Annotated in this window: 106 protein-coding genes, 6 tRNA genes, 3 rRNA genes, 1 other RNA gene and 1 pseudogene (1 of these 117 cut by a window edge); 88 read left to right on the top strand and 29 right to left on the bottom strand. The window is 64.9% G+C overall.

Going from position 1 to position 112,849, the window contains the following annotated elements:
* A protein-coding gene (locus G391_RS0100585) for a molybdopterin molybdotransferase MoeA (protein WP_035303439.1) crosses the window boundary here: on the bottom strand, window positions 1–1,185 show its 5' portion. 15 nt of this gene lie to the left of the window's left edge; only the first 1,185 of its 1,200 coding nucleotides appear in the window; it begins with the start codon at window positions 1,183–1,185; its stop codon lies beyond the left edge, outside the window.
* On the bottom strand, window positions 1,182–1,658 hold the full coding sequence (gene moaC, locus G391_RS0100580; RefSeq protein WP_029085788.1) for a cyclic pyranopterin monophosphate synthase MoaC: 477 nt from the start codon (window positions 1,656–1,658) through the stop codon (window positions 1,182–1,184). Before moaC ends, G391_RS0100585 begins: the two co-directional genes overlap by 4 nt.
* Window positions 1,659–1,915: 257 nt before the next feature.
* On the opposite strand from moaC, the gene G391_RS0100575 reads away from it, so the two are divergent.
* From G391_RS0100575 to ccoS, 10 genes are read left to right on the top strand one after another with little or no spacing between them, the layout of a single operon-like run.
* Window positions 1,916–2,314, top strand: a complete 399-nt coding sequence (locus G391_RS0100575; protein WP_051257019.1) for a hypothetical protein — start codon at window positions 1,916–1,918, stop codon at window positions 2,312–2,314.
* Window positions 2,315–2,326: 12 nt separating this feature from the next.
* Window positions 2,327–2,794 (top strand): RrF2 family transcriptional regulator, encoded by a 468-nt coding sequence (locus tag G391_RS0100570; RefSeq protein ID WP_029085786.1) that lies wholly within the window; start codon window positions 2,327–2,329, stop codon window positions 2,792–2,794.
* The gene (gene ccoN / locus G391_RS0100565; RefSeq protein WP_029085785.1) at window positions 2,791–4,452 is read left to right on the top strand and encodes a cytochrome-c oxidase, cbb3-type subunit I; all 1,662 of its coding nucleotides are present in this window, start codon (window positions 2,791–2,793) and stop codon (window positions 4,450–4,452) included. Before G391_RS0100570 ends, ccoN begins: the two co-directional genes overlap by 4 nt.
* Window positions 4,453–4,454: 2 nt before the next feature.
* A complete protein-coding gene (gene ccoO, locus G391_RS0100560) occupies window positions 4,455–5,180 on the top strand; it encodes a cytochrome-c oxidase, cbb3-type subunit II (RefSeq protein ID WP_029085784.1) in 726 nt (241 codons plus the stop codon).
* 3 nt (window positions 5,181–5,183) lie between these two features.
* The gene (locus tag G391_RS0100555) at window positions 5,184–5,357 is read left to right on the top strand and encodes a cbb3-type cytochrome c oxidase subunit 3 (protein ID WP_029085783.1); all 174 of its coding nucleotides are present in this window, start codon (window positions 5,184–5,186) and stop codon (window positions 5,355–5,357) included.
* Window positions 5,357–6,232, top strand: a complete 876-nt coding sequence (gene ccoP, locus G391_RS0100550; protein WP_029085782.1) for a cytochrome-c oxidase, cbb3-type subunit III — start codon at window positions 5,357–5,359, stop codon at window positions 6,230–6,232. Before G391_RS0100555 ends, ccoP begins: the two co-directional genes overlap by 1 nt.
* Window positions 6,232–6,417 (top strand): hypothetical protein, encoded by a 186-nt coding sequence (locus G391_RS0100545; protein ID WP_035303437.1) that lies wholly within the window; start codon window positions 6,232–6,234, stop codon window positions 6,415–6,417. The genes ccoP and G391_RS0100545 overlap by 1 nt, the downstream gene beginning before the upstream one ends.
* A 10-nt stretch (window positions 6,418–6,427) precedes the next feature.
* The gene (locus G391_RS0100540) at window positions 6,428–7,216 is read left to right on the top strand and encodes a DUF2189 domain-containing protein (RefSeq protein WP_084169079.1); all 789 of its coding nucleotides are present in this window, start codon (window positions 6,428–6,430) and stop codon (window positions 7,214–7,216) included.
* A complete protein-coding gene (locus tag G391_RS13345; RefSeq protein ID WP_051257018.1) occupies window positions 7,213–9,429 on the top strand; it encodes a cation-translocating P-type ATPase in 2,217 nt (738 codons plus the stop codon). The genes G391_RS0100540 and G391_RS13345 overlap by 4 nt, the downstream gene beginning before the upstream one ends.
* Entirely contained in the window at window positions 9,426–9,584 is a 159-nt protein-coding gene (ccoS, locus tag G391_RS15355; RefSeq protein ID WP_084169078.1) for a cbb3-type cytochrome oxidase assembly protein CcoS, read from the top strand. Before G391_RS13345 ends, ccoS begins: the two co-directional genes overlap by 4 nt.
* Here ccoS and trpE read toward each other — a convergent pair.
* The 3 genes from trpE to nudC all read right to left on the bottom strand — a co-directional run bounded on the left by trpE (window position 9,581) and on the right by nudC (window position 13,984).
* Window positions 9,581–11,065, bottom strand: a complete 1,485-nt coding sequence (trpE, locus tag G391_RS0100525; RefSeq protein ID WP_035303434.1) for an anthranilate synthase component I — start codon at window positions 11,063–11,065, stop codon at window positions 9,581–9,583. The genes ccoS and trpE overlap by 4 nt on opposite strands.
* A complete protein-coding gene (locus G391_RS0100520; protein WP_029085778.1) occupies window positions 11,062–12,975 on the bottom strand; it encodes a peptidylprolyl isomerase in 1,914 nt (637 codons plus the stop codon). The genes trpE and G391_RS0100520 overlap by 4 nt, the downstream gene beginning before the upstream one ends.
* 88 nt (window positions 12,976–13,063) lie before the next feature.
* The gene (gene nudC / locus G391_RS0100515; RefSeq protein WP_029085777.1) at window positions 13,064–13,984 is read right to left on the bottom strand and encodes an NAD(+) diphosphatase; all 921 of its coding nucleotides are present in this window, start codon (window positions 13,982–13,984) and stop codon (window positions 13,064–13,066) included.
* A gap of 119 nt (window positions 13,985–14,103) precedes the next feature.
* Here nudC and G391_RS13340 point away from each other — a divergent pair, with 119 nt between their 5' ends.
* The 7 genes from G391_RS13340 (at window position 14,104) to G391_RS13335 (ending at window position 21,718) form a co-directional block, all read left to right on the top strand.
* Window positions 14,104–16,593 (top strand): hybrid sensor histidine kinase/response regulator, encoded by a 2,490-nt coding sequence (locus G391_RS13340; RefSeq protein WP_245572007.1) that lies wholly within the window; start codon window positions 14,104–14,106, stop codon window positions 16,591–16,593.
* Window positions 16,594–16,630: 37 nt separating this feature from the next.
* Window positions 16,631–16,729: signal recognition particle sRNA small type (gene ffs, locus G391_RS15350), an RNA gene on the top strand.
* Window positions 16,730–17,795: 1,066 nt separating this feature from the next.
* Window positions 17,796–18,653 carry a hypothetical protein gene (locus G391_RS0100505; protein WP_029085776.1) on the top strand — a complete coding sequence of 286 codons (858 nt, stop codon included), beginning with the start codon at window positions 17,796–17,798 and terminating at the stop codon, window positions 18,651–18,653.
* 73 nt (window positions 18,654–18,726) lie between these two features.
* Window positions 18,727–19,353, top strand: a complete 627-nt coding sequence (locus G391_RS0100500) for a hypothetical protein (RefSeq protein ID WP_029085775.1) — start codon at window positions 18,727–18,729, stop codon at window positions 19,351–19,353.
* Window positions 19,354–19,355: 2 nt separating this feature from the next.
* Window positions 19,356–19,661, top strand: a complete 306-nt coding sequence (locus G391_RS0100495; protein WP_029085774.1) for a winged helix-turn-helix domain-containing protein — start codon at window positions 19,356–19,358, stop codon at window positions 19,659–19,661.
* A gap of 18 nt (window positions 19,662–19,679) precedes the next feature.
* Window positions 19,680–20,465, top strand: a complete 786-nt coding sequence (locus G391_RS0100490; RefSeq protein WP_029085773.1) for a tyrosine-protein phosphatase — start codon at window positions 19,680–19,682, stop codon at window positions 20,463–20,465.
* 23 nt (window positions 20,466–20,488) lie between these two features.
* Window positions 20,489–21,718 carry an anthranilate synthase component I family protein gene (locus G391_RS13335; RefSeq protein WP_051257016.1) on the top strand — a complete coding sequence of 410 codons (1,230 nt, stop codon included), beginning with the start codon at window positions 20,489–20,491 and terminating at the stop codon, window positions 21,716–21,718.
* On the opposite strand, the gene G391_RS0100480 is transcribed toward G391_RS13335, so the two are convergent.
* Window positions 21,682–22,572 carry an Hsp33 family molecular chaperone gene (locus G391_RS0100480; protein WP_029085772.1) on the bottom strand — a complete coding sequence of 297 codons (891 nt, stop codon included), beginning with the start codon at window positions 22,570–22,572 and terminating at the stop codon, window positions 21,682–21,684. The two genes, G391_RS13335 and G391_RS0100480, sit on opposite strands and share 37 nt — an antisense overlap.
* Before the next feature lie 99 nt (window positions 22,573–22,671).
* Between G391_RS0100480 and G391_RS0100475 the strand changes: the two genes are divergently transcribed.
* A complete protein-coding gene (locus G391_RS0100475) occupies window positions 22,672–23,952 on the top strand; it encodes an SDR family oxidoreductase (protein WP_029085771.1) in 1,281 nt (426 codons plus the stop codon).
* 45 nt (window positions 23,953–23,997) lie between these two features.
* Window positions 23,998–25,890: a phosphoglycerate dehydrogenase gene (gene serA / locus G391_RS0100470; protein ID WP_029085770.1), complete on the top strand. Its 1,893-nt coding sequence runs from the start codon at window positions 23,998–24,000 to the stop codon at window positions 25,888–25,890.
* Window positions 25,891–25,900: 10 nt separating this feature from the next.
* Here the strand turns inward: serA and G391_RS0100465 are convergent, their stop codons facing one another.
* Window positions 25,901–26,272 (bottom strand): hypothetical protein, encoded by a 372-nt coding sequence (locus G391_RS0100465; RefSeq protein ID WP_029085769.1) that lies wholly within the window; start codon window positions 26,270–26,272, stop codon window positions 25,901–25,903.
* A gap of 151 nt (window positions 26,273–26,423) precedes the next feature.
* On the opposite strand from G391_RS0100465, the gene rpmH reads away from it, so the two are divergent.
* The 5 genes from rpmH to G391_RS0100440 all read left to right on the top strand — a co-directional run bounded on the left by rpmH (window position 26,424) and on the right by G391_RS0100440 (window position 30,541).
* Window positions 26,424–26,558, top strand: coding sequence for a 50S ribosomal protein L34 (gene rpmH, locus G391_RS0100460; RefSeq protein ID WP_029085768.1), 135 nt, complete (start codon window positions 26,424–26,426; stop codon window positions 26,556–26,558).
* A gap of 23 nt (window positions 26,559–26,581) precedes the next feature.
* The gene (gene rnpA, locus G391_RS13330) at window positions 26,582–26,980 is read left to right on the top strand and encodes a ribonuclease P protein component (RefSeq protein ID WP_051257015.1); all 399 of its coding nucleotides are present in this window, start codon (window positions 26,582–26,584) and stop codon (window positions 26,978–26,980) included.
* Between the two features lie 57 nt (window positions 26,981–27,037).
* Window positions 27,038–28,852, top strand: coding sequence for a membrane protein insertase YidC (gene yidC / locus G391_RS0100450; protein ID WP_029085767.1), 1,815 nt, complete (start codon window positions 27,038–27,040; stop codon window positions 28,850–28,852).
* Window positions 28,849–29,490 carry a ribosome biogenesis GTP-binding protein YihA/YsxC gene (yihA, locus tag G391_RS0100445; protein WP_029085766.1) on the top strand — a complete coding sequence of 214 codons (642 nt, stop codon included), beginning with the start codon at window positions 28,849–28,851 and terminating at the stop codon, window positions 29,488–29,490. Before yidC ends, yihA begins: the two co-directional genes overlap by 4 nt.
* Window positions 29,491–29,554: 64 nt before the next feature.
* The gene (locus G391_RS0100440; protein WP_029085765.1) at window positions 29,555–30,541 is read left to right on the top strand and encodes an LLM class flavin-dependent oxidoreductase; all 987 of its coding nucleotides are present in this window, start codon (window positions 29,555–29,557) and stop codon (window positions 30,539–30,541) included.
* Here the strand turns inward: G391_RS0100440 and G391_RS15525 are convergent.
* A complete protein-coding gene (locus G391_RS15525) occupies window positions 30,538–30,714 on the bottom strand; it encodes a hypothetical protein (protein ID WP_156893808.1) in 177 nt (58 codons plus the stop codon). The genes G391_RS0100440 and G391_RS15525 overlap by 4 nt on opposite strands.
* 74 nt (window positions 30,715–30,788) lie before the next feature.
* Here G391_RS15525 and argB point away from each other — a divergent pair, with 74 nt between their 5' ends.
* The 4 genes from argB (at window position 30,789) to G391_RS14985 (ending at window position 34,135) form a co-directional block, all read left to right on the top strand.
* The gene (argB, locus tag G391_RS0100430; RefSeq protein ID WP_029085764.1) at window positions 30,789–31,715 is read left to right on the top strand and encodes an acetylglutamate kinase; all 927 of its coding nucleotides are present in this window, start codon (window positions 30,789–30,791) and stop codon (window positions 31,713–31,715) included.
* Entirely contained in the window at window positions 31,712–32,368 is a 657-nt protein-coding gene (locus tag G391_RS0100425) for a pyrimidine 5'-nucleotidase (RefSeq protein ID WP_029085763.1), read from the top strand. The genes argB and G391_RS0100425 overlap by 4 nt, the downstream gene beginning before the upstream one ends.
* Window positions 32,365–33,216 carry a 2,3,4,5-tetrahydropyridine-2,6-dicarboxylate N-succinyltransferase gene (gene dapD, locus G391_RS0100420; protein WP_029085762.1) on the top strand — a complete coding sequence of 284 codons (852 nt, stop codon included), beginning with the start codon at window positions 32,365–32,367 and terminating at the stop codon, window positions 33,214–33,216. The genes G391_RS0100425 and dapD overlap by 4 nt, the downstream gene beginning before the upstream one ends.
* 115 nt (window positions 33,217–33,331) lie before the next feature.
* The gene (locus G391_RS14985) at window positions 33,332–34,135 is read left to right on the top strand and encodes a hypothetical protein (RefSeq protein ID WP_029085761.1); all 804 of its coding nucleotides are present in this window, start codon (window positions 33,332–33,334) and stop codon (window positions 34,133–34,135) included.
* 6 nt (window positions 34,136–34,141) lie between these two features.
* On the opposite strand, the gene G391_RS0100410 is transcribed toward G391_RS14985, so the two are convergent.
* On the bottom strand, window positions 34,142–35,425 hold the full coding sequence (locus tag G391_RS0100410; protein WP_245572006.1) for an MFS transporter: 1,284 nt from the start codon (window positions 35,423–35,425) through the stop codon (window positions 34,142–34,144).
* A gap of 49 nt (window positions 35,426–35,474) precedes the next feature.
* Between G391_RS0100410 and dapE the strand changes: the two genes are divergently transcribed.
* From dapE to G391_RS0100380, 6 genes are all read left to right on the top strand, one after another.
* A complete protein-coding gene (dapE, locus tag G391_RS0100405) occupies window positions 35,475–36,629 on the top strand; it encodes a succinyl-diaminopimelate desuccinylase (RefSeq protein WP_029085759.1) in 1,155 nt (384 codons plus the stop codon).
* 20 nt (window positions 36,630–36,649) lie between these two features.
* Window positions 36,650–37,039 carry a YidB family protein gene (locus G391_RS0100400; protein WP_029085758.1) on the top strand — a complete coding sequence of 130 codons (390 nt, stop codon included), beginning with the start codon at window positions 36,650–36,652 and terminating at the stop codon, window positions 37,037–37,039.
* 86 nt (window positions 37,040–37,125) lie between these two features.
* The gene (locus G391_RS0100395; protein ID WP_029085757.1) at window positions 37,126–38,076 is read left to right on the top strand and encodes an acetyl-CoA carboxylase carboxyltransferase subunit alpha; all 951 of its coding nucleotides are present in this window, start codon (window positions 37,126–37,128) and stop codon (window positions 38,074–38,076) included.
* 51 nt (window positions 38,077–38,127) lie between these two features.
* On the top strand, window positions 38,128–39,990 hold the full coding sequence (cobT, locus tag G391_RS0100390) for a cobaltochelatase subunit CobT (protein ID WP_029085756.1): 1,863 nt from the start codon (window positions 38,128–38,130) through the stop codon (window positions 39,988–39,990).
* Window positions 39,991–40,115: 125 nt separating this feature from the next.
* The gene (locus G391_RS13320) at window positions 40,116–41,183 is read left to right on the top strand and encodes an esterase-like activity of phytase family protein (RefSeq protein WP_211226453.1); all 1,068 of its coding nucleotides are present in this window, start codon (window positions 40,116–40,118) and stop codon (window positions 41,181–41,183) included.
* Window positions 41,184–41,542: 359 nt separating this feature from the next.
* Window positions 41,543–42,205: a hypothetical protein gene (locus G391_RS0100380; RefSeq protein WP_029085755.1), complete on the top strand. Its 663-nt coding sequence runs from the start codon at window positions 41,543–41,545 to the stop codon at window positions 42,203–42,205.
* Here G391_RS0100380 and G391_RS0100375 read toward each other — a convergent pair.
* The 3 genes from G391_RS0100375 to G391_RS0100365 are packed head-to-tail and all read right to left on the bottom strand — an operon-like array spanning window position 42,202 to window position 43,957.
* A complete protein-coding gene (locus G391_RS0100375; RefSeq protein WP_425393379.1) occupies window positions 42,202–42,699 on the bottom strand; it encodes a demethoxyubiquinone hydroxylase family protein in 498 nt (165 codons plus the stop codon). The two genes, G391_RS0100380 and G391_RS0100375, sit on opposite strands and share 4 nt — an antisense overlap.
* 52 nt (window positions 42,700–42,751) lie before the next feature.
* A complete protein-coding gene (locus tag G391_RS0100370) occupies window positions 42,752–43,282 on the bottom strand; it encodes a disulfide bond formation protein B (protein ID WP_029085753.1) in 531 nt (176 codons plus the stop codon).
* A gap of 36 nt (window positions 43,283–43,318) precedes the next feature.
* Window positions 43,319–43,957, bottom strand: a complete 639-nt coding sequence (locus G391_RS0100365) for an exopolysaccharide biosynthesis protein (RefSeq protein WP_029085752.1) — start codon at window positions 43,955–43,957, stop codon at window positions 43,319–43,321.
* Window positions 43,958–44,684: 727 nt separating this feature from the next.
* Between G391_RS0100365 and G391_RS0100360 the strand changes: the two genes are divergently transcribed.
* Window positions 44,685–46,334 (top strand): amidohydrolase, encoded by a 1,650-nt coding sequence (locus G391_RS0100360; RefSeq protein ID WP_029085751.1) that lies wholly within the window; start codon window positions 44,685–44,687, stop codon window positions 46,332–46,334.
* Between the two features lie 38 nt (window positions 46,335–46,372).
* Here G391_RS0100360 and hfaB read toward each other — a convergent pair whose 3' ends face one another.
* Window positions 46,373–47,404 (bottom strand): holdfast anchoring protein HfaB, encoded by a 1,032-nt coding sequence (hfaB, locus tag G391_RS0100355; protein ID WP_029085750.1) that lies wholly within the window; start codon window positions 47,402–47,404, stop codon window positions 46,373–46,375.
* Between the two features lie 112 nt (window positions 47,405–47,516).
* Here hfaB and G391_RS13315 point away from each other — a divergent pair, with 112 nt between their 5' ends.
* From G391_RS13315 to tdh, 13 genes are all read left to right on the top strand, one after another.
* Window positions 47,517–48,215: a rhomboid family intramembrane serine protease gene (locus G391_RS13315; RefSeq protein ID WP_084169076.1), complete on the top strand. Its 699-nt coding sequence runs from the start codon at window positions 47,517–47,519 to the stop codon at window positions 48,213–48,215.
* 50 nt (window positions 48,216–48,265) lie between these two features.
* The gene (locus G391_RS0100345) at window positions 48,266–48,694 is read left to right on the top strand and encodes a CBS domain-containing protein (RefSeq protein ID WP_029085749.1); all 429 of its coding nucleotides are present in this window, start codon (window positions 48,266–48,268) and stop codon (window positions 48,692–48,694) included.
* 576 nt (window positions 48,695–49,270) lie between these two features.
* Window positions 49,271–50,752 (top strand): 16S ribosomal RNA (locus G391_RS0100340).
* Window positions 50,753–50,918: 166 nt separating this feature from the next.
* Window positions 50,919–50,995: transfer RNA gene (locus G391_RS0100335), tRNA-Ile, on the top strand.
* Window positions 50,996–51,017: 22 nt separating this feature from the next.
* Window positions 51,018–51,093: transfer RNA gene (locus G391_RS0100330), tRNA-Ala, on the top strand.
* Between the two features lie 220 nt (window positions 51,094–51,313).
* Window positions 51,314–54,100, top strand: a 23S ribosomal RNA gene (locus tag G391_RS0100325).
* Window positions 54,101–54,177: 77 nt separating this feature from the next.
* A 5S ribosomal RNA gene (rrf, locus tag G391_RS0100320) occupies window positions 54,178–54,292 on the top strand.
* The 16S, 23S and 5S rRNA genes sit together here with 3 tRNA genes alongside, the layout of an rRNA operon.
* A gap of 132 nt (window positions 54,293–54,424) precedes the next feature.
* Window positions 54,425–54,501, top strand: a tRNA-Met gene (locus G391_RS0100315).
* Between the two features lie 86 nt (window positions 54,502–54,587).
* Window positions 54,588–55,481, top strand: a complete 894-nt coding sequence (locus G391_RS0100310) for a DUF4232 domain-containing protein (protein WP_029085748.1) — start codon at window positions 54,588–54,590, stop codon at window positions 55,479–55,481.
* 101 nt (window positions 55,482–55,582) lie between these two features.
* Entirely contained in the window at window positions 55,583–56,779 is a 1,197-nt protein-coding gene (locus G391_RS0100305; RefSeq protein WP_029085747.1) for a glycine C-acetyltransferase, read from the top strand.
* Window positions 56,776–57,138, top strand: coding sequence for a hypothetical protein (locus tag G391_RS0100300; protein WP_029085746.1), 363 nt, complete (start codon window positions 56,776–56,778; stop codon window positions 57,136–57,138). Before G391_RS0100305 ends, G391_RS0100300 begins: the two co-directional genes overlap by 4 nt.
* Window positions 57,139–57,213: 75 nt before the next feature.
* On the top strand, window positions 57,214–59,238 hold the full coding sequence (locus G391_RS0100295) for a TonB-dependent receptor (RefSeq protein ID WP_035303427.1): 2,025 nt from the start codon (window positions 57,214–57,216) through the stop codon (window positions 59,236–59,238).
* A 117-nt stretch (window positions 59,239–59,355) separates the two neighbouring features.
* The gene (tdh, locus tag G391_RS0100290) at window positions 59,356–60,402 is read left to right on the top strand and encodes an L-threonine 3-dehydrogenase (protein WP_029085744.1); all 1,047 of its coding nucleotides are present in this window, start codon (window positions 59,356–59,358) and stop codon (window positions 60,400–60,402) included.
* Here tdh and G391_RS0100285 read toward each other — a convergent pair.
* Window positions 60,399–60,956, bottom strand: a complete 558-nt coding sequence (locus G391_RS0100285; protein ID WP_156893806.1) for a thermonuclease family protein — start codon at window positions 60,954–60,956, stop codon at window positions 60,399–60,401. The two genes, tdh and G391_RS0100285, sit on opposite strands and share 4 nt — an antisense overlap.
* A gap of 85 nt (window positions 60,957–61,041) precedes the next feature.
* Here G391_RS0100285 and rlmJ point away from each other — a divergent pair, with 85 nt between their 5' ends.
* Window positions 61,042–61,863 (top strand): 23S rRNA (adenine(2030)-N(6))-methyltransferase RlmJ, encoded by an 822-nt coding sequence (rlmJ, locus tag G391_RS0100280; protein ID WP_029085742.1) that lies wholly within the window; start codon window positions 61,042–61,044, stop codon window positions 61,861–61,863.
* On the opposite strand, the gene G391_RS0100275 is transcribed toward rlmJ, so the two are convergent.
* Window positions 61,864–62,811, bottom strand: a complete 948-nt coding sequence (locus tag G391_RS0100275) for an endonuclease/exonuclease/phosphatase family protein (RefSeq protein WP_035303425.1) — start codon at window positions 62,809–62,811, stop codon at window positions 61,864–61,866.
* Window positions 62,808–63,128 carry a heavy metal-binding domain-containing protein gene (locus tag G391_RS0100270; protein WP_029085740.1) on the bottom strand — a complete coding sequence of 107 codons (321 nt, stop codon included), beginning with the start codon at window positions 63,126–63,128 and terminating at the stop codon, window positions 62,808–62,810. Before G391_RS0100270 ends, G391_RS0100275 begins: the two co-directional genes overlap by 4 nt.
* Window positions 63,129–63,196: 68 nt before the next feature.
* Here G391_RS0100270 and G391_RS13310 point away from each other — a divergent pair, with 68 nt between their 5' ends.
* Complete coding sequence (locus tag G391_RS13310) at window positions 63,197–63,688, top strand: DUF4112 domain-containing protein (RefSeq protein ID WP_051257013.1); 492 nt, start codon at window positions 63,197–63,199, stop codon at window positions 63,686–63,688.
* A 120-nt stretch (window positions 63,689–63,808) separates the two neighbouring features.
* Here the strand turns inward: G391_RS13310 and G391_RS0100260 are convergent, their stop codons facing one another.
* The 3 genes from G391_RS0100260 to G391_RS0100250 are packed head-to-tail and all read right to left on the bottom strand — an operon-like array spanning window position 63,809 to window position 64,895.
* Complete coding sequence (locus G391_RS0100260; RefSeq protein ID WP_029085739.1) at window positions 63,809–64,234, bottom strand: hypothetical protein; 426 nt, start codon at window positions 64,232–64,234, stop codon at window positions 63,809–63,811.
* Window positions 64,231–64,659 carry a M15 family metallopeptidase gene (locus tag G391_RS0100255; RefSeq protein ID WP_029085738.1) on the bottom strand — a complete coding sequence of 143 codons (429 nt, stop codon included), beginning with the start codon at window positions 64,657–64,659 and terminating at the stop codon, window positions 64,231–64,233. The genes G391_RS0100260 and G391_RS0100255 overlap by 4 nt, the downstream gene beginning before the upstream one ends.
* Window positions 64,656–64,895 (bottom strand): hypothetical protein, encoded by a 240-nt coding sequence (locus G391_RS0100250; protein ID WP_029085737.1) that lies wholly within the window; start codon window positions 64,893–64,895, stop codon window positions 64,656–64,658. The genes G391_RS0100255 and G391_RS0100250 overlap by 4 nt, the downstream gene beginning before the upstream one ends.
* Before the next feature lie 131 nt (window positions 64,896–65,026).
* Between G391_RS0100250 and G391_RS13305 the strand changes: the two genes are divergently transcribed.
* Complete coding sequence (locus G391_RS13305; RefSeq protein WP_051257012.1) at window positions 65,027–66,385, top strand: methylmalonyl-CoA mutase family protein; 1,359 nt, start codon at window positions 65,027–65,029, stop codon at window positions 66,383–66,385.
* Between the two features lie 46 nt (window positions 66,386–66,431).
* Window positions 66,432–68,588, top strand: a complete 2,157-nt coding sequence (scpA, locus tag G391_RS0100240) for a methylmalonyl-CoA mutase (RefSeq protein WP_029085736.1) — start codon at window positions 66,432–66,434, stop codon at window positions 68,586–68,588.
* Between the two features lie 91 nt (window positions 68,589–68,679).
* Here scpA and G391_RS0100235 read toward each other — a convergent pair whose 3' ends face one another.
* The 4 genes from G391_RS0100235 to G391_RS0100220 form a co-directional block, all read right to left on the bottom strand.
* Complete coding sequence (locus G391_RS0100235) at window positions 68,680–69,012, bottom strand: GNAT family N-acetyltransferase (RefSeq protein WP_029085735.1); 333 nt, start codon at window positions 69,010–69,012, stop codon at window positions 68,680–68,682.
* Window positions 69,013–69,022: 10 nt separating this feature from the next.
* Window positions 69,023–69,745 (bottom strand): anti-sigma factor, encoded by a 723-nt coding sequence (locus G391_RS0100230; RefSeq protein ID WP_029085734.1) that lies wholly within the window; start codon window positions 69,743–69,745, stop codon window positions 69,023–69,025.
* Window positions 69,742–70,299 carry a sigma-70 family RNA polymerase sigma factor gene (locus G391_RS0100225; protein ID WP_029085733.1) on the bottom strand — a complete coding sequence of 186 codons (558 nt, stop codon included), beginning with the start codon at window positions 70,297–70,299 and terminating at the stop codon, window positions 69,742–69,744. The genes G391_RS0100230 and G391_RS0100225 overlap by 4 nt, the downstream gene beginning before the upstream one ends.
* Before the next feature lie 72 nt (window positions 70,300–70,371).
* Window positions 70,372–70,446, bottom strand: a tRNA-Thr gene (locus G391_RS0100220).
* A gap of 70 nt (window positions 70,447–70,516) precedes the next feature.
* Here G391_RS0100220 and G391_RS15685 point away from each other — a divergent pair.
* The 17 genes from G391_RS15685 to G391_RS0100130 all read left to right on the top strand — a co-directional run bounded on the left by G391_RS15685 (window position 70,517) and on the right by G391_RS0100130 (window position 82,450).
* Window positions 70,517–70,663, top strand: coding sequence for a hypothetical protein (locus tag G391_RS15685; RefSeq protein WP_169719080.1), 147 nt, complete (start codon window positions 70,517–70,519; stop codon window positions 70,661–70,663).
* A 96-nt stretch (window positions 70,664–70,759) separates the two neighbouring features.
* Window positions 70,760–71,368, top strand: a complete 609-nt coding sequence (locus G391_RS0100210; protein ID WP_156893803.1) for a hypothetical protein — start codon at window positions 70,760–70,762, stop codon at window positions 71,366–71,368.
* A gap of 99 nt (window positions 71,369–71,467) precedes the next feature.
* On the top strand, window positions 71,468–72,757 hold the full coding sequence (murA, locus tag G391_RS0100205; protein ID WP_029085731.1) for a UDP-N-acetylglucosamine 1-carboxyvinyltransferase: 1,290 nt from the start codon (window positions 71,468–71,470) through the stop codon (window positions 72,755–72,757).
* A complete protein-coding gene (locus G391_RS0100200; protein ID WP_035303422.1) occupies window positions 72,747–73,208 on the top strand; it encodes a DUF2948 family protein in 462 nt (153 codons plus the stop codon). Before murA ends, G391_RS0100200 begins: the two co-directional genes overlap by 11 nt.
* Complete coding sequence (locus tag G391_RS0100195) at window positions 73,205–73,678, top strand: UPF0262 family protein (RefSeq protein ID WP_029085729.1); 474 nt, start codon at window positions 73,205–73,207, stop codon at window positions 73,676–73,678. Before G391_RS0100200 ends, G391_RS0100195 begins: the two co-directional genes overlap by 4 nt.
* Before the next feature lie 113 nt (window positions 73,679–73,791).
* Entirely contained in the window at window positions 73,792–74,013 is a 222-nt protein-coding gene (gene infA, locus G391_RS0100190; protein WP_029085728.1) for a translation initiation factor IF-1, read from the top strand.
* Between the two features lie 13 nt (window positions 74,014–74,026).
* Window positions 74,027–74,605: a Maf family protein gene (locus G391_RS0100185; RefSeq protein WP_029085727.1), complete on the top strand. Its 579-nt coding sequence runs from the start codon at window positions 74,027–74,029 to the stop codon at window positions 74,603–74,605.
* Window positions 74,602–75,627 (top strand): ribonuclease E/G, encoded by a 1,026-nt coding sequence (locus G391_RS0100180; RefSeq protein WP_029085726.1) that lies wholly within the window; start codon window positions 74,602–74,604, stop codon window positions 75,625–75,627. The genes G391_RS0100185 and G391_RS0100180 overlap by 4 nt, the downstream gene beginning before the upstream one ends.
* Window positions 75,627–75,812 carry a DNA gyrase inhibitor YacG gene (locus G391_RS0100175; RefSeq protein WP_029085725.1) on the top strand — a complete coding sequence of 62 codons (186 nt, stop codon included), beginning with the start codon at window positions 75,627–75,629 and terminating at the stop codon, window positions 75,810–75,812. Before G391_RS0100180 ends, G391_RS0100175 begins: the two co-directional genes overlap by 1 nt.
* A gap of 66 nt (window positions 75,813–75,878) precedes the next feature.
* A tRNA-Phe gene (locus tag G391_RS0100170) sits at window positions 75,879–75,954 on the top strand.
* Window positions 75,955–76,273: 319 nt separating this feature from the next.
* Window positions 76,274–77,191 (top strand): MotA/TolQ/ExbB proton channel family protein, encoded by a 918-nt coding sequence (locus G391_RS0100160; protein WP_029085724.1) that lies wholly within the window; start codon window positions 76,274–76,276, stop codon window positions 77,189–77,191.
* 5 nt (window positions 77,192–77,196) lie between these two features.
* Window positions 77,197–77,640, top strand: coding sequence for a biopolymer transporter ExbD (locus G391_RS0100155; RefSeq protein ID WP_029085723.1), 444 nt, complete (start codon window positions 77,197–77,199; stop codon window positions 77,638–77,640).
* Between the two features lie 11 nt (window positions 77,641–77,651).
* Window positions 77,652–78,371: an energy transducer TonB gene (locus G391_RS0100150; RefSeq protein ID WP_029085722.1), complete on the top strand. Its 720-nt coding sequence runs from the start codon at window positions 77,652–77,654 to the stop codon at window positions 78,369–78,371.
* Window positions 78,372–78,524: 153 nt separating this feature from the next.
* Window positions 78,525–79,277, top strand: a complete 753-nt coding sequence (locus tag G391_RS0100145; RefSeq protein WP_342663465.1) for a M48 family metallopeptidase — start codon at window positions 78,525–78,527, stop codon at window positions 79,275–79,277.
* Window positions 79,278–79,355: 78 nt separating this feature from the next.
* A tRNA-His gene (locus G391_RS0100140) sits at window positions 79,356–79,432 on the top strand.
* 144 nt (window positions 79,433–79,576) lie between these two features.
* Window positions 79,577–81,442 carry a phosphoenolpyruvate carboxykinase (GTP) gene (locus G391_RS0100135; protein WP_029085720.1) on the top strand — a complete coding sequence of 622 codons (1,866 nt, stop codon included), beginning with the start codon at window positions 79,577–79,579 and terminating at the stop codon, window positions 81,440–81,442.
* 18 nt (window positions 81,443–81,460) lie between these two features.
* On the top strand, window positions 81,461–82,450 hold the full coding sequence (locus G391_RS0100130) for an NAD(P)/FAD-dependent oxidoreductase (protein WP_029085719.1): 990 nt from the start codon (window positions 81,461–81,463) through the stop codon (window positions 82,448–82,450).
* Window positions 82,451–82,453: 3 nt separating this feature from the next.
* Here G391_RS0100130 and G391_RS0100125 read toward each other — a convergent pair whose 3' ends face one another.
* A complete protein-coding gene (locus tag G391_RS0100125; RefSeq protein ID WP_029085718.1) occupies window positions 82,454–83,188 on the bottom strand; it encodes an energy transducer TonB family protein in 735 nt (244 codons plus the stop codon).
* A gap of 330 nt (window positions 83,189–83,518) precedes the next feature.
* Between G391_RS0100125 and G391_RS13300 the strand changes: the two genes are divergently transcribed.
* Window positions 83,519–84,322, top strand: coding sequence for a lysozyme family protein (locus G391_RS13300; protein ID WP_051257131.1), 804 nt, complete (start codon window positions 83,519–83,521; stop codon window positions 84,320–84,322).
* A 4-nt stretch (window positions 84,323–84,326) separates the two neighbouring features.
* On the opposite strand, the gene G391_RS0100115 is transcribed toward G391_RS13300, so the two are convergent.
* Window positions 84,327–85,181: a 3-hydroxybutyrate dehydrogenase gene (locus G391_RS0100115; protein WP_051257011.1), complete on the bottom strand. Its 855-nt coding sequence runs from the start codon at window positions 85,179–85,181 to the stop codon at window positions 84,327–84,329.
* 143 nt (window positions 85,182–85,324) lie between these two features.
* On the opposite strand from G391_RS0100115, the gene G391_RS0100110 reads away from it, so the two are divergent.
* Window positions 85,325–86,599, top strand: a complete 1,275-nt coding sequence (locus tag G391_RS0100110) for a hypothetical protein (protein WP_029085716.1) — start codon at window positions 85,325–85,327, stop codon at window positions 86,597–86,599.
* Here G391_RS0100110 and G391_RS13295 read toward each other — a convergent pair.
* Window positions 86,596–88,260 carry a sensor histidine kinase gene (locus tag G391_RS13295; RefSeq protein ID WP_169719079.1) on the bottom strand — a complete coding sequence of 555 codons (1,665 nt, stop codon included), beginning with the start codon at window positions 88,258–88,260 and terminating at the stop codon, window positions 86,596–86,598. The genes G391_RS0100110 and G391_RS13295 overlap by 4 nt on opposite strands.
* A 208-nt stretch (window positions 88,261–88,468) precedes the next feature.
* Here G391_RS13295 and G391_RS0100100 point away from each other — a divergent pair, with 208 nt between their 5' ends.
* The 9 genes from G391_RS0100100 to G391_RS0100060 all read left to right on the top strand — a co-directional run bounded on the left by G391_RS0100100 (window position 88,469) and on the right by G391_RS0100060 (window position 95,551).
* On the top strand, window positions 88,469–89,233 hold the full coding sequence (locus G391_RS0100100) for a sensor histidine kinase (protein ID WP_051257009.1): 765 nt from the start codon (window positions 88,469–88,471) through the stop codon (window positions 89,231–89,233).
* A 36-nt stretch (window positions 89,234–89,269) separates the two neighbouring features.
* Window positions 89,270–90,250, top strand: coding sequence for a cysteine synthase A (gene cysK / locus G391_RS0100095; protein ID WP_029085714.1), 981 nt, complete (start codon window positions 89,270–89,272; stop codon window positions 90,248–90,250).
* An 83-nt stretch (window positions 90,251–90,333) separates the two neighbouring features.
* Window positions 90,334–90,891 carry a DUF4287 domain-containing protein gene (locus tag G391_RS0100090; protein WP_029085713.1) on the top strand — a complete coding sequence of 186 codons (558 nt, stop codon included), beginning with the start codon at window positions 90,334–90,336 and terminating at the stop codon, window positions 90,889–90,891.
* Window positions 90,888–91,508, top strand: a complete 621-nt coding sequence (locus G391_RS0100085; RefSeq protein ID WP_029085712.1) for a TetR/AcrR family transcriptional regulator — start codon at window positions 90,888–90,890, stop codon at window positions 91,506–91,508. Before G391_RS0100090 ends, G391_RS0100085 begins: the two co-directional genes overlap by 4 nt.
* A gap of 12 nt (window positions 91,509–91,520) precedes the next feature.
* A complete protein-coding gene (locus G391_RS0100080) occupies window positions 91,521–92,486 on the top strand; it encodes a copper chaperone PCu(A)C (RefSeq protein WP_029085711.1) in 966 nt (321 codons plus the stop codon).
* A gap of 61 nt (window positions 92,487–92,547) precedes the next feature.
* Complete coding sequence (locus G391_RS0100075; RefSeq protein WP_051257130.1) at window positions 92,548–93,771, top strand: DUF2336 domain-containing protein; 1,224 nt, start codon at window positions 92,548–92,550, stop codon at window positions 93,769–93,771.
* A gap of 120 nt (window positions 93,772–93,891) precedes the next feature.
* Entirely contained in the window at window positions 93,892–94,308 is a 417-nt protein-coding gene (locus tag G391_RS0100070; protein ID WP_029085709.1) for a Ros/MucR family transcriptional regulator, read from the top strand.
* 194 nt (window positions 94,309–94,502) lie between these two features.
* Window positions 94,503–94,865 (top strand): helix-turn-helix domain-containing protein, encoded by a 363-nt coding sequence (locus tag G391_RS0100065; RefSeq protein ID WP_035303612.1) that lies wholly within the window; start codon window positions 94,503–94,505, stop codon window positions 94,863–94,865.
* A 2-nt stretch (window positions 94,866–94,867) separates the two neighbouring features.
* Window positions 94,868–95,551 (top strand): DUF6456 domain-containing protein, encoded by a 684-nt coding sequence (locus G391_RS0100060; RefSeq protein WP_035303415.1) that lies wholly within the window; start codon window positions 94,868–94,870, stop codon window positions 95,549–95,551.
* On the opposite strand, the gene G391_RS0100055 is transcribed toward G391_RS0100060, so the two are convergent.
* Window positions 95,536–95,961, bottom strand: a complete 426-nt coding sequence (locus G391_RS0100055) for a SufE family protein (protein ID WP_029085706.1) — start codon at window positions 95,959–95,961, stop codon at window positions 95,536–95,538. The two genes, G391_RS0100060 and G391_RS0100055, sit on opposite strands and share 16 nt — an antisense overlap.
* Window positions 95,962–96,004: 43 nt before the next feature.
* Window positions 96,005–96,580, bottom strand: a complete 576-nt coding sequence (locus G391_RS0100050; protein ID WP_245572005.1) for a TetR/AcrR family transcriptional regulator — start codon at window positions 96,578–96,580, stop codon at window positions 96,005–96,007.
* A 141-nt stretch (window positions 96,581–96,721) separates the two neighbouring features.
* Here G391_RS0100050 and G391_RS0100045 point away from each other — a divergent pair, with 141 nt between their 5' ends.
* From G391_RS0100045 to G391_RS0100020, 6 genes and pseudogenes are all read left to right on the top strand, one after another.
* The gene (locus tag G391_RS0100045; protein ID WP_029085704.1) at window positions 96,722–97,912 is read left to right on the top strand and encodes an efflux RND transporter periplasmic adaptor subunit; all 1,191 of its coding nucleotides are present in this window, start codon (window positions 96,722–96,724) and stop codon (window positions 97,910–97,912) included.
* A 3-nt stretch (window positions 97,913–97,915) separates the two neighbouring features.
* Window positions 97,916–101,113, top strand: a complete 3,198-nt coding sequence (locus G391_RS13290) for an efflux RND transporter permease subunit (protein WP_051257008.1) — start codon at window positions 97,916–97,918, stop codon at window positions 101,111–101,113.
* A 100-nt stretch (window positions 101,114–101,213) separates the two neighbouring features.
* On the top strand, window positions 101,214–102,881 hold the full coding sequence (gene ettA / locus G391_RS0100035; protein ID WP_029085703.1) for an energy-dependent translational throttle protein EttA: 1,668 nt from the start codon (window positions 101,214–101,216) through the stop codon (window positions 102,879–102,881).
* A gap of 115 nt (window positions 102,882–102,996) precedes the next feature.
* A complete protein-coding gene (locus G391_RS13285) occupies window positions 102,997–104,919 on the top strand; it encodes a M10 family metallopeptidase (protein ID WP_084169072.1) in 1,923 nt (640 codons plus the stop codon).
* A gap of 44 nt (window positions 104,920–104,963) precedes the next feature.
* Window positions 104,964–105,137: pseudogene (locus G391_RS15520) on the top strand (energy-dependent translational throttle protein EttA); the annotation flags it as partial.
* An 84-nt stretch (window positions 105,138–105,221) separates the two neighbouring features.
* Window positions 105,222–107,906, top strand: coding sequence for a calcium-binding protein (locus G391_RS0100020; protein WP_029085701.1), 2,685 nt, complete (start codon window positions 105,222–105,224; stop codon window positions 107,904–107,906).
* A 30-nt stretch (window positions 107,907–107,936) separates the two neighbouring features.
* On the opposite strand, the gene G391_RS13280 is transcribed toward G391_RS0100020, so the two are convergent.
* Entirely contained in the window at window positions 107,937–108,146 is a 210-nt protein-coding gene (locus G391_RS13280) for a hypothetical protein (protein ID WP_156893802.1), read from the bottom strand.
* Between the two features lie 146 nt (window positions 108,147–108,292).
* On the opposite strand from G391_RS13280, the gene G391_RS13275 reads away from it, so the two are divergent.
* Window positions 108,293–110,296 carry a M10 family metallopeptidase gene (locus G391_RS13275; RefSeq protein WP_169719078.1) on the top strand — a complete coding sequence of 668 codons (2,004 nt, stop codon included), beginning with the start codon at window positions 108,293–108,295 and terminating at the stop codon, window positions 110,294–110,296.
* Between the two features lie 178 nt (window positions 110,297–110,474).
* Window positions 110,475–112,849, top strand: a 2,375-nt coding sequence (locus G391_RS15885; RefSeq protein ID WP_029085700.1) for a calcium-binding protein, incomplete at its 3' end; no start/stop codon positions are given.

Below are 112,849 nucleotides of genomic sequence, written 5' to 3'. Positions count from 1 at the left end.
CAGAACCTGCACGCGCTCTCCTGCGCCCATGACCGGGGCGTGCGGTGGACGCCGGATCAGGGCATTGGCGGCGGCCATGACGGTCACCAGAGAAGAGTCCTGGTCCGAAAAGGGGCGAACTCGCCGTTGCCCGTCCTCGGTGACGATCACCTCTGCGCGTACATAGTGATCCCGGGGGCCGTTGGCGGCCATCGGGCCTGCCAGGGCGATCAACTCCATCGGGACCTCGGCCACACCCGACTGAAGTGCTGCGATCACAGGGCCCAGAAACAGTTCGGCGCAGACCCGTCCCGACGCCGGATTCCCCGGCAGCCCCAGGACCGGGCGACCATCGGGAAAGCGGGCGAACCAGACCGGCTTGCCGGGCTTCAACGCGACCTTGTTGACCAGGATATCGGCGTCCAGTCGCAGAGCGGCAGGCTTGACCAGATCATGGTCGCCAACGGAGGCCCCGCCGATCGTGATCAGCAGGTCATAGTCGTCGGTCGCCATCTCGGCCACGATGGCGTCCAGGCGATCCCCCATGGCGGGTCGAAGCCCGGCGATACCGCCATGCCGGCGGACGAACGCCGCGATCGAAGGGGTGCCTGAGTTGAAGATCTGGTCATGGCCGACTGGTTGCCCAGGTTCGACCAGTTCACTTCCCGTTGCGAGGATCTTGATCCGAGGGCGGCGGCCACAGATCAGGCGGTCGTGGCCGCTCGCGGCTGCCAGGGCGATGTGCCAGGGATTGACGCGTTGTCCCGGGGCGAGGAGGATCTGGCCTGTGACGAAATCACCGCCACGAGGGCGAATATGCCGGGCGGTTCCCAGGGCACCGGTGATGGTGACGTGGTCGTCCTTCGGGTCAGTGTCCTCCTGAAGCACGACACGTTCGGCACCCAGCGGGAGAGGTGCTCCGGTGAAGATTCTCACTGCCTGACCTGGCTGGACCGGGTCACGCAGGCCGTGACCGGCGGCACTTTCACCGGTGATGAGCAGCTCTCGCCCTGTGACAGCATCCGCCTCTCGTATGGCCCAGCCGTCCATGGCCGAGGCTGAGAACGGGGGTTGATCTCGCTCGGCGGTAATCTTCTCTGTCAGCCAACGCCCATCCGCCTCCGAGAGAGGCACGGCCTCGGAGCCCAGGGGCAGGATGGCCGACACCATGATGGATCGCGCCTGTTCTACAGTGAGGAGGCTCATACTCGTTGCCAATCTCCAGAGCGCCCGCCTGACTTGCTGAGCAGACGGACGTCCTCAATCGTCATGGCGCGGTCCACGGCCTTAAGCATGTCGTAGAGGGTGAGTAGGGCCGTGGTCACGGCTGTCAGCGCCTCCATTTCCACGCCGGTCGGGCCGGTGGTTCGGACTGTGGCGGTGGCCTCAAGGCCGGTTCCATCCGTGCTGGGTGTAATCGCGACCATGACGCTGCTGAGCAGCAAAGGATGGCACATCGGGATCAGGTTGGACGTGGCCTTGGCTCCCATGACGCCGGCGATTTCTGCAACCGCGCGCACGTCGCCCTTGGTACCGCCGCCAGACAGGGCCAACTCCAGCGTTGCAGGCACCATGACCAGACGACCCGCCGCGCGCGCTTCTCGGACCGTGTCGGACTTGTCGGACACATCAACCATGCGGGCGCGGCCCTCTGCGTCCAGGTGCGTGAGACGTCCCATCAGTGTTCCTTCATCTGTCGCATCCAACGGATCATGGCACCGTCAGTCATGCGTGAAGCCTCGTAGCGGCGGCAGTCAACCTTATGATCGGGTATCCACCGGCTGTCTGCACGCGACAGGGCCGAGACGCCGCGTGCGGCCCCCAGGAAATTTCCCCGCATCCACTTCCCAGTCGACCAATCGAGTTTTAAAAGAAGTATATGATATACCACTTAAATGGTCGGACAAGGCCGCTTGTCGTTTCGGCGTCCGGTTTGATGGCAGCACTTTGGCTTGGGGTGCTGATTGGGGTTTCGTTTCTGGCGACGCCGGTGAAGTTTCAGGCGCAGAGCCTGGATTTGCCGACGGCACTGGATGTTGGGCGCGTGACCTTTGCGCTGGCGACCAAGGTTGAGTGGGGCTTGTGGGGGCTGCTTGTCGGGGCTTCGGCGTGGGGACGTGTCCGCATCGGCTGGCTCTTGGTCGGCCTGCTCGGCGCGATCCTGGCTGCCCAGAGCTTCTGGCTGCTTCCGATCCTGGATGAGCGGGTCGCCCAGATCATCGCCGGCGAGGTTGTCGCCTCGACGCCGCACCATCTGATCTACGTCGTGCTCGAGGGGCTCAAGGCGGTGCTCCTGATTCTGGTCGTCGCCGTCGGTCTGCGACGCCTCACCTGAAGGATTGTTCTCATGCGTATGACTTTCCACACCGACTATGCGCTGAGAATGCTCATCTATCTGGCGCTGAGTTCGGATGGCCGTGCCACCGTCGGCCAGATCGCCAAGGCCTATGACCTGTCGCGGCACCATCTGCTCAAGGTCGCACAGACACTCCGGGCGCAGGGATTGATCGAGACGATCCGGGGCCGAACCGGCGGCATACGGCTGGCCAGCTCGCCCGCACAGATCAACGTCGGCACCGTCGTGCGCGCGGTCGAGGAAGAGATGGTCGTCGTCGAATGCATGGGATCAGGCCGATGCCAAATTTCTCCCGCCTGTCGGCTAAAAGGTGTCTTTGCAGAAGCCCTTAGTTCCTTTATGGACATTCTCGATCGCTACAGTCTGGCTGATGTCGTCGGGAACAGGGGCGACCTGATTCCGCTGCTCGGCCTGGACGGGGGCAATAAGGTGCAAACTCGAAAGGTGGCGGTGGAATGATCGCTCAGTTGTCGGTGGCCGAGCGCCAGCTGGCGCTTGTGGTGTTGGGGCTATTGGCCCTGGCGGGTCTGGCCATGACGGTCGCGGGGGCTGTGAATGGCGACCTCATCGCCGTCCACGGCCTGATCGTGCTCGTCTTTGCGGCCGTGCTCATGTTTGTGGTGGGCCAGGGCTACTATGCGCCCGAGCCATCCCCGGCGCGTCTGGCCCAGTACTACGACGACCCGACCAAGGTTGGGATTGTTCTGGCCATGATCTGGGCGGTCATCGGCATGTTCGTGGGTGTCTGGGTCGCCGCCCTCCTGGCCTGGCCTGAGCTGACCTTTGTGGATCAGGCCTGGGCCAGCTTTGGACGAATCCGGCCTGTCCACACCTCCGGCGTCATCTTCGGATTTGGCGGCAATGCCCTGATCGCCACCTCGTACCATGTGGTTCAGCGCACCTCACGGGCGCGGTTGCCAGGTCAGTTCAGCCCCTGGTTCGTGCTTCTGGGCTTCAACCTGTTCTGTATCCTGGCGGCGTCCGGCTATCTGATGGGGATCACCCAGAACAAGGAATATGCCGAACCGGAATGGTACGCCGACATCTGGCTGACGATCGTTTGGGTCGCCTATTTTGTCCTGTTCCTGCGCACGCTCCAGCGCCGCAAGGAGCCGCATATCTATGTGGCCAACTGGTACTATATCGCCTTCATCGTCGTGGTGGCGGTGCTGCACATCGTCAACAATCTGGCGCTGCCGGCGTCGATGGGTGAGTACAAGAGCTACTCCCTGTTTTCCGGGGTCCAGGACGCCATGGTTCAGTGGTGGTACGGCCATAACGCCGTGGCCTTCTTCCTGACGGCCGGCTTCCTGGGGATGATGTACTACTATCTGCCCAAGCGGGCAGAGCGGCCGATCTTCTCCTACCGGCTGTCGATCATCAGCTTCTGGGGCATCACCTTCCTCTATATGTGGGCAGGCTCTCACCATCTGCACTACACGGCCTTGCCGCAGTGGGTTCAGACGCTGGGCATGACCTTCTCGGTCGTGCTTCTGGTGCCGTCCTGGGCCTCAGCCGGGAACGCCCTGGCCACCCTGAACGGGGCCTGGACCAAGGTGCGTGACGATGCGACCCTGCGCTTCATGATGGTGGCGGCGGTCTTCTATGGCCTGTCGACCTTCGAAGGATCGTTCATGGCGATCCGCGCGGTGAACTCGCTGTCGCACTACACCGACTGGACCGTGGGGCACGTTCACGCAGGTGCCCTGGGCTGGGTGGCCATGATCACCTTCGGATCGTTCTACGCCCTCGTGCCGTGGATGTGGAAACAGTCGCGGATGTACTCGCCCAAGCTGGTCGAGGTGCACTTCTGGTTGGCCCTGATCGGGACCGTCATCTACGTCTTCGCCATGTGGAACTCAGGCATCCTTCAGGGCCTGATGTGGCGCACCTACGGCGAGAGCGGGGGCTTGGCCTATTCGTTCATGCAGAGCGTCGAGGCCATGCACCCCTACTATATCGCCCGCATGATCGGGGGCCTGTGCTTCCTGCTGGGTGCCATCGTCGGCTTCTACAACATCATCATGACCATTCGCATGAGCCGCCAGGGGACCCAGCCGGATGCCCGTGATGTGCCCACCGCGCGCGCCGACCAGGTTCTGGTGGCGGGAGAATAGACATGGCCGAATTCCATCGAAAACTAGAACGCAACGCCATCGGCTTCGTCCTGGCCGTGATCGTTGTCTCGGGCATCGGCGGCTTCGTCGAGATCGCCCCTCTGTTCACCATCGACGAGACGGTCGAGCACGACCCGGATATGCGGGTCTATACGCCGCTCGAGCTGGCAGGCCGGGACATCTACATCCGTGAGGGCTGCTCAGCCTGTCACTCCCAGATGATCCGAACGCTGCGCGACGAGGTCGAACGCTACGGCCCCTATTCGCTGGCGGTCGAGTCTCAATACGATCACCCCATGCTTTGGGGTTCGAAGCGGACGGGGCCCGATCTGGCGCGTATCGGCGGTCGTTATTCGGACGACTGGCACGTCCGTCACCTAGTCAATCCGCGAGACGTGGTCCCGGCCTCGGTCATGCCGCGCTACGGCTGGCTGGACGAGAACCGCCTGCGGACCAGCGATCTGGGTCGCCGGTTAGCGGCCCAGCGCGGCGTCGGTGTTCCGTACACAGACGCCATGATTGCCAATGCCGAGGCCGATGCCATCGCCCAGGCCAATCCCGACAACGCCGGCACCAGCGGCGTCTACGAACGCTATGGCCGCGAGACGCACGTTCGACCCTTTGACGGCGATGCCGAAGTCCTGACCGAGATGGACGCGGTGGTGGCCTATCTCCAGATCCTGGGCGGCCTGACGGACGCTGCCCATGACCAGCAACCGGAGGGCTGAGGCATGGACTGGACCCATGACACCCTTGTCGCTGTCTCCAAGAGCTGGGGGCTGTTCTATCTGATCGGTCTGTCGATTGCCGTTCTGATCTACGCCCTGTGGCCTTCGAACCGCGCCCGTTTTGACGACGCCAAGACCAGCATCCTCACCGAGGACGACACCCCGGAGCAACCGTGATGGACGAGCCCGAACACGACGTCCCGTCCGGCCAGAAGACGACCGGCCACGAGTGGAACGGTATCAAGGAGTTGGACACGCCGATCCCCAAGGTGGTTCTGGCCTTCCTGGCCATCGGCACGATCTTTTCGGTCATTTACTGGGTCCTGGCTCCGGCCTGGCCGCTCGGTGTCAGCTACACCCGCGGGCTTCTGGGTCTGAATGATCGCCAGGAGGTGACTCAGCAGGTTGCGGCCGCCCAGGCGGATCGCGCGATCTGGACCCGGCGATTGACCACGGAGCCACTGGCCACCCTGCGGGCCGACCCCGCTGCCATGGCCTATGTCGATGAGGTCGCGCCGACCCTGTTCGCTGACAATTGTGCGGCCTGCCACGGTGCCGACCTTCGCGGCGGCCCGGGCTTCCCTAACCTGACCGCGCCCGCGCGGCTGTGGGGCGGTGATCTGGATACGGTGGCTGAAACCATCCGCGTCGGCATCAATGCCGATGATCCCGAGACACGCCGCTCCCAGATGTCGGCGTTCGGCACCTTCGGGACATTGGATCGTGACCAGATTCAGGCTGTTTCGGCCTATATTCGCTCGCGCTCGGGCCAGTCGCTTACCGCTGCCGAACGCGAGCGCATCCCCAGTGGTGCCGAGGTCTTCGCGACCACTTGTGCGTCGTGCCATGGTGTCGACGGGCGCGGTGACGTCACCGTCGGTGCGCCTGATCTGACCGACAGTGTCTGGATCTACGGCGGCGATGCCGCGACGGTCTATGAGACGATCCACAGCGGTCGCCAGGGCCACATGCCCGCCTGGGAGGGTCGCCTTAGCCCAGCGGATATCCGGATGCTGGCCCTCTATGTCGACGCCCATACGGAAGGTCGCTGATGGCAAGGTCCAGACCCAATTGGCGGCTGATCTCCCTGGTGATCGCGGGTGTCGTCGTTGCGGTCATCGTCGTCGCCAATGCGCACCTGGTCTGGGTTGCGCTCGAATCCCAGCCGGACTGCGTGCCGCACGCTCGCGGGGCCGGTGAGGGACAGGACTATCGCGCCGCACGTTCGGCCTGCTGAGGAAGAGAGAATGGCCAATCCCAATGTCAGCACCATGGAGCCCGGCCCGACCTTGGCGGATCGGCGCCGGCGGCGTTTGCCGATGTCGGCGGCGTTCGGCTGGCTTGCCGCCGGCTGGCGCGACCTGTGGCGCGTTCCGTTCCCCAGCCTGGTCTACGGGTTCCTGGTTTTCGTGATCTCAGCCGGTGTTATCGGCGGTCTGTTCTGGCTGCGGATGGACTACATCCTGTTTCCCGCCCTGGCCGGCTTCATGGTGGTCGGGCCGCTCCTAGCCGTCGGCCTCTACCAGAAGAGCCGTGATCTCGAGGCGGGCCGCCCGGTCAGTCTGCGCCGGATGTTGTTCGTCAAGGCGGCGTCGGGAGGTCAGATCTGGTTTGCCGGTGCGCTACTGTGTCTGCTCATGCTGCTGTGGATGCGGGCGGCGACGATCATCTATGCGCTGTTCTTCGGCCTGCGACCGTTCCCTGGGCTGGAAGACGTAACCGCCATGCTGACGGGGACGCCCATCGGATTGGCGATGCTGGTGGTCGGCGGCGTGATCGGGGGCCTGTTCGCGGCCTTTTCGTTTGCCATCAGCTGTTTCGGCATTCCGCGCCTGCTCGACGAAGACGTTGATGCCTTCACCGCCATGGGATCGAGCATCAGCATGGTCAGCCACAACCTGCCGGTCATGCTGACATGGGGCTTTATCGTTCTGTTCCTCTTCCTGGTTGCGGCGGCGACGGGGCTGGTCGGGCTGATCATCATCTTCCCGCTGCTGGGCCATGCGACCTGGCACAGTTACAAGGCCATCAGATGAGCCATCCTGACGAGATCCGGCTAGCAAGCCGTGATCTCGGCGGCGGGCGGTTCCAGACCGACCTGTCCGTTCCCGGTGCCCGGTGCGCGGCCTGTATCGGCAAGATCGAGAAGGGGTTGGGCCAACTGCCCGGCGTCGAGGCTGCGCGGATGAATCTGACCGCGCGGCGTGTCAGCGTGACCTGGCGCGGTGACGAGGTCCCCGACATGGTTGCGGCCCTGGAGGGGGTCGGCTTCCAGTCGCACCTGACCGGTGCTCAGCAAGACGACAAGGATCCTGAGCTGTCGCGGCTGGTTCGCGCCCTGTGCGTCGCCGGCTTCGGGGCCATGAACATCATGATGTTGTCGGTGTCGGTCTGGTCTGGTGCCGATCCGCAGACCCGGCAGGCCTTCCATTGGATCTCGGCGGCCATCGCCTTGCCGTGCCTGATCTATTCGGGCCGCATCTTCTTCCAGTCCGCCTGGTCCGCCCTACGTCATGGTCAGACCAATATGGATGTGCCGATCTCGATTGGCGTGATCCTGGCCTTCGGGCTGAGCCTGTTCGATACGATCGGTGGGGGCGAGCACGCCTATTTCGATGCGTCGATCTCATTGCTGTTTTTCCTGCTGATCGGGCGAACGCTGGATCACATGATGCGCGACCGGGCACGGACCGCCGTGGCCGGACTGGCCCGCCTTGCCCCCCGCGGGGCGACGGTGCTGCAGGAGGATGGCCGTCGCGAGCACCTGCCTGTCGATCAGATCGAGCCAGGGATGAAGGTGCTGTTGGCGGCGGGTGATCGCGTGCCGGTCGACGGGGTGGTCCTTGAGGGTCTGTCCGAGCTCGACTGTGCCTTGGCGACCGGCGAAAGCGAGCCTCGGCGGGTCGAAGCGGGCTCGCCGGTCCAGGCCGGCGTGCTCAACCTCACAGGCCCCCTGATCCTGGCCGCCACGGCGCGGGCCCGCGATTCCTTCCTGAGCGAGATGGTTGCATTGATGCAGGCGGCTGAAGGCGGTCGGGCGACCTATCGACGGATCGCAGATCGGGCCTCCGCCCTCTATGCCCCTGTTGTTCACACCGCCGCCTTTGCGACCTTCCTCGGCTGGATGCTGGCGAGCGGGGACTGGCATCGGGCGATTACCGTAGCCATCGCCGTGCTGATCATCACCTGTCCGTGTGCGCTGGGCCTGGCGGTGCCGATGGTTCAGGTGATGGCCGCCAGTCGACTGTTCCGCGCGGGCGTCATGGTCAAGGACGGGGGCGGGCTGGAGCGGCTGGCGGCCATTGATACGGTGGTGTTCGACAAGACAGGGACTCTGACCCTCGGCCGACCCAGGGTGGTCAATGCCACCGAGATCAGTGCCGAGCATCTGGCCCTGGCATCCAGCCTGGCGCGTGGTTCCAATCACCCGGTTGCGCGGGCCATTGCCGATGAAGGCCAGGGTCCAGGGCACGCCGGGCTTCAGGTCGTGGAACACCCAGGGCTCGGGCTCGAAGCCCGTCACGGCGGTCACCTCTATCGGCTCGGCCGGGCCACCTGGGCGCTAGACGGGCGCGGTGCCTCCGCTTCGGTCGGGACGGTTCTGGCGCGGGACGGGCACCTGCTGGCCGAGTTTACCCTGGAGGACACCTTGCGGCCTCAAGCCCGCGAAGCCGTTGCCGAGCTGAAGGCTCTGGGTGTGCGCCTGCTTATCCTGTCGGGGGACACGCCGGATGCTGTTGCCGGCGTGGCCGAACGTCTCGGTATCGCCGACCACGGCGCCGGGCTCTACCCGGCCGACAAGGTGGCCCGGCTGTCGGCGCTGGCGGCGGAGGGGCGCAAGGTTCTGATGGTCGGCGACGGATTGAATGATGCCCCGGCGCTCGTCGCGGCCCATGTCTCTATGGCACCCGGCGAGGCCGCCGACATTGGACGCAACGCTGCGGATTTCGTCTTCCTGCACAAGGGGCTGGAGGCCGTGCCGACCAGCCTGCGAACCGCCCGTCGCGCGGGTCAGTTGGTGAAGCAGAACTTCGCCCTCGCCATTGGCTATAATCTGATCGCCCTGCCGGTCGCTGTGGCCGGTCTGGTGACACCTCTGATCGCCGCCCTGGCCATGTCGCTGTCCTCGATCATCGTGGTGGCCAATGCCATGCGGCTGCGAGGCGCGCCGACCGTCCGTCAGACCGCCGGCAAGTCGATCCAGCGCCGCGCAGACATGCCGGCGTCGCCTGTCGAGGCAACGGCATGACCAGCCTGATTTTCCTGATCCCGCTGGCCCTGTTGTTCGGCGTTGGGGCCGTGGTTGTCTTCATGTGGTCGCTGAAAAGCGGGCAGTACGACGACATGGACGGGGCGGCCCACCGCATTTTCCTGGATGACGAGGATCGGCCCGGAGACGACTAGCCGAAACGCCAGGCTTCTTCGGCGGCGCGTTTCAGGGCGGCGGATTTGTGCAGTGTCTCGGCATACTCCATGGCCGGATCGCTGTCGGCGACCAGCCCGGCTCCGGCCTGGACGTACATCATGCCGTCCTTGAACAGGGCGGTCCTAAGGACGATGCAGAAATCGACCTCACCGCCGGCCCCGATATAGCCGGCCGCCCCGGCATAGCCGACCCCCCGCTTGGTCGTTTCCAGCTCGTCAATGATCTGCATGGCCCGGACCTTGGGAGCACCCGACAGGGTGCCGGCGGGCAGCGCCGCCGTCAGGGCCTCGACCGGATCGAGGTCCGCGCGCGCCTTGCCCACGACATTGGAGACGATGTGCATGACGTGGCTGTAGCGTTCGACAAAGAAGCTGCGCGTCACCTCGACCGTCCCCGGCTGGGCCACGCGGCCCACGTCGTTGCGGCCGAGGTCGACCAGCATCAGATGCTCGGCCCGCTCCTTGGGATCGGCCAGAAGTTCGGCCTCGAGCCGGGCGTCTTCGGCTGGCGTCGCGCCGCGGGGTCGAGTGCCGGCCAGGGGCCGCAGGGTCACCTCGCCGTCGCGCAGGCGCACCAGGATCTCAGGGCTCGACCCCGAAAGCTGAAAATCACCGAAGTCCAGGTGAAACAGGAAGGGCGACGGGTTGGTCCGCCGCAGCGACCGATAGAAGGCGAACGGCTCAAACCCGACCGGGCCCGAGAAGCGATGCCCGGCCACGACCTGAAAGACATCACCAGCCCCGATGTAGTCGCGGGCACGTTCAACGATGTGGGTATAGGCGGCTTCGTCGATGTCTGACGACAGAACCGGCGGGGCAACGGGCGAGGCGGGTGCCACCATCGGCGCCAGCGGCTGGTGTAGGTCGGCGGCAAAGGCATTGAGGCGTTGTTCGGCTTCAGCCAGGGCGACCTCTGCGGAAGCCTCGCCGGGCCAAACCGGGGTGCACAGAATGATCTCCTGGGCCACGCCGTCAAAGACCGCCACCACGGACGGACGGGCCAGGACGGCATCCGGCAAGCCGAGCGGATCGGCCTTGGCCGGCCCCACCGGCTCGACCAGGCGAACCATGTCATAGCCGAAGACGCCGAACAGCCCCGCGGCCATCGGCGGCAAGTCCTCCGGCACCTCGATGCGAGAGGCCGTCACAAGCGCGCGCAGCGAATCGAGCGCCGGCAAGGCTTCCGGGACGAACTGGTCGGTTGCCACGGCCTCCCGGCCGCGCGCGATCTCGGCCTGATCCCCCCGGCATCGCCAGACCAGATCCGGCTGGACTGTCAGGATCGAATAGCGTCCGCGCCAGGCCCCGCCCTCCACCGACTCGAACAGGAAGGCGTAAGGGTGACCCCGTCCCAGCCTGAGATAGGCCGAGACGGGTGTTTCCAGGTCGTCGATCAGACGTCGGGAGACAATCTGAGCCTCGCCGCGTCCATATCGCTCGGCGAAGCCGCTTGGGATCATTCGCCGGCCGGCGTCTCTTCCGCCGGTACACCCAGAGCCGCGCGCGCGCGATCCGGGAAGACCTCGGTGCGGACGGCCGTGCGAGCGGCGGCCTGCATGGCCGGGACGTACTCGGCCTGGAAGGCCTGCCCGGTCATCTGCGGACGGATGCCCTCAGCCTGACGTCCGGCCAGAACAGCCGCGGGGGCCGTGGCGCGATCAACGACACCAACGACGAAACGGCCTTCGCGGTCAGCCGGGCCCGAGAAGACCTGTCCCGGTGCCTGTCCGAACAAGCCACCGACCAGGTCAGCCGGCAGGCTGGCAGTTTCGCCCTCGCCATCGCCGCGGCCCACGCCGGTGCGCGTGGTCAAGGTCAGACCTTCTGCGCGGGCGACGGCAGCGATGTCCTCGCCGCCGCGAACGCGCTCAGCCAGCGCATTGCCGCGCTCCTGAAGACGGCGACCAATCTCCCGACCGCGCCAGAACTGGACCAGTTGAGGACGCAGCTCGTTGATCGTCGGCATCCGCGATTCACGGACCTCGTCGACGTGGATAGCGAAATACTCATCCTGACCGGCATCGACGACATCGCTGTCGGACCCTTCGGCGGTGTCGAAGGCAGTCTGGTACAGGACCTCAGGGGCTCCCATCGGTTGACCGTTCGGCAGCATACCCTCTTCGGTGAACGGCGGCAGGGTGGCGACGACGCCCCCGACCTGCGTGGCGGCTTCGCGCAGACCCGTGCCGCCTTCGCGCAGGGCGACGAACTGCTCGACCATTTCGGTGACGCGCACGCGGGCTTGCTCCAGACGAAGGGCGTTCTCGATCTCCTGGCGGTGTTCGGCCAGGGTCGCTTCGCGGCCGGCTGCGATGGCGGTGACCTTGATCACGACCAGACCCAGTTCGCCCTGGACCGGATCGGAAACGGCACCCTGGGCCAGACCAAAGGCCGCCTGGGCGACACGGGCATCAGGAACCGCCGAGCGAGGCTGACCGGCATAGTTCACCGGCTCAATGTTCAGCGAGCGAGCGACCGCAGCTGGGTCTTCTCCGGCGCGCAGACGCCGGGCAATGGTCTGGGCCGCCTCGGCGTTCGGAGCCGTCAGCGTGACAAAGCTGCGCGTTTCCGGTGTTCCGAGCGATTCACGCTGGAAGTTGAAACGATCCTGAATGGCCTGATCGCTGATCTGGATATTGGCCGCCGCCAGCGCCGGCGTGAAACGCACCATGGTCACAGTGCGGAACTCGGGCTCGCGAACCTGCTCGGCCAGCTCGTTCAGAAGGGTCGTCAGCTGTGCATCCGTCGGGTTGGGCACATCGCGAATGTCGGAGGGCGACAGCAGGATCCAGCGACCATTGCGCGTCTCACCGGCATAGGCGGCGGCAATCGCGCCATAGACGCGCGGCATGCGCAGACCGGCTGCAGCTCCAGCGACATAGTGTTCGGCGGCGATCTGGTGGCGCAGGGTGTCCTCAAAGATCGCCGGCGTCATGCCCGTCTCGCTGAGCGCGCGACCCATGGCCTCTTCGCTGAACTGGCCGGTTACCGGATCGAAGAAGGCTTGCTGCTGACGCAGCTGGGCGGCGACCAGGTCACGCGCCGGACGAATCCCGACCTTCCAGGCCCAGGCGAACAGGCTCTCTTCGCCGGCCAGGCTTTCAAGGATCTGGATATGCTGCCCCGCCTCGACCAACTCGGCCATCGTGAACCGCTGGCCCGTCATCTGGGCGTTGCGCTCGTTCAGATTGTCGATGATCTGACGATACTGCTGTTGGCTGACTTCGCGGTCGCCAGCCTTGATGACGTAGGACGAGAAGTCGAACCGCATCGGGTCGAACATCCCGACCACGGCCAGGCCGATGATCAGCAATCCGACGATGATGCCGGCGAACCAGGTTTTAGACAGGCGGCGGAAGGAGGTGATCATCGGCGAGGTTCGACCTTGCTTTGGGAACAGGAAGCCGCAGGGGCCATGTCAGCCGTATAAGGAGCCCCCCTCAAGCCCGCAAGCGAACTCAGGCGACCCAGGCGCGGATCAATTGATGGGCGATGGCAAAGGGGGGCGGGGCGAGAATATCGGGATGACGGCCCTCAAGCACGGCGCGTGCCTGTTGCCGGGTCAACCAGGCGACCGATTCCAGTTCGGTCTGGTTGGGTTGGGCCTGGTCGGAATCGACCTCGCAGAACAGGCCGATCATCAGCTGGTGCGGAAACGGCCAGGGCTGGCTGGAATGGTAGGTCGCCGAAACGACAACCAGACCGGCTTCCTCCAGAACCTCACGTGCACAGCCCTCTTCGATCGACTCGCCGGGCTCGATGAACCCCGCCAGCGCCGACATGCGTTTCGCCGGCCAGGCGGCTTGCCGACCGAGCAGGCAGACCGGCTCAGACCCGCCTGAATAGACCGGAAGCATGATCGCCACCGGGTCGACTCTCGGAAAGTGCTGGGTTTCACAGGTTTCGCACTGTCGTTTCCAACCGCCGTTGGTGGCGCGGGTGTGTCCGCCGCAGGCGGCGCAGAAGCCATGCCGCGTGTGCCAATCGAACAGGCTTTGGGCGGTGCCGGCCATGGCCGCCTCCGATCCGGCCAGGGTGGCCGCTGCCGTCCGCAGATCGATGAACCGGCCCAAGCCCTGAAGGGGGCCGACGGCTGGATCAGCTTCTCCGCCGAACTGGGCGGCAAAAACCGGAGCCTGGTTCCACAGGCCGAGGAATACCTGGTCGTCCGCGGTTGCCTCTCGCGCCAGATTTGGACTGAGCCAGGCGATCTGCTCTCCGTCTTCACCGGGCTCAACCAGCACCGAGCCCTTCCAGATCGCCAGGCAGGACCCGTCATTGCGATCCAGTTGCGCGGCCAGCCACGCGTCGTCCTCTCGCCGGTCACCGGCCCGATCGAGGGGGTTGCCGGCAAAAACATTCATCGGATCAAGGGGCATGGAAGGGTCCGGGGTGCCCGAGAGACACACGCTAAGTCTTGTTCAATCTTTCTGCCTCATACCTCCCGCCTAGAGGGTTGGGTAGGCGTATGATTTCAAGAGTGCTGGTCCTTGCGGCCATGGCTGTGACAGTCGTGGCCGGTTTGTCGTCTGTAGCCATCGCGGCACCGGTTCGCACACCTTTGCAGTTGGCCGAGAGTGTCGAGCGGCGCGCTTCACAGACCGATTTCGATGCATTGGAGGCCTTTGGGCGCGAGGCTCAGGCCCGCTCGGATCGCGAGGGTCTGAACCGCCTGTACCACGTGGCCTGGATCTTTTTGAACCAGGGCGAGTTTGCTCAGGCTCGGATCTGGAATCGCAGACTGGCCAGCGCCGCCGAGGCGCTAGGCGACGCGCGATACGTCGAGATTGCCCAGCTCAATGAGCTGATCATCCAGTACGACACGGGAGATGCCGCGGCGGCGGCTCATATCGAGCGTATTCGGCGTCGGGCGGATGACTGGTTCGTCCTGTCTCATGCCACCCGCCTGGTGGCCATGAACATGATGGACGAGGATCGCATCGGAGAGGCCCTGAACCTGCTGACCGAGGTGCAGGCCCAGGTTCCTGACAGCGAACCGTATGCCGACACGGCCTTGGCGGGTCTTTGGGAGGTCGCCGGCATGGGCCTGATGAAGCTCAATGACTTCACGGGCGCGGCCGCGGCGTTCGGGCGGTTTGAGCTCGACTATTCGCGTGACGACTATCCCCGTCCTGATTTTGACAGCCTGTACAACCTGACCCGATTGGCGGTTCAGGTCGGCGACTATGAGCTGGCGCGCGATCTCTATGTGTCCCACCACCGACTGACGTATCGGTCCGGCCTGGAGAGTCTTGAAGTCTACGACGCCAACCTGTGCGCGATGGTCGCCGAAGGCCTGCGCGACTGGAACCGCGTTTTGCGGTGTCTGGAGCCCTACGGTGTTGACCTTGGGCCTGCGGCCTTCCTGGCACCGCACCTGCTGCCCAGACGGGCGATTGCCTATGCCCGCCTGGGTCGTCTGCGTGAGGCGCGCCGTGACCTGGCCGAGATCCATCGTGCCGAGGCCGCGGGGGAATATCGTGAGGAAGGCTTCACGGTCATTCCGCTGGTTGAGGCGGAGCTATTGTTCGCCGAAGGTCGTTCGGACGAAGCCTACCGTCGTTTGTCAGACTACCACTATGCGTCATCAACCCAGGCGGCCCAACGGTTCTCGACGGGGATCAGTCAGGTCACCGGCGACATGCAGGCGCAGCTTTCGGAGCGCCGCCGTCAGCTCGAAACCGCCAATGCCAACGCGAAATTGCATCAGGACAAGATCGGTCAGCAAAGGTGGCTGGTCGGCTTTGGTGTCATATTCCTGATTTCGGTTCTGGCGGCCCTGGTCTGGCAGTTGCGGACGGGCCGAACGCTGAAGGACGCGCGCCGCCGCGCCGAGGCGGCGAACCATGCCAAGTCCGAGTTCCTGGCCAACATGAGCCACGAGATCCGCACACCGCTCAACGGCGTTGTGGCCATGGCCGATACCCTCAGTCGTTCAGACCTGCCGGAGCGAGAGCGCGAGATGGTTGAGGTCGTTCGGGCCTCTGGCATTACCCTGGAGCGTCTGCTGTCGGACATCCTGGACAGCGCCAAGATCGAGGCCGGCCAGGTCGCCATTGAGCGGGCCCCATTCCATCTGGCAAACGCTGTGCGCGAAGTCGCCGGTCTGTACCGCGCCTCAGCGAACCAGAAGGAAGTGGCTCTGGTGGTCGACATCGCGCCGGTGCTGGAGCACCGGGTGGTCGGCGACGGTGTGCGCGTCCGTCAGGTGCTGTCCAATCTGATTTCCAATGCTCTGAAGTTTACCGGCGACGGCTCTGTCACCATCACGGCTCATGCCGTGGGTGATCGGGTCCGGTTTGAGATTCGTGATACGGGTGTCGGTTTCGATGAGGAACAGAAGGCCCGCATCTTTGCCCGTTTCCAGCAGGCCGATGGGTCAATCACCCGGCGGTTTGGCGGGACGGGTCTGGGTCTGGCGATCTCACGCGATCTGGTCGCCCTGATGGATGGAACCTTCGATTGTGCCGGCGTGCCGAATGAAGGCGCGACCTTCTGGTTCGAACTGGCCTTGCCGGTCTGCCACGAGCCGGAAGCCGACAACGACCTTCATACCCAGGCGACGGCCATCACCGATCGACCGATCCGCATTTTGCTGGCGGATGACCATCCGGCCAACCGCAAGGTCATCGAGATCATGCTCGCCGGTGTCGAGGCAGAACTGACGGGCGTTGAGAACGGCCAGCTCGCCTACGAGGCCTTCCAGGCGGGCGGCTATGACCTGGTTCTTATGGACATGCAGATGCCGGTTATGGATGGCCTGGCGGCGGTGCGCGCCATCCGGGCCCATGAGGTCGAAAACGCTCGGCCGCGCACGCCAGTGCTGATGCTGACCGCCAACGCTCTGGCCGAACATGTCGCGGCCGGCCGCGCGGCCGGGGCCGATGGTCACTTGGCCAAGCCGATTACCCTGGCGACGCTGTTGACGGCGGTGTCATCGGTCATGGATGGCAACGGCCCGATCACCGTCGAGGAGGCGGCAGCCTGAGACGCTTGCCTTTCACGCGCTTAGCCACGATATAGCGCGCGGAGCTGGCGTGGGCGAAGGCCTCGCCAATCTGGTCAGGGCCGGAAGGCAGCAGCCACAACGAGTTCCCCTTCGGGTCGCGCCAGTCTCCACCTCTTTCCTCACATTGTAAGTTTGAGATGCTTGGCGGCGGTCGGGTGCGCGACGGCGAGTGACGGTGGTTGGTGAGTAGCCCCCGATTTTGTCAGCCCGTCCGCAGCGAAGCGGAGAGCCGCGATGAGCGCGCGATTGCGCGGGATGTTCCGGCGAGCGGCCATTTTTCCCGGATCGCCTTCGGTGCCCGGGATGACAATCCTTGGGGTGGCCTCGCCGGTGGTGGACCCCGGCCTTAGCCGGCGGAGCCGGCCAGCACCTTTTGCACCGCCGGGAATCAGGGATGCACACTCTCTATCCGCCCCTCAATCCGAGCGCGAGATCGTCCAGAGGGATGGCCACAAGACGCTTGGGGTTTGCCTGTCCGTAAAAGCGTGGACGTCCCTGATTTCCAGTCGTCCACCACAATCCGCAAGGCGGTGGCCCCGCCCGAGACGCCGTGGTCACGCACCCGGCGGCGTCGCCCCTTTCGTCATCCTCCGACAAGCCGCCTCGGCGGCGCAGATCGGGGGATCCAGGATGTTCGCGGAGTCCACACGCAGGCGTGGCCCCCTGTCTGGATCCCCCGGTCGCGCTGCGCGCGCCGGAGGATGACGAAAAAGAGCCGTACACAGTGGAGCAATCCTGTGTCCCCTCGGCCGTGTAATCTCGCCCTTCTCGATACCAATCAGCGGCCCCCGAACGACACCAAACTCCCGCTCACAGCACCCCGGCTATGATGGTCCCTTGGTCGCCCTGAACCTTCCGCGCGGCCTTGGGGTCTTTGACAGTGCTGAGTTGGCAGGCCGCGCTGCAGCGGTCCGCAGAGCCGTCCGGTGCGGGGCCGGAACGCCCGTATCCGCGACCGTGGATTTCGGACGTTTTCGTCCACCGTGGAAACTCGCCCGGTTTTCCCCGCCAAGGCGCCACCACCGGGCGGGGGCGGCGGGCGGGTGATTCCGGCTTTCCCGGGCGAGCCTTTGGGATCGGCGCGGACAGATGCGGGGATAAACCTCCCGCACGCGGCCCGGCGTGTTGCCCCCTCCTGCGAACGGCGTTAGCCGGGGGTGAGGGTCGGGGAGGGCAGGCAGATGGCGGCGCGCGGGGGTAGGTCGACGGGAACTGAGGCGAAGTCCGTCACGGACGCGCCGGCCGAACCGGTGCCGCACCGCACCCTCCTGCATCGGCTGATCAACAATCTGCGAACTCAAAACTGGACGGCCATCGGGCTGGAGTTTCTGGTGGTGGTGTTCGGGGTGTTCCTGGGCCTTCAGGCGACCAACTGGAATGCCGGCCTCAGCGACCGACGCGATGAGGCGGAGGCGCTGCGCGAGATCGCCGCCGATATCCGCCAGGACCGCCAGGAAATCGTCGGGGCCCGCAACGTCGCCCTTCGCCGCCTGGCCGCCATGCGCGAAGTGCTGATCCTGGCGCGCGGTCAGGCCCCGACCGAAGTGAATCTCCGGTCCGGCACAGGAGAGGCCGCCGGCGGCTATGTGCGCACGCCGGTTCCCCAGACGCCGGCGCTGACCGCTAGTGAACGGGGCGCCATGTGGTCGATCATCAGTGCGGCCTATTATCCGTCGCCGACGTCGCCGAGTTTTGACAGTTTGATCTCGAGCGGGCGGATTCACATCCTTCGGGACGACGCCCTGGTTCGGGATATTCAGACCTACCGCCTGGCCAGCGGATATCTCATCGCCACGCAGAACGAGACCTTGCGACCGATCAGCGTCACAGTGCGTGAGCGCGGCGAGGCGCACGGCCTGTCGTCTTTCGGTCTGGTCGACGAACAGGTGCTGGCACGCGAGGTCGCGGACAGTCCCGAACTGGCAGCCATAATCGAATCCCAGATGGGCTGGGCCATGGTCCAGCTTGAGCGGATGGAGGATGTGGACGAACGCGGCGCGGCCCTGTTGGCGCGGATCGAGGCGAACCAAGCCCCCTAGCCCTGATACGGAAAAAGCACTTTACACTATAAAGTATGAACGCTATGTCGAGGTCTAACGACGAGGAACCCCGATGACCGACGACCAGATCCAGACGCTCAAGGACGACATCGCCTATATGAAGACCCTGGCTGACGAGGGTGCGACCGGGCCGCTGATCGGCGGCTCGACCCTGGTGGCGGCGGGGCTGATCTTCGGGATCGCCTCGCTCGGCGAATGGGCCAATGCGACGGGCTTGATCGTGCTGGACGGCATTCAGCACCTCTATCTGTGGGGCGGGGCCGGCCTGGTCTTCGCCGTCACCCTGACGGTGTTGATCCACCGCCAGAAGGGGCGTCCGGGCGTGATGTCGCCGGCCAATCGTGCATTTGGCACGGCCTGGATGGGCGTGGGCCTGGCGATCTTCTCCATGGCGGTCGCCCTGTCGCTGCTGGGTTACAAGACCCAGTCGAACCTGCCCGGACTGGTGTTTCCGTCGTTGATCTTCGCCCTGTACGGAGCCGGATGGGCGGTGTCGGCGGCCATGTCCGGCCAGAAGTGGCTGTGGTGGCCGGCCTATGGCAGCTGGCTCCTGGCACCGGTTCTGGCCTGGTTTGTCAACGACCCGAGCCTGTATCTGGTCTACGCTATCGGCCTGGTCTTCCTCGCCCTCGTCCCCGGCCTGATGCTGATGCGGCGCGAACCCTCGACGACGGTGTGAGCATGGCGGACGATTTCAACATCGACGCCATCGACGAGGTGATCCATGGCCGGGTCCGGCTCGGCATCATGGCCTTTCTCTCGGGCGCCGATTCGGCGGATTTTTCGACCCTGAAGAGCCGCCTGCAACTGACGGACGGAAACCTCTCCGTTCACCTGCGCAAGCTGGAGGACGCCGGCTACGTCGAGGTGACCAAGCAGTTCGTCGACCGCAAGCCGCTGACCCAGGCCAAGATCACCAAGGCCGGAAGGGCTGCGTTCGGCAGGTATCTTCAGGCGATGAGCGCCCTGGTGGACGGCCAGGGCTGAGGCCCCTATTCAGGACGGGTGAGCACGCGCATCCATCCTTTTGAGGGCGTAGAGAACGTCCGAGACTATGGCGGCTATGACACCGCCGCCTCGCGCCGGCTGCGATGCGGCCGGCTCTTCCGGTCGGGACATTGGGCCAATGCGACGGATGAGGACCTGCAGAAGTTTCTCGACCTGGGCGTTGCCACGGTGGTGGACCTGCGCCGCGCGACCGAGCGGGATCGCCAGCCGTCTCGCCGCCCCGTGAGCTGCCGGGCTGAGGTGTTGAGCGCGCCGTCCCGGCCTGACGACCTGACCGAGGCCCCCCATATTCAGTTCCTCAAGGCCCGCGATCTGACGCCGGAAGCCAGTCGTGAGTTCATGTCTTCGGCCTATCGGCGCATTCCGTATGAGGCCCCGCACCTGGACCTGTTCAGCCGGTATTTCCGCGCCTTGGCGGAGGGGGACGGTCCCGTCCTGATCCATTGTGCGGCGGGTAAGGACCGCACCGGAATTCTTGCTGCCCTGACCCATCGGATGCTGGGCGTGCACGCCGACGACATGGTTGAAGACTATGTGCTGACCAATACGGCGGTGAACCTGCAAGACCGTGCGCCGGAGATTGCTGAGCGGATGATGCGCTGGAGCGGGCGAACGGCCTCGCCGGAAGCTGTGATTGCCTTCGTGGGCGTGGAGCCGGCCTATCTGGATGAGGCCTTCGCCGAGATCGACCGCCAGTCTGGATCGCTCGAAGCCTATTTCGAAACGGCGTTGGGCCTGGATAAACTGACCCGTGAACGGATCGCCGAAAGGCTACTGGCCTGAACTGGATCGACCCGGTCCATCTCATGCGCGCCTACGGTGAGGAGCCGTGGGCAGCCTTGTTGTTGTCCGACGGGTCATTCGGGGCGGAACGGTCGTTTCTGTTTCGCCGCCCGGCGCGTGTTCTGGTTCTCGAGGCGGCAGACCCGCGTGATCCGGTCGAGGTTGTTCGGGCCTTCCTGGCGGAACGACAGGGGATGGTGGTGGGTCTGGGAAGCTACGAGCTGGGGGGGCGGTTCGAAGGCCTGGCCCTGGCCCGCGATTTGGCCTGGCCGGACCTGATTCTCGCCGACTATCCCGCCTGGCTGGTTTTCGACCACGCGGGTCCCACCGTTGAGGGGGTTGGCGACGCCGGTGCCTGGCTCGAAGCTGCCTCAGTTCAGGCGGGTCCGGCGCGGACCGGATCACTGGCGGCCGACAGGCCGCCTGCGGCCTATGAGGCAGCGGTGGCAGACGTGGTGCGCCGGATCGGTGAAGGCGAGCTGTTCCAGGCCAATATCGCTCAGGGCTGGTCGGGCGTTCTGGGAGAGGGCGACACCCCGTTTCAGGTCTTTGAGCGGCTGGTCGCGGACAGTCCTTCGCCTCTGGCGGCCTACTGGCGGCTGGAGGGCCGGGCGCTTGTGTCCCATTCTCCCGAGCGATTTCTGTCGCTTGACGCCCGGCGGGTTCGCACCCGCCCGATCAAGGGTACCCGCCCGCGCGGCGACGGCCCCGAGGCCGATGCCGCCCTCGCCACCGAACTGGCCGCCAGCGCCAAGGATCGGGCCGAGAATCTGATGATCGTGGACCTGATGCGCAATGATCTGGCGCGCGTTTGCACGCCGGGGTCGGTTCAGGTGACGGCGCTGAATGTCGTCGAGCGGTTTGCCCACGTCTGGCATCTCGTCTCAACGGTCGAAGGTGAGCTGGCGGACCGGTGCGGGATCGCCGATCTGATCGGCGCGACCTTCCCGCCCGGCTCGATTACAGGGGCCCCCAAGCATCAGGCCATGCAGGTGATTGCCGAGCTCGAGGCCGGCCCGCGCGGTCCGTGGTGTGGCTCGCTGATGCGGATGGCCGGGGATCGGGAGATGGATTCCTCAGTCCTGATCCGAACGGCAGCCTTCGTCCAAACAGACGGCACCTGGCACTGGAGGTCCCAGGCCGGGGCAGGGATCACTGCGGACAGTGACCCCCACGCCGAACGGCTGGAAACCGAAGCAAAGTTTCGCGCCTTACGTCAGGCGCTGGCTCCGGCTTCTTCCGGCGACACCTGATAGGTCCGCGAACAGAATTCGCAGGTTACATGGATCTGGCCGTCCGGCTCGATCATGTCGGCCACGGCCTCAGGATCGAATGAGCGGATCATCCCCTCGACCCGTTCCTGGGAACAGCGGCACTGGGCGACCAGGGGCTTGCCGGGCAACAGGCGCACGCCGTCCTCGTGGAACAGGCGGAACATCAGGGCCTCAGCCGACAGTCGGGGGTCGGTCAGTTCGTCTTCCGCCAGAGTGTTGACGATGGCACGGGCGTGGTCCCAGGCGTCTTCGGTCGAGCCCCGCAGATCGTCTGGCGCGATGAGCTGGATCATCAGGCCGCCGGCGCGCCATTTGCCGTCAATGCGCTGGACCCCGAGCACCACCCGGGTCGGGAGCTGTTCGGATTGATTGAAATAGGTTTCGGCGCACAGCGCCAGGGTTTCGCCCTTGATCGGTGCGGCCCCCTGGGTGCGGCCCATGTCCTCACCTCGATCGACGGTCATCACAAAGGCCCCCTGGCCGAGCAGGGTTTCGGCCCCTGGGCGCACAAAGCCCTGGGACACTTCGGCCACGCGATCCGGGTCGAACTTGCAGTAGCCACGCAATGAGCCGTCGGTATCGTAGTCCACGACCAGATAGGAGACGGGGCCATCGCCCTGGGCCTGTACGATCAGGCGACCGTCAAATTTCAGCGAGCCCCCGACGAGGGCCGCCAGCGCAATGGCTTCACCCAACAGGTTCGCCACGGGTTCAGGATAGGCGTGGCGGCTGAGAATCTCGTCAGCCACATCGCCCAGCCGCACGAGACGCCCCACGACCGGTCGGTCGGGCAGCAGAAACTGTGCGGTCATGTCATCATGCGGGAAAGTCATTCGGACCAGATAGGCGTTCGCCTGCCGTCTGATAAGGTCTAGAGGAACTTGAGCCTGATCCCGCCCGTTTGAATGGTTCGTCCCGGAGACGCCTGACCCATGAGCCGCACGCGCCTGAAACCGTTGAACCAGCAAACCATCGCCATTACCGGGGCGACCTCGGGCATTGGGCTGGCGACGGCGCGCCGGGCCGCAGAGCGTGGGGCGCGGGTCTTTCTGATCGCCCGCGGCGAAAGCGATCTTCGGGCGCTGTGCGAAGAACTGCAGGACAAGGGCGGACGCGCTGCCTATGCGGTGGCGGATGTGGCCGACCCCGAGGCCCTGGCGGCGGCGGCGGACAAGTGCCGTCGGTTGTTCGGCGGCTTTGATACCTGGGTGAACAATGCCGGGGTGTCGATCTATGGCCCCATTCGTGAAACCCGCACGGAGGATCACAGGCGGCTGTTCGAGACGAATTACTGGGGCGTGGTGAACGGGTCGCTGCTGGCCGCAGAAGCCCTGCGCGAACAGTCCCGGGGCGGAGCCATCATTACAGTCGGGTCGGTACTGGGAGATGCCCCCCTGCCCGTGCAGGGGGTCTATTCGGCATCCAAACATGCCGTCCGAGGCTTCACCAACGCATTGCGGATGGAGCTGCTGCGCGAGAAGGTCCCCGTGGTGGTCACTCTGGTCAAGCCGGCGGCGATTGATACGCCCTACAAGGACCACGCCCTCAATCTGACCGGCCAGGCTATGCACAATCCCGGTCCGGTCTATGCCGCCCATGTTGTGGCCGACGTCATTCTGCACTGTGCCGCCCATCCCATCCGCGAGATCACCGTGGGGGGGGGCGGGCGATTGATGGCGGCCTTCCACCATCTGATTCCGGGGGTCGCAGAACCCCTGTTTGCCCTCGCGTCACCGGCCATGCACCGGGACCGGGGCGTCGACTATCAAGCCCACGACGATGGCCTGTGGGATCCAACCGAGGACGGTCTGATGGAAGAAGTTCGCTATCCCTTTGTGCGCCAGTCCAGCCTGCTGGCTCAGGCGCGGATGCACCCGCGGGCGACGGCCGGCGCGGCGCTTGGGCTCTTCCTGTTGCTGGCCGGTGCGATCGCCGTTCAGCGCCTGATCGGCCAGGAGGCCCGGGAAGCGACGGGCTTGCGGCGCTGGCGCGCGCGTTTCGACGGTTGGCGGGATGGCGTGGGCGAGCGTTGGCGCGATCTGGATGTCGGCGGGCGGATTCGTGATCTCGATCTGCCTGGACGGACCCGACCGGTTCGGGATCGGGCGATGCGCTATGCCAAGGACCATGCGGTCGAGGGCGTCGGCACGGTCGCCGCCGTGGCTGCGATCCTCGGGGCCGTTGCCGTGGCCATGAATGATCGGCGGGAGTAGCCGCCACCCCTTGCCGCACCTGCGAAGACGGGTCAGCTTGGACGGATGCGAACTCTCCCCACGCTACTTATCGATTTTGATTCCACCCTGGTCAGCTTCGAGACGCTCGAGGCCCTGGCCGAGATCGCGCTGGCCGGTCATCCCGACGCCGAGGGGCGACGGGTCGATATCGCGCGCCTGACCGACGAGGCCATGGAAGGTCGGCTGGATTTCCATAAGGCCCTGATCCGCCGCCTCGAACTGATCGAGGCGGACCGAAGCCATGTTCAGGCGGTGGCGGATCGCGCGGTGACGGGACTGGCCCCGTCGGTGGCGCGTAACCTCGAGGCCCTGCGCCGTCACGCCGATCAGGTCTGGATCGTGTCCGCCGGATTCAAGGACGTGATTGCGCCGGTCGCCGAGGCGATGGGGCTGGATCCCTCGCATATCCTGGCCAATGACCTGATCTACGACGCCGAGGGCCGGGTGAGCGGGGCTGATTCCGACAACCCTCTGGCCTGGGAGGACGGCAAGCTGTCGGCCGTTCAGGCACTGGGCCTGGCCGGACCGGTCGTGATGATCGGCGACGGCTGGGGCGACTGGCGGGTGCGTGAGGCCGGCCTGGCCGACCGCTTCTGGGCCTTCACCGAGGTCGTGGCGCGGCCTCGTGTCGTCGACCGCGCCGATGGCGTGGCCGCGAGCCTGGACGAGATCCTGCACGCCGAAGGGTTCGCGGGACGCTTCTCTTATCCGCGCGGTCGCATGAAGGTGCTGCTGCTGGAGAACGTCCACCCGAAGGCTGCCGAAAGACTGCGCGCCGAGGGCTATCAGGTCGAGACGGCGAAGGGCGCGCTCAGCGAGGCCGAGCTGATCGAGCGTGTCGCCGGTGTCCATGTTCTGGGAATCCGCTCCAAAACCGAGGTGACGCCAAACGTCCTGGAGGCTGCGGATCGGCTCCTGGCCATCGGGGCCTTCTGTATCGGGACCAATCAGGTCGACCTGGCCGCTGCCGCGGACAGGGGCGTCGCGGTCTTCAACGCGCCGTATTCAAATACCCGCTCGGTCGTCGAACTGGTGCTAGGGCTGACCATCGCCCTGACCCGCCGCGTGGCCGACAAGTCGGCGGCGCTACACGCGGGGCGCTGGGACAAGTCGGCGGATGGATCCCACGAACTGCGCGGGCGCACTCTGGGGATCGTCGGCTACGGTGCCATCGGGGCGCAACTGTCGGTCCTGGCCGAGGCGCTGGGCATGAAGGTTGTCTTCTTCGATCTCGATGAAAAGCTGGCCCTCGGAAACGCTCAGCGGCTCCGCAGCCTCGATGCCCTGCTGGCCCAGGCCGATGTGGTGACCCTGCACGTTGATGGGCGGGCCGAGAACGCCGCATTGATTGGTCGCGAACAACTGGGCCGCATGAAGCCCGGTGCGATCCTGCTCAATCTCTCGCGTGGCCATGTGGTCGATGTCGAGGCCCTGGCGGAGGCGTTGGCGTCCGGCCATCTGGGAGGAGCCGCCGTCGATGTCTTTCCCGAAGAGCCGATCACCAATTCCAGCGGTTTTCTCAGTTCCTTGCAGGGGCTGCCGAACGTCATTCTGACGCCGCATATCGGCGGATCGACCGAAGAGGCCCAGGAAGCCATCGCCGAGTTCGCCGCCGAACGCCTGCTTGGCTTCGTCAATCGCGGTGACACGACCTTTGCCGTCAACCTGCCGAATGTGCGTCTGGCGGAAGTGTCTGGGGCGCATCGCCTGCTGCACATCCATCGGAATCAACCGGGCGTGCTGGCGGCAATCAACCGGGCGCTGGCTGAGGGCGGCCTCAACATTCTGGGTCAGCACCTCAAGACCGACGAACGCACCGGCTATGTCATCGTCGATGTCGAGGGTGACTACGATCGCGGGGCACTGGACGGCCTCAAGGCCGTCGATGGAGCCTTGAAATTCCGGGTGTTGTACTAGGCATCGGCGCTTATCCCATCGCTGAAAATGCAGTCAGAGAATCTGGATTGGCCCAGACCCCGGCTGCAATGGCTATCGCGAGCGACCAAACGCTCCCAACGAGGGCAATGAGGCTGCTCTCACCGGCATTCGGTTCCGAGCTCCTCTGCCATTTTGCGGCAAACTTCAGTGCGACCCATCCTCCGGCGAATGCCGGGAGGAGCGTGGGCGCGAAGATGACAAGCGTCGTCGCGGTTGATCGTTCTGTGGCTCCAAGCCAGAAATCCAAAGGCTTGAACAATTTCCTGTCGCTGGAAATGGATGCCCTGAGGACATGCATGCCTATAGCCAGCACGAGCCAGCCGCCGAATATCGATGCGAGATAGGCCATCAGATAGATCACGCTTGAATTCTCCATGGTTTCACCAACGCTCGGACGAGCGTGAATTGGCGCCGCCGGCGTTGACTCCCAGCCCCCTTTGCGCCTATACGCCCGCCTCCCGCGACGAACTTTCGGTTCGGCGCTGACTTTCGTATTGCCTTGGAGCCTTCCCGTGAAGCGCACTTATCAGCCCTCGAAGCTCGTCCGGGCTCGCCGCCACGGCTTCCGCGCCCGGATGGCCACCAAGAACGGCCAGAAGATCGTGGCTCGTCGTCGCGCCAAGGGCCGCAAGCGCCTGACGGCCTAAGGCCGTTCGGCCTTGTCAGGCCGATGCCAGACATCGAACGAGTTTCAGACGACGCGCCCCGCAAGGAGCGCGTCGTTTTGCGTCGGCTGAAGGTCCGGCCGCAGTTCCTGGCCGCCGCCAAGGGCTTGGCTCGCCCGTGTGGCGCGGTTCTGATCCAGACGCGCGACCGGTCGGACGGAGACGCCACAATCGGCGTCGGTTTCACGGCCACGAAAAAGCTGGGCGGGGCGGTCGTCCGTAACCGCGCCAAGCGCCGCCTGCGCGAAGCCGCACGCGCGCTGTTGCCCCTTCATGGCGTGGCGGGAGCCGACTATGTTCTGGTCGCACGCCAGTCTTGTGCCGAGCGCCCATGGGACCGTTTGCTTGACGATGTGAAAACCGCGCTGATAAGGCTCGCCGCCGACCGTGGGCTTGAGCCGTAGCGCGCCCTATATAGCCAAAGCCCCAAACGACCATTTCCGCGAAAGCCGCTTATCTCCATGCAGCAAGAGAACAACCGCAACCTGGTGATCTTCATCGTCGCCTCGTTGCTGATTTTCGGCGTCTACTACTGGTTCGTCATGCGCCCGATGGAGCTGCGTCGGGCCGAGGCAGCCCGCGCTGCCGCCGAATCGCAGACCCAGCAGACGGGTATTGGAGCCGAGCCCGGTACGCTTTCCACCGACGCGCCCTCGGCCTTTGTGGACGAGCGGACGGCCCTGGCCCGCTCCGCCCGCGTTCCGGTCAATACGCCGGCCCTGACCGGTTCGATCAGCATGACCGGCGGCCGGATCGACCAGCTTTATCTGACCGACTACCGCGTCAGTCTGGACGGCGAGGAGCGCATCGAGCTGTTGCGCCCCGAAGGCGTCGAATATGCCTATTTCGCCTATGTCGGCTGGCGCGGCCAGAACATCGAAGGCCTACCGGGGCCGGACACCCAGTGGGTGCTTCGCTCCGGCGAGGAACTGTCGCCCGGCAGCCCCATCGTCATGAATTATGACAACGGCCACGGATTGACGTTTACCCGGACCATCGCGGTCGACGACCAGTATCTGTTCACCATCACCGACCGGGTCGACAACAATTCCGGTCGCAGCGTGACACTGGCCCCCTATGGGTCGATCCAGCGTCGCGGCATTCCCGCCGATCTGGGCCGCCAGCACATCGTGCACGAAGGGGCGATCGGCGTTTTCGGCGAAGAGCTGCACCAGTCCAAGTACAACAGCTGGGCCGACGAAGATCAGCCGGAGGAATTCTCGTCGCAGGGCGGCTGGATCGGCATCACCGACAAATACTGGCTGACCGCGTTCATCCCTGAACAGGACGAGACCTTCCAGGCCCGGTTCGCCACGGCCGAAACCGGCGGCCTGCGCACCTATGAGACGGTGTTCCAGTCGCGTACCTGGGTCATCCCGGCCGGCCGATCAGCCACCGAGACCGTGAGCCTGTTCGCCGGCGCCAAGCGCAACGAAATCCTCGGCGCCTATGGCGAGCAGCTGGGCGCGCCGCGCATGACGGACGCCATCGACTGGGGGATTTTCTGGTTCCTGACCAAGCCGCTGTTCGCCGTGCTGGAGTTCTTCTTCGGTCTGTTCGGCAACTTTGGCGTCGCCATTCTGGCGCTGACCGTGGTGGTCAAGCTGGTGCTCTTCCCGCTGGCCAACAAGGCCTATGAATCCATGTCCCGGATGCGGATGCTCCAGCCTAAGATGGAGGAGATCCGCGCCAAGCATAAGGACGACCCTGCCAAGCAGCAGCAGGAAATCATGGCCATGTACCAGCGCGAGAAGGTCAATCCGCTGGCCGGCTGTTGGCCGATGTTGATCCAAATTCCCATCTTCTATGCCCTGTACAAGGTGCTGTTCGTCACCATCGAGATGCGCCATGCGCCTTTCTTTGGTTGGATCCGCGACCTGTCCGCGCGTGACCCGTCCAACGTCTGGAATCTGTTCGGACTGATCCCGTGGGATCCGGCCAGTGCGCCGCTGATCGGGGGGCTGATCGGTGTCAGCACCCACGTCGGTGGTCTGACCCTGGCGCTGGGCGTCCTGGCGATCCTGTATGGCGGCACAATGTGGCTTCAGACCCAGATGAACCCGCCGCCGACCGATCCGACCCAGCGGCAGATCTTTGCGATGATGCCGATCCTGTTCACCTTCATCATGGCCCCGTTTGCGGCGGGTCTGCTGATCTACTGGACGTGGTCGAACATCCTGACGATCCTCCAGCAGTATGTGATCATGCACCGGTTCGGAGCCGAGAACCCGATCGACAGCTTCATTGCCCGGCTGCGCAAGCCCAAGGACGCATGACCGACGCCTTCACCGAGGATCAGATCGAGGCGGGGCGGGTTCTGTTCGCCCAGCCGGCGACCTTTGTGATGGGCTGCGCCAAGATCGAGCAGCTGCCGGCACCAGACCTGCCGGAAGTGGCCTTTGCCGGGCGGTCCAACGTCGGCAAGTCCAGCCTGATCAATGCGCTGGTCGGCATGAACAAGCTGGCGCGGGCTTCGAACGAACCGGGCCGCACGCGAGAGGTCAACTTCTTCGATCTGGCCGGGCGGCTGCGCCTGGTCGATCTGCCGGGCTACGGCTGGGCCAAGGCCGGAAAGCAGGTGACCAAGAAGTTCCAGAACCTCGGCCGCGACTATCTGCGCGGTCGGGTCAGTCTGAAGCGGGTCTATCTGCTGATCGACAGCCGCCATGGCCTGAAGTCGGTCGATACCGAGGCGTTGGATGCCCTGGATGAGGCCGCAGTGTCCTATCAGGTCGTTTTGACCAAGGCCGACAAGCTCAAGAAGGGCGAGGGGGCGGCCATGGCGGCCCAGACCCTCAAGGCGATCGCCAAACGGCCGGCGGCCTACCCGGCGGTGCTGGTCACCTCATCGGACAAGGGCGAGGGGATGCCGGAACTCCGGGCCGAGATCATGCGGGCCTGCGAGATCGTCTGACCCGGTTCGGGGCACCGCGAGGCCTTGGGCGCGGCTTGAGCCTCCCCATATGGCGGCGATGACCATGCCACCGATTTCGATCCTCGACCTCGCGCCCGTTCCCGAAGGGTCCGACGTCGGAACCTCGCTTCGCAACACCCTGGACCTGGCGTGCCGGGCCGATCAACTCGGGTATGCGCGCTACTGGCTGGCGGAGCACCACAATATGCCGGGCATCGCCTCGGCGGCGACCTCGGTGGTCATCGGACAGGTGGCGGCGGTGACCGAACGAATACGGGTCGGCGCCGGCGGAATCATGTTGCCCAATCACGCGCCGCTACAGATCGCTGAACAGTTCGGTACGCTGAATGCGCTCTATCCGGGACGCATCGACCTGGGACTGGGCCGGGCGCCCGGCACAGACATGGCGACGGCGCGTGCCCTGCGCCGGACGCTCAACTCGGACGTCGACAGCTTCCCCCAGGATGTGCTGGAGCTTCAGGCCTGGTTCCAGCCGGCTGAGGAGGGGCAACGCCTGCGCGCGGTGCCTGGGGAGGGTCAGAATGTCCCTCTGTGGATTCTCGGCTCGTCGCTCTATGGCGCGCAACTCGCCGCCGAGCTTGGGCTGCCCTATGCCTTCGCCAGCCATTTCGCGCCCGGTGATCTGGTCAACGCCATCCGCGTCTATCGGGAGACGTTCCGGCCCTCAGAACAGCTCGACAAACCCTATGTCATGCTTGGCTACAACGTCATCGCGGCACCTACGGATAATGAGGCGCGCAACCTCGCCACCTCGATCCAACAGGCCTTTGTCAATCTGAGAACCGGCCGGTTCGGCAAGTTTCCGGCCCCGCAGCCGGGCTATTTCGAATCTCTCGATCCCGCAGCCCAGGCGATGCTCGATCAGGCCCTGGCCTGTTCCGCCGTCGGATCACCTGAGACGGTGAGGACGCGCCTCGACGCCTTCATCGCCGAACACCAGCCCGACGAGCTCGTCGTTGCCAGCCAGATCTGGGATCACGCGGCACGGGTGCGGTCATATGAGATCCTGGCGGAGGTGGCGGGCCTCTAACCCCCGCCCGTTCGACCGGTCGCCTTGCCGGTCCCTTCGCAGACCGGACAGACCTCCCCCGTAGCCAGGGCCCCCGCGCCCTCGCATTCGGGGCAGAGCGTGGCGTCGACGTGCTGGGCGGCGGCTGGATCGCCGGCCCCCAGATTGCGGTCGTTGATTTCGTGGTCCGTCATCCGGGTTCAACGCGCGGGTCGGTTGCCGGTTTCTTCCGTGACATCGGGACCGGAGAGCCTTATCAGCCCCGCCCATGGACGAGATTGAACGCCAGTCGGAAGAACGGGCCTGGGATACAGCCAAGATGCTGGCCGAGGCCCTGCCGTATATCCAGGTCTATGACCGGGAAACCGTGGTCATCAAATACGGTGGACACGCGATGGGCGAGGAGTCCGTCGCGCGCCAGTTCGCCGCCGATGTGGTGCTGCTGAAACTGATGGGCGTGAACCCGGTCGTCGTGCACGGCGGCGGGCCGCAGATTTCGGCCATGCTCGACAAGGCCGGGGTGAAGTCATCCTTCGTTGACGGGCTTCGCGTCACCGACGCCGACACCATGCAGGTGGCCGAAATGGTCCTGTCTGGGGCCGTGAACAAGGAAATCGCCCACTGGATCACCATGGCCGGCAAGGAGGCAGACGTGCGCGGCGTCGGCCTGTCGGGCAAGGACGCCGGGCTGTTGACGGTCGAGAAGACCCGCCGCACCAAGCGCGACCCTGACAGCATGATCGAGCACGAGGTCGATCTGGGTTTCGTGGGTGAGCCGACCAGGGTGGACGCCAAGCTGATCAAGCGGCTGATTGAGTCTGATGCCGACTGGGTGCCGGTGATCGCGCCGATCGGGGTGTCCGAAACCGGTCAGACCTTCAACGTCAACGCCGACACCGTCGCCGGTGCCGTGGCCGGGGCGCTGGATGCCAAGCGGATGCTGCTTTTGACCGATGTGCCGGGCGTCAAGGACAAGGCCGGCAGTATCATCCGCCAGATGACGGTCAGCCAGGCGCAAGGCCTGATCGAAGACGGCACCGCCTCGGGCGGCATGATCCCCAAGCTGGAAACGGCGATGGCCGCGGTCGAGGCCGGAGTCGAGGCCGTGGTCATCCTCGACGGGCGGCGTCCCCACGCCATGCTGGTCGAGCTGTTCACCGAGCACGGGGCGGGGACGTTGGTGCAACGGGGATGAGCTTCGGCCACGTCGACACCTGGCTCTTCGACCTGGACGACACCCTGTACCCCGAAGAGTCCGGGATCATGGATCTGATCCGGGAGCGGATCACCGGCTTTGTCATGCGCATCACCGGGCTGGATGCGGAGGAGGCCCGGATCGTTCAGCGCGGCTGGTTCGAGGCGCACGGGGCATCGTTGCCGGGGCTGCTGCGCGAGCACGACGTTTCGGTCGAGGAGTTTCTGATCGACATCCACGATGTGCCGCTGGATTCGATCGCGCCGGACGCCCGGCTGAGGGCCGCGCTGGCGCGTCTGCCGGGGCGACGATTCGTCTTCACCAATGGCTCGTCGGGCCATGCGGAGCGCGTGCTGGAGAAGCTGGAGATTGCCGACCTGTTCGGTGACGTCTTCCACATCGAATCCGGCGACCTGATCCCCAAGCCGGACCCGCGCACCTTTGAGGCCATGATCGCCCGGTTCGGCATTGACCCGACCCGCGCCGCCTTCTTCGAGGACACGGCGCGCAATCTGAAGCCAGCGGCGGACATGGGCATGACCACGGTGCTGATCGGGCCGCACGCTCTGGCGTCCCAGGCTGCGTTCGTGCATCACAGCGCCGAGCATCTGACGCCCTTTCTGGAATCCCTGACGTTCGAGGACGCCGCATGACCGACCTGGCCGCCATCAAGACGAGCATCGAAGCCGCCTGGGAGGACCGGGCCAATATCTCGACCGCGACCCAGGGCGATGTCCGAAAGGCGGTGGAGACGGCGCTGGCCCATCTGGATGACGGTCGCTTGCGTGTCGCCAGCCGTGAGGATGACGGCACCTGGACGACGCACCAATGGCTGAAGAAGGCGGTGCTGCTGTCGTTCCGGCTGAACGCCAATCAGGTGATGCACGGCGTCGACGACGCCCACAATCACTCCGCCCTCGGGCCCTGGTGGGACAAGGTGCCCAACAAGTTCTCGAGCTGGAGCGCGCGTCGGTATGAGGACGCGGGTTTCCGCGCCGTGCCGGGGGCGGTGGTCCGCGCCGGATCGTTCATCGGCAAGAACGTCGTGCTGATGCCGTCGTTCGTGAACATCGGGGCCTTCGTCGATGAGGGAACGATGGTCGACACCTGGGCCACGGTCGGTTCCTGCGCCCAGATCGGCAAGAATGTGCACCTGTCGGGCGGAGCCGGCATCGGCGGGGTGCTGGAGCCGCTCCAGGCCAATCCGACCATCATTGAGGATGGCTGTTTCATCGGTGCCCGCGCCGAGGTGGCCGAGGGCGTGATCGTGCGCGAAGGCGCGGTCCTGGCCATGGGCGTCTATCTGTCGGCCTCGACCAAGATCGTCGACCGAGCGACTGGCGAGGTCTATCGCGGCGAGGTCCCGGCCTGGTCGGTCGTGGTCCCCGGCGCCCTGCCGGACCCGAACGGCGGGCCGAGCCTGTACTGCGCCGTCATCGTCAAACGCGTCGACGCCCAGACACGGGCGAAGACGGGGGTGAATGAGCTGCTGAGGGACTAGGCGAGGCCCCAACGGTCACTGACATAACCAGTCAGCTTCCAGTCATCATCAATCCGCCAGATAGGCGTGAGGGGGTGGCCCGGCCACCCGGACAGTCCTCACGGGGGAATTTCTCATGGCGGCGCGGTCGGTCCGGATTCTGACGACGATTTCGCTGGCGGCGCTGTCGCTGGCCGCCTGCAACACACGGTTGGCCCCGTCGCAGGATGCGCCCAGCGGCCCGCCGCTGCGGGTCGATCTGATCCATCCCGGCGATCAGCCCGAGGGCCCGCCGGTGCCGCCCGCGGATGCCCCCGCCGAGTTGGCTGAGGCGGTGGAGCCTGCCGATGCCCCCGCCGCAGAGGACACGGCCACGCCGGCGGATGCCCCTGTTGCGCAAGCCCCCGTCGAGGAAGCTCCAGCTCCGGCTGCACCGCCGGTGGCGCTGACCCCCGTGGCCGATGCCGAACCCCCTGTCGAAGCGCCGAGGGTCACACCGATTGCCATCTCACATTGTCAGGCCGATGAGCGCCCGCTGTACAACTGCCCGTTCACGGATGGGCGGGTGCTGTCGGTATGTGCGGGCGATCAGATCGCCTATCGTTTCGGTCGACCGTCGCATCCTGAGCTGGAGCTTCTGCGCGACCCTGAGTCAGAGGCCGTGAGCTACAGCCGGGTGCGCCGCGGGGATCAGGCCGGCCAGACCCGCCTCCGGTTCCAGAACGGGGCCTATGACTATGTCGTCTATTCCGCCGGTGCCGACGTCCACAGCGAGGATCGCCGTGCCGGAGATTCGGGCGTGGTCGTGCGCCGTAGCGGGCGTGAGATTGCCCGCTTCGAATGCCCCAGCGCCTCGGCCCAGACGATGATCCCCGTGGCGATGCTGCGTGACACGGTGCGCCAGGAAATGGGTCAGCGCCGCCTTCGAGGCTGGTGGTAGGCCGGATCACTCCAGCCGGTCGGCCTTCCGCAATGCGGGGAACATCCAACTCCACAGGCCGGTGGCGCCGATGGCGGCGACGCCGCCGAAAACCGCGGCGCTGATCGGGCCGAGCAGGCGCACCATGACGCCCGAATAGGCCTCTCCCAGCTCGTTGGACGCGCCGATGAACAGCATCGACACCGAACTGACCCGGCCGCGCATATGATCGGGCGTGGCCAGCTGGATCAGGGTCTGGCGGATGTTGACGCTGATCATGTCCGCCGCCCCGCCGATGAACAGCACCAGGGCCGACAGCCAGGCGACCTTGGATAGGCCGAAGATCAGGGTACAGACCCCGAACACCGCCACCGCCGAGAACATCCACACCCCGCCGCGCCGCGTGATCGGCCAGCGCGATAGGTAGAGCGCCACCGCCAGCGCTCCAACTCCGAACGAGGCCCTGAGCAGGCCGAAACCAAACGCCCCCACATGCAGGATGTCGCGCGCAAAGATCGGCGTCAGCAGGGCGACCCCGGCCAGCATCACCACCACCAGATCCAGCGAGATGGCGCCCAACACGATCTTGGTGTTCCAGACATAGGCCAGACCCTCGCGCACGGCCTTGAGTCGGCTGATGGCCTGATCGGGGCGGCGTGGCTGGCCGCTGGTGCGGATGGCGATCATGCAGCCCATGCCGATGGCGAAGAAGACCGCCGATACGCCATAGGCCAGCGGCGTATTGATGCCGACGATCAGACCGCCGAAGGCCGGGCCGGCGATGGCGCCGACCTGGAAGGCGATGGACTGGGCCGCGATGGCCGCAGGCAGGGCGCTGCGTCCCACGATCATGGGCAGGAAGGACTGGTTGGCCGGGGCCAGAAACGCCCGCGCCGCGCCGAACACCGCCGCCACCGCCAGCAGGCCCCACAGCGGCGGCGAGCCGTGGATCGCCATCGCCAGAAAGGCCAGGGCGCAGGCGCCCTCGACAGCGATGGAGGCGGCGACGGTCCGCTTGCGGTCGCGCCGGTCGGCCATCTCTCCGGCCGGCAGGGTGAAGGCCAGAAGCGGCAGGAACTGCACCAGGCCGACAAGTCCCAGATAGAGGCTCGCCTGTTCGATCGGATGCTCGCGCCGGGCGATCGTATAGACCTGCCACAGAAGGGCGGAGGACTGGATCTGGATGGCCAGCACGGCGATGATCCGCCCGACCCACAACAGGCGAAAGTCGCGCACGCCCCACGGACTGGTCGAGCCGCCCTCGGGCGCCGGCGGCGTCGGCTGTGGATTTTCGGGGGCGTCAATGCTCACGCGCGGGCAGGGCCTTCTAGATTCACGCGACTGGCCCTAAAGCGGGACCATGAGCGCCGTCGACCCCGTATCGCTGACCCGCGACCTGATCCGCAAGCCGTCCGTCACCCCGGCCGACGAAGGGGCGATGGATCTGGTCCAGGGCAAACTCGAAAAACTGGGCTTCGCCTGCCGCCGGATGAAGTTCGAGGATATCGAGAACCTGTATGCCCGGCGCGGGACCGAGGGGCCGAACCTCTGTTTCGCCGGTCACACCGATGTGGTGCCGACCGGGCCGACCGGGGCCTGGTCGTCGGATCCGTTTGCGGCCGAGGTGGTCGAGGGTGTCGTCATCGGCCGTGGGGCCGTCGACATGAAGGGCGGTATCGCCTGCTGGATCGCGGCGGTGTCGCAAACCCTGGCCGAGGGCGATGTTCCCGGCTCGCTGTCGTTCCTGATCACCGGCGACGAAGAGGGCCGCGCCACCCACGGCACCAAGCTGGTGGTCGAGCAACTGCTGGCCGAGGGTGAACGGATCGACGCCTGTGTGGTGGGTGAGCCATCGTCGCTTCAGGTTCTGGGCGACACGATCAAGATCGGCCGGCGCGGCTCGCTCAACGTCTGGATCACCGTGACGGGCAAACAGGGCCATGTCGCCTATCCCGAGCGCGGGGCGAATCCGATCCCGGTCCTGCTGGATCTGATGAAGCGGCTGAACGATCGACGGCTCGACGAGGGCTATGAGGCGTTCCAGCCCTCGAACCTGGAACTGACCACCTTCGACGTCGGCAATACGGCCACGAACGTCATTCCGGGTCAGGCGACCGGCCGGTTCAACATCCGCTTCAACCCGGCCCATACGGGCCAGAGCCTGATGGATTGGATTTCTGAAGAGGCCCGCGCCGCTGAGGCGGCTTCAGGTCAGAAGGTCGAGGTCGAGTTCCTGCATTCCGGCGATGCCTTCCTGACGCAGGAAGGGCCGTTCACCACCGCCATTCAGGACGCCGTCGAGGCCGAACTGGGCATCCGGCCCGAAGCCTCCACCACCGGCGGCACCTCGGACGCCCGCTTCATTCGCGCCATTTGTCCGGTGCTGGAACTCGGCCTGGTCGGCCAGACCATGCATCAGATCGACGAGCGTGTGTCTGAGGCCGACCTACATTCGGTCACCCGCGTCTATCGACGTGTGATACAGACCTTTTTCGACCGGTTTGCCCCGGCCTGACCTCAAGGGAGATCCCAGCAATGAACATCATGGACATGATCGGCGGCGCGCTCGGCGGCGTCGGGACTGGTGGCAGCACCAACTATGGTCAGCTGTTCCAGATCGTTCAGAGCATGGGCGGTATTGACGCCGTCATGGACCAGCTCCGGTCCGGTGGTCTGAATGACGAGATCGGATCGTGGATTGCCCAGGGTGCCAACCAGGTGATTACGCCGGATCGCGTTCGTGCCATCCTGGGTGACGGCATGATTGGTCACGCGGCCCAACAGATGGGCCTGTCGCCGGAGCAGATCTCCGAAATCATCTCTCAGCAGCTTCCGCACGTCATCGACATGATGACGCCGGATGGCAACAGCCCCGGCGGCGGTTTCGGCGACATCCTGGGTCAGGTTCTGGGCGGGCGGCGCTAGAGCCGCCCGGACCGGATGATCTTCGGCTTGCCCCTGTGCCTCCCGATCCCTAGGTTCCGCCTCCGCAAAAATGTCCCGGACGCCTGATGGCCCAGCACTATCTCGAGTTTGAAAAGCCGATTGCCGATCTTGAAGCCAAGATCGAAGAGCTTCAGGCCCTTTCTGAAACCACCGGCTCGTTCGAGGCCGAGATTGAGGCCTTGCGCAAGAAGGCCAACAAGCTGCGTCGCGATGCCTACGCAAATCTCGACCCGTGGAAGAAGACCCAGGTGGCGCGTCATCCCCAGCGGCCGCATCTGTTCGACTATCTGGAGGGACTCATCACAGACTTTGTCGAGCTGAAGGGTGACCGGCAGTTTGGCGATGATCAGGCCATCGTCGGAGGCCTGGGCCGCTTTCGCGACCGGCCGGTCGTGGTGATGGGCCACGAAAAGGGTCACGACACCTCCAGCCGTCTGACCCACAACTTCGGCATGGCCCGGCCGGAAGGCTATCGCAAGGCCGTGCGACTGATGGATCTGGCCGAGCGGTTCAACCTGCCGGTCCTGACCTTTGTGGACACCGCGGGGGCCTATCCGGGGCTGGGGGCCGAAGAACGCGGCCAGGCCGAGGCCATCGCCCGTTCGACCGAGCGCGGCCTGACCTTGGGTACGCCGATGATTGCGACCATCACGGGCGAAGGCGGCTCCGGCGGGGCGATCGCCCTGGCGGCGGCCAATCGCGTCCTGATGCTCGAACACTCCATCTATTCGGTGATTTCGCCCGAGGGAGCCGCCTCGATCCTGTGGCGCGACGGCTCGCGCGCCAGGGATGCAGCCTCGGCCATGAAGATCACTGCGCCTGATCTGGTCGAGCTCAAGATCGTGGACCGCATTATCCAGGAACCGGAGGGGGGCGCACATTCGGACCGCGAAGTGGCCATTCAGACGGTCGGCGACGTGCTGGAAGACGAGCTTCATGCACTGGAAGGACTGTCCCCGGGCGAGCTTCGCGCTCAGCGGGCAGATCGGTTCTATGCCATTGGGCGACTGAGCTAGGCAGGGCCGGCGCCTCTCGACCTGAACCGACAGAGGCCCTAGATCGACAGTATGGCCGTCGCGGAAAGCCCGACTGAATCGTTCAAGCGTGCGCTTGCCCATGCGGCGCGCGCCCTGGCCGAACAGGCCGAGCTGGAGGTCGCTTTCAGTGGAGAGCGGCCCGGCGTGCGCGATGGCATCGCCTATCTGCCGCAGCCCCCGCGTGACCTGGCCAGTCCCGAGGCCCAGGGCCTGAGGGGTCAGGCGGACCAACTGGCTCTTAGGCTGGCGCACCATGACGAAGGGGTCTTTGCCAGAAGCCGTCCGGCCGATCCCTCGGCGCAGCGCGCCTTCGAAGCGGCAGAGACGGCCCGGATCGAAGCCATTGGGGCTCGGGCCTTGGGAGGCGTGCGCGGCAACCTGGCGGCGGCGCTGGATCAGCGACTGTCACGCCTGATGACCTCGCCCGCAGTTCAGCTCCTGCCAATGGACGAGGTGCTGGCGCTGGTGGTGCGTGAACGTCTGACCGGGGAGCGCCCGCCGCCCGTGGCCCAGGTCAGCGTCGAGGCCCTGCGGGGCGAGATTGAGAGCAAGGCGGGATCGACCCTGGATCAGCTGGAAGCCGTTATCGAGGACCAGACGGCCTATGGCCGGATCGTCCGCCAGGCCCTGCGCGATCTCGATATCGACCCCACGGCGGACGATATCGAGGACACGTCTGATCAGGACGGCGAGGAAGATCAGGGCGAGGATTCGTCCGCCCCCGAAGACAGTGCCGACGATGACGAGACGGATCCCGGCGACGGCGAATCCGAGCCGGATGCCGGGGCCCCCGAGAGCCGCGAAGGGGACCGCGTCGAACGATCCTCCGAGGGCCAGGTCGATACGGATGCCCAGCCCGAAGACGAGGCCGATGGGTCCGCTGACGGTGAGGTGCCGAACCGCCCCGAACTATCGGACGATGGCCGGTCGCGCGCCTATCGCATCTTCACCACCCGCTTCGACGAAGTCGTTGACGCCGATGAGCTGTGCGACCCGACCGAGCTGGGCCGTCTGCGGGCCTTGCTGGATCAGCAGTTGTCCAGTCTGTCGAACGTGGTGGCGCGGTTGGCCAACAAGCTGCAACGCCGGCTGATGGCGCAACAAAACCGCTCCTGGGTGTTCGATCTGGAGGAGGGGGTGCTCGACACCGCCCGCCTGACCCGGATCATCACCGACCCGACCGCCCCCCTGTCGTTCAAGGCCGAGAGCGATATGCCGTTCCGCGACACGGTCGTGACCCTGTTGCTGGACAACTCCGGCTCGATGCGCGGTCGGCCGATCATGGTGGCCGCGGTCTGCGCCGACATCCTGGCGCGCACGCTGGAACGCTGCGGGGTCAAGGTCGAGATCCTGGGCTTCACCACCCGCGCCTGGAAGGGAGGGCAGTCCCGCCAGCTCTGGGTCGAGGCCGGCAAGCCGGCCATGCCGGGCCGCCTGAACGACATCCGCCACATCATCTACAAGTCCGCTGACGCGCCCTGGCGCCGCGCCAAGAAGAACCTCGGTCTGATGATGCGGGAGGGCCTCCTGAAGGAAAACATCGACGGCGAGGCCCTGTTGTGGGCGCGCCAGCGCCTGGCCGCGCGGCCCGAGGAACGACGCATCCTCATGGTGATTTCCGACGGTGCGCCGGTCGATGATTCGACCCAGTCGGCCAACGCCGCCCTCTATCTCGACAAGCACCTGCGTCAGGTCATCGCCGATATCGAAGGGGAGGGGGCCATTGAGCTGCTCGCCATCGGCATCGGCCACGATGTCACCCGCTGGTACAAGCGCGCCGTTACGATTGTCGATGTCGAGCAGTTGGCTGGGGCCATGATCGAGAAACTTGCCGAGTTGTTCGACCGGTCACCCGCCACCCCGGCTCGCCGCAGCCTCAGGAGAGCGGCATGATGGACCATAAGCCGTCACCCTCGGGCTTGTCCCGAGGGCCCATGGTTCGGCTGGCCGCGGCCATGATCGAGCTGGCGCGTCGGGTCCGATGGGGACCATCGCCTAGCGCGCCAGAAAGCGTCCCGGTGGGCCCTCGGGACAAGCCCGAGGGTGACGGATTCAGAAGGTCCACTATCAGTGTCGTGCTGGCGACCGTGCTCGCCGCCTGTGCGACCACGCCGGAAGTCGGCTGGCAGGCCCGCCACGCCGCTGGAGAAGCCCTGCGTGAGGCCGTCCGCTTCGCCGAGGAGCCGTTGCCGGACGCCTGGATGGAAGTCGAGGTTACGGCCACGCCCGTGCCGATCAACGATCCAGATCTCGAGGCCGGCACAGGCCAACTGGTCTTCGCCGGCGGCGTTCAGATCACCTCCGGCTTCAATCGGCTCCACGGCCTGTCGGACATCAAGTTCGAAGATGCCGAGCGCTTCTATGCTGTCACCGATGAGGGCCTGCTGGTCAGGGGGCGGGTCGAGCTGGATGCGGCCGGTCGCCTGGCCGGTGTGGGCGGGGTCCAGGTCCGACCGCTCGTCGACCCGGACGGCACCCCGCTGATCCCGAAATATCTGGCTGACGCCGAGGGGCTGGCTCTGATGCCCAACGGTGAGGTGCTGGTCAGCTTTGAGCGCCTGCACCGCGTCTGGCGCTACGACCGTGACGGGCGGTGGCTGGGCGAGCGGGTGATCCCGGATTTCGCGTTCACCGAGAACGATGGGATGGAGGGGATCGCTTGGGCCGCAGGCGACGCCTTCTGGGCGGCTGGCGAGAATGGCGGCCTTTGGTGGTGCGAACCCGAAGCGTGCGCAATCCACGATGATCCGCCCGAAGCAACACCAACCGACGCCGATCTGCGTCTGACCTCGCTCACTCAAACGATCGACGGGGAGCGCTGGCGATACGAGCTAAGCCGCAGCTACAACTCGACCACCAACACCAACGTCATCGCCATCCAGCGCCGCGAGTCCGCGAGATGCGTCTATCCCTGTATTCTGGGGCGCTGGATCCCGACCACCTTCACCGCTCCCGCCACTGTCGACAACTTCGAAGGCATCGCCGCGGTGCGCCGGCCGGACGGCGGGGTGCGGCTCTACATTCTGTCGGACGACAACTTCAACCCGCGCCAGCGGACGTTACTGCTGGCGTTTGATGTGAGGTAGCTTTGCTGAGAATTCACCAGGTATTGGCGTTGGCAGCCTTGGTCTGCATCGGGGCAGCGCCGCCGCCGCCTCCTTCGCCTGCTGCTACGGAGGCGTTTGCCGAGCGCTCCTGTGGATCACGCTCGACCGCCCCTGGAGCCGATGTCTCGGTTGATACGCGCGTCCTGGAGGCGCCCCCTGCCAACATCCGGATTGTGGCTCCGCAGACTGTAAGTTTCGCGAGTGGCTTGTCGATTGGAGGTCTTCCAGGCCCCATTCTAGCGCTCGTTCCACGTGAGGGTGGACGCCTCTTGGCCGCAACTTCGGAGGAGTGGGTGGTCCTTGATCCAGATTGGGAGAGGGGATTCCGTCTCGAAGGAATGGATACGGTGGAGGCGTGGCCGCTGCTGCGCGGTGAAGACGCGCCGCTTCACGCCATGGTCAGTATCGGCCTAGGCGGGACGGTTGTGGCGGTGCATGGCAATCGCCTTCTGGCTTATGACTTTGCGTCGTGCGGTCCGTCATCCACCGGCGTGCCGCTGGTCGAGTTTCCGACCCGGCCGAACGCCATCACGGTAACTGATTATTCCCGACTGATGGTGGTTGGAAACACGACCGACGGGCAGGTCGAAGCCTTTGCAGATCTGCTCGGTTCTCTCATTGCAAGCGAAGTCGCTCAGCATGCTTCCCTCGACGGTCGCGCTCTGGAATCGAATCGCGTGCTTAGCGCGCCGAACGACCGGGCAATCGCGCTCGCAAACCCGTATCAAATTGTGCCGGTAGGATTGATCGGCCTCTGGCAACGCCCCGACGGAACCCAAAGCCTGAACCAGTTCAGTCTGAACACCTATATGCACTTTGGCTCGCGAGAGCCGACTGATCCCTGGTTGCTCCTTGAAATCGAAGGCTTGACAGTGTCGAGCGCTACAGCGGCCTATCCGGGCAGTGGCCATGAAATCGTTGTAGTTCTGGTGATGCCGGATCCTGAGGATCCCAGCCGTCAGTTGCTGTTGGCTTACACCAGCACCGACCCTCTCGTTTAAACCTTCTCCGACACCTTGATCGCCACCCGGCAGCCGGCCTTGATCAGGCCGGTCAGCAGCTCATAGCCCGGCGCCTCGTGCGCGCCCTGTTCGACGGCGTGGTCGTGGTGGCGCAGTTCGTCCTCGCGATACTCACGGAACTGTTCGGCCAGGGCTGGGTCGCGCATCTCCCACTCGTCGGCCTGGTCGGCGTAGTGGTCCGAGATCACCGTCTCGACGGCTTCGGTACAGGCATGGGCCGCCTTTTCCCCCAACAGGGCCGTGCCGACGCCCAGCCCATAGGCCGCGATCCGCCACAGCGGCGTCATCAGGGTCGGGCGGGTGCTGGTTTCGGTCAGCAGGGCGTTGAAGCGATCCAGATGAACCTGCTCCTCGCCCTCCATGCGTTCCATGTCGTCGGCAAGGGCGGCGCGCCCCGCGGCACGAAACACGTCCTTCTGGCCGCGATAGATCTGCACCGCCGCCATTTCGCCGGCGTGATCCACGCGCAGCATCTCGCCCAGACGGGTCCGAAGCTGGCCGCGACCGGGCCGGGCAAGACGGACATTACGGTTCACGATACAACCTCGGCACCTGGGCATCGCGCGGGCGCATGGCGGCCGCCAAACTGAACCCGGCAAGGGCGACTGAGAGGATGGCGTTCCAGGTGGCCATCGACAGGCCTAGCCAGCTCCAGGCGATGTCGCCACAGCTGGGCATCGTGGCCGGACCTTCCAGGCTGGCCAGGATATCGGTCGCATTAATCGGCCCTGTTGCGCCCATGCAGGTGGCGGGCAAGGCCCACCAGCCCTGCTCCCCGCCAGCGTGGAAGGCGGCGGTGACGGCGCCGGCGGTGAAGATGGCAAACAGGATAAAGGCGGCCAGCCGCGGCGTTCCCTTGGCCCGACTGATCAGGGTCCAGACGATCGCGGGTCCGGCAACGGCCAGAGCCGCCCAATAGACTTCGCGCTGCCGCAGACAGAGCTGACACGGGGCCAGCCCCTGAGATTCGAACCAGTGGGCCGCGCCCAGCATGGCCGCAGAAGCCACAAGGGCCACGACCGCCCACCATCTCAACAGGATCTGCAACACCGCCATGGCGACGCTTCTAGCCCGGCTGAGCCCCGGCGTCGATCACTGGAAGTAGCCGCTCAGTCCGGTAGCCCAGGTCGCGCCGTAGTAGAGGCCTAGAGCCACCGCGATCAGAGCGCCGGCCCACAGGCTCGCGACCACTGCGCCCAACAGCACGAACAGACCGTCGCGCTGGATCAAACCCACCGCCAGCATGGCCAGGGCCACAGACGGCACCGTATTCACCAACGGCAGGACGATGGTGATGGTCGCAATGATCATGAACAGGGCGGCGAACCGCTCGCCCAGGCCTGTCGACAGGGCCTGAAGCCGTGGGCGGCTGAGGCGTTCGAACCATCCCATGCGCTTTTCGGCAAAGTCGGCCATCCGATCGAGCCAGGCCTGAGGGCAGCGGCGGGTCAGCAGGCGGGTCGGTAGCCACGGCTCCTTCATGCCGATCAGGAGCTGGCCAGCCAGCAGGAGAATGGGAATGCCGATCGCTTGGGGCACGCCGTAAAGGGCCGGCACCAGGCAGGGGATCGACAGGATCAAAATCAGGATACCGAAGCCGCGCTCGTCCAGCCGATCCCGGATATCACCCAGCGTCAGGCCCTCGCCCCGCCCGGCCTCGGCCAGGGCGCGCGTCAGTCCGATAAAGCCCGATCCGGGGTCGTCTGTGTGGGTGTCCAGCGAGGTCGTCATCGGTTCTGTCTATCACCCAGGTCACCGTGCGCGACCCGGTATCCGTGACATGCCACAGCCAGGTGACGAGGGGATTAATCGCCCTGTCTGGAGGAGGACGGTCGAGTGATCGGGAGACTCCGGGGACAGACTCCCGAAACGAGCTTCGGGGCTCTCTCTATCGGGGCCCGGCTGCGGTGCGAGCCTTGAGGCCGATCATCGGCATTGACCCGATCAAGCGCGTGCGTCGGTATGGCGTGACACAGTTTCCACCGTGGACGAACAAATCGCTGAAGCGCGGCGGCGATGCGGGTATTCGCGGATTCGGAAATGGACCCGGCAGGCCGCTGAGGCGCGGTGCGCGCGTGACAACAATGTCAAAGACCACAAGGGCGGATACGGATATCCGCTCCGAGCCGTCTTCATCATAGGCGCGGCGCAAGCGCCGGGGAGGAACGCGCGCAGGGGGGCGGTCCTTCGGTATCGAGACGGGCGAGATTACACACCGAAAGTGCACCAGGATTGGTGGACGGTGGAATGTCGACGCGCCTGCGCGTTGTGCTCGGCCTTCGCCTTTCGTCGTCCTCCGGCGCGTGCAGCGCGACCGGGGACCCAGCTCATCGCCGCCAACCGCCCTGGATTTCCCGGTCCGCGCCGCCAAACGCGGCTTGTCGGAGGATGACGAAAGGGAGGGGGAGGATTTGCAAAGCGATTCCCTCTCACCGGATCTGGCTCTAGGGTCGCCGGCATGAAACGCATGGCTCTTTCCGCCGCCGGCCTGGCGCTGTTCGCAACCTCGGCCCAGGCCCAGGACGCTGATCTGATCCTGTTCGGAGGGCCGATCCACACCGGCGACCCGGCCAATCCGACCGCTGAGGCCGTGGCGATCGAGAACGACCGCATCACCTTTGTCGGCGCACGGGCGGGCGCCGAGGCCCTGGCGGGTGCCCAGACCCAGCGGATCGATCTGCGCGGCGCGGCCCTGTTTCCCGGGTTCACGGATGGCCACGCCCATCTGGACGGCATCGGTCAGCGAGAACTGACGCTCAATCTGGAGGGTTCCGCCTCCCTGGCCGAGGCCATGCAACGGCTGAGCGCCTGGGCAGAGGCCAATCCCGATGGCCCGATCATCGGGCGTGGCTGGATCGAAACTCACTGGCCGGAGGCCCGGTTCCTGAGCGCGGCCGACCTGGACGCCGCCGCACCGGGGCGGATTGTGGTGCTGACCCGTGCAGACGGTCATGCCCTGGCCGCCTCGACCACGGCCCTGTCCGCCGCCGGGATTGATGCGGACAGCGCCGTGCCCTCGGGGGGTGAGATCGAACGGGACGGGGAGGGGCAGCCGACCGGTCTGTTGGTCGATGCGGCGATGAACCTGATCCGTGCCGCCATCCCGACCGATGCGCCCGTCAACCGCCGCCAGGTCTATGAGACGGGGGTGGCCGTCTATCGCGCCCAGGGCTGGACCGGCCTGCACAATATGGGGGCCTCATGGGACGATATCCTGCTGATGGAGGCGATGGACGCCCAGGGCGCGCCGTTGTTGCGCATCTATAACGCCATTGACGTGGCCGACGTCGACCACCTGTTCGCAAGCGGACCGCGTGCGACGGCGGATGGCCTGGTCATTACCCGGGCGGTCAAGGTTTATGCCGATGGGGCGCTGGGATCGCGCGGGGCAGCCCTGTTCGAACCCTATGCCGATGCGCCGGAAACGACCGGGCTGATGCAGACCTCGACCGAGGCGGTTCTGCCGATCTACCGGCGCGCGCTGGAAACGGGCATCCAGGTCGCCACTCACGCCATCGGGGATCGCGGCAATGCCGAGGTTCTGGACTGGTACGCCGAGGTTGGAGTCCCTGCGACGGCGCGCTGGCGGATTGAGCACGCCCAGATCGTGCGCAATCCGCGCGACCTGGTTCGGTTTTCCGATCAGGGCGTGATCGCCTCGATGCAGCCCAGCCATGCCATCGGCGACCTGCACTTTGCGCCCGCGCGTCTGGGCGAGGCGCGGCTGGATGGGGCCTATGCCTGGCATTCGTTGCTGGAGGATGGGGCCGTGGTCGTCGGCGGCTCGGATGCGCCGGTCGAGCGTGGTTCGCCCCTGATCGAATTCTATGCGGCGGTGGCCCGACGCGATCTCCAGGGCTTTCAAGGCCCGGACTGGCATCCCGAAGAAGCGATCAGCCGCGAACAGGCCCTGGCCCTGTTTACCACCGCGCCGGCCTGGGCCTCGTTCCGCGAGGATGAGCTGGGCCTGATCCGCGTCGGCTTCGAGGCCGACCTCACGGTCTTTGACGTCGATCTGATGACGGCCCCGGTCGAGGCCATACCGCTTGGACGAGCCTTGCTGACCATCGTGGACGGCGAGGTCATCTATCGGGCGGAAGGGTGGTAATTTCTTGGGGAAGGCCTCGCTTCCCTAGTCCCTAGAACCTAGTAGCGGCCGCGGTCGCGTTGCCCCCGGCGCACATCGCGATCACGTTCATCGTGCCAGCGGCTGGGGTCGGCGCGGGTGCCGCCGTTGTTGGTGCCCAGATTGTCATAGGCCGGATAGTAGCCGCCGGTTGGACCGGTGGTGCCGAACAACAGATCGCCCGACACCTGCAGGCAGGCTTCCGGGCCGGGGGCCCCATAGAGATTGGCCATCATCTCGAGCACGGCCCGTTCGACCAGGGCGCGAACGGCCCATTGGGCCGGTTCCTGGCCACCTGTGCCCATCGACAGGTCAAAGACGTTGCCGTTCAGGAAGTCGAACCAGCCGAGCGAGATTTCCCGGCCAATGATCTGCTTCTGGTACGAGATGACGTCGACGATCTCCTGGGTGCGCGTGTCGACCAGTCGCAGGTCCAGCGCCACATTCATCACCGCCGAGCGTGCAGAGATGAGCCCGCCGCGAGGAATCGTATCGTCGGCCTCCTCGGCAACGCTGCCGCCCAGCTCCATACCCGAGCCACGGATATTGAAGTTCACCTCGGTGATGCCGCCCTGGATAATATAGTCCGAGCCCGGCACCTGGCCGGCGATCAGGCGGCGCGGCTCGGCGGTGCCGTCTTCAGCCGGCTCACCGTCGCCAATCAGCATAGCCCCGGAATAGCGCATCTCCATTTCCGAGACGGAGGTGTCATAGCGTTCAACCTGGCGAGCCCCGGCCTTGGCCAGGGCCGTCATCGCCATAAGCGAGCCGCCCTGGGTAATGACGCGTCCATTCTCTCCGACGGTGCCGGTATAGTCCGAGATCCGGCCCACGGCGATTCTGGGTGAGGGTCGATTGTTGGCGCGGGCCCAGTCGGCCAGACAGTAAAGGGCGGGCGAATAGGGCGTCGGATTGGCGATCACCGGGGCCGACCCGATCGGCGCGGCGTACATGCCGCTGGCCCCAGCGCCACCTCCACAGCCTGCCAGCAGCAGGCCGGTCGCGGCCACAGCCCCGATCACCTTCGTTTTCCCAAGGGCGCTCAGCGTCATCATGCCTGCTGTCCCGATCTCCGTTTTCGCCGCGCGCGAGTCGCAGCTTGCAGGGGCAAGATGAGCGGCGTTTCTTAAGAACCGCTTGAGATTCGCTAACCATGATTCCCCTATGACCGAATCGCCCCCCCCACAGCCTGGACGCGAACCCGCCTTCAATGTGCCCGGGCCGGTGTTGTTGGTCGTGGGCACGATTCTCGGCCTGTACGCCGTCCAGAGCTGGATCGGGCCGGACTGGCCGTACCGATTCGGGCTGATCCCGGCGCACCTTTGGCAAGGCGATGCGCTCGGGCTGCTTACGAGCATGGGCGTGCATGGGGAGTGGATGCACGCGGGCTCCAACGCCGTCGGTGCGCTGGCCTTTGGAGCCCCGCTGGCGCGCCGTCTCGGAGGCGACCTGCGTGGATATGCCCTGTTTATAGGCTTTTTCCTGGTGTCCGGCGTCCTGAGCGCCCTGGGCTATGCCCTTCTCAACCCCGAATCGCAGGTACCCTTGATTGGGGCCTCAGGCGCAGTCTTTGGTCTGATCGGGGCGGCGACCCGCCTGATGAACCCGTGGGGTGTGCTTGAGCCGCTGTTGTCGCGCCGGGTTCTGAGCATGACGGCGGCGTGGGTGGCGGTGAACCTGCTGGTTGGCTTCCTGGGTTTCGACCCCTCAACGGGGATTCGCGGCATCGCCTGGGAAGCGCACCTGATCGGATTGGCGGTTGGTCTGCTGGGTGTCGGGCTGTGGTTCCGGCTGTGGCGGGTGCCGCCGCCGGCCTTGCCGCGATCCGGGCCGTGGACCGGCACGCCGGGCGGCGAACATTGATTCCCCTGTCGGAATAGGCGAGGCTCTGTCTCTATCAAGGAGGTGTCGCCATGCTGATCGCAGAGATCCTCAAGGACAAAGGGCCGAACGTCTTCACGGCGGGGCCCGCGGATAGTCTCGAATCCACCATCCAGGCCCTGGAATCGAAACGGGTCGGCGCTCTGGTCGTCTGTGACGGGGAGCAGGTCGTCGGCATCGTGTCCGAGCGCGACCTCGTTCGGGCTGTGGCGCGCCACGGCGGAGGTGCCCTGTCCCGACCGGTTCAGGAATTCATGACCCAAGACGTCGTGTTCGCCGAGCCGACCGAGACGGTGGCTACGCTTATGGAACGTATGACGGACCGCCGTATCCGCCATCTGCCTGTTCTACAGGAAGGGCAGTTGGTTGGAGTCGTGTCGATCGGGGATCTGGTGAAGTCTCAGATCGCCGAGGCGACCTTCGAGGCTGAAAGCATGAAGGCCTACATCGGCGCGGGCTGAACAGACCGGCGGTCTGCGAGAAACTTTGCAATTGCCGCTTTTTCGCCCTTGCGTCTGAAAGGGGCCGCTCGTATATCGCCGCCTCGCTCGGAACCGGGCGGGCCGAAACGAAGACGAGAGACGAAAGCCTCTTGATTTCGAAATCGGAAATCACTAGGTTCCGCGCCTCCAACCGAATCTCTCGACCTTCTGGGGATTGCCCCTCGGCGGCCCCGAGACATTCTTTGCGCCGATTTCCACCCCGGTGGAAAGAAAACGCAAAAAGCTGAAAACAGCCGGTTGACTCTGAAATCGGTGGCGACTAAATCGCCGCCTCCGCCGGCCACCGGGCGTTAAACGGGTGGGGCCACCACGGTGGTTTCGGTCTTTGACATCGTTGATTTGGAAAGAGAAACGCAGGCGGCGGTGTCTCAGCGGTGACTTCGGTCACTCAGACACTGACGAACTTGCGGTCTCTTGAAGACACCATGAATAACGATCTTCGGATCGTCGTTTGTGGGAACTCGTCAAGAAACTATGCAAACCAGAACGCAGCGGTGCTTCGGCATCGCGAACTATCTGGAGTCAATGTCAACTCAACTTGAGAGTTTGATCCTGGCTCAGAGCGAACGCTGGCGGCAGGCCTAACACATGCAAGTCGAACGAACTCTTCGGAGTTAGTGGCGGACGGGTGAGTAACACGTGGGAACGTGCCTTTAGGTTCGGAATAACTCAGGGAAACTTGTGCTAATACCGAATGTGCCCTTCGGGGGAAAGATTTATCGCCTTTAGAGCGGCCCGCGTCTGATTAGCTAGTTGGTGAGGTAAAGGCTCACCAAGGCAACGATCAGTAGCTGGTCTGAGAGGATGACCAGCCACATTGGGACTGAGACACGGCCCAAACTCCTACGGGAGGCAGCAGTGGGGAATCTTGCGCAATGGGCGAAAGCCTGACGCAGCCATGCCGCGTGGATGATGAAGGTCTTAGGATTGTAAAATCCTTTCACCGGTGAAGATAATGACTGTAGCCGGAGAAGAAGCCCCGGCTAACTTCGTGCCAGCAGCCGCGGTAATACGAAGGGGGCTAGCGTTGCTCGGATTTACTGGGCGTAAAGGGCGCGTAGGCGGACATTTAAGTCAGGGGTGAAATCCCGGGGCTCAACCTCGGAACTGCCTTTGATACTGGATGTCTTGAGTGTGAGAGAGGTGTGTGGAACTCCGAGTGTAGAGGTGAAATTCGTAGATATTCGGAAGAACACCAGTGGCGAAGGCGACACACTGGCTCATTACTGACGCTGAGGCGCGAAAGCGTGGGGAGCAAACAGGATTAGATACCCTGGTAGTCCACGCCGTAAACGATGATTGCTAGTTGTCGGGATGCATGCATCTCGGTGACGCAGCTAACGCATTAAGCAATCCGCCTGGGGAGTACGGTCGCAAGATTAAAACTCAAAGGAATTGACGGGGGCCCGCACAAGCGGTGGAGCATGTGGTTTAATTCGAAGCAACGCGCAGAACCTTACCACCTTTTGACATGCCTGGACCGCCACGGAGACGTGGCTTTCCCTTCGGGGACTAGGACACAGGTGCTGCATGGCTGTCGTCAGCTCGTGTCGTGAGATGTTGGGTTAAGTCCCGCAACGAGCGCAACCCTCGCCTTTAGTTGCCATCATTCAGTTGGGCACTCTAAAGGGACTGCCGGTGCTAAGCCGGAGGAAGGTGGGGATGACGTCAAGTCCTCATGGCCCTTACGGGGTGGGCTACACACGTGCTACAATGGCGACTACAGAGGGCTGCAACCCAGCGATGGTGAGCCAATCCCTAAAAGTCGTCTCAGTTCGGATTGTTCTCTGCAACTCGAGAGCATGAAGTTGGAATCGCTAGTAATCGCGGATCAGCATGCCGCGGTGAATACGTTCCCGGGCCTTGTACACACCGCCCGTCACACCATGGGAGTTGGCTTTACCCGAAGGCGCTGCGCTAACCGCAAGGAGGCAGGCGACCACGGTAGGGTCAGCGACTGGGGTGAAGTCGTAACAAGGTAGCCGTAGGGGAACCTGCGGCTGGATCACCTCCTTTCTAAGGATGCTTCTCCAGGCTCTCACGGGTCTATTGAAGCTCCAATCAAATGCGGGACGCCGCCGTCTTCGTTTCTCTTTCCTCCTTCGCCGCCGCCGGCCAGCCATACGGGTTGTTCGGACAGGCGGTTTGATCGCGAGCCCGATTACCCAGGGACCGCTGCCATAGGCCCGTAGCTCAGGTGGTTAGAGCGTACGCCTGATAAGCGTAAGGTCGGCAGTTCGAGTCTGCCCGGGCCTACCACTCCTTACTGGTAGCGCGGATCGGGGCCATAGCTCAGTTGGTAGAGCGCGTGCTTTGCAAGCATGAGGTCGTCGGTTCGATCCCGTCTGGCTCCACCATCCGGTGGCCGACGGCTCAGCGATTAAAGGAACACGGTTTGCGCCGGCGGATCCCGCTGGTTGCATTGAAATTGTGAAGGGAAGGTTCGACCGGGCAGTCATGCTTTAGAGGTCGAGCTCGAGAAGACATTGTCTGGCAAAATATCAAAGTCCATGCGTGGGCGCTCCGGCACTTCTTTCCAGTCGGAGAGGCCACAAGCGCATGGGTTTTGCTGAGAACGATCAAACGCAAAAGGGCTTCTGACGGATGCCTTGGCGTAGAGAGGCGATGAAGGACGTGGCACGCTGCGATAAGAACCGGGGAGGCGCGAGCACCCTTTGATCCGGTTATTTCCGAATGGGGAAACCCACCTTTACGGTCTTCCAACTTGTTTCTGGTTTCGGCCAGGAACGATCTTGGTGGATCGTTCAAAGGTATGATGAACTGAATACATAGGTTCATTAAGCGAACCCGGGGAACTGAAACATCTCAGTACCCGGAGGAAAGGACATCAACAGAGACTCCCGTAGTAGTGGCGAGCGAACCGGGACCAGGCCAGTGCTCTTGTGAAATAAAGCGGAACGACTTGGAAAGGTCGGCCATAGTGGGTGACAGCCCCGTACGCATCAAATAGCAAGAGACTCGAGTAGGGCGGGACACGTGAAATCCTGTCTGAACATGGGGGGACCACCCTCCAAGCCTAAGTACTCCTCTACGACCGATAGTGAACAAGTACCGTGAGGGAAAGGTGAAAAGCACCCCGACAAGGGGAGTGAAACAGATCCTGAAATCGGAAGCCTACAAGCAGTCGGAGCTGCCAAGCGCAGTGACGGCGTACCTTTTGTATAATGGGTCAGCGACTTCATGTGTCGAGCAAGCTTAAACCGTTAGGTGTAGGCGCAGCGAAAGCGAGTCTGAATAGGGCGCTGAGTTCGACGTATGACGACCCGAAACCAGGTGATCTATCCATGAGCAGGATGAAGGTTGGGTAACACCAACTGGAGGTCCGAACCGGTGTCTGTTGAAAAAGACTCGGATGACTTGTGGATAGGGGTGAAAGGCCAATCAAACCTGGACATAGCTGGTTCTCCGCGAAATCTATTTAGGTAGAGCGTCCGACGAATACCCTGGGGGGTAGAGCACTGGATGGATGCGGGCTGCGCGAGCGGTACCAATTCTAACCAAACTCCGAATACCCAGGAGTACTATCGGGCAGACACACGGCGGGTGCTAACGTCCGTCGTGAAAAGGGAAACAACCCTAACCATCATCTAAGGCCCCCAAGTAACGGCTAAGTGGGAAACGATGTGGGATTGCTTTGACAACCAGGAGGTTGGCTTAGAAGCAGCCATCCTTTAAAGAAAGCGTAACAGCTCACTGGTCAAGCGATCCTGCGCGGAAAATGTAACGGGGCTCAAGCCGTTCGCCGAAGATATGGGTTTGCAGTTTACTGCAAGCGGTAGCGGAGCGTTCCGTAAGCCTGTGAAGGTCAGTCGTGAGACTGGCTGGAGGTATCGGAAGTGAGAATGCTGACATGAGTAACGATAGGAGTGTGAGAGACACTCCCGCCGAAAGACCAAGGGTTCCTGCGTAAAGCTAATCTGCGCAGGGTTAGCCGGCCCCTAAGGCGAGGGCGAAAGCCGTAGTCGATGGGAACCAGGTGAATATTCCTGGGCCAGTTGGTAGTGACGGATGACGTAACTTGTCAGGGCTTATTGGATTGTCCTGGCAGGGAAGTTGTCCCTGGAAATAACTCCAACAGAGACCGTACCCGAAACCGACACAGGTGGTCAGGTAGAGCATACCAAGGCGTTTGAGAGAACTGTGCTGAAGGAACTCGGCAAATTGCACGCGTAACTTCGGAATAAGCGTGACTCTGCTTTGGGCAACCAGAGTAGAGTGGCACAGGCCAGGGGGTAGCGACTGTTTAGCAAAAACACAGGGCTCTGCGAAGCAGCAATGCGAAGTATAGGGTCTGACGCCTGCCCGGTGCCGGAAGGTTAAAAGGAGGTGTGCAAGCACCGAATTGAAGCCCCGGTAAACGGCGGCCGTAACTATAACGGTCCTAAGGTAGCGAAATTCCTTGTCGGGTAAGTTCCGACCTGCACGAATGGCGTAACGACTTCCCCACTGTCTCCAGCACAGGCTCAGTGAAATTGAATTCCCCGTGAAGATGCGGGGTTCCCGCGGTCAGACGGAAAGACCCTATGAACCTTTACTATAGCTTCGCCTTGGCGTTAGCGTCGACATGTGTAGGATAGGTGGGAGGCTTTGAAGCAGGGGCGCCAGTTCCTGTGGAGCCATCCTTGAAATACCACCCTTGTTGTCGCTGGCGTCTAACCGAGGCCCGTTATCCGGGTCCGGGACATGGCGTGGTGGGTAGTTTGACTGGGGCGGTCGCCTCCCAAAGTGTAACGGAGGCGCGCGATGGTGAGCTCAGAGCGGTCGGAAATCGCTCGTCGAGTGCAATGGCATAAGCTCGCCTGACTGCGAGACTGACAAGTCGAGCAGAGACGAAAGTCGGCCATAGTGATCCGGTGGTCCCGTGTGGAAGGGCCATCGCTCAACGGATAAAAGGTACTCTAGGGATAACAGGCTGATTTTGCCCAAGAGTCCATATCGACGGCAAAGTTTGGCACCTCGATGTCGGCTCATCACATCCTGGGGCTGGAGCAGGTCCCAAGGGTATGGCTGTTCGCCATTTAAAGTGGTACGTGAGCTGGGTTCAGAACGTCGTGAGACAGTTTGGTCCCTATCTGCCGTGGGTGTTCGAGACTTGAGAGGATCTGTCCCTAGTACGAGAGGACCGGGATGGACATACCTCTGGTGGACCTGTCGTGGCGCCAGCTGCGCAGCAGGGTAGCTAAGTATGGAATAGATAACCGCTGAAAGCATCTAAGCGGGAAACTAACCTCAAAACAAGGTCTCGCTGAGGATCGTGGAAGACTACCACGTTGATAGGCCGGGTGTGGAAGTGCGGCGACGCATGGAGCTTACCGGTACTAATAATCCGATCGGTTTGATCGTTTCTCAGCAAAACTCATGAATGCGGACTTTGAGTTCGCCGACAATGTCTTCTCATTTTCATCTGTCCGTCTTGCCGACCTGGTGGCTATGTCGGAGGTTCCCCACCCGATCCCATTCCGAACTCGGTCGTTAAGCCCTCCAGAGCCGATGGTACTTCGTCTTAAGGCGCGGGAGAGTAGGTCGCCGCCGGGTCTGCCAGACGGACAGTTGAAAAACCTTCCCAACACAAACCTGCTGACGCGGGATGGAGCAGCCCAACGCTCCGCTTGCGGAGCGGATCAGCCGCCTTCCGGGCTGCTCTCGCACCAAAAGCCAAAGATTTGACGCGGGATGGAGCAGCCCGGTAGCTCGTCAGGCTCATAACCTGAAGGTCGCAGGTTCAAATCCTGCTCCCGCACCCAAGTTTCGAAAGCCCCGCCTCGCGCGGGGCTTTTGCAATTCCGGCCCATATGACGCTACCGTCCCGCCGATTTTGCGCGGAGTCGCCATGAAAGCCCGTTATGCCCTTGCGCTCCTCGTGGTGCTGGCCGCCTGTACGGATCGTGCCGGCGAGACACCGCCTCCGCCACTTCCCAACGAACCGCCACCGCAAACCGTGGTCTATGCCTGTGACCAGGACCGGCCCGCTGAGGCGAGCTATGGCGCAGACGGGGCATTGGCCCTGACGCTGGGCAATGAAACCTGGCCGATGCAGCCGGCCGAGGCCGTATCCGGCGCGCGCTGGACGGGAGAGACGCTGGAATGGTGGGTGACCCTCGAGGGCGGCCAGGAAGTTGCGACCCTTCGCCAGTTGAACGCACAGCGCATCGGTGAGGCCGTTCTAGCCCGCTGTGTGCGACCGACGACGGGTGGCGTTCTCGCGCCCGAGCCTCCCGCAGCCACGACGCCGGCGGTTGCGGATGCGCCGGCGGCCCCCGCGCCGACAACTGAACAGCCGTGCGCTGGGCCGGCCCTGTCGCTGCACGTTGTGTCCGCCGACGCGGCTGCCGGATCGCGCTTCAATGTGCTGGCCTTCACCAATGAAGGGACGTCGGCCTGTATTCTGAACGGCTATCCCGGGGTAACGATGATCGGCACTAACGGCCAGGCGCGCGCGCCGTTTCGGATTATCCAGGATCCCGGCCTCTACTACGGCGAAAGTGCTTCGATCGAGCCGGTCCGGCTCCAGCCCAGTGGCAGCGCCTATTTCGATCTGGTCACAACGGCTGTGGCCGGAGAGGTTCCCGGCGAGACGGAGCCATGCCCAGCCGTGGTCGCCGTCCGGGCTTCGCCCCCAGGAGACAGCGGTTCGGTTCAGACCCCGCTGGCGCTCAATCCCTGCAATCAAAGGGCCCGCGTTACGCCGTTCCGGCCCACCGAGACGACGACGCGCGGGGGCTAAGCGTCCTCGCGCAGTCGCAGCCGGGCACCCGCAGCCCCGTGGGCGGGTGGAAACTCACCTGAAATCGGCGTAACCGTCCGGCGCGCAAGCCAGAGGACAGTATGACCCACGATTTCTACGCCCGCGTTCGCCAGACACTTGAGGATATCGACGCGCAAGGCCTGACCAAGCCAGAGCGGGTGATCGACAGTCGCCAGGGGCCGGTGATCCAGGTCGGCGGGCGCGATGTGCTGAACTTCTGCGCCAACAACTATCTGGGGCTGGCGGGTGACGAACGGGTGACCCAGGCGGGGATCGCCGCGCAAGACCGCTGGGGTGCCGGCACGGCGTCGGTGCGGTTCATCTGTGGAACGCTGGGGATCCACAAGCAGCTGGAACGGGCCATTGCCGACTACCTCGGCTTTGAGGACACCATCCTGTTCGCGGCGGCCTTTGACGCCAACGGCGGTATCTTCGAGCCGTTGTTCACCGACGAGGACGCGATCGTCTCTGACAGTCTGAACCACGCCTCGATCATCGACGGCGTGCGCCTGTGCAAGGCCAAGCGGTACCGCTTCGCCAACTCCGACATGGATGACCTGGAAACCCAGCTGAAACAGGCTCGGGCCGACGGCGCGCGCACGATCATCATCGCCACCGATGGCGCGTTCTCGATGGACGGCTACATAGCCAAGCTGAAGGACATCCGGGCGCTGGCCGACAAGTATGACGCCCTGATCATGGTGGACGACTGCCATGCCACGGGCTTTCTCGGGCCGAAGGGCCGCGGCTCCTACGCCCATTGCGGGGTCGGGGTCGACTTCGTCACCGGCACCTTCGGCAAGGCGCTGGGCGGGGCCATGGGCGGCTTCATCTGTGCCAAGTCCGAGGTCGTGGCGCTGCTGAAGCAGCGGGCGCGGCCCTATCTGTTCTCCAATGCCCTCTCACCGGCGGTCTGTGGCTCGTCGATGGAGGCGATCCGCATCGCCGGTGGGGCCGAGGGTGATCAGCTTCGTGACCAGCTCTTTGCCAATGCCCGTCGCTATCGCGCAGCGATGACCGAAGCCGGGTTCGACCTTTTGCCAGGCGAGCACCCGATCATTCCGGTAATGCTCGGCGACGCCAAATTGGCGCAGGACATGGCGGCACGGATGCTGGAGCTGGGCGTCTATGTGATCGGCTTTTCCTTCCCCGTCGTCCCGCGCGGCCAGGCGCGCATCCGCACCCAGATGTCGGCGGCCCACACCTTTGACCAGATCGACCAGACCGTCGACGCCTTCAAGACAGCGGGCAAAGAGCTGGGCGTGATCGCGTCATGAACGCCATGCTGATCGCCGGCGGCCTTGCCGCGCTTACGGTGGCGGCCCACTCCGTGCTCGGCGAGCGGCTGATCTTTTCGAGGCTCCGCAATGCGCAAGGGTGGACGGATGCGGCTCTGAATCTCCTGCCGGTGCGGCGGTGGTGGGCGTTGCGGGGAAGCTGGCACCTGTTGTCGATCTTCGGACTGGGTTTCGCAGCACTGCTGTTCGATCTCGGCGCGGGTCAGTCCCACGCGCAGGTCATCATCGGCATCACCTTCCTGGCGTCGGCTGTCTACTGGGCGGTGGCGACACGCCTGGGTCATCCCGCCTGGGTCGCGTTGGGTGCCATCGGCACCCTGATGTTCGTTCCGAGCTAGACCCGTTGCGGCAGAGGGGGAGGCGTTCATGCTGATATTCGCCGACCTTGAGCTCACCGGCATGAGGCTCGCCTGATGCTTCAGGTTCCGCCGCCGCCCGACGCGACGCTGCCCGAGATCGTGGTGACGGCTGCGCGGTTGCCGCTGGCGGCGGGCGAGCGGGCGTTTTCGGTGGTCCGGCTGAGTGAAGCGGATCTGGCTGACGGTCGGCGGCTGGACGAGGCGCTGGGGCAGATCCCGGCGGTCACCCTGTTCCGGCGCAACAGCAGTACTTCGGCCAATCCGACGACGCAGGGCATAGGCTTGCGCGGCATCGCGCCGTCGGGTGCCGGGCGCGCCCTGGTGACGCTCGACGGCGTGCCGATGAATGATCCGTTCGGCGGCTGGGTGATCTGGTCGCAAGCGCCGACCGAGAGCCTGGGCGGCGTCGATCTGATCCGGGGCTCCGGGGCCGGTCCCTATGGCGCGGGCGCCCTGACCGGCGTTGTCCAACTGCGTGAGCGTGACGCCGGATCGGTGCTCGATGCGTCGCTGGCCGAGCGCGGCGGCGTGCGGCTGGCCGGATCGACCGGCGTCCAGCGCGGCGCGGCCGGCGTCGTCCTGTCCGGCCTGTGGGAGCGTAATGACGGCTTTCGCGCTGTGCGCGGGCCTGACGCCGGGACCGCCGACACATCTTTGAATGTCGAGGCCGCCGCCGCCGCGATCCGCGCCGACTTGGCCGTGGGCACCGCCCGGCTGTCGCTACGGGCCGGAACCTTCGAGGAATCGCGGGGCTCCGGGCTGACAGGGGCCAACGCCCGGGCGTCTGGCAACGTCCTGTCGGCGACCCTGGCGATGACACCGGCACCGGAGCGGCCCGGCTGGCGGGTCCAGCTTTGGCGACGCGCCAGCGACCTGCAGAACAGTTCCGTCGCGGTCGCCCCAGACCGCAACAGCACAACCCCCGCCAACGATCAGTTCGCCACCCCGGCGGTCGGCTGGGGCACCAACCTGGCGCTGCGGCGCTCGGATGTGACCCTGGGCGCAGGTCGCCTCGAGTGGGAGATCGGGGCGGATGCGCGCCGGGCGGAGGGCGAGACGCGCGAGCAGTTCCGATTCATGGCGGGCACCTTCACGCGGGGCCGTGTGGCCGGCGGGGCCACCTCGGTCGCGGGGGTCTATGGCGAGGCCGCCTGGGAGGTGGGCGACTGGCTGGTCGCCGGCGGCGCGCGGTTGGACCACTGGGCCAATGCCTCCGGGCACCGTCTCGAGCGTGACCTGGCGACCGGTGCGGCGACGCTCCACGAGCGCGACCCGGATCGTTCGGGCGAGATCACCAGCGCCCGGCTGGCCGTGCGCCGGGTGCTGGCCGACGGTCACAGCCTGCGCGCCGCCGCCTATTCGGGTTTCCGCCCAGCCACCCTGAACGAACTGCATCGGCCGTTCCGGGTCGGCAATGACCTGACCGAGGCCAATGCGGCGCTGGAGCCGGAACGGCTTCAGGGCGTCGAGATCGGCTGGGCCTGGGCGGGCACCCGCGCCGACCTCTCGGCCACCGTCTTCGCCACGCGGCTGGAGGACGCCGTCGTCAATGTCACCATCGGTGCGGGGCCAGGGGTGTTTCCCCGCGCGGGTTTTGTTCCGGCCGGCGGCGTCTTGCGCCAGCGTCGCAACGCCGGGGTGATTTCGGCGGAGGGCCTGGAGGCAACGGGCCAGGTCGATCTGAGCGCGGCACTGTCGCTGCGCGGCGCCGTTTCGCTGACTGACGCCCGGATGGACGGTGGTGATCAGGCACCGCAGCTGACCGGCCTGCGACCGGCCCAGGCACCGGTCTGGAGCGCCACCGCGGGCCTCGACTGGACGCCCGCGGACACTTTGCGCCTGTCAGCCGATCTACGTTGGGAAGGCCGCCGCTTCGGCGACGATCTGAACAGCCAGGTGCTCGACGCCGCCGTGACCGCCGACCTCCGCGCCGACTGGCGTCTGCGACCGGGAGTTTCCCTGTACATCGCCCTTCTGAATGCCTTCGACGCCGAGGTCGAGACTGCAGAGACGGCCACGGGCGTCGCCAGCCTCGGACCGCCCCGCATGGGGGTGATCGGCCTCAGGGTTTCGTACTAGGCGGGGAACCTCCGGTTCCATCTGGCGGTTTCAGCCCGGTCCGCTACAAGGCGATCCAATCTTCGAGCGGTCGCCGCACGCGACCCCATACGCCCAGCACCAAAGGGAATGACCCCCATGACCGATACGATGAAGGCCCTGGCCAAGACGAAACCCGCAGAGGGCCTGGACCTGATCGATGCGCCAATCCCGACGCCGGGCGATGATGATGTGCTGATCAAGGTCCACAAGACTGCCGTGTGCGGGACGGACATTCACATCTGGAACTGGGACGAGTGGTCCCAGAAGAATGTGCCCGTGCCGATGATCACCGGCCATGAGTTCTCCGGCGAGATCGTCGCCATCGGCAAGGACGTGGATCGTCGGCTGAAGGTCGGGCAGCGCGTTTCCGCCGAAGGGCACGTCATCGACCTGAATTCGGAAGCCGCTCGCGCCGGGCATTTCCATCTGGACCCGCATACGCGCGGTATCGGGGTGAACCGCCAGGGGGCCTTTGCCGAATATGTCGTGGCACCGGCGTTCAATGTGATCGAGCTGCCGGATGATGTGCCCTATGAGATCGGGGCGATCCTCGATCCGTTCGGCAATGCGGTACACACGGCCCAGCAGTTCGATCTGTTGGGTGAGGACGTCATCGTCACCGGTGCCGGGCCGATCGGCATGATGGCCGCCGCCGTGGCGCGCCATGCGGGCGCGCGGACCGTGGTTCTGACCGATATCAACGACTTCCGGCTGGAGCTGGCGCAGAAGGTCGCGCCGGGCGTGCGCACGGTGAACACCACCAAGGAAGACCTGCATGACGTCATGCACGAGCTGGGCCTGAAGGTCGGCTTCGATGTGGCGCTGGAAATGTCCGGGTCGCCCATCGCCTTCAAACAGTGCGTCGACACCCTGATCATGGGCGGCGGTATGGCGTTGCTCGGCATTCCGTCCAGGCCGATGGAGACGGATTGGGGAACGATCATCCTCAAGGCCCTGACTATCAAGGGCGTCTATGGGCGTGAGATGTTCACCACCTGGCGCAAGATGCTGGGTCTGTTGAAGGCCGGGCTGGATCTCGGCCCGCTGATCACCCACGAGATGGGCTATCAGGACTACCGCAAGGGCTTCGAGGCCATGAAGTCGGGCCAGTCCGGCAAGGTGGTCCTGGACTGGGCGGCCTAGCCGCGCGGGTGATCCCGGCGCCAGTCGGCGGGGTTCTGGAAATCTGAGGTCCAGGCTCCGGCGCGATTGCGGCGGGCCACCTCTTCCTCGTCGATGTACTCGCGGGAATACCGGCGGAAGGCCAGGGCGTGGCCTTGCAGGACCATCTGCTCGCCCAGATCGACGCCGTCGACGTGGCAATAGGCGATGGTGCGGCCGTAGCGGTCGGTGTCCACCGGCTCGCAGGCGACGTGGCGACCGGCGATCAGGCGTTGTAGCGCATCGCGCGCGGCCTGGCCGCAGGGGCCGGTTCCGCAGGTCTGATGCAGCTCGAAGGCGTCGACGCCCTGCAGACGAATGCGCTCGCCATTCAGGCGCAGGCCGTCGCCGTCGCTGACTGTGGCTGGACCGGTAAGGGCGGCGGTGGTGGTTGGGAGTTCCGAGGCCATGGCCTCAGCCGGGAACTGCCCCGGCTTCACCAGAGACGTCATCGCCCAGGCCGTCAGTACGACGGCGAGCGTCAGCAAGGCGCTGATCAGAAGCGAGCGGCGACCGGCACGACGAGCGAATCCCATGGACAGAGGATGGGTTCGCTCAAGTTTCCGAAGGGTTCACACGCGGGCGGCTTGACCTGTCGTCGCGCACGGGCGAGGGCGGGACATGAACTATCGCCACAGCTTCCACGCCGGGAACTTCGCCGATCTACACAAGCACGCGGTGCTGCTGGCCTTGCTGAAGGCGTTGCGGCCTGAGAGCCGGGCGTTGACGGTGATCGACACCCATGCGGGGGCGGGGATCTATGATCTCGGCAACGACGACCAGGCCCGGTCGCAGGAGGCCGCGCGCGGTGTGAAGGCCCTGATGGCGGGCGACCTGCCGGGGTCATTCGAGCCCCTGATAGAGGCGGTGCGGGCGGCCAATAGCTGGGTCGATGATACGGCGAAGCTCTATCCGGGATCACCCTGGCTGATCGTCTCGGCGCTGGATGAGGACGATCTCTACATCGGGTGTGAGGTGCAGCCCGAGGTGCGCGAGCAGCTTGAGCTGGCGATGGGGGCGACCTCGGTTCCGACCGAGGTGCGGGCGGTCGATGGCTATGAGGCGGCTGGGCTGGCCTCGGCGGATTTCATCCTCATCGACCCACCGTATGAACGCCGGGATGACTATGAGCAGGCCGCACAGGCGGTCGTGGCGGCACAGGCTTTGAACCCGGAAGTGGTCGTGGCGATCTGGACCCCGCTGAAGGATCTGGAGACGCTGGACGGGTTTCTGCGGGACCTCAAGGGCAAGGCCGGCGGGGTCGAGATCCTGGTGTCCGAGGCGCGGATGCGACCCCTGCATGATCCGATGAAAATGAACGGTTCGGCCATGGTTGTCGTGCGACCGCCTCGGGGATTGGACAATGAGGCCCATGCGGTGGCCGAAGCCCTGGTGCGGGCGCTGGGCGATACGGGGGGTGAGGCCCGCACATGGCGGACCTGACTATTCCGGCACGGGCTCAACCGGTGCCAGACCGATTTCGGTGATGACCGGCATATGATCCGAGCCATTGCGCTGACCCAGCCGACGGTCACGGATGGCCAGATCGCGCGTGACATAGACCTGGTCGATGGTAATCCGCCCCGGCCCAGGCAGCTGTGAGGGCCAGGTGCCGGGCCAGCCCGGCGCAGCGTTCAGCTCCATACCCTCGCGGATCATGGTGCCGATACGACCGGTGGTGACGCTGTTGAAGTCGCCGGCGATGACGACCGGCCCCTCCAGAGGCGTGACCCGCGCCGTCAGGGAGGTGACCTGGGAAATCTGCCCATATTGGCCTTCGAACGGCCAGGGCCGGGTCAGATGGGTGACGATGAAGGTCATGGGCCCCAGCGGCGTCTCCCCACGCGCCATGACCGCGTGCAGCCCATCGTGTCGACGTCCGAACTCTTCGATCGGGAAGCGCGCGGCGATGATGGCGCGGTTGAGCAGGTCGCCCTGAACGGAGGTGTCGGTGCGATACGGATAGCCGGCCAGCAGGGTGTCGATCTGGTCGCGGGTCGCGGGACCCATCTCGATCAACAGGATGACGTCGGGATCAGCCGCCTCGATGGACCGGCGCATGGCCTCAACGTCGGTGTTGCGGACCCACACATTGGCTGAATAGACGCGGATGATGGGGGCTTCCGGGGCCGGCCGCCCGCCTTCCGGGGCCCATTGGGGCCAGACCACAAACAACAGCCCGAGGCCGACCAGCCCCGCCATCAGCTGGTTCAATCGCAGGCGTAGAAACAGATAGGTCACCAGCAGGATGCCGGTTCCGACCAGGGCCGGTGAGGTGAACTGTGCCAGAATGTCGGTCCAGCGGTGCCCATTGTTCATCAGCGTGGCCAGCAGAATGGCCGCTGGAACGCCAAGCGGGATCAACAGGAACAGGCCCAGGAAAAATTTCATCCGAGGCGGACCGCCGTACCCGATACGGCCACCATCAGCATTGAGCCTGTGTCTCCAAGCGTCTCATAGTCGTAGTCGATCCCGACAATTGCGTCGGCACCGAGGCGGCGCGCTGCCTCGCTCATTTCCTTCATCGCCTCTTCGCGGGCCTCGCGCAGGACCTTTTCGTAGGAGCCTGAGCGTCCGCCGATGACATCGCGAATGCCGGCAAAAACGTCGCGGAAGATGTTGGCCCCCAGGATCGCTTCACCCGCAACCACGCCCAGATACTCGCGGACCGGTCGTCCTTCGATGGTGGGCGTGGTGGAAACGATCATGTTTAATCTCCTTGGCGAACCGAAAGTTTGGGGTAAGCGTTACGGTCGGGGGCGAGGGGAGTTCGGATATGGCGCGCAGCATACGCGATATCGAGAAAATCTGGTCGAATGTTGAAGGCGTTCGAAAACTGTCCGACCGCGCCGTTGCGGTGGGACCGTTCGGCATCGGCATGGATGGTCTGCTGACGTGGATTCCGTGGGTCGGTGATGTCTATACGGTCGGGGCCGGGGGCTGGCTGATGATTCAGGCCATGCGCGCGCAGGCCACGCCGGGCACCCTGTTGAAGATGGCGGCCTATCTGGCCTCGGATACAGCGACGGCCGCGATCCCGTTCGGCGGGGCTGTCGTCGATACGCTGTTCCCCGCCCACGCCATGGCGGCTCGCGCCCTGCAAAAGGATATCGAGGCGACCCATTGGGTTGAGGCCGATGAGGACGACGCCAAGGCGTCCGGTGCCCATGACGGCCACGTCGAGGCGGGCCGTCAGGCGGGCAAATCGCGCGTGGTCTATCTGGGCAAGTCGGAACCGGCCGACCAGATTGCCAGCCGCCGCGCCTGATCGCATTCGACCAGGGCCTCGGCCCGCTCAAGATAGACCCGCTCAAGATCAGCCCAGGTCACCGGGCCGTCTTCGGGCAGGATCGGCAGCCGACAGGCTGTGCTCGCCTGAACCGGCGGCTCAATCCGGGGCGGCGGCGGCTGTGCAGGCGAGCGTGTCCAGCTCGCACACCCGGCGGTCAGCGTCACGCAGCCGATCCACCCGGCCAGGATCAATCTCGACAGTCGCATCGGCGGCTCCTTCGGACAGGGCCTGAGCCCGTTCAGTAATTTCAACGGTTCGGACGATGACGCGGGTGGCCTCCGCCACGTCCGCCTGCTGTTTTTCCAGCCACACGACCTCGGTGCGGCGGTTGGCGGCATCGACTTCGGCGTAATCGGCCCGCGCCGCCGCCCGCTCAAGCCGGCTTTCGTCCGACCACAGCAACCAGGCCGTCAGCCCGTCTGCCCAGCGCCCGATCAGGATGACGGCGATGATGACGGCGGCGAGCGCCACGAGCACGGCCATTACCTTGCCCAGGCGCGTCAGGTCGCCGAAACGGATCACAGCGCCAGCTCGAAATGCGGCGAATCCGTCTCACCCCGCTCGCGCGGCTGGCCGTCCCGGTCCCAATCGGCCCCCCAGCGGATGGCGATGCCCAGCTCCTTGGCGGCATCGAACATGGCCCGCGAGATCGCATCGAACTTCGTCAGGTCGGACCAGTCGATGGGAAACGGAGCCAGATCCACCGCATGGCCATAGCCGGTCATGGGGTTGACGAAATGTCGGCTGTTCAGGGTCCAGGTCACCTTGCGCCCCGGCTTGGTTCGGCCTTGGGCATAGAGCTGTTTCTGGCGCTCCGGCGTGCGGACGCCCTCTAGGACGGTGAAGTCCTGACGGCTGAGCTGAATGGCCCGCTCGACCACGCGGATCAGGTCAGGGTGAACGCCTTGCAGGCGGGTTCGGCTGCGCGCCGACAGAACATGGGTCATGCCACCCCCCGGACCTTTTCGAGGGACTTCAGGCCGAGCATGGCAGCGGCGAAGGTAAGCCAGAGGGCGAGATAGGCCTCGCCCATCGGACGACCGATCACCGGGCCAATCAGGCCGGCATAGAGAACGCCGAGCATGGCGGCCCACCCGGCGGCCGGTCGCCACAGACGATCAAAGGCCTGCCACAACGGATGGCGGCGGATCGGGTGATCGGGAAGCGGTATGGGGTCAATCATGGTGTCGTCCAGCAGGGGTATTGAGCGGAGAAGTGTCCGGTGTTGCGCTCGGCGGGGCACGAAGGCGGGGTGACCTCCCGCTTGACGCCCGCATTTGCGCGCCGCATGACCGGGCCCGACTGGAGGCCCCCTTGAGCAGCAAACCCTTGTCTCTGACCGAAGGCTTCGCCGCGCCCGATCGGGCGGCGTGGAAAAAGGCAGCGTCAAAAACAGCCCCGGATGCCCGCTTCGACGCGTTGATCCGGCGCAGCCTGGACGGGATCGAGATCGGGCCGCTGTACGGCGCGTGGAACGCGGGCGCGGCCCCGTCGGCCCGCAAGGGCGTGGCGGCGGACCCGACGCGCCCATGGGATCTTCGCAACGCGGTGTTCGCCCATGATCCGGGCGAGGCGAACCGGGCGTCGCTGACGGCGTTGGCGCAAGGCGCGGCCTCCATTCTGCTGCCGGTCGAGGCGGCAGGGATCGGCTCGGCCGACGATATGGCGGCGGCGCTGGACGGGGTGCTGCTGGAGCTGGCGACCGTGGCCCTGGACGCTGGCGCGCGCGCCGTGGAGGCCGCGAACTGGCTGGCGGTCGTAGCCAAGGGCTCGCCCCAGGCGAAGTTGGCCTTCCATCTGGACCCGGTCAGTTTGATGGCGCGCGAGGGGCCGGACCTGTTCGATTCCGCTGTGCAAACGGCGATGCGGCACGAGGGGGCCTATCCGAACGTCGAGCTGTTCCTAGGCTCGGGCCGGTTTGTCCATGAGGCCGGTGGAACCGAGGCGCAGGAACTGGCGGTGATGCTGGCCTCGGCTGTGGCTTATGCGCGGGCGCTGGAGGCCGCAGGGATGTCCAGCGAGGCGGCGCTGTCGCGCGTGACGCTGGGTCTGACGGTCGACAACATGATGTTCATCAGCCTGGCCAAGACGCGGGCCGCGCGCGCACTCTGGGCACAGGTATGCGCGGTCTCGGGCGTGTCGGTTCCGGCGCGGATCGAGGCGCGGTCGTCACGGCGGATGCTGTCGGCGGCGGACCCCTGGACCAATCTGCTGAGGTTGACGGCGGCGGGCTTTGGAGCCGGGGCCGGCGGGGCCGATGCGGTGGTGCTGGACCCGTTTGATGTGACGGCTGAAACGTCGACACCGCTGGCGCTCAGGCAGGCGCGCAATATCCAGCTGATCTTGATGGAGGAGGCCCATTTGGGGCGGGTGGCCGATCCCGCCGGTGGGTCCTGGTTTGTCGAAAGCCTGACTCGTGATCTGGCCGGGGCGGCGTGGGCCGAGTTCCAGAAGATTGAGGCCGGGGGCGGGGTGTTGGCCTCGCTGGACCGGCTGGCTGATGAGGTTTCTGGCGCGCGGTCCGAACGCGACCGGCAGCTCAAGGACGGCGAACGCCAGATGATCGGGGTGACCGTGCATCGTCCGGCAGATGCGGCGGTGGTGGTCAGCGAGGCCGCGATGGGCCGGTTCGCACCGGTGAGTTTGACTGCGGCGTTTGAGGGGGTGTCGTGATGGGGTTCGTTCCACCACTCGCTTCTCGGGAGAAGGAGCATGAAGCATGACCATTCCCGCAGATTTCTCGAAGATCGCCTTGGCACCCACTCATGTCGCCACGTCCGCAGCCGACGCCCCCCTGTGGATCACGCCGGAGCGGATTGCGGTTGACCCGGTCTATGGGCCAGAAGACCTGATCGGCGCGGATTTTGCCGGAAGCCTGCCGGGCCAGGCCCCGTTCGGGCGCGGACCTTATCCGACCATGTACGTGACCAACCCGTGGACGGTGCGGCAGTACGCCGGGTTCTCCACGGCGGAGGAATCGAACGCCTTTTACCGACGCAATCTGGCGGCGGGCCAGATGGGGCTGTCGATCGCCTTCGATCTGGCGACGCACCGGGGCTATGACAGTGACCATCCGCGCGTGGCCGGCGATGTCGGCATGGCGGGCGTGGCGATCGATTCCATCCTGGACATGCGCACCCTGTTCGACGGCATCCCGCTGGACAAGATGAGCGTGTCGATGACCATGAACGGCGCGGTCCTGCCGATCATGGCGCTCTATATCGTGGCGGCCGAGGAACAGGGCGTGGCCCCGGCCCAGCTAACCGGGACGATCCAGAACGACATCCTGAAAGAGTTCATGGTGCGGAACACCTATGTGTATCCGCCCGGCCCCTCGATGCGGATCATCTCGGACATCTTCGGCTTCACCAGCCGCGAGATGCCCAAGTTCAACAGCATTTCCATCAGCGGCTATCATATGCAGGAGGCCGGGGCGACGGCGGACCTGGAGCTGGCCTATACGCTGGCCGACGGGGTGGAGTATGCGCGCGCCGGGGTGGCGGCCGGGCTGGACATCGACGCCTTTGCGCCGCGTCTGAGCTTCTTCTGGGCCATCGGCATGAACCCCTTCATGGAGATCGCCAAGCTGCGGGCCGGGCGGCTTCTGTGGGCGCGGCTGATCCAGGACGAATTCCAACCGAAGTCAGCCAAGTCTCTGATGTTGAGGGCGCATTGCCAAACGTCAGGTTGGTCGCTGGCGGCGCAGGATGTGTTCAACAATGTCGCGCGGACGTGCGTGGAGGCCATGGCGGCGGTCGGTGGCGGGACGCAGAGCCTGCACACCAACTCGCTGGACGAGGCCCTGGCCCTGCCGACGGATTTCTCGGCCCGGATTGCGCGCAACACCCAGCTGTTCCTGGCGCGCGAGAGCGACCTGACCTGGACGGCCGATCCGTGGGGCGGGTCGTACTATGTCGAGAAGCTGACGCAGGATCTGGCCGAGCGGGCCTGGGTGCATATCCAGGAGGTCGAAAAGCTGGGCGGCATGGCGGCGGCGATTGAGGCCGGGGTGCCCAAGCGGCGCATCGAGGAGGCCTCGGCCCGCACCCAGGCGCGCATCGACACCGGCCGCCAGACGGTGGTCGGCGTGAACCGGTATCTCAGCGACCTGGAAGACGACATTCCGGTCCTGAAGGTCGACAACGCCGAGGTGCGCCGCACCCAGTTGGAGAAGTTGAAACGCCTGCGCGCCGAGCGGGACGAGGCGACGACGCAAAGGTCGCTGGCCGCCCTGACCGAGGGGGCGCGCGGCGACGCCAATCTGCTGGCGTTGGCGGTCAATGCCGCGCGGGCCAAGGCGACGGTCGGTGAGATGTCCGACGCCCTGGAAGCGGCGTTCGGGCGGCATGAAGCCGTGCCGGAGGTGGTGTCGGGCGTCTATGCTTCGGAGGCCGGAGCCGATCCCAAGATCGACCGAGCGCGGGCCATGGTCGCGGCCTTCGTCGAGAACGACGGCGGGCCGCCGCGCATCCTGATCGCCAAGCTGGGCCAGGACGGCCACGACCGCGGGCAAAAGGTGGTGGCCAGCGCCTATCAGGACCTGGGCTTCGCCGCCGAGGCCGGGCCGCTGTTCCAGACACCGGAAGAGGCCGCCGCAGCGGCGGTGGCCGGCAACGTCCATGCGGTCGGTGCCAGTTCGCTGGCGGCGGGGCATCTGACGCTGGTTCCCGAGTTGAAGGCGGCGCTGAAAAAGCTGGGTCGCGAAGACATCATGATCGTCGTCGGTGGGGTCATCCCGCCGGCGGACGTTGAGCCCCTGATCGAAATGGGGGCCGCCGCCGTCTATCCGCCTGGTTCGGTGATCGCGGACACGGCTGTGAATCTGCTGGAGAAGCTGAACGAAAGACTGGGGTATGCGCAGCCGCAGGCGGGATGAGGACCCGTCTCCTCCCCGCCGCTTCGCAGCAGGGAGGCGACAAATCTTGCCCGTCTCTGCTGTCGTCCACGGAGGTCGACTCGTTCTCGCCTCAATCCCTCGGGGGCGTCGGGTCTTCGCCCGGCGCGGTGGTGAACAGGTCGGACCATTCGGGATGGCGCGCGTACTGGGCGCGGACGTAGGGGCACAGGGGAATGATCTTGAAGTCATTCGCTCGCGCATCCTCGAGCATGAAGGCGAGCAGTTTCGGCGCGACGCCCCGGCCGGCCATGGTTTCGGGCACGCCGGTGTGGTCGGCGCTGATCAGGTGGGGACCACGCCGTGTGATGGTGATCTCGCCCTCGCCCTCAACGCCCTCAATCCGTGCCACATAGCGCCCGTGGCGCTTGTCGGTCATTTCCAGGGTGATGACAGGGTCGGTCATGGTCGGGGTCCTATAGTCGCCGCACCTCGCCCGTCGCGATGACGGGGCCCATGGGGGCGGGGGCGTTCGGTTGGTCCATCGGTTCCAGAGAGACGGTGACGAGCGGGGCCTCGGCGGCCATCGGCTGCATCTCCTCGGATACCTCGTGCATCTGGGCCTGGTTTGGATCGATGACACCGACACGGTGCACGCTGCCGTCGGCCATGGTCACCCACAGGGTCACGGCGCGATTCTCGGGCATGGCCATTTGCATCGTCGGGGCGACATAGAGGCTGCCCGTCTGCGGGTCGTAGGTGATAGTGGCGATCGGCATATCCGGGTCGGCCGCGCTCATCAGGGTCGAGACGCTGACCGGCTGGAAGTCGGGCGAAGAGGCAATGTAATCGCGCTCGACGCGCGGATTGGCGATCAGGAAGGCCAGCCCCGCTACAGACGCCGCCAGCAGGCCTGTGGAGGCCATGGCCCAGCCGCGCCAGAAGCGGGTGGCGCGGTTGTCATTGGCGGGGACCGGGGCGGTCGCGGCCTCGACGCGCGGCCAGACGCCGGCGGGCGGAAGAACCGGCGCGATCTCGTCGATCAGGGGCGACAGGCGCTCATCCCAGGCCTCGACATCGGCAGCGAAGGTGGGGTCGGCGGCGGCGCGGGCCGCCAGGGCCTGGTCGGCCGGGCCGTCGTTCAGGCGCAAGGCGCGTTCGGCGGCCTCGTCGGCGGCGATGTCGTCCCGTTCGCTCATCGCTCCAGGCATCCTTTCAGCTTTTGAAAGCCCCGGCGGATCCAGCTTTTCAGGGTGCCCAGCGGTACGCCGGCGCGCTCGGCCAGGGTTTCATAGGTGTCGCCCTCGAAGAAGGCGGAGCGGATGGCCTCGCGGGCCCGTTCGTCCAGCACCTGAAGACAATCGTGCAGACGACCGGCCTCCTGTCGTGCCTCGAGCCGAGCGGCCGCATCGGGTGTCTCGTCGCGGACCTCGGCGGCCTCATCCAGGGGACGACCGGTCGGGCGGCTGGCCATGGACCGAAGGCGGTCGATCGAGCGGTTGCGCGCAATCGTCGCCAGCCACGTCGTGGGCGCGGCGCGGGCCGGATCATAGGTCGAAGCCCGGTTCCAGACGGTGACATAGACGTCCTGCAAGACATCCTCGGCGAGTTGGCGATCCTTGAGGATACGCACGGCGACGCCAAACAGTTTCGCAGAGGTGGCATCATAGACCCGACGAAACGCCGTCCGGTCACCGCGACCGGTCGCGGTCAGGGCCTGGGCCAGGTCATCGCGTGTCAGGCTGTCGACCATACTCCCTCCGGCTGGGCCGAAGCCCCGAGGGGCCGACCATGTCGGGGTCGGCTCAGATTGTCGAGAGACAGATGGTGCCGCCGGGCAGGATTGAACTGCCGACCTCAGCCTTACCAAGGATGCGCTCTACCACTGAGCTACGGCGGCCTGAATCTGAGGAACCGGGCGTATAGCCAAACCCCTTCGCGGAGGGAAGCCCGAAAGCTAGAATATCGCCATGACCGACGCCGAAAAGCCGCCAAAGCCCGAAAAACCCAAGCCGACGCCGCGCGAAGAGGCGCTGGCCAAGGCGTTGAGGGCGAATCTCAGACGGCGAAAAGCGGGGAAGGGCGGGCCGGCACCGAGCCTGACCGACGACGGTTAGGGACGGACCTCCATGCGCGGACGGACACATCAGAGGCCTCGAGGCCATTGGGGGGCCGCGGCAATCGCGGCAGGCCTCGCGGGCTGGGGTATGGGGGTGTCTGACGCCTCGGCCCAGACCTTCGAAGTCGAACTGGCGACCGACTACATCGAGACATCGACCTTCGTCGATCATCTGAGCGATGCGCCGATGTTGCGGGCTGTCGTCTCTACTGACTTTGCCGCGAACGGCTATGTCGAGGCCTATGTTTCGACCGGATTCGAAGATCCGTTCAGGGACGACAGTTCCGAGGTCGGTATCGAGGTCGGCGGTGACTGGGAGTTTTCGGCGGATCGGTCGCTGAATCTGGCGGTAGGGCGCTGGGCCAACTACGCCGGAGCGGGACTGGACGCCGGAGACTGGTTCGCACGGATCGGCGTCTCCCAGGGCGGTTTCTCAACCAGTGCCTCTTGGCTGGCCGGCGATAGTGATACGGTTGTGCTGAATGCGGACTACGCCATCGAGGCAACCGATCATCTGACAATCCGGCCTGTCGTGGCCTATTTCACCGCCACGGATTCGGTGAATGTCGGCGTCGCAGCAGAATTCGACCTGACCGAGCGCCTGGCCCTTTCCGTGTCCATTGTGGCCCCAGACGGTGAGGACGCAGAGCGTGAGCCGCGTCTTGCCGCGTCGCTGGTCTGGAGGCCGGGACAGCCCGACTGATCGGGAGCTCGGTCACCCTTCGCCTTTTTTCGCCCCTTGATGTAGGAAGCCGATCCCGCTTCGGCCTGTCGCCCGGCGGCGTGTGACTGAAGGATCGACATGGACCGCATCGCCATCGTGGGAGGGGCCCAGCTGAAGGGCGAAATCCCGATCAGCGGGGCCAAGAATTCGGCCATCAAGCTGATGGCGGCGTCGATTCTGACGGATGAGCCGCTTAGGCTGACCAACATGCCGCGGCTGGCGGATACCAAGTTCCTGGGACGTTTGCTGGAACAATTCGGCATCGCCGTGACCGAGAGCAATGGGCCGGACGGGCAGGAGACGCTGTTCCACGCGCGGGAAATCAGCTCGACCTTCGCCCCCTATGATCTGGTCCGTCAGATGCGAGCCAGCTTCAATGTGCTGGGGCCGCTGCTGGCGCGCACCGGCCATGCCAAGGTCAGCCTGCCGGGCGGATGCACCATTGGGGCAAGACCGGTCGATCTGCACATAGAGGCGCTGGCGAAACTCGGTGCCCAGATGGAAATGTCCGAGGGCTATGTCTCGGCCCTGGCGCCTAACGGGTTGCAGGGCACCGAGATCGAATTCCCCTTCGTCTCGGTCGGGGCGACCGAGCATACTTTGCTGGCCGCCGTCATGGCCCACGGCACGACGGTCCTGAAGAATGCCGCGCGTGAGCCCGAGATCGGTGACCTGGCCCGCTGTCTGGTGTCTATGGGCGCGAAGATCGAAGGCATTGATACGGACACCCTGGTGATCGAGGGCGTGACCTCGCTGCACGGCACCACCTGGTCGGTCATCCCGGACCGGATCGAGATGGGCTCCTATGCCGTAGCCGCCGCCATGGCCGGGGGCGAGGTACGGATCACCAAGGCGCGGCCTGAGCTGATCCAAGCCCTGACCGACAAGATGATCGAGGCGGGCGTTGATATTGAACCGACCGCGGACGGGGTGATCGTGCGCCGTGATCCGACGCAGCGCCTCAAGGCCGTCAATGTGACGACTGAGGTCTATCCCGGCTTTGCCACCGATCTGCAGGCCCAGTTCATGGCCCTGATGACCCTGGCCGAGGGCGAGAGCGTCATCCACGAGAACATCTTCGAGAACCGCTTCATGCATGCGCCCGAGCTGGGCCGACTGGGGGCCGAGATCCACGTCCACGCCGGCGAGGCGCGGGTGGTCGGGGTCGAACACCTGAAGGGCGCCCCGGTCATGGCCACCGATCTGCGGGCGTCGATCAGCCTGGTCATCGCCGGTCTGGCGGCCGAGGGTGAAACCACAGTGGGCCGGGTCTATCACCTGGATCGCGGCTTCGAGCGGATGGAAGAAAAGCTGAGTGCCTGTGGCGCGCGGGTGCGACGGATCAAGGGTGACGGTGATGGGCGCTGACGACCGGCCCAGCTGTGCTGACCTGCCGCCGCTTCGGCTGCTGGCGCAGGACGAAGACGACCTGGCCATTCTGTCGGCGGCCCTCCAGAATGCCGTGATCCGGCGCGGCGACATTTCATGGGAGCGGCGTGGACGGCGGTTGACGGCGCGGTTGACGCGCTTTCGTTGGGAAGCGGATGCCGAATGCGCCCGGGTGCTGGCGGCGGTTCAACTGGGCGATGTCAGCCGTGTTCGCGCGCGCGGCATGCCGAAATCACCCGACGCCATGCTTGAATTGCTGGCCGTCTCCTACGAACCTGAGGTGCCCCCCGGTGGAGCCTTTACCTTCATGTTCGCCGGAGGGGCGGACCTCCAGGCCGATGTCGAGTGCATCGACGCGGTCCTGGCGGATCTGACGGAATCCTGGCCGGCGCGGGCCGCGCCCGCCCACGAAGAGGCGCTGGACGAATGAGCGAGGGGGCGACGCACCGGATCAAGGGGATCCAATTGGACCCGGACGGTCTGTCCGGGGCTTCGGCCGAGGTCGAGCACGAGCGTCGCGTCGCGATCTATGATCTGGTTGAAGAGAGCGACTTCCGGCCCGACGGCGCGCCGGGTGGCCCCTATGATCTGATGCTGGGACTGAAGGACAATCGCCTGTCTATGGATGTGACCGGGCCGGACTATCGTCGAGGGCACATGCTATCGCTGACCCCACTGCGCGGAGTGGTCAAGGACTATGAGCTGATCTGCGAAAGCTATCTCCAGGCCGTGCGCGGGGCCTCCCAAGCCCAGATCGAGGCGGTGGATATGGGCCGTCGCGGCCTGCACGACGAAGGCGCGCGCATTCTGAAAGAACGCCTCGACGGCAAGATCGACGTGGACCACGAGACAAGCCGGCGTCTGTTCACCTTGGTCGTGGCACTGTGCAAGCGGGGCTGAACCGAGAGCCGGGGTGACGAACCGCTGCTTTTGGTGCATAAGCCGCCGGCTTTTACCGGTTCGCGTGCGGCCCCGCGCGGATCGGCTTGTCTTTTCAGGGCCAGAGAGACCGCATGGCGAAGGAAGAACTGCTCGAGTTTCCCGGTGTAGTCTCGGAACTGCTGCCAAACGCGACCTTTCGCGTGACACTCGACGACAGCGGTCACGAGATCATCGCCCACACGGCCGGCAAGATGCGCAAGAACCGCATCCGCGTGCTGGCGGGCGACAAGGTGCTGGTCGAAATGACCCCCTATGACCTGACCAAGGGTCGCATCACCTACCGCTTCAAGTAAGGCGAGGCTCGTCATGAGCCGCGCGCCCCTGATTCTGGCTTCGGCCAGCCCGCGCCGTCTGGAGCTTCTGGCCCAGATCGGCGTGCGGCCTGACGCCGTCATGGCCGCCGATGTCGATGAGACACCGCTGAAGGATGAAACGCCGCGCCGGCTGGTGCTGCGCCTGGCTGGGCTCAAGGCGGCGGCGATTGCCGAGCAGAGGCCGGACGCCTTTGTCCTGGGTGCCGATACCATCGTGGCAGTGGGCACGCGCATCCTAGGCAAGCCGGTCGATGCGGCGGACGCCGAACGGATGTTGAGGCTGATGGGCGGACGGGCGCACAAGGTGCTGACTGGCGTGGTGCTAATCGCGCCCGGCGGACGGCGGAGCGAGCGACTGTCGGAGACGCGGATCAAGTTCCGGCTTCTGTCGGATGCCGACATCGCGCGCCACATGGGCGCCGGTGAATGGAAAGACGCCGCCGGCGCCTACAAGATCCAGGGCGTGGCCGGGGCGGATGTGGCCTTCCTGTCGGGCTCCCATAGTTCGGTGGTCGGCCTGCCGCTCTTTGAGACGCATAATCTCCTGACCGGGCTGGGTTGGCGGCCGTGAGCGGCGTCGAGGTCTTTCTGGACGACACGCCGGGTGAGACGCGGGGCGCTCTGTTCCGGAACGGGCGACCTGAGCGACTTATCATCCAGCGCGACGACGACGTGGCGGCCCACAGGCTCGGCGCGCGATCCGTCGGGCGCGTGGCGCGGATCGAACCGGCGCTGAAAGGTGCCTTCGTTGATCTGGGTGTTGGAGCGCCGTTCGGCTTTCTCCCAGGCAAGGGCGTCGGCGAGGGCGCCCGCGTCCAGGTCGAGGTCACGGCGGAGCCGCGTGACGGCAAGGGCCCGGCGCTGAGGCTGACAGGGCCGGGTGACGGCGAGGCGCGACTGCTGGCGGCCGGGCCGGATGTGCGAGCGGTCCTGTCCGGCTGGGCACCCAGTGTTGAGCCGGTCGAAGGGGTGGACGCGATCCAGGCTGTCCGCGAAGCGGAAGAGGAGGCGCTAGGCACCGGCGTCGTCCTTGAGAGCGTCGGCCTGGACCTGCGAATCGAGCGCACCCGGGCCATGACGGTCGTCGATCTGGACTGGGCCCCCGCGACGCATCTGCATGGCGCGCAGGCTCGCGCCAGGGCCAACGATCGCGGGATTGCGGAGGCGGCGCGTTTGATTCGGCTGAGATCCTGGGGTGGTCTGGCGTCGATCGACCTGATCGGAACGGGATTCGACGGTGACAGGGTCGCGATCTCCGCCAGGGCAGCGTTCGAAGGCGAGGCGGGGCTGGTCGTCGGGCCGGTCAATCGATTTGGCGTCCTGATGCTGTCACGGGCCTGGCGACGTCGACCGATTGACGACATTTTGCTGGACGGCGACGGACGCCGCTCGCTGCGGACACGCGCGGCGGACATTGTGCGCGCCCTGAGATTCGCCCTGTTGTCCGAACGCGGCGCGCCGACGATCACCGCGCGCTGTATGTCGCAAGAAACCGAACGGGCCGCACCATGGGTCGCCGCGCTCGGCCCGCGTGCGCGTCTGGTCGCCGATGACGGGATCGCGGCCGGTCACTTCAAGCTGGAGGAAGGCTGATGGCCGCCAAATGCCCGATCTGCAAAAAGGCACCGGCGACGCCGGAGTTTCGCCCCTTCTGTTCGCGCCGGTGCGCCGATGTCGACCTTCAAGGTTGGCTGTCTGGCCGCTATGCCATCGCCGCCCAGGAAGAAGATGAGCCGGACGCCGAGGCCTTGTCACAACCCGTGCCTGACAAGGATTGAAAGGGCCGCTGGACAGGCGCAAACGCCTCGCCTATAGACCCCGCTCCCGCGCAGGCGGGGCCAGATGCCTGGGTAGCTCAGTTGGTAGAGCAGCGGATTGAAAATCCGCGTGTCGGTGGTTCGAATCCGCCCCCAGGCACCATTCCCCCTACAACCGAGTTTGCCACGTCAATGCCATGATCTTTGGGGATCGTCGGCCCATGGCATATCGGCGATCAGCAAATTTGGCGGCGTCACGCGGCTTCCCCCGTCAGGTGAAAAGGTCGCACTCGCCCTTGACGCTCCCGCAGTGCTTCGCCAAAGGAGCCTGACCGCCAAAGTCTTTGGCGGAGAATTTCGCCGCGTCGAGCGGGTGGGGCGTTGCCTCAATCTCTCGGCGCATTTGGGTAGTTGGGCGAGAGCGCAATGACGCGCTTGTCGCCCGGTCTTTAGGTGTCAGACCAAGCAGGAACTGGCGAACGATGATCGATACGAAGAAAACCAACCTCCTCCTCGCGTTCGCCGGAGCCCTCGTGCTCGCCACGGCAGCTCCAGCGATGGCGGCCCCCACCACCCCGGCTGCCGGCGATACCGCCGCCGCCGCTCCCGCCGCTGAAGGTGCCGCTGCCGCTGATGCGGCCGCCACCCCGGCTGCTGATGCCGCTGCTCCGGCTGCGGAAGCAGATCCCGCTCAGGTCGGCGGTGAATCGCATGGCGAACTCACCCCGGTCGGCATGTTCCTTCAGGCCGCCATGGTCGTGAAGGTCGTGATGATCGGCCTGCTGCTGGCCTCGGTCCTGTCGTGGACCCTGCTGCTGATCAAGATTTTTGAACTGGGCGGTCTGAACCGCGCTTCGGATCGCTTCCTGGAAGCCTTCCGCGGTGCCAACACCCTGTCGGAAATCCGCCGTATCGCGATTTCGGATGAGTTCGAAGGCAACCCGCTGGCCGACATGGCCGCTGCGGCGACCGACGAAGTCGAAATCGGTCGTCAGGCCGGTCTGGACGTCGCCGGTGCCAACCGCGACTCCACCGTTTCGCGCGCTTCGGCCGCTGTCGCCGCCGTGCAGGCGGGCTTGGCCAAGCGCCTTGCCGGTGGTCAGACCTTCCTGGCTTCGGTCGGTTCGGCCGGTCCGTTCATCGGTCTGTTCGCCACCGTCTACGGGATCATGAACTCGTTCATCGGGATCGCGAACACCAACACCACCAACCTGGCCGTCGTGGCCCCGGGTATCGCTGAGGCCCTGTTGGCCACCGCGATCGGCCTCTTCGCCGCTATCCCGGCGGTTATCTTCTACAACTACTTCCAGGTTCGCATCTCGAACTTCGGCACCCGCGCTGACCAGTTCGGCACGGAACTGCTGAACCGCGTCTCGCGTCAGCTCGACCGGGGGGCGTAACCTAGATGGCCGCCAAACTCTCCGGACCTGGCGGCGGGTCGAAGTACACCGTCGAGCAGAACAACGAGATCAACGTCACCCCCTTCGTGGATGTGATGCTCGTCCTGCTCATCATCTTCATGGTGGCCGCGCCCCTGGCGTCGGTGAACGTGGAGGTGGACCTACCGACGGCGGTCGCCCCGCCTGCGGATAACCCGCCGAAGCCGGTGTACATTTCGATTCAGTCTAATGATCGTGTGTACATCGGGGACTTCCCTGTTCAGATCGAAGACTTGGGCACGGAACTGAACGCCAACATCGGAACCCGCAATCCCACGGAAGAGCGTATCTTCATCCGTGGTGACCAGGAGCTTCGATATGGCACCTTCATGCGCGTGATGAACTCGCTTCAGGATGCCGGATTCTATTCGGTGGCCCTGGTCGGCGAAGACAACGCGCCGGCGAGCTAGGGAGAGGAAGCATGACAGAAGAAGTCGTTCGTCGTCGCGACCCAATCCTGGACCCGCCGCGCAAGAGGGGTCTGTTCGGGCTGCCGGGTCATATCCTGGCGATCATCGGCGCGGTCATCATCGTGGCCCACGCCTTGGTGATCTACGGGGTGTATAAGCAGAAGTTCGAGCTGGAGCTGCGTCAGTACTCGGATGAAGCGGTCGAGGTCGAGATCATTGACCCGATCCCGCCTCCTCCTCCTCCGCCGCCGCCGCCGCCGCCGCCGGACACACCTCCGCCGCCCAAACTGCAGGTGCGTGAAGCGATCATCCCGCCGAATGCGCCGGCCGCGCCTCCGCCGTTCGTTACCCAGACGACCGAAAAGGAGGACCGGGTTGAGTATCAGGGGCCGCCCCAGATCACTCAGTCGCCGCCGCCGCCGCCGGCTCCGCCGGCTCCGCCGCGGCCTTCGGTGATCACCAGCGTCCAGTGGTCGCGCCAGCCGGCTCCGGAATTCCCGGAACGGGCCGCCTCCCGGAATATTGAATCCGGGTCGGTGACGTTGCTCTGCAACGTGGCTGCCAACGGACAGGCATCGAACTGCTCGATCGTTTCCGAAGATCCGGAAGGGTCTGGTTTTGGACAGGCTGCCCTGCGGTCCATGTCACGAGCCCGGTTCTCACCCCGGACGGTCGATGGCGTTGCTGAAGGCGGTCAAGCCCGCTTTACGATCCGCTTCCGTCTCGAGTAGTCGGAAAATCGGCTCTAGAAGATTGAGAACGCCCCGGAGTTTCGGCTCCGGGGCGTTTTCTTTTGCCAAATCGGACCAGGGTGGGTTTGATGGGGATCGCAAAAGGCCGTCTGACGATCTGGGCGTGTCCGGCGCTGCAATTGGAGTTGTCCCGTGAAGCTGAACCGCACCCTTCTTGTCCTGTCCGCGCTCGCGCTCCTTGGGGCCCCCATTGCGGCCTGTACGTACAACGAAGCGCTCGGTCGTGATCAGCTTGTCCTGGTGGATGACAGCGCGCTTGCCAACGCCGGGCAGCAGGCTTGGGCGCAGGCGCTTCAGGCCAATGAGGTTTCGCGCAATCCCGCCCAGAATGAGCGGCTGCGGCGGGTCGGTGGGCGCATCGTCCAGGCGGCCGGGCTGGGCAACCAGAGCTGGGAGTATGCCGTCTTCGTTTCCGAACAGCCCAACGCCTTTGTCCTGCCAGGCGGCCGGATGGGCGTGACCACAGCCCTGCTGCACATGACCACCAATGACGACCAGTTGGCGACGGTGATCGGCCACGAGGCGGCCCACGTCCTGGCGCGCCATTCCGCCGAGCGATACTCCCAGTCAGCCTTGGCCCAGACCGGAGTGCAGATCGCCACGGGTGTTTCCGGCGAATACGGGCAGGCTGTCGGGGCGCTGGGTGGTATCGGCGCACAACTGGGCATCCTGTTGCCGTTCTCGCGTCGTCATGAGCTGGAGGCAGACCGGATCGGCGTCGACATCATGCAGCGCGCCGGCTACCGCCCGCGCGAAGCCATCACCCTGTGGCGAGCCATGGCGGCGCAAGGGGGCGGATCGTCGCCGGAGTTCGCCTCGACCCACCCGTCGGATTCGACACGGATTGCCGCCCTGGAAGCCTATCTGACCGAGCGCGGCTGGTAGGGCGAAGCCTCCACGCGATTCATCCATCTTGAACCGGCTCGCGGGTGCGGCTAGAAGCGCCCCCTTGCTTGAAAGAGCGCCGCCCTAGCTCAGTTGGTTAGAGCGCCAGATTGTGGCTCTGGAGGTCTCCCGTTCGATCCGGGAGGGCGGTACCATTCCAATCGTTCGACCCGGCGCGCGACCGTGCGCCGGGTTGACGCACATGAGGCGACCTGTCTCTGTGCGGACAACATGGCCGACAAGGCCGGTTTCCAAAGCACGCGCAGACGTGCCGGGAACGTCGTTCAGGAGAGTGACGCGTGACAGCTCAAGCCGTGATTCCGGGGCTTTTGCCCGCCCCGACGAACCACCGCGAACTGGTGGAATGGGTTGGCGGGATTGCCGCCCTGACCAAGCCGGATCGTGTCCATTGGTGCGATGGTTCGCAGGCCGAGGCGGACCGCCTGGCCGAGGAACTGGTTGAGGCCGGCACCTTGAAGCGGCTCGACCCGGTCAAGCGCCCGAATTCCTTCTATGCGGCGTCCGATCCGCGCGACGTCGCGCGCGTGGAAAGCCAGACCTTTATCTGTTCGGAAAATGAGATCGACGCCGGCCCGACGAACAACTGGGCTGAGCCGACCGAGATGCGCGCGCGCCTGGACGGCCTGTTCGACGGCGCGATGAAGGGCCGCACGATGTATGTCGTGCCCTTCTGCATGGGGCCGCTGGGCTCGCCGATCTCGGCTCTGGGCGTCGAGATCACCGACAGTGCCTATGTCGTCCTGTCGATGCGCGTGATGACCCGCATGGGCAAGGGGGCCCTGGATCTGCTGGGCGACGACGGCTTCTTTGTGCCGGCGGTTCATACCCTGGGGGCCCCGCTTGCGGCCGGTCAGGCCGATGTGCCGTGGCCCTGCAACGAGAACAAATGGATCGTCCATTTCCCCGAGACGCGGGAAATCTGGTCGTTCGGCTCGGGCTACGGCGGCAACGCTCTGCTGGGTAAGAAATGCTACGCCCTGCGGATCGCCTCGGTGATGGCCCGCGACGAAGGCTGGCTGGCCGAGCACATGCTCATCCTCAAGCTGACCTCGCCTGAGGGCGTGCAGAAATATGTGGCGGCGGCTTTCCCGTCGGCCTGCGGCAAGACCAATCTGGCCATGCTGGAACCCACCCTGGACGGCTGGAAGGCCGAGACGGTCGGCGACGACATCGCCTGGATGCGCTTTGGCCAGGATGGTCGGCTCTATGCCATCAACCCGGAGTTCGGCTTCTTCGGCGTGGCTCCCGGTACCAGCGCCAAGACCAACAAGAACGCCCTGGCGACGCTGCGCGAGAACACCATCTTCACCAACGTCGCCCTGACGGATGACGGCGATGTGTGGTGGGAAGGCATGACCGATGTTCCGCCCGCCCGTCTGACCGACTGGCGCGGCAAGGAATGGACGCCTGAAACGCCCGGCCCGGCAGCGCACGGCAATGCCCGCTTCGCCTCACCGGCCAGCCAGTGCCCGGCCATCGCGCCGGAATGGGAAGACCCTGCTGGCGTGCCGATCTCGGCGATCCTGTTCGGCGGTCGTCGCGCCTCGGCGGTGCCGCTGGTGACCGAAGCCTTCGATTGGGAACACGGGGTGTTCATGGCCTCGAACGTGGCGTCCGAAGGGACCGCGGCGGCCGAGAACAAGGTCGGCGAGCTGCGCCGCGATCCGTTCGCGATGCTGCCCTTCTGTGGCTACAACATGGGCGACTACTTCGCGCACTGGCTGCGCATGGGCGCCCAGGCCGACGCCGACAAGCTGCCCAAGATCTATTTCGTCAACTGGTTCCGCAAGGACCGCAACGGCAAGTTCGCCTGGCCGGGCTTCGGCGAGAACTCGCGCGTGCTGAAGTGGATCGTCGAGCGCCTGGACGGCAAGGCCGAGGCCCAGGATACCGCCATCGGCCGCACGCCGGTGGCCGGGTCGCTGGATCTGGATGGCCTGGACATGTCCGAAGAGCACCTGGACCTGTTGCTCAACGTCGATCCGGTGATCTGGCGCGAAGAGGCGTCTCTGGTTCCGGCCCACTATGAACGCTTTGGTGATCGTCTGCCCAAGGCCCTGTGGGACCAGCTGGCGGCCCTGAATGCACGCCTCGAAGCTCTGGAAGCCAAGGCCGCCGGCGAGCGGGTTTCGGAACACGCCTGATCGGAGCGCCCCGGTCGCATGACCCAGGCTGACGTTGTCGTTGTCGGAGCCGGGGCCATGGGCCTGGCGACGGCGGCTGCATTGCGGTTGGCCGGTCGGGACGTGGTCGTCCTGGCCCCCGAGGAGGTCAGCGCCTCGGCCCTGGCCGCGGGCATGCTGGCACCGGCGTTTGAAAGCGCATTGGACGGGATGTCGTCGCCGGATGCGGCGAGGCTTCGTCATGCCCGTGACCTTTGGGTGGACTTTGCCGACCAGACAGGTGTTGAGCTGTACCGGGATGGTGCCGAATGGCGCGGCCCCGAGGCCGAGGCCATGGCAAGCCGACTACGCGATCTTGGCTTTGTCGCCCATCAAGATGGTGCCACCGTCTTTACGCCCGAGGACTGGCGGCTGGACGCCAGGGGGGCCCTGGCAGCTCTGAGCCGGGGTATCGCGCGACGGGTCGGGCGGCTGATCCAGCTTGAGCCGGTGCCCGAGGGGTGGCGTCTGACGGATGATCGCAACGTCGTATCCGTGGCGCGGCAGGTCGTTCTGGCGACGGGATGGGCACCGCTGAGCTGCGGCGTGCCGCTGCCGCCCATCCACCCAATCCGCGGCCAGGCGGTGCGCGTATCGGGTCCCTGTCCCGACCATGTCGTGCGCGCCACCGGCGTCTATGTGGTGCCTCAGGGCGATGGCGGAGCCATCATCGGAGCGACGATGGAGGAGGGCCGCAACGATCTGGCGCCGGACCCGGACGTCACGGCGCGGCTGTTATCCCTGGCCCGGAAGGCCTGTCCTGAGCTGGAGGTCGCGGCCGTTGTGTCGGCCTATGCGGGTGTCAGGGGGGCCAGCCCGGATGGCTGGCCCTATGCCGGCCTGCTCCGACCTGGCCTGGGCGTCGCCCTGGCCCCGCGCCGCAGCGGATGGCTGCTGGCGGCTCTGGTGGCCGGTGAGGTGGTCCGTGCCCTGGAAGGTCGCGACCCGGGCCCGCATGCGGCTCCAATGAGCCCGGGTCGCTTCGCCTGAGCGTCAGCCGACGTTGAACGTCAGCGGGATGGTGACGCGGGCACCCTCGACAGCCTGGCCGTCAACGGTGCGGGGGCTGAGCCGGAAGTAGCGACTGAGCGACAAGGCGGCATTGCCGAAGCCCTCGCCGGCCGGCGTTTCGGAGACGACCGTACAGCCGCTGACCGCTCCGGTCCCTGTCACCCGGCAGCTCAGCACGGCACGCCCGCTGGTCCCATCGGTCAGAGCACCGCGCGGATAGGCCCGCTCCATCTGGGCGGCGGACGGCTGGCGCACCCACTGGGGATTGCGGATCACCGTCGGAGTGGGAGGTGTCGGCTCTGTGGCCGTTCCCGGGGTTTCCGGTGCCGGTCCGGGGTCCAGGTTGATCGGGCCGTCGCCGGCCGGAGCTGTGACAGGCTCGTCCGGCACCTGGAACGGCGACGTCGGCACATCTGGGCTCACGACCGGGCGCGTGTTGTGGATCGGTAGCGGCGGGGCCGGCGGCTCGGGCGTATCAATCACCGGGACCTCGGGCTCGCGCGGACGCTCCATCATGATGATCGGAGGGTTGTCAGGCTCAGTCACCGTCTGAACCGGCATTTCATAGCGTTGGTTGTACAGCCACACGCCGCCGGCGGCGTGAACCAGGGCGGAGGCGACGACGGCGCCCCAGACCCAGCGAGGTATGGGCTTCTTGTCTTGCTCATATAGGGCGCGGCGCTGGTGACCGTGGCCGGCGGCGGCGATCATCATCATAGTCGTTCTCTCCTCCAGGCCCCCCCAGAGTGTTGGAACGAAGTGTTGGATCGCAGGAGGCGCTTCCCTTGCGGCAGGTTTGGGGCCGAACCGTGCGGAGGATGAGGCAGATAGTGCACTGCGATTTGGGTGCACTAAGTGCACTAAGTGCATTCCGCCGGTCGCAAGCCGGCGACGACAGGCAGTCTAGATCGGCGGCGGCAGGCGAGGAGCCGGTCCAGGCGAGGCGACAGAAAATATAGATAAAACAAAAATCTAATGGACCGAAAAGCGGGCGTTCGCGCCGGCTGGAAAGGTTTGGTTAACCCTGTTTCGCCAAATTCGCCGATCATGCGGACAGACTCACTCGGCGGCGCGGGCCTGATTGAAGGTGCCATTCGGCGCGCGTCCGAGCGCGTCGGCGTGGATTTCGACTTCATGCTGAGCACGGCCCGGCGCGAGAGTTCGCTCAATCCGGCGGCGCGGGCACGCACCTCCAGCGCCTCGGGCCTGTTCCAGTTCATCGAATCAACCTGGCTGGCCACCCTGCACCGTCACGGGGCCGAGCACGGCTATGGCCGGTACGCCTCCATGATCGAACGCACGTCCGACGGCGGCTATCGTGTACGCGACGGCGCACGACGCGAGGTGCTCGACCTGCGATTCGATCCGCAGGCGGCATCCCTGATGGCCGCCGAGCTGGCCAGTGATTCCGCCGCCTACCTGAGGGGCCGGATCGGGCGCGACCCGTCGGGAGGCGAGCTGTATGCGGCGCACTTTCTGGGGCCGGCGGGGGCGGCGCGTCTGATCCAGGCGGTCGAAAGCCGGCCGGGCCAGAGCGGCGCGGCCCTGTTCCCACAGGCGGCAGCGGCCAACCGCTCGATCTTCTATCGGGATGGGCGACCGGCCACCGTGCAGGAAGTCTATGCCAACCTGATCCGCACCGCCGGCGAACAGCCGGGGATTACCGGGCCCGGAACGGCGACCGCTCCCGACATGACGGCGCGCGAGCTGATGATTGCAGAGGGCATGGACCGGCTGCGTCAGAACCGGGCGCTGCTCAACATGATGCTGGGTGAGCCGGGGCAGGGTGGCTCGGCCTTCGAGACCCAGCTGCTGGCCGCGTTCGGGCCGGGGGACGAGGAGCGGGGGTAGAATCCTACTGCGCTGTCCAGCCGCCGTCGACGCTGTAGGCCGTGCCGTTGCACGAGGCCCCGAGATCCGAGACGAGATAGAGGAACAGGCCGGCGATCTCTTCGACCGTGACGAACTTCTTGGTCGGCTGGGCCTTGAGCATGACGTCCTTGATCACCTGATCGGGCGTGATGCCGCGGGTGCGGGCCTGGTCGGCGATCTGGTTTTTGACGATGGGCGTCATCACATAGCCGGGGCAGATGGCGTTGCAGGTGATGCCGTGTTCGGCGACCTCCAGGCCGACGGTCTTGGTCAGGCCGATGACGCCGTGCTTGGCCGCCACATAGGCCGACTTGAACGGTGAGGCGACCAGGCCGTGGGCTGAGGCCAGGTTGACGATGCGCCCGCGTCCTTGCGCCTTCATGATCGGCACCGCCGCGCGGGTCGCATAGAAGGCAGAGGACAGATTGATGGCGATAATCTGATCCCACTTGGCGGTGGGGAATTTCTCGATCGCCTCGACGTGCTGGATGCCCGCGTTGTTGCACAGGATGTCCAGCCGCCCGAACTCGCCCTTGGCGTAGGCGATCAGGTCCGTCACCTCTTCGCCCTTGGACATGTCGGCCCCGTGGTAGCGCACGCGCACGCCACAGGAGGCTTCTAGGTCGCTGCGGGTCCGCTCGATCTCGGCGGGGTCGCCCAGGCCATTCAGAACCACGTCACAGCCCCGCATGGCCAGCGCCCGGGCCAGCCCCTGACCGATGCCCGAGGTCGAGCCGGTGACCACCGCCGCCTGGCCGCGCAGGTCGTAGGGATCATTGGCGGACGGTTGCTCCGTCGCGTCAGGATCGTCCGAAGGTTTGCGAAGCCACTGGAGCATGAAATTCTACAACCGATGAATAAGCCGTCTGGCTGACCCTAGCCCTTTGTTTGCGGGTTCACCACCCCCGAGCGAACTCCGGCGTCAGGCTTGCGTCTTCAGGGTCGGGACACAGCGAATCGTCCCGGAACGGGACAGCCGCCATGTTCGACTTTGGCAAGGATCTGAAGCGATTCATCGCCGCCGGTGTCGGCGGTCAGGCCCGCGATCCGCGTGTTCTGGAGCTGCTGCCGACGGCCATGGTGGCCGAACAGGCCGCTGCCGAAAGCCCGCTGGCGGCTCAGGCCGGCGAGCCCTGGCGTGCCTGGCGGGACGTGGCGTTGATCTGGGTCGGCCATGCTCGCCGCACAGGCCTGACCTCCAGCCTGGACGCGGCTGGACGCGCGGCCCAACAGGCCCTGGAGGCCGCGCCCGCGGGGGCTCCGTTCGCCCTGGCCAGCACGACGGTGGCCGAGGTCCTGTTGGTACGGTTTGATCTCCGCGGGAACCTCCGGGCTTTGGAAGAGGCCGAGGACGCTGTTGGGGCGGCGTCTGACGAACCCAATTCCCGCAAGGCTGAGGCGGCCACCTGTGCGATGCACGCGCGGCTCAGAGCCCGGCGGGCTCTGATGAGCGACGATCCGGCCGCAGTGAGGGCTGCGGCTGCCCTGCTGGATGCGGCCTTGCATCTGGACAGCCGCCGCTCCGGCGATGCCGATCCCTGGCGGCTGGTGCGTGTTGTCGAGCTGCGCATGGAAAGGGCCGAGCTGACCTTGCAGGCGGGCCTTCGCTGGCAGGATGAGCGGCTGTTGGATCAGGCCGGACGCGATCTGCGCATCCTGATGGATCATGTCGACGGCGACCTGTTGCCGGTGACGCGGGCGCGGGCGATGCGGGCCTGTGGCCTGGCGTTGTCGGCCCTGGGGGATATGGCCGGCCAGCCCGCGGCCATGGAGCAGGCGATCGAGCTGATGGCCAGCGCGCGCGAGATGTTCGACGAGGACCATAGCCCCCTGGATGCCGGGGCGATCCTGGCAGCTCAGGCCGAAACCCTGATCCGGTGGCAGGAGCGTGAACCGGTCGCCGCCCTTCTGAGATCGGCCGAAGATTTCCTGACACAAGCCTGGAAGCTGTGCGCGACCCGGTCAACCGCCCTGGAAGTCGAAATCCGGCTCCGCGCGGCCCGCGTGAAGACACTACTGGCTGCCAGCGAAGGCGATGTTGTGACCCTGTCCGGTCAGGAGGCTCGGCTGCGTCAGCGGTTGGCCCGCAGCACGGATGACCCCATCGCCTGGGCGGTCGACCAGCTGAGTCTGGCCCGGGTCTACGAGGCGCTCGATGAACTGGGCTGTCAGCCGGTCCGTGGCTGGGCTGCGGCCTATGCCAGATCCACGGCGGTTGAAACGCTACGCGAGGCGGGGCTGGGTGCCGTAGCTTAGGCCGGGTCGGCGACGACGGTGCCAGGGAAGGGCACGACCTCGGCTGTCGGACGGGCGCTGGTGTCGATGATCGGCAGACGCAGGGTAAAATCAGAGCCCTCGCCGAGCGTGCTTTCAATGGTCAGCACCCCGCCATGCAGCTCGGCCATGGAGCGGACCAGCGACAGGCCAAGCCCTGTTCCCTGCGCGCGCTGTTCCGTTGCGCCGGCCTGTTCATAGGGGCGACCGATCCGCTCAATGTCGGCGGGAGACAGGCCGACCCCGGTGTCCGAGACGCTGATCTCAAGGATGGTGCCCTCGACCCGCACGGCCAGGGTGACCGAGCCATAGCGCGGCGTGAATTTCACCGCATTGGAAAGCAGATTGAGCACCATCTGCTTGAGCGCGCGCTTGTCTGCCTCGACCGGCACGGGGTCAGCCGGAAAGGCCCCGTTCAACTCAACGCCCTTGTCATGCGCCTGAAGCCGGATCAGCCGCATTGCCGCCGAAATGGGATCGCGAGCATCAAATCGCTCGCGCGCCAACTCAAATCGCTCTGCCTCAATCTTGGACATGTCGAGGACGTCGTTGATCAGGTCGAGCAGGTGCCCGCCCGCCTCGTGGATCAGATTGGCGTATTCGAGATAGCGTTCGGGCAGCGGTCCGAACATGCGCTGTCGCATCATGTCCGAGAATCCGATGACGGCATTGAGCGGTGTGCGTAGCTCGTGGCTCATATTGGCCAGAAAGCGGGATTTGCCCTGATGCAGGCTTTCAGCCTCCTGACGGGCAGCGTCGAGCGCCGCCTCGCGCGCCTCCTGATCCGAGACGTCGCGCAGGACGGCCAGCAGGGATCCATCGGGCAGACGACGCAACATAGCCTCGAACTGACGGTCCATGGCGCGGCTGGGAGTGAACCGGACCTGGGCGGCTCCCTCAACTACGGCCGATTGCAGGGCGGCCTGGATGCCCGGTCGACCTCCGGCCTGGACGATGCCGAATAGTCCGTCCTGGGTGAGGTCCGACAACTCGATGCCGGCCTGTCCTCGCCCGAAGGCGGAAAGGAGGCGGCCGTCAGAGGCCAGGCGCAGGCTAAGCAGAGGTTGAGCCCGAAGCACGGCTTCCAGCCGTTGGCGCAGGTTCTGTTCTTCTGCAAGTTCGCCTTCGAGGTCGGACTGGGATCGCAGGAGCCGCCAACCGGCTGAGCCCAACAGCAAGGCAGCGGCCGTCCCCGCCAGTATGGGCTGTACGACCGGCCCGGTTGCCATGGCAACCGCCATGCCGACGGCGGTCGCCACGATTGATCCCGCGGCGGCAATGGCACGCGCTCGACGGCCCCCGATGATCAGGCCAGCGAGCAGAGGCGTGGCGACCCAACTGGCCAGGGGGCCGGCCAGTCCTCCTGACAGCCCGACGGCGAGGGCGGCCCCCGCACACCAGACACAGGCCAGAATCGGTCCGAAGGGCGCAGGTGTCTCTCGCCACAGCGCCAGCCCAACCAGACCCGGCGTCAGGCCAAAGGCCAGTGCCGCCTGCACATAGCCGGTCGTCGCGACATATGGCGTGGCTGTTGCAATGAGGACTGACGCCACACCGACGGCCCACAGGAGGTGCCAGCCCGCAGCCGCCGGATTGGCGGGTGCCGGCAAGGTCGACACAGGCGGGATGGCAACTTCGTTCAAACGGCAGACCTGAAGGCGTGAAGCGGGACGACGGACAGGGCTTGGACTCAACCCTTGTCTCATAGCGTGAGTCGCGGGGGCGGCCCTGCGCGTCAAGTCTGCGCGCCCGTGAGGCGAATGCCGGGAATCGATGACCGAGCAGCTAAAGAGAATGGTAAGCGAAGCGGCGCACTGTGGATCGTCGTATTAGTTGTCTTGGAGCCGCGCGGTGTCGTCGCCTCTGCCAAAGACCGCGGCGGTTGGGGCGGGGTCCGACGAACCGGAAGCTGCCCTCCGTGCCGACCGTCAGCGCCGGGCCTTCCTGCGGATGATGAGCCATGAGCTTCGCACGCCTCTGAACTCGATCATCGGCTTTTCCGACATTCTGAGTGGTGAACCCAACGGCCCATTGGGGGCCCCGCAGTACCGGGAATACGTCGAGATCATCAGGACCAGCGGCCACCGGCTCTTGAGCATGGTGAATGCGGCCCTCGAGATCATTCGGCTGGAGTCCGGCGGCGCCGACCTGGAACAGCAGACCATTGCGCTTGATGACCTCGTTGAGGAAATGATCCAGGCGGTGGCTGGTGAAGCCAGGATGCGCGAGTTGCGTATCGAATTTACACCGCCGACCTCTACGGTGCTGGTCATCGGCGATACGCGAGCCCTCAAGATGGTGGTGGAGCAACTGCTCCAGAATGCCATGACCTGGTCGCCGCCCGGCACGGCCATCAGGGTTCGCGTCCTTGAGGAGAAGGGCCTTGTCCGGCTTGAGATCGCGGACGAGGGCCCAGGCGTCGAGCCGCTGGAGCTGAAGCGCTTGATGCTGCCCTTCGAGCAGGGAGAAGATGCTCTTAGTCGGCGTGGCGAAGGTGCGGGACTGGGCTGGCCATTGGTCCGGCTGCTGGTTCGGGAAATGGCCGGCGAATTCCAGATTGATCCCGGTCTGGGCCGCGGACTGATCGCCAGGGTGACATTGCGCAGCGCGGCCTGAGACTTATGTTGGCGCAAAGCCAACGGAGTCTCCCCCATGTCCGAAGCCGCCTATGACGCCTCTCGCCATCTGAAGGCCGGGCGGGGCAAGATCTATCGCTCTATCATTGAGACGATCGGGGATACGCCCCTGGTCGAGTTGCCCCGTCTGTCGGCCGAGTTGAGGCCGCAGGCGCGCGTGCTGGCCAAGCTGGAGTTTTTCAATCCGATCAGCTCGGTCAAGGACCGTATCGGTGTGGCCATGATCGAGGCGCTGGAACAGGCGGGGAAGATTGGGCCGGACACGGTTCTGATCGAGCCGACCAGCGGCAATACGGGCATCGCCCTGGCCTTCGTGGCGGCGGCCAAGGGGATCAAGTTGATCCTGGTGATGCCGGAATCGATGTCGATGGAACGGCGCAAGATGCTGGCGCTGCTGGGGGCCGAACTGGTGTTGACACCGGCAGAAAAGGGCATGAAGGGCGCGATCGAAATGGCGCAAGCGTTGCTGAATGAGACGCCCGGTGCGATCACGCCCTCCCAGTTCGAAAACCCCGCCAACCCGGAAATTCACAGGAAGACGACCGCTGAGGAAATCTGGGCCGATACGGATGGGGCGGTTGATATCGTGATCTCCGGCGTCGGCACCGGCGGGACTTTGACCGGGGTGGGGCAGGTGCTGAAAGCGCGCAAACCGTCCGTGAAGATGATCGCCGTCGAGCCGGCGGATTCGCCGGTGCTGTCGGGCGGGGCGCCGGGGCCGCACAAGATCCAGGGGATCGGAGCCGGTTTCGCGCCGGCCATTCTGGATCGCTCGATGATCGACGGTGTCGAGACGGTCACCAACGACGAGGCCTTCGACATGGCCCGCAAGGCGGCGCGGATTGAGGGGATTCCGGTCGGGATTTCGTCGGGCGCGGCCCTCACGGCGGCCTTCCGGCAAGCGGCACTGCCCGAGAACAAAGGCAAGACCATCGTTGCCATCATCCCGAGCTTTGCCGAGCGGTATCTGTCGACCGCGTTGTTCGAGGGGCTGTGACAGATTTGAACGCCCGCTCAAGTTTCGCTTGACGCCGATATTTGAATGAGCGTTCAACCCTTCCAGACAGGGAGGATCGCCGTATGGCCGACATGGACGCCGCCACCGCCAAGATGATCGCCAATCTGGAGGCGAACACCGGCAAATCGTTTTCGGACTGGATCGCCCTGGCCAGAGGGGCGGGGCAGGCCAAGCATGGGCAGATGGTGGCCTGGCTGAAGGCCGAGCAGGGACTGACCCACGGCTATGCCAACCTTGTGGCGCACAAGGCCATGGCGTCGGATGCCGGCTCGCAGGATGGCGAGGACCTGTTCGCCGCCATGTTCGCCGGGCCTAAGGCGGCAATCAAACCTGCCTATGACAAGGCGGCGGCGTTTGTTGAGGGGCTGGGCAGCGTCGAGTTCGCGCCCAAGAAGGGCTACACCTCGCTCCGGCGCACCAAGCAGTTCGGGCTGTTGCAACCGTCGACGAAGGACCGACTGGACATCGGCCTGGCACTAAAGGGCGTGGAGCCGGCCGGGCGTCTGGAGGCTGCCGGATCGTGGAACGGAATGGTCAGCCACCGCATCCGCATCGCCGCGCCCGATGAGATTGACGCCGAGGTCGAGGGCTGGCTGCGCCAGGCGTGGGAGCGGGCATGAGTCCGCAGGAGAAGCTGGATACGCGCACCCGGATCGTGCTGGCGGCGATGGAGCTGTTCTGGGCCAAGGGCTACAATTCAACCTCGGTGGCCGACATTCTGAGCCGGACCCAACTGAACGCCGGCAGCCTGTATCATGTGTTTCCGGGTAAGCAGGACGTGCTGGTCGCGGTGCTGGAATTTTACCGCGACGGCATTCAGGAAAATCTGCTCGATCCGGCGTGGGAGGGCGTCGACGATCCGATCGAACGGATATTCGCTCTACTGGATCGGTATCGGTGGATGATCGTGGAGACGGACAACACCTACGGCTGCCCGATCGGGTCGCTGGCGCTGGAGCTGCATGAAGCCGATCCGGTGGTGCGCGAGTTGCTGGCCATCAACTTCACCAACTGGGCGGGCGCGATTGAACGGTGCCTGGAAGAGGCCGGGGAACGGCTGCCCGCCGAGCTGGACCGCCGGGCGTTGTCCGAGTTCGTACTGACGACAATGGAGGGCGGGGTGATGCAGGCCCGGACCTATCGCGATGTGGCCTATTTCGATCGGGGCGTGGCGGCCCTGCGCGACCATTTCGACATGCTGTTGGTCCGCGCCGCCGGGCGGCAGGCGATGGCCTGAGAGGGGAATGCGATGAAGCGATTGATCCTGTCCGTGGCGGTGGGGCTGGCCTTGTTGGCGGGCGCGCCGGCGCGGAGCTGGGCGCAAGAGTTGCCGGCTGCCGAGGTTTCGGCCAAAGACCCGTTCGTCCCGCTCTATCCGCTGATCGGTCGGACGTGGCGAGGAATCAGTCTTGGCCCGGACACCGCAGAGGATGTCGTGCGCTGGGACTGGGCGGTTGACGGTCACGCGGTACGGGCCGTCCATGCCGTCAACGGGGGCGTCTACGGCGGCGAGACGACCTTCTTCCCAGACGGCGAATCCGGGAATTTGATCTTCTCCTATCTTACCTCGGGCGGCTTTCACACGAACGGCAGCCTGACCGTGCGGCCCGATGGGGTGATGGAAATTGAACAGATGGTCCATGGCCTCGACGGATTGGAGAGGCTGCGCTCGACCGTAACGGTTCCTGGGGATGGAACCTATCAGACGCGCACCCTGGTCGAGCGTGACGGTCGGTGGGTTCCCTTCGGCGGCTTCGACTATCGCATCGAAAGTGGAGCGACGGTGCCCCGCCTATCGCGATCAGGAGAACAGTCAGCCGTATCCGTGGGGGAACTTTCGCTCAGCCGCCGGATCGTCGCCAACCCGGGTGAGCCGGGGGATGTGGCGGCCTATCTTCGTATCGAGAATGCCGGGCCGGCAGACCGACTGGTGGCGGTATCGTGCACCTGCGCCGAGCGGATTGAGATGCACCGGATCGACCGATCGGGCGACCGCCCTGCGATGGTGTCGGACGCGAGCTGGGCCGTCGAAGCTGAAGACAGACTTGATGTGCGGCCGGGCAGTCCTCTGCACCTGATGCTGATTGGATTTGATCCCGCCCGGGCGGAGCATGGCCAGGTTGAGCTGGTGCTGAGCTTTGAACAGGCGGGGGACGTTTCGGCAGGGTTCGATCTGACTCCCGACAGTCGCGCGTCCTGGGTGCGGTTTGACTGAAGGCGCGCTGGAAACATCCACAAGCGGTTAACCAACGCAGGCCGATATTACGGCCATGAGCGTGCCGCAGTCCGCACCGCCACCGTCGGATGAATCCGGTTCCCCGTCAGCCGGAGGATCACGTGCGCGCCGTGCCCTCCTGAAGCGGCTGGCGGATGTGGTCAGCCTGCCCGGCAGTCGGGTCAATGCCTTCGAACGCGCGGTTGTCGGTGATCTGCTTGTCGAGATGCTGCGTGACGCCGAACCTGCCGAGCGGATGCGGGTGGCCCGACGATTGGCTGCGCTCACGGAAATCCCGGACAGCCTCGTGCGGTTGCTGCTGCGCGACGAGTCTGGTGCCGCCGAGCTTTTGCTCGACGAATGCAACGCCTTTTCCGACGCGGATCTGATCTCCTGTGCCCATGAGGCGGGTCACTCGCAGCGCCTGGCCATCGCCGGACGCCGTCATCTCTCCGAGGCGATCACGGATGCCCTGGTGTCGCATCTGGAGCCGGCTGTTCTGGATCGGCTGTTGCACAATAAGGATGCCCGTCTGTCCCAAACCGCCATCGAGGAACTGGTGTCGGTCAGCCGGGATGCGTCAGGCCTGATCGACCTGCTGCTGAAGCGAGCCGAGCTGAGGCCGTCGAGTGCCTATGTGATGTTCTGGTGGAGCAATGTCGAACAGCGGCGGGTCATCCTGTCCCGTTTCGCTGTGTCGCGCGAAGTTCTTCAGGAAGTCGTCGACGATGTCTTTGCCATGGCCTCGGCCGAGGGGTGGCAAGACCCCCTGGCCCGCAAAGCCCTTCAGTTTATCGAGCGACGCCAGCGCAACCGGGCAGCCATCGCAAAGAGCCCGTACGACAGTCTGGATCATGCGGTGCAGGTGGCCGCTGCGGGACTAACGCCCGAGCTGGCATCGGAAATCTCCTACCTGGCGGGGATCAAGCCCATCACAGGTGCCAAGATATTCACCGACATGGGGGGCGAGGCCCTGGCGGTGTTGTGCAAGGCAACCGGCCTGCCCAAGGAATGTGTCCGACAGCTCTGGCGTGGGATGCGTCGGCCAGAGGTAGACGATACCGGTGAGCCAGATGCACGTCTGGCGGAAGTTCTGGTGACGTATGACATGATTGCTGTAGATCGAGCGCAGACCGTTCTCAGATACTGGAACTGGTCGCTCTCGTCGGCCCTCACAATACAGCTTATGCGCGCAATACGAGAGGGCGACGATGATACGTTGGATGAATACTCGGTGCCTCAACGTGCGGCGATGTTGGCCCTGACGAATGAGTTCAAGCGGTAGGCCTATTCTATTTTAATCTAGGCTGATCTGTTGTCACGGTCGGCAAATGTCCCTAAAGCGATGCTCCACCAAAGAAAATACAGGTCATAATGGCCTGTCGCGGATAGGGAATGCCCGAATATGGATGACAAGTCCGAGATCATCGAAATGACCACCGACATCGTGTCGGCTTATGTCGGTAACAATGCGATCGCCGCAGCAGACCTGCCGAGCCTGATCCAGAACGTGCACCGCGCCCTGGCCGAAGTCGCCTCCGGCGAAACCGTCGAGGCGGTCGAACCGCAAGAACCCGCTGTTTCGGTCAAGAAGTCGATCACGCCGGACTATCTGATCTGCCTGGAAGACGGTCGCAAGTTCAAGTCTCTGAAGCGCCATCTGCGCACCAAGTACGACATGAGCCCGGACGAATACCGCAGCAAGTGGGGTCTGCCGCGCGACTATCCGATGGTGGCGCCGAACTATGCCAAGGCGCGCTCGGAGCTCGCCAAGCAGATGGGTCTTGGGCAGGGCGGTCGTAAGCCGGCACGTCGCCGCTAGACGTCTTGTCGCTATGGCCGGAAGAGGGGTGCCCTTGGGTGCCCCTTTTTTTGCGCGTTTTCCCCGGACTTCGCTACGTCCGTTCCTGACGCCAGAGGGGCTTGGCGAAGTCAAATAGGAATTTAATCCTCTGCATCGTGCCCGCCGGCAGGATGGGGCAGCCCTCGAATTGGGGCGAGCAAGAGGAGCAGACCATGACAATCACCGCGCCCGCATCGCCGCCAGCTATTCGTCGCGATCAGGAAGCGGCGGCTCTGGTCGTGGACCTGGTGGCCTTGGCGACGGCTACGCCGTCGGCGGAGATCAGTGGCTCCGCACGGCGGGGCCGCGCCGCCGTCCGCGCACGTCACACGTCGATGTATCTGATCTACGTGATATTCCAGTGGCCGCTGGATCGAGTCGGCGCGGCGTTTGGGCGTGATCGGACAACAGCCGGCTATGCCTGCCGCCAGGTCGAGGACATGCGGGACGATCCCGGGTTTGATGCCATGCTGGAACGGCTTGAGGCCTGTTTGCGATTGTCGCCCTGCGCGCCGGGCTGGCCCCTGGAGGCGTGATCATGGACCCGGCTTCGCGTGCGAAAAGCGTATTGGCGCGCCCGAACCACTGGCTGGACCGGGTGGGGGACGTCTGGCTGGTGAGGGTGGGTGCGGACCGCCGACGCCGGCCCTTGCTTCGGCTCGATGCAGCTCAGGTCCAGTCCGTCCGACGTGAGCCGGGCTTGCTGCCGCGTGCGGAAGGCGGGTGGTGGCTGGCGGGCGCCGGCATGGACGCGACCCCCGGGCGCTGGCTCGACCGGCAGCAAAGGATGGGGCCGGAGGGTCGCAGTGTCGTGGTGTCCGTCAATCGCGGCGAAAGCCCGATCGCCTGGCTGGCGCGCCGCAAAGGATCGGACGGACTGCCGTTTTTGAGTGGGCTTGAGGTCACCGCCGCTGAGCGTCTGCGAGAAGACTTCGAGGCGGCGGCGATGACCGGGCAGGTGACGATGGACTGGACGGCCCTGCCTCGTGATCGGACGCCAAGAGGTCCCGGCTCGGTACCACCATCCGGCCTGGCAAGACGCCGGGTGCGTCAGGCACTCCGCGCAGTCGGGCCGGGACTGTCGGAAATTCTGGAAGAGGTCTGTTTGAACGGTAGCGCCCTTCAGGCCGCCGAGCGGGCCCTGGGTTTGCCGTCACGCACCGGCAAGGTGCAGCTAAAGCTCGCCCTGGAGCGCCTGGCCCGGCACTATCGGATGGCCTGATCGGCGTCCGCGCGGATGCGCGCGATCATGGAGGCAAGCCCATTCGATCTCTGGCTGGACAAGGCTTCGGACAGGCCAAGGCGCTCGACGGCGGCGCGGGCGTCGAAATCGAGTACGGCCTCGGGGCTACGCCCGTTGTAGAGGCGCAGAAGGATAGCGATCAGTCCCCGCACGATATGGGCATCGGAATCGCCGCGCCAACTCAGGACGCCATCGATGACGGGATCCCGGACCAGCCAGACCTGGCTCGCACAGCCGGACACCTTGGTCGCCGCATTTCGCTCGTCGTCCGAAAGAGGGGCAAGCTCGGCACCCAACTCGATGACATAGCGATACCGCTCTTCCCAGTCGCCGAGCAGGTCAAAGGTTTCGGCAAGATCGTCGAGGGCGGCCTGGGCGGAATTAGACATGGCGCGCGCAATAGACGCCGACGCCGCTCGGGGCAATGCAGCCTCAATCCGTTTCGTCGACGATGGCCTGCAGGATGGTTGCCAGCCGATCACACAGCCTCATGGCACCGGCGTCATCCGGGCCGGAGCCACTGCTGAGTTCACGACTGACGCTCATACCCATTATAACACCGGCGAGCACACGGGTTCGAACGAGGGCGTCGTCACCGCCCAGCCAGGCGGCGAACGGCTCCATAAAGCGGCTCTCGGCGCTTTGGTGGACAATTTCTGCCGCCTTGGTCGAGCCGAGGGAGTTGAGCATGATGCGCGCGCCCTGGAGTTTGGTGCCCTCCTTTGATTCAAACACCAGCTCTTCCGCAACACGGATGCCGAATGTCTCACGTGGGCCGGTGAACAGATCGGTCGCCATCTCGCAGCTATCCAGCGCCGAGGCGAACAGGTCTTCCTTGGAGCCAAAGTAGCGCGCGATCAGAGCAACATCGACGCCTGCCGTTCGAGCGATCGCGCGCAAGCTCACGTCTTGATAGCTGTGCTCGGCGAACTGATCGCGGGCGGCCGTCAGAATCGCCTGCCGCGTCGTGGCGGAACCCCTGGGCCGAACCTGCGTTGAAATATCCACGGAAATGCTCCCAATGGGACGACAGTGCTCTGTTAGTACAGTCAACATGTGTTGACAACATTTGTTGACTTCGCATTTCATCGCCGATGCGTAAGGCTCCTACAGGGGGGCTCGACGTTTACGCCAGACTGGAGAGCCTCTATGCGCGGGCCCACGCTTCTTGCCGCCGTTGCCTTGATTTCTGCGGCCATGGTGGGCTGTTCCCAGAGTGCCGAACAGGCTGCTCCGCCGCCGCCGCCGGTGACGGTGTCAACGCCCCTGGCTGGAGAGGTCGTCGATTGGGATGAGTTCCCGGGACGATTCGAAGCGGTTCAAACCGTTGAGGTGCGCGCGCGCGTCGGCGGCTACATCCAGGCCGTCCACTTCCGCGACGGCGACTATGTCCGACAGGGACAGCTCCTGTTCACGCTCGACCCTCGCCAGGCCCGGGCGTCGGCGGCGTCGGCTCAGGCCCAGGTCGCTCAGGCCGAGGCTCAAGCCAATCTAGCGCGTACGGAATTTGAACGATCTCAAACCCTGTTTGAACAAGGATTCCTGTCTCAGTCGGTGGTCGATCTGCGCCGGGCCAATCTCCAGTCTGCCGAAGCGGCCCTGGCCGCAGCTCAGTCAGCCCGCCGAGAAGCCCAACTGGGCCTGGAGTACACGCGCGTGACGGCCCCGATCTCAGGGCGGATTTCGGATCGACGGGCAGACCCTGGGAATCTGGTCGCCGGCGGATCGTCGGCGGCCGATGTTCTGACCACCATTGTATCGACCGCGCCGATCTATTTCTCGTTCGATGCCTCGGAAGCCATCATGCTGCGCTATCAGCGGTCAGCCCGTGACGGTCTTGCGCCGTTGCGTGTCCGGCTTCAGGATGAAGGCACCTTCCGGCACGTCGGCTATCTCGATTTCACTGACAACGCTGTCGATTCGGCTTCGGGTGTTGTGCGGCTGCGCGGTGTCATTCCGAATTCGGACGGCTTCCTGCGGCCCGGCATGTATGGCCAGGCCCAGTTGGCCGGAACGGCCCCGTACCAGGCAATGCTGGTACCGGATTCCGCCATCGTCACCGATCAGGCCCGACGTATCGTCTATGTCGTCAACGCCGACGGCACCACGGCGGCGCGCCCGGTGGAACTGGGTCCGTTGGTCGATGGGCTAAGGGTGATCCGGTCGGGGCTCCAGGCCAGCGACCGCGTCGTCATCGACGGCATCCAGCGCATCATGCAGCCGGGGCAGCCAGTCACGCCGACGCCGGGCACCATCGAGCGACAGCAAAATACGGGTGGCGGTCAGGTCGAAGCGGCCCCGGCCCCGGCTTCCAGCGCCAGCTTCTCAGTCGGTGGCTAGACCATGAATATCTCGCGCTTCTTCATTGACCGCCCGATTTTTGCGGCGGTGCTGTCCGTGTTTATCGTGGTGATGGGGGCCTTCGCTTATCCGCTGCTGCCCCTGTCGCAGTATCCCGAGATCGCGCCGCCGACGATCAACATCAGCACGGTCTATGCAGGGGCCTCGGCCGAGACGGTGGCAGAGACGGTCGCCGCTCCCATCGAGCAGGAGGTCAATGGCGTCGAGGGGATGCTTTACCTGTCTTCGTCATCGACCTCAGACGGGTTGGTGACGATTACCGTCACCTTTGAGCCCGGGACCGACCTGGATTCGGCCCAGGTCCTGGTTCAGAACCGCGTGGCCCTGGCCGAGCCGCGGTTGCCCGCGGAGGTCCGCCAGGTCGGGGTGATCGTCAACAAGCAGGAATCCGGCTTCCTGATGATCATGGGCCTGACCTCGCCCAACGGAACCTATGACACGGACTATATCGGTAATTACGCCCAATCGACGCTGAGGGATCGTCTGCTGCGCCTGGAAGGGGTCGGCGATGTGATGATCTTTGGCGGCGGCAACTACTCGATGCGGATCTGGATCGACCCGGACCGGGCTGCGGCGCGCGGCCTGACGGGGCCGGATATTGTAGCCGCCCTGAGAGCCCAGAACGTGCAGGCCGCGGCGGGGGCCATCGGCCAGCCGCCGTTTGATACGAACAGCGCCGCCTTCCAGCTTCCGGTGCAGGTCCAGGGACGGCTGGACACCCCCGAACAGTTCGCAGACGTCGTCATTAAGACCGATGCCGAAGGGCGAGTGACGCGGGTGCGCGATGTCGCTCGCGTCGAGCTCGGTGCCCAGGGCTATGGAATGCGCGGCTATTTTGACGGCGAGCGCGGCGTCGGCATCGCGGTGATCCAACAGCCGGGAGCCAATGCCCTCGGAACAGCCGAGCGGGTCGAGCATGAGATGGAGCTCATTCGTGGCCAGCTTCCGCCCGGCATGGAGCTTCAGGTCGCCTATAACCCGACCGAGTTCGTGGCCGAGTCGGTGACTGCGGTGGAGCACACCCTGGTTGAAGCCATCTTCCTGGTGGTGCTGGTGGTGCTGGTCTTCCTGCAAAGCTGGCGCGCGGCCCTGATCCCGATTGTCGCCATCCCGATCGCTCTGATCGGCACCTTTGCGGTGCAGTTGGCCCTGGGGTTCTCGATCAACTCGCTGTCGCTGTTCGCCTTGATCCTGGCTGTCGGGATCGTGGTCGATGACGCCATCGTCGTGGTGGAGAACGTCGAGCGTTACATCCGCGAGGGGCTCAGTCCCAAGGACGCCGCCTATCGGTCGATGAATGAGGTTTCCGGCGCGCTGATTGCCATCGGCCTGGTTCTGGTGTCGGTGTTTGTGCCGACCATGTTCGTGCCGGGCATCCCAGGCGTCTTCTATCAGCAGTTCGCGGTGGTCATCGCCACGGCGTCGGTGATCTCGCTGTTTGTGTCCCTGACCCTGTCGCCCGCCATGGCGGCGCTGTTGCTCAAGCCGCACGATGAGCATGCCCACCGGCGCAGGCCGGGTCTGCTGGGGACGATCAGCTGGTACCTCGGCTTGGCGGGACGCAAGTTCAACGAGGGCTTTGACTGGCTCTCGGACCGCTATGGGCGGTTCACCGCCAGCATCGTGCGCAAGGGGACCATCATGCTGGCTGCCTATGCGATCCTGCTGGGCCTGACGGGCTGGAGCCTGTCGGCAACCCCCTCTGGCTTTATCCCGGAGCAGGATCAGGGCTTCCTCATCGGCGTGGTGCAACTGCCGCCCGGCTCGGCCCTGGAACGCACGGACGCGGTCATGACACGCACGGTCCAAACGATCATGGACACCGACGGCGTCGAAGGCGCGGTCGCCTTCGCCGGCCTTGACGGGACCAGCTTCTCGACCGCCTCCAATGCCGGCACCATCTTTGTCCGACTAGACCCGCACAGCGAACGTGGCCGGGAACGGTCTGCTGCGGCCCTGGCCGGGGCCATCACCGGCGCGACCGCCTCGATCCAAGAGGCCCAGATCTTCGTCATCGCCCCGCCCGCCGTCCAAGGTCTGGGGACTGGCAACGGCTTCCAGCTGATGATCCAGGACACCTCCGGGGCCGGCTATCGGGCTCTGGAGGGGGCCACCTTCGCCATGATGGGGGCGGCGGCCCAGGCCCCGACCGACGTTCAGCAGGTATTTTCGACCTACAACACCGGCTCGCCCCGGATTACGGCCAATGTTGACCGGGATCGCGCCCTGGCCATGGGGGTCCAGCCCGCCGATGTCTTCTCGACCATGGGCGTGTACCTGGGCTCCGCCTACATCAATGACTTCAACTTCCTGGGAAGGACCTTCCGCGTGACGGCCCAGGCGGAGCCTTCGGCGCGAGACGATATCGCCGACATCGCCAATCTGAGAACACGGTCCGCCTCCGGCGAGATGGTGCCGATCGGATCGGTGGCGACGTTGATGCACGATTCCGGCCCCTCACGCGTCGTGCGCTACAACCTGTTCCCCGCCTCCGCGCTCCAGGGCCAGGCAGCCCCCGGCGTCTCGTCAGGCGAGGCCATCCAGATCATGGAGGCGATGGCCCAACAGACCCTACCGCCCGGCTTCAGCTACGAGTGGACCGGCCTGGCCCTGCAGGAACAGACGGCGGCGGGCGGGGCCACGATCATCTTCCTGATGGCAGTCGGCTTCGTCTTCCTGGTGCTGGCGGCACAGTATGAGGCCTTCACCCTGCCGCTGGCGGTGGTGTTGATCGTGCCCATGTGTCTGTTGGCCGCCATGATCGGGGTGAACCTGCGTGGGATGGACAACAACATCCTGGTCCAGATTGGTCTGGTGGTTCTGATCGCCCTGGCGGCCAAAAACGCCATCCTCGTGGTGGAGTTCGCCAAACAGGCCGAGGAGGAGGGCATGGACCGCTTCCAGGCGGCGGTGGCAGCGGCGCGCACGCGCCTGCGGCCGATCCTGATGACCTCGTTTGCCTTCATCTTCGGGGTCATTCCGATGGCGATCGCAACGGGGCCGGGAGCCGAGATGCGCCAGGCGTTGGGGACATCGGTGGCCTCCGGCATGCTGGGCGTGACCTTCTTCGGCCTCGTCTTCACACCGGTCTTCTATGTCCTGTGCCGCGGGCTCTCGGCCCGCTTGCCGGGTGGGGAGGGCGGACGCAACGAGACACCGGAGACAACCGCGGCGGAGTAGGGTGAGGCCAATCGTGTCCTGAGGTTTGCGTAACGGCTCAGGGATCGCTACATCCCGCGCCGACCTCCCCGTATTCCTTAGACGACAGGACGCCCGCCCGATGGCCGCGCAGTATATTTTTCAGATGCAGGGCCTGACCAAGGCCTATCCCGGCGGCAAGAAGGTGTTCGAGAACATCTGGCTGTCGTTCTACCCGGACGCCAAGATCGGCGTGGTCGGGGTGAACGGCTCGGGCAAGTCGACGCTGCTGAAGATCATGGCGGGGCTCGACACCGAATTCTCGGGCGAGGCGCGCGCGGCCGATGGCGTCAAGCGCGGCTATCTGGAGCAGGAGCCGCATCTCGATCCGGCCCTGAACGTGCGCGAGAACGTCGAGGCCTGGTGCGAAGAAAAGCAGTGGGTCAAGCGGTTCAATGAGGTCGCGGCCGAAATGGCCGAAAACTACACCGACGAGCTGATGGAGGAGATGACCGCCCTCCAGGAGAAGATCGACGCCGCCGATGTCTGGGACATCGACAGCCGCATCGATCAGGCCATGGACGCCCTGCGCTGTCCGCCGGACGAGAGCGGGGTAGAGAAGCTGTCCGGCGGTGAGAAGCGCCGCGTGGCGTTGGCCCGCCTGCTGCTGTCCAAGCCCGATATGCTGCTGATGGACGAACCGACCAACCACCTGGATGCCGAGTCGGTGGCCTGGTTGCAGCATCACCTGGAGGCGTTTCCGGGCTGTGTGATCCTGGTCACCCACGATCGTTACTTCCTGGATCAGGTGACCAAGTGGACGCTGGAGCTGGACCGCGGCAAGGGCCACCCGCACGAGGGCAACTATTCGTCCTGGCTGGAAGCCAAGCAGAAGCGCGTCGTTCAGGAACAATCGGAATCCGAAGCCCGCCAGCGCGCGCTCACCCGCGAACTGGAGTGGGTGCGTTCGGGTGCCAAGGCCCGTCAGGCCAAGTCCAAGGCCCGTCTGGCCGCCTATGAGCGGATGGTCGAGGAACAGGAGCAGCAGCGCGGTGCCCAGACCTATGCCGTGATCCAGATCCCGCCCGGACCGCGCCTGGGCAATGTGGTGCTGGAGGTCAACGGTCTGGAGAAGTCCTACGGTGACAAGCTGCTGTTCAAGGACCTGACCTTCAAGCTGCCGCCCAACGGCATCGTCGGCGTCATCGGGCCGAACGGCGCGGGCAAGTCGACCCTGTTCCGCCTGATCACCGGCCAGGAACAGCCGGACGCCGGCACGCTGAAGATCGGCGAGACGGTCAAGCTGGCCTATGTCGATCAGTCGCGCGATGACCTGAAGGCCGACGAGAATGTCTGGCAGGCCATCTCGGGCGGCACCGATGTGATGATGGTCGGCAAGCGCGAGATCAACAGCCGCGCCTATGTCGGCAGCTTCAACTTCAAGGGCGGCGACCAGCAGAAGAAGGTCGGCCTGCTGTCCGGCGGTGAGCGCAACCGGGTCCATCTGGCTAAGACCCTGGCGACGGGCGGCAATCTGATCCTGCTGGACGAGCCGACCAACGACCTGGACATCGAGACGCTGCAGAACCTGGAAGAGGCTCTGGAAGAGTTCGCCGGCTGCGCCGTGGTCATCAGCCACGACCGCTGGTTCCTGGACCGCCTGGCGACGCACATCCTGGCCTTCGAGGGCGACAGCCACGTCGAATGGTTCGAGGGCAACTTCGAAGCCTATGAAGAAGACAAGAAGCGCCGCCTGGGCACCGATGCGCTGATCCCGCACCGGATCAAGTTCCAGAAATTCGGGCGGTAGGCTGAGCGGGCGCGGTGAAGCCTTGCGGGGGCCTTTGACCTGCGCACGAGTCTGATCGCCAAAGGGGATAAACCTCGTCATACTACAGGGACAACGCCCTGGATGAGGTTCAGCCATGTCGGGAACTCAAGACGGGAGCGGTCGTGGTGCTCCGCCACCGCCAGGTGGCAACCAGGCCGCAGTCGCACCGCAGGCCGAGCCGAATCCGACTGCAGATGAAGCAGAAGCCGGCTCCGGTTTTGAAGCTCCAAGCAGCAAGAACGATGACGTAAATGCTGTGCTTTGGGGCACCCGCTGGCCGGGTTCGTTGGTGACGTTCTCCTTTCCAGACAACGCCGGCGACATTACCGACTACGGTAACGTTGCCCAGAAGCGCGGCCAGCGGTTCCTGGAGGGCTATGCTCCGCTTTCGGAGGCCTATCGCGACGCTGTCCGAAAGGCCCTGGTTGGGAAGGCCAAGGCTGACCCGGGGGCCGCTCCCGCATTTGGCTCGGTATCCGAACTCACTCAGCTGACGCTTCAAGAGGTGCCGCGAGGCGAAGGTCAAATGCGGCTTGGTTTCTCCCCAGGAGAGCCCATCGGTTGGGGCTATAACCCCGACGAGGACGGGGCAGGAGGAGACGTCTTCTTCAACGAAGAGCGGGCAATAACACGAACGGAGCCTGGCCTTGGTAACGAAAGCGGAATGCTGGTTCGTCACGAGATCGGCCATGCGCTCGGACTTGCCCATGCACACGAGGCATTCAAGTCATCGGGAATAGCCTTAAGGGGCGAACACGATTCCCCCGAATACACGGTGATGACCTATCGCAGTCATGTCGGGAGCGGCGTCGCCGGCTACACCCTGGAGGCGGGAGGCTACCCTCAGACCTTCATGATGCTGGACATCGAGGCGCTCCAATATCTCTACGGTGCCAACTTTACGACGCGTGCAGAGGGCAATCGCTATAGCTGGAGCCCGTCGACGGGCGAGATGTCGATTGACGGTGTTGGCCAGGGCGCGCCCGTAGCCAATCGTGTCTTCATGACGCTCTGGGACGGTGGCGGCGAGGACACCTACGACCTTTCAAACTACGCCAGTTCGGTGAAGATCGATCTGAGGCCAGGCGAAGCGAGCGTTCTGTCCGATGAGCAACTGGCCGTTCTGGGGCCGGGCAGGAAGGCCGGCGGCAATGTGTACAATGCCCGTCTCTACAAGGGTGACGAACGCTCATTGATAGAGCGCGCGATCGGCGGATCCGGCGACGATACCCTGATCGGCAATCAGGCCGTCAACAGGCTCTCGGGCGGGGCTGGGAATGATTTTCTGGTTGGAGGCGGCGGCCGCGCCGACATTCTTGATGGCGGCGACGGCATCGACACGGTCGACTACTCGGACGCTGAGGGCGGCGTGACCCTGCGGCTCGATGGGGTGGCGGTCGTGGGCGAAGCCAAGCGCGACATCGTGATCCGGGTCGAGAATGCCGTGGGATCGGCCCATGCAGACGTTCTGATCGGCGATACCGCTGACAATGCATTGTCCGGCGGTGGGGGCGACGACAAGCTCTCGGGGGCCTTCGGCAATGATGTGCTGCATGGGGGCACCGGCGACGACATCCTTGATGGCGGGTCGGCTCAGGCCTACCTCCCGGTCGGTAGTCGACAGGACGCCGACAGGCTTCACGGTGGCGAGGGAAATGACACCCTGTTCGGCAATCAGGCCGATGACGTCCTGTCGGGCGATGCAGGCGACGACACCTTGAAGGGCGGCGAGGGGGCCGACCTGTTTGTCTTCAACGGCGCGTCTTGGGGGCACGATGTGATCGTCGACTTTAGGTCGGACCCGGTTAGCGGCGACCGGATCCAGTTCACCACCGATCTCTTTTTGGATTTCCCTGCGGCCTTGGTCGCGGCAACTGACACGCCCGGCGGCGTCGTGATTTCCACAGGGGAGGTGTCCCTGCGTTTGGCCAATATCGCCAAGGCGGACCTCAGGGCGGAGGACTTCGTCTTTGCGGCACCGGCGTCATCGAACGATGATGGCCGGGATGAAGCGTAGGCGGCCGAGAAGGCGCAAGCGCGCATCTACTGTGCGATGGTCGTAACGACCGTTGGTTCCTGGATCGTCTGGCGACGCACATTCTGGCCTTCGAGGGCGACAGCCACGTCGAATGGTTCGAGGGCAACTTCGAAGCCTATGAAGAAGACAAGAAGCGCCGCCTGGGCACCGATGCGCTGATCCCGCACCGGATCAAGTTCCAGAAATTCGGGCGGTAGGCTGAGTGGGCGCCCCCCGCGCAATCCTCTCTGTGATTTGTCAGATGACGGCGCTATGTTGCTGATCTCAGGGAGAGAGTCCGCGTGCCGACATATTTTGGGACCAGCGCGTCCGAACAGATCACCGGCACCGAACTCGCAGATGAGATTCACGGTGCCGGCGGGGATGACCAGATCGCGGGCGGTGGCGGCAACGACCAGCTGTACGGCGATGAAGGCAACGACGTCATCCATGGCGGTGACGGCGACGACACCATCTATGGCGGGGTCGGCAACGACATCCTGACCGGTGGGGCGGGCGCGGATTCCGTCCATGGCGGTGCGGGCGACGACGGCATCCTGATTACCGACCACGATCTGATCTGGGGCGAGGACGGCAACGACCTGTTCGAGATCGACGTCTTTGCCACGGGCGAGGGTGTGGTGATCGACGGCGGGGCGGGCAGCGACTGGCTGAACCTGAACACGACGAACGCGAGCTACATCGTCCGGCTCGACGGTGCGGCGGGGACCGGAACCGGCATCCAGGCCTCGAACCTCGAGCGGGTGACGCTGGGGTCGGGTGGCGGCATCGTCTATGGCGGCGCGCGCAACGACTATATCGAGGTCGCCAACGGTGGGGCGCTGACGGCCTACGGCGCGGACGGGAACGACACCCTGATCGGGCGCGGTATCGGCGACCGGCTGGAAGGCGGCGCGGGCGATGACCTGATCTATGGCGGGCCGACGTCGAGCCAGCTGGACGGCGGCACGGGCCGCGATATCCTCGACTTCAGCCGCCAGTTTGGCGTGACGATGGATCTGGGCGGCGCGCACGCGACCACCATCGTCGGCTTTGAGGAGTTTCGCGGCACCGCCTCGGGCGATGTGCTGCGCGGCGGGGCGGCGGCCGAGACGATCCTGGGTGGCGACGGCAATGACGTCATCGAGGGCGGCGGCGGCGACGATTGGCTGGTCGGCGGCGCGGGCATGGACACCCTGTCCTATGCGCATGCGAGCCAGGGCGTGACAGTCAACCTGAACCTGACCACCCAGACCAACGCCGGTCTGGGAACGGATCACACCGAAGGCTTCGAACAGGTCGTCGGCTCGGCCTTTGACGACGTTCTGACCGGCAATGCCGGGAACAACATCTTCACCGTCGGCGGTGGCAACGACCGGATCGAGGGGGGCGACGGCTACGACGAAGTCTATCTCGACGACTCGATGTGGCAGTGGACGGTCGACAGTCTGACCTGGGACGGCGAGGTCTATCGTCTGTTCCGACGCGACGGCGGTGTGGATGTCCTGACGGGCATCGAGGCCCTGGTGGTGGCTGGGCGCCAGCCCATCCTTCTGTCGAGCATCGGCCTGACCCTGACCGGAACGGACGAAGCCGACACCATGACCGGGACGATGGCGGGTGACCGGATCTTCGGTGGCGCAGGCGATGACGTTCTGGATGCCGGCGGCGGGGCCCAGGGCGGGCGGGACTATCTGTACGGCGAGGCCGGCAACGACCGGCTGATCAGCTATGGCTATGCCGAGCTTCAAGGCGGCGACGGCGATGATGTGCTGGTCGGCTCAAGGGGCGTGCCCGAAGACCAATGGAGCCAGACGTCGGACTTCCTGTACGGCGGGGCGGGGGACGATGCGTTGCACGTCTACAAGGACGGCACCCAGGTGAACGGCGGCGAGGGGAACGACACCCTCTACTATGACGGCGACGGAACCTATCGCTTCAGGCTGGACTCGGCGGAGCGATTGATCCTGGGCGGGACGGCGAATTCCTCCGCGACGGTTCAGTTCGGCTTTGGTTTCGGCGCGGGTGCCGACATGACCGGCAACAGCGGCAACAATAGCCTGACCGGCGGCATGGCCGATGACCGGCTGGACGGCGGCGACGGCAATGACGTGCTGGCGGGCGACGGCGGCTACAACACCCTGTTTGGTGGTGCTGGGGACGATGTGCTGGATGCCCGCAACGGCCATATGACGGCTGACGGCGGCTCCGGCGTCGACACGGCGGTCTTCTTCGACAACCTCGGCGATCATGCGATCGAGATCGTCGAGGGCACCCTTCGGGTCAGCTATCAGGGGCAAGGGCTTCCCCATGAGCTGAGCAACGTCGAATTCCTCCGGTTCGGCAATCTGACGATCACCGCCCCGACCGCGGCCCTGAAAGGTACGGAGGGGGCTGACACCCTGACGGGCACCGCCGCGGCAGAATTCATCTCGGGTCTGAATGGCAGTGACGAGCTTCGCGGCGAAGGCGGTGCCGATACGCTGCTGGGCGGTGGCGGCTCAGACCGGCTGATCGGCGGGGACGGAGACGATCTTCTCGTCGGGGGCTGGGACAGCGACTATCTCGAGGGTGGGGCCGGCGAGGATACGGCAGTGTTTTCGGGCCGGATGAGGGACTACACGATCCGCATCGAGGCGGGCCAGACGATTGTGATCGGCGCTGATGGCAAGGACGTGCTGGTCGGGGTCGAATTCCTGCGCTTCGACGACGGGATCTATGACCCGACGATGGTGATTTGCTACCCGCCGGGGGGCGAGGCGGCGATGCAGAACGGCAAGGGCGAGACGCCCCAGGTTCTGCCCGATGACCTCGGAGGCCCGCTCGCATGGGACGATGGGCCGGTGGTCGGTGAGGCGGACGCGGGTGCGGTCACAAAGGTCGATGCCGTTACCTTTGATCTGGGTACGATGGACCTGGCGCTGCGACCCTGGGACCGCGGGATGTGGGGCCGTTCAGAGCCCGTCCACGACGACTGGATCGTCTAGGGACGGGGCGTCGGTCGCCGGCGCGGACGACTAGTCGGTCGGCGGCAGATCCTGAGCTTCGGCACGGCGTGCCCGAGCTTCGGCTTCTTGTGCCAGACGGTGCGTGGGGTGACGGGCCGCAAAGAGGCGATAGGCAGCGGCGGTTCCGGCCCGTTCGGTATCCTGGAACTCTTCCAGGACGGCGATTTCGCCGTCTCGAGCAGGTGCCGCTGGACGGGCGCCGGTTGAATTCTCAGTCAATTGAGGTGCGCCGGAGAAGGGCCCGCAGGCCGTCAACATGGCAAGGAGGGCAAGCCAGCCAAACCGAGAAGCCGTCATTATCGTCTTGCTGAGTCCAGCAAAATGTCCTCACATGCCAACAATAACATGACTATATGGAGATGGCCATGTACGCGGTTCGTGAGGGGGATGACGAGGCCGATCTGTTGTATTGGCCGGCTCAAAGTCGGTTCTACGGCTCTGAGTTCAGAGCCCCCACCGGGCCCGATCGACCGCAGTCGCTGACAGTCGTTCCGATTACCCTGACAGGGATCATCTCTGTCGACGCCCTGTTCTCGACGTACGCCTGGGGCGATTCCAGTCTCACCTTCTCGTTTCCGACCGCTGCTGGCGATTATACGGATTACACAACCGGGCAATTCCGCCTGGACACGTTCACGCCGCTGACGCTGGAATTCCGCGAAGCCATTCGGCAAATCCTCGGCGGCGGCACCCTGGAAGGGGGGGCTGCGACTTTCAGCTACGGGTCGATCGCCAGTTTCACCAACTTGTCCTTTGTGGAGGAAACGGGCGGTGCCGGCACCATGCGCTATGGATTTTCCGATGGCTACCCGACGGCATGGGGCTATCAGCCTAGCGCGGCGACCGGCGAGCGCGGCGACACCTTCTTCAATGAAACCTATATGGGGTATTACCCGACACCAGTTCCGGGGAGTTACACTTGGCTGACGGCGATCCACGAGATCGGCCATAATCTGGGATTTAAGCATGCCCATCAGGGCGGGGCATCTGGCCTGGTCGTGCCGGAACCCTTCGACACGCTCGAATATACGGTCATGACCTACCGCAGCTATGTGGGCGCGTCAGGGGCGAACTACTTCAACGAACAGTTCGGCTATCCGCAGACGTTCATGATGATGGACATCCGCGCGCTCCAACATCTGTATGGAGCCGATTTCACCACCCACGCGGGTGACACCGTTTATACGTGGAACCCAAACACGGGCGAAATGTCCATCGACGGGGTGGCGCAGGGAGCGCCGGGAGCCAACCGAGTCTTCCTGACGATCTGGGACGGCAACGGCAACGACACCTACGATTTTTCGAACTACGACAATGGCGTCTTTGTTGATCTATCCCCCGGAGCGACGAGCACGATCTCTAGTGTCCAGCTGGCCAATCTGGGCCATGGAAATTTTGCGCGGGGCAATGTTTTCAACGCCCTGCTCTACAACGACGACCTCCGATCGCTGATCGAGAATGCCGTCGGCACCGCGCACAGCGACGTTCTGGTCGGAAACCAGGCTGACAACGTCCTGACCGGCGGTGACGGCGATGATCTGCTGATCGGCGGGATCGGGGCGGATCACCTTATCGGCGGCAATGGCTTTGATACGGTGAGCTATCAAGGCTCGACTGTTGGGGTTCACGTCGACATGAGCAGGGTCGCTCTTGGTGACCCAGCCGGCGATCAGGGCGATGCTTCGGGCGACATCTTGGATTCCATCGAGCGAGTTCTGGGATCATCACGAGCGGATGAGCTTTGGGGCAGCGACGGAACGGACATTCTTTCCGGACAACAAGGAAACGATGAACTCCTCGGTAGGGCGGGCGATGATCAGCTCTCCGGCAATGAGGGGCTCGATATCCTCTACGGTGAAGCCGGCGACGACGTGCTCAGCGGCGGTTGGGACGATGACATCCTCGATGGTGGCGAAGGGTACGACATTGCCGATTTCGCCGGCTTGAAGAGCGACTATGTCTTCTATTGGGAAAACGGCGTGCTCATCGTTTCCGGCCCGGACGGCAAGGACATTCTCGTCAATATCGAGATGTTGCGATTCTACGACGGCGAGGTGGATCCGCTCCAGGTCATCTGCCCGCCGTTTCTGGCTCCTGGCGGGGCGGAAGCAAAGGAGGCCGGGCCACTGATCCTTCCCGGCTTCGTCGAGGCAGGGAAGGCTGATGAGCCATTCGATCCGCTGGTTCTGCCCGGCGGTCTGGAGGGCAAGGCCCAGTGGGATGGCGGTCCGGTGGTCTGTGTGGGGGACGCGTACGCTGTTGTACCGTCCGATACCGGTTTGTTTGACCTGGGCACGATGGACCTGACCGTGCGGCCCTGGGATCGCGGTGCGTGGGCCCAGCCGACCCACGACGACTGGATTGTCTAGAAGCGAACCGCTTGAGCGAGCGGGCTGATTTGTTGACATATTTCAACGATGAGCGGTCGCAAAGCCGGGCAAGCCCCATGTGAGAGATCGTCTCACATTGTGAAACCGCCGTTATTTGACTTGCCAAGCAGTGACCCACTGATACCCATTTACACCGAGATCAGACGGAGTGAGTGGGATGCCGGTTGTAACGGGAACGAGCGGTCAGGATCAGCTGGTCGGATCCAGCTCTGACGACACAATCTCCGGCCTTGAAGGTGCCGACTACATCCAAGGCCTTGAGGGTAACGACACCATCTACGGAGGGGATGAGGACAGCAACCAGCCGATTGGCTACTTCACCGGCGATCTGATCAATGGTGGCGAGGGGAATGACCTCGTTTATGCGGGTGGGGGCAATGACTATGTCGTCGGCGGGATGGGTGCCGACATCATCTACGGAGGCGATGGGTCTGACTTCCTGGCGGGGTACGGCGGCCTCGCGATCATCAGACAAGTTCCGGTCTCAGCTAACTTTCCCTTGGGCCTGACATTCGATTTTCTAGGCTGGGCCTTTCAGGACGACGCTCAGGTCGACCTGATCAACGGGGGAAATGGCAATGACCGTGTCTATGCAGGGATCGGTGACCTGGCAGATGGCGGGGACGGAACCGACGATCTCAATGTCAGCTTTGCAAGCCGTTCATCGGGGCTGAACATCAGTCTTGAGGCCGATTGGCAGTCTCAATTGTCGTTCCTGGCCAGTGCGACATTTCAGAACTTTGAAATCCTGGCCGGACTGGCTCTCACCGCGCACAACGATGTGTTCTCGGGCGACGCCCTGTTTATTATCGGGGGGTACGGCAGTGACACGATTACCCTCGGTTCCAGGGTCTTCGGTGGTGGGATACGCGAAATCGCCACCGCCAACCACCGGATCGACGTTGCCACCAACGGGATCCTGAATGGACGTCTGGACGATGGGGTCCAGGACACGGTGACGGGCACGTCCGAAGTCGAGTCGTTTCACTTTGGCTTGTATGACCACATCAACGGGGGAGCCGGCTCAACCAATGACAGTGCTTCGGTCACCCTTTTTGGTTTGCTATCGGGCGTAAATCTGAACCTCAGCCTCAACGCGGACTGGCAGGGGGCCTTGGCGGCGATAACGCAGGGGTCGATCACGAACATCGCCCGGCTCCAGCGACTGCACCTGACGCAATATGATGATGTCGTGGTTGCGCCGACGGCAGCCGCCTCTGCCTCGTCTATTGAGTTGCGGGGCTATGAGGGGAACGACAATCTTACCGGCACCATCTATGGCGACACCCTTTATGGTGACGAAGGCGATGATGTCCTTTCCGGCGGTGACGGCAATGACACCCTCTTTGGCGGCTCGGGTGCCGACCAATTGCAGGGCGGCGATGGGACAGATACCGCCTCCTATCTGAGCGCTGCGGGTGCCGTCACGGTCTCGCTGGCGTATGGCGGTGGGTATCGTGGCGAAGCCGCGGGCGACACCCTGATCTCGATCGAGAACCTCATTGGCTCGTTGTACAATGACGAGCTGACGGGGAACTCGGGGGCCAATATTCTCAACGGCTATCTTGGGGATGACATCCTTTCCGGGGGTGCCGGCGCCGATACGCTGATGGGCGGTGATGGCACTGACACTGCCGACTACCTCGGCTCAGATGCGGGCGTTAGCATCAATCTATCTACTGGAGCCGCAGCCGGTGGCCACGCCCAGGGCGACGTCTTGACCGGCATCGAACGGATCTACGGATCGCTCTTCGATGACTCCCTGACGGGCGATGCCGGAGCCAACAGGCTTAGTGGTGATGACGGCGATGACCGCCTCTATGGCGAGGCTGGCGATGATGAACTGGATGGTTGGCACGGTGCCGATTTTCTCGATGGCGGCGCCGGAGCGGACGTTCTCGCCGGGGGCGACGGCAACGACGACCTGCACGGCCGTGACGGTAATGACCTGGTTCTAGCGGGAGCCGATAACGACACTGTTTGGGGGGAAGAGGGCGACGACGTCCTTTATGGTGAGGGGGGGAGCGATTCCCTCAATGGAGGGATCGGGCTTGACCGCCTCTACGGCGGTGCGGGGGTCGACCAGCTCGTCGGCGAAGCGGGCGACGACATTCTTCATGGCCATGAGGGGGATGACCGCATTTACGGTGGAATTGGCAATGACCAGGCTTTCGGCGGTGCCGAGAAGGACGAAATCTACGGAGATGAGGGCAACGATGTCCTCTACGGCGATGCCGGCAATGACATCCTCCAGGGTGGTGCAGACCATGACACGCTGTACGGGGGTGTCGGCTTTGACGAACTGTTTGGCGGAGAGGGTACCGATACGCTTTACGGCGGCGATGACCGTGACGGTCTGTACGGCGGCAACGGCGCGGACCTCCTGTACGGGGACGCCGGCAACGATGTGCTGAACGGCAACGACGGCGATGACACCCTGTACGGGGGGCTCGGCTTTGACGAGATGTACGGCGAGGGCGGCAACGACATCATGTACGGCGGCACCGAGCGCGACGGCCTGTATGGGGGGCT

Origin of the sequence: Brevundimonas aveniformis DSM 17977 (assembly GCF_000428765.1) — a bacterium.
Lineage (GTDB): Bacteria > Pseudomonadota > Alphaproteobacteria > Caulobacterales > Caulobacteraceae > Brevundimonas > Brevundimonas aveniformis.
Note: the sequence above shows the minus strand (reverse complement) of the source record. Positions and strands in the feature narration are given on the sequence as shown.

What these genes read in the sequence shown, in the direction of transcription:
- moaC (WP_029085788.1), bottom strand. Translation starts at nt 1,658, where the DNA reads ATGGGACGTCTCACGCACCTGGACGCAGAGGGCCGCGCCCGCATGGTT.
- G391_RS0100575 (WP_051257019.1), top strand. Translation starts at nt 1,916, where the DNA reads ATGGCAGCACTTTGGCTTGGGGTGCTGATTGGGGTTTCGTTTCTGGCG.
- G391_RS0100570 (WP_029085786.1), top strand. Translation starts at nt 2,327, where the DNA reads ATGCGTATGACTTTCCACACCGACTATGCGCTGAGAATGCTCATCTAT.
- ccoN (WP_029085785.1), top strand. Translation starts at nt 2,791, where the DNA reads ATGATCGCTCAGTTGTCGGTGGCCGAGCGCCAGCTGGCGCTTGTGGTG.
- ccoO (WP_029085784.1), top strand. Translation starts at nt 4,455, where the DNA reads ATGGCCGAATTCCATCGAAAACTAGAACGCAACGCCATCGGCTTCGTC.
- G391_RS0100555 (WP_029085783.1), top strand. Translation starts at nt 5,184, where the DNA reads ATGGACTGGACCCATGACACCCTTGTCGCTGTCTCCAAGAGCTGGGGG.
- ccoP (WP_029085782.1), top strand. Translation starts at nt 5,357, where the DNA reads ATGGACGAGCCCGAACACGACGTCCCGTCCGGCCAGAAGACGACCGGC.
- G391_RS0100545 (WP_035303437.1), top strand. Translation starts at nt 6,232, where the DNA reads ATGGCAAGGTCCAGACCCAATTGGCGGCTGATCTCCCTGGTGATCGCG.
- G391_RS0100540 (WP_084169079.1), top strand. Translation starts at nt 6,428, where the DNA reads ATGGCCAATCCCAATGTCAGCACCATGGAGCCCGGCCCGACCTTGGCG.
- G391_RS13345 (WP_051257018.1), top strand. Translation starts at nt 7,213, where the DNA reads ATGAGCCATCCTGACGAGATCCGGCTAGCAAGCCGTGATCTCGGCGGC.
- ccoS (WP_084169078.1), top strand. Translation starts at nt 9,426, where the DNA reads ATGACCAGCCTGATTTTCCTGATCCCGCTGGCCCTGTTGTTCGGCGTT.
- trpE (WP_035303434.1), bottom strand. Translation starts at nt 11,065, where the DNA reads ATGATCCCAAGCGGCTTCGCCGAGCGATATGGACGCGGCGAGGCTCAG.
- G391_RS0100520 (WP_029085778.1), bottom strand. Translation starts at nt 12,975, where the DNA reads ATGATCACCTCCTTCCGCCGCCTGTCTAAAACCTGGTTCGCCGGCATC.
- nudC (WP_029085777.1), bottom strand. Translation starts at nt 13,984, where the DNA reads ATGCCCCTTGATCCGATGAATGTTTTTGCCGGCAACCCCCTCGATCGG.
- G391_RS13340 (WP_245572007.1), top strand. Translation starts at nt 14,104, where the DNA reads ATGGCTGTGACAGTCGTGGCCGGTTTGTCGTCTGTAGCCATCGCGGCA.
- G391_RS0100505 (WP_029085776.1), top strand. Translation starts at nt 17,796, where the DNA reads ATGGCGGCGCGCGGGGGTAGGTCGACGGGAACTGAGGCGAAGTCCGTC.
- G391_RS0100500 (WP_029085775.1), top strand. Translation starts at nt 18,727, where the DNA reads ATGACCGACGACCAGATCCAGACGCTCAAGGACGACATCGCCTATATG.
- G391_RS0100495 (WP_029085774.1), top strand. Translation starts at nt 19,356, where the DNA reads ATGGCGGACGATTTCAACATCGACGCCATCGACGAGGTGATCCATGGC.
- G391_RS13335 (WP_051257016.1), top strand. Translation starts at nt 20,489, where the DNA reads ATGCGCGCCTACGGTGAGGAGCCGTGGGCAGCCTTGTTGTTGTCCGAC.
- G391_RS0100480 (WP_029085772.1), bottom strand. Translation starts at nt 22,572, where the DNA reads ATGACTTTCCCGCATGATGACATGACCGCACAGTTTCTGCTGCCCGAC.
- G391_RS0100475 (WP_029085771.1), top strand. Translation starts at nt 22,672, where the DNA reads ATGAGCCGCACGCGCCTGAAACCGTTGAACCAGCAAACCATCGCCATT.
- serA (WP_029085770.1), top strand. Translation starts at nt 23,998, where the DNA reads ATGCGAACTCTCCCCACGCTACTTATCGATTTTGATTCCACCCTGGTC.
- rnpA (WP_051257015.1), top strand. Translation starts at nt 26,582, where the DNA reads ATGCCAGACATCGAACGAGTTTCAGACGACGCGCCCCGCAAGGAGCGC.
- yidC (WP_029085767.1), top strand. Translation starts at nt 27,038, where the DNA reads ATGCAGCAAGAGAACAACCGCAACCTGGTGATCTTCATCGTCGCCTCG.
- yihA (WP_029085766.1), top strand. Translation starts at nt 28,849, where the DNA reads ATGACCGACGCCTTCACCGAGGATCAGATCGAGGCGGGGCGGGTTCTG.
- G391_RS0100440 (WP_029085765.1), top strand. Translation starts at nt 29,555, where the DNA reads ATGCCACCGATTTCGATCCTCGACCTCGCGCCCGTTCCCGAAGGGTCC.
- G391_RS15525 (WP_156893808.1), bottom strand. Translation starts at nt 30,714, where the DNA reads ATGACGGACCACGAAATCAACGACCGCAATCTGGGGGCCGGCGATCCA.
- argB (WP_029085764.1), top strand. Translation starts at nt 30,789, where the DNA reads ATGGACGAGATTGAACGCCAGTCGGAAGAACGGGCCTGGGATACAGCC.
- G391_RS0100425 (WP_029085763.1), top strand. Translation starts at nt 31,712, where the DNA reads ATGAGCTTCGGCCACGTCGACACCTGGCTCTTCGACCTGGACGACACC.
- dapD (WP_029085762.1), top strand. Translation starts at nt 32,365, where the DNA reads ATGACCGACCTGGCCGCCATCAAGACGAGCATCGAAGCCGCCTGGGAG.
- G391_RS14985 (WP_029085761.1), top strand. Translation starts at nt 33,332, where the DNA reads ATGGCGGCGCGGTCGGTCCGGATTCTGACGACGATTTCGCTGGCGGCG.
- dapE (WP_029085759.1), top strand. Translation starts at nt 35,475, where the DNA reads ATGAGCGCCGTCGACCCCGTATCGCTGACCCGCGACCTGATCCGCAAG.
- G391_RS0100400 (WP_029085758.1), top strand. Translation starts at nt 36,650, where the DNA reads ATGAACATCATGGACATGATCGGCGGCGCGCTCGGCGGCGTCGGGACT.
- G391_RS0100395 (WP_029085757.1), top strand. Translation starts at nt 37,126, where the DNA reads ATGGCCCAGCACTATCTCGAGTTTGAAAAGCCGATTGCCGATCTTGAA.
- cobT (WP_029085756.1), top strand. Translation starts at nt 38,128, where the DNA reads ATGGCCGTCGCGGAAAGCCCGACTGAATCGTTCAAGCGTGCGCTTGCC.
- G391_RS0100380 (WP_029085755.1), top strand. Translation starts at nt 41,543, where the DNA reads ATGGATACGGTGGAGGCGTGGCCGCTGCTGCGCGGTGAAGACGCGCCG.
- G391_RS0100375 (WP_425393379.1), bottom strand. Translation starts at nt 42,699, where the DNA reads ATGCTGCGCGTGGATCACGCCGGCGAAATGGCGGCGGTGCAGATCTAT.
- G391_RS0100370 (WP_029085753.1), bottom strand. Translation starts at nt 43,282, where the DNA reads ATGGCGGTGTTGCAGATCCTGTTGAGATGGTGGGCGGTCGTGGCCCTT.
- G391_RS0100365 (WP_029085752.1), bottom strand. Translation starts at nt 43,957, where the DNA reads ATGACGACCTCGCTGGACACCCACACAGACGACCCCGGATCGGGCTTT.
- G391_RS0100360 (WP_029085751.1), top strand. Translation starts at nt 44,685, where the DNA reads ATGAAACGCATGGCTCTTTCCGCCGCCGGCCTGGCGCTGTTCGCAACC.
- hfaB (WP_029085750.1), bottom strand. Translation starts at nt 47,404, where the DNA reads ATGACGCTGAGCGCCCTTGGGAAAACGAAGGTGATCGGGGCTGTGGCC.
- G391_RS13315 (WP_084169076.1), top strand. Translation starts at nt 47,517, where the DNA reads ATGACCGAATCGCCCCCCCCACAGCCTGGACGCGAACCCGCCTTCAAT.
- G391_RS0100345 (WP_029085749.1), top strand. Translation starts at nt 48,266, where the DNA reads ATGCTGATCGCAGAGATCCTCAAGGACAAAGGGCCGAACGTCTTCACG.
- G391_RS0100310 (WP_029085748.1), top strand. Translation starts at nt 54,588, where the DNA reads ATGAAAGCCCGTTATGCCCTTGCGCTCCTCGTGGTGCTGGCCGCCTGT.
- G391_RS0100305 (WP_029085747.1), top strand. Translation starts at nt 55,583, where the DNA reads ATGACCCACGATTTCTACGCCCGCGTTCGCCAGACACTTGAGGATATC.
- G391_RS0100300 (WP_029085746.1), top strand. Translation starts at nt 56,776, where the DNA reads ATGAACGCCATGCTGATCGCCGGCGGCCTTGCCGCGCTTACGGTGGCG.
- G391_RS0100295 (WP_035303427.1), top strand. Translation starts at nt 57,214, where the DNA reads ATGCTTCAGGTTCCGCCGCCGCCCGACGCGACGCTGCCCGAGATCGTG.
- tdh (WP_029085744.1), top strand. Translation starts at nt 59,356, where the DNA reads ATGACCGATACGATGAAGGCCCTGGCCAAGACGAAACCCGCAGAGGGC.
- G391_RS0100285 (WP_156893806.1), bottom strand. Translation starts at nt 60,956, where the DNA reads ATGGGATTCGCTCGTCGTGCCGGTCGCCGCTCGCTTCTGATCAGCGCC.
- rlmJ (WP_029085742.1), top strand. Translation starts at nt 61,042, where the DNA reads ATGAACTATCGCCACAGCTTCCACGCCGGGAACTTCGCCGATCTACAC.
- G391_RS0100275 (WP_035303425.1), bottom strand. Translation starts at nt 62,811, where the DNA reads ATGAAATTTTTCCTGGGCCTGTTCCTGTTGATCCCGCTTGGCGTTCCA.
- G391_RS0100270 (WP_029085740.1), bottom strand. Translation starts at nt 63,128, where the DNA reads ATGATCGTTTCCACCACGCCCACCATCGAAGGACGACCGGTCCGCGAG.
- G391_RS13310 (WP_051257013.1), top strand. Translation starts at nt 63,197, where the DNA reads ATGGCGCGCAGCATACGCGATATCGAGAAAATCTGGTCGAATGTTGAA.
- G391_RS0100255 (WP_029085738.1), bottom strand. Translation starts at nt 64,659, where the DNA reads ATGACCCATGTTCTGTCGGCGCGCAGCCGAACCCGCCTGCAAGGCGTT.
- G391_RS0100250 (WP_029085737.1), bottom strand. Translation starts at nt 64,895, where the DNA reads ATGATTGACCCCATACCGCTTCCCGATCACCCGATCCGCCGCCATCCG.
- scpA (WP_029085736.1), top strand. Translation starts at nt 66,432, where the DNA reads ATGACCATTCCCGCAGATTTCTCGAAGATCGCCTTGGCACCCACTCAT.
- G391_RS0100235 (WP_029085735.1), bottom strand. Translation starts at nt 69,012, where the DNA reads ATGACCGACCCTGTCATCACCCTGGAAATGACCGACAAGCGCCACGGG.
- G391_RS0100230 (WP_029085734.1), bottom strand. Translation starts at nt 69,745, where the DNA reads ATGAGCGAACGGGACGACATCGCCGCCGACGAGGCCGCCGAACGCGCC.
- G391_RS0100225 (WP_029085733.1), bottom strand. Translation starts at nt 70,299, where the DNA reads ATGGTCGACAGCCTGACACGCGATGACCTGGCCCAGGCCCTGACCGCG.
- G391_RS15685 (WP_169719080.1), top strand. Translation starts at nt 70,517, where the DNA reads ATGACCGACGCCGAAAAGCCGCCAAAGCCCGAAAAACCCAAGCCGACG.
- murA (WP_029085731.1), top strand. Translation starts at nt 71,468, where the DNA reads ATGGACCGCATCGCCATCGTGGGAGGGGCCCAGCTGAAGGGCGAAATC.
- G391_RS0100200 (WP_035303422.1), top strand. Translation starts at nt 72,747, where the DNA reads ATGGGCGCTGACGACCGGCCCAGCTGTGCTGACCTGCCGCCGCTTCGG.
- G391_RS0100195 (WP_029085729.1), top strand. Translation starts at nt 73,205, where the DNA reads ATGAGCGAGGGGGCGACGCACCGGATCAAGGGGATCCAATTGGACCCG.
- infA (WP_029085728.1), top strand. Translation starts at nt 73,792, where the DNA reads ATGGCGAAGGAAGAACTGCTCGAGTTTCCCGGTGTAGTCTCGGAACTG.
- G391_RS0100185 (WP_029085727.1), top strand. Translation starts at nt 74,027, where the DNA reads ATGAGCCGCGCGCCCCTGATTCTGGCTTCGGCCAGCCCGCGCCGTCTG.
- G391_RS0100175 (WP_029085725.1), top strand. Translation starts at nt 75,627, where the DNA reads ATGGCCGCCAAATGCCCGATCTGCAAAAAGGCACCGGCGACGCCGGAG.
- G391_RS0100160 (WP_029085724.1), top strand. Translation starts at nt 76,274, where the DNA reads ATGATCGATACGAAGAAAACCAACCTCCTCCTCGCGTTCGCCGGAGCC.
- G391_RS0100155 (WP_029085723.1), top strand. Translation starts at nt 77,197, where the DNA reads ATGGCCGCCAAACTCTCCGGACCTGGCGGCGGGTCGAAGTACACCGTC.
- G391_RS0100150 (WP_029085722.1), top strand. Translation starts at nt 77,652, where the DNA reads ATGACAGAAGAAGTCGTTCGTCGTCGCGACCCAATCCTGGACCCGCCG.
- G391_RS0100130 (WP_029085719.1), top strand. Translation starts at nt 81,461, where the DNA reads ATGACCCAGGCTGACGTTGTCGTTGTCGGAGCCGGGGCCATGGGCCTG.
- G391_RS0100125 (WP_029085718.1), bottom strand. Translation starts at nt 83,188, where the DNA reads ATGATGATGATCGCCGCCGCCGGCCACGGTCACCAGCGCCGCGCCCTA.
- G391_RS13300 (WP_051257131.1), top strand. Translation starts at nt 83,519, where the DNA reads ATGCGGACAGACTCACTCGGCGGCGCGGGCCTGATTGAAGGTGCCATT.
- G391_RS0100115 (WP_051257011.1), bottom strand. Translation starts at nt 85,181, where the DNA reads ATGCTCCAGTGGCTTCGCAAACCTTCGGACGATCCTGACGCGACGGAG.
- G391_RS0100110 (WP_029085716.1), top strand. Translation starts at nt 85,325, where the DNA reads ATGTTCGACTTTGGCAAGGATCTGAAGCGATTCATCGCCGCCGGTGTC.
- cysK (WP_029085714.1), top strand. Translation starts at nt 89,270, where the DNA reads ATGTCCGAAGCCGCCTATGACGCCTCTCGCCATCTGAAGGCCGGGCGG.
- G391_RS0100090 (WP_029085713.1), top strand. Translation starts at nt 90,334, where the DNA reads ATGGCCGACATGGACGCCGCCACCGCCAAGATGATCGCCAATCTGGAG.
- G391_RS0100085 (WP_029085712.1), top strand. Translation starts at nt 90,888, where the DNA reads ATGAGTCCGCAGGAGAAGCTGGATACGCGCACCCGGATCGTGCTGGCG.
- G391_RS0100080 (WP_029085711.1), top strand. Translation starts at nt 91,521, where the DNA reads ATGAAGCGATTGATCCTGTCCGTGGCGGTGGGGCTGGCCTTGTTGGCG.
- G391_RS0100070 (WP_029085709.1), top strand. Translation starts at nt 93,892, where the DNA reads ATGGATGACAAGTCCGAGATCATCGAAATGACCACCGACATCGTGTCG.
- G391_RS0100065 (WP_035303612.1), top strand. Translation starts at nt 94,503, where the DNA reads ATGACAATCACCGCGCCCGCATCGCCGCCAGCTATTCGTCGCGATCAG.
- G391_RS0100060 (WP_035303415.1), top strand. Translation starts at nt 94,868, where the DNA reads ATGGACCCGGCTTCGCGTGCGAAAAGCGTATTGGCGCGCCCGAACCAC.
- G391_RS0100055 (WP_029085706.1), bottom strand. Translation starts at nt 95,961, where the DNA reads ATGTCTAATTCCGCCCAGGCCGCCCTCGACGATCTTGCCGAAACCTTT.
- G391_RS0100045 (WP_029085704.1), top strand. Translation starts at nt 96,722, where the DNA reads ATGCGCGGGCCCACGCTTCTTGCCGCCGTTGCCTTGATTTCTGCGGCC.
- G391_RS13290 (WP_051257008.1), top strand. Translation starts at nt 97,916, where the DNA reads ATGAATATCTCGCGCTTCTTCATTGACCGCCCGATTTTTGCGGCGGTG.
- ettA (WP_029085703.1), top strand. Translation starts at nt 101,214, where the DNA reads ATGGCCGCGCAGTATATTTTTCAGATGCAGGGCCTGACCAAGGCCTAT.
- G391_RS13285 (WP_084169072.1), top strand. Translation starts at nt 102,997, where the DNA reads ATGTCGGGAACTCAAGACGGGAGCGGTCGTGGTGCTCCGCCACCGCCA.
- G391_RS13275 (WP_169719078.1), top strand. Translation starts at nt 108,293, where the DNA reads ATGTACGCGGTTCGTGAGGGGGATGACGAGGCCGATCTGTTGTATTGG.